This is a genomic window from Duganella paludis (genome assembly GCF_054461335.1).
The window spans coordinates 2,432,731-2,544,411 of record NZ_CM136922.1 but is presented as its reverse complement, the minus strand read 5'-3'; the positions used below and the strand labels follow the sequence as shown (position 1 = coordinate 2,544,411).

Sequence of the window (111,681 nt, the reverse complement as noted above, 5' to 3'; positions counted from 1 at the left end):
GCTGGACGAGATCATTGCGCGCTATGCGATACCCACGCAGTCCTGCGTGCTGACCCATGTGACCAACACCATCGCCGCCATCGAGCGCGGTGCACCGGTTGATCTGGTGTTCCAGTCGATTGCGGGAACGCAGGCGGCCAACGCCGGTTTCGGCATCACGTTGTCGTTGCTTGATGAGGCGCGGCAGGCGGCGTTGTCGCTGGGGCGCGGTACGGTGGGCGGCAATGTGATGTATTTCGAGACGGGGCAGGGCAGTGCCTTGTCGGCCAATGCGCATCATGGCGTCGATCAGCAGACATGCGAGGCGCGCGCGTATGCGGTGGCGCGGCGCTTCGAGCCGCTGCTGGTGAACTCCGTGGTGGGCTTTATCGGGCCGGAGTATCTGTACGACGGCAAGCAGATCCTGCGTGCGGGATTGGAGGATCATTTCTGCGCCAAGTTGCTTGGGCTGCCGATGGGCTGCGATGTTTGCTATACCAATCATGCGGAGGCCGATCAGGATGATATGGATGTGTTGCTTACCATGCTTGGTGCGGCCGGCTGCACGTTCGTGATGGGCGTGCCGGGATCGGACGACATTATGCTGAACTACCAGAGCACGTCCTTCCATGATGCCTTGTATGTGCGGCGCGCGTTGGGCTTGAAGCCGGCACCGGAGTTCGAGGCGTGGTTGCAGGGTATGGGCATTGCTAGCAGTGAGGAGCGCTTTAGCTTGCAGGAGGCTTTTCCTGCGGCTTTCAATAAGGCTTTGCAGCATGGATAAGCCGGTGGTCAGCAATCCGTGGCAGTCGTTGCGGCGCTTTACGGCGGCGCGGATTGCGCTGGGGCGTGCGGGTGTGAGTCAGCCGACGGCGTCGCAGCTGGCGTTCCAGTTGGCCCATGCCCAAGCGCGCGATGCAGTGCATCTGGCGCTGGAGCCGGAGGCGCTTGCCGTAGCCTTGAGCGCCGCTTGCGGCCTGCCGTGCGTGAGCCTGCACAGCGCGGCGCGCGATCGCCTCGTCTACCTGCAACGCCCAGACCTCGGCCGCCAGCTGGACGAGGCCTCGCGCGCGCGATTGGCCGCGCTCCACCCCGCCGCCGCAACAATGCCCACAGCCGCCGCCGCTCCCGCTCCCGCGCCTGCCTTCACGGCCATCGCTGCCGGCGCGCAGGCTCAGCGGCCGGCTGCGGCGCGCTATGACGTCGCATTCGTCGTCGCGGACGGCTTGTCGGCGCTGGCGATCGAGCAGAACGCGGCGCCGTTCCTGGCCGCGTTGATGACCCGCCTTGCGCCCGAGCAGTGGCGCATCGCACCGATCACCATCGTGCAGCAAGGCCGCGTGGCGGTGGGCGACGAGGTCGCGCATCTGCTGAACGCCAACGCCGTGGTGGTGCTGATCGGCGAACGCCCCGGCCTCAGCTCGCCCGACAGCATGGGCCTCTACCTTACCCACGCGCCGCATCCCGGCCTCACCGACGCCAGCCGCAATTGCATCTCGAATGTTCGCGCTGCGGGCTTGACCTTCGACGCCGCAGCGTTCAAGCTTCACTACCTGCTGTCCGAATCGCGCCGCCGCCAACTATCCGGTGTAGCGCTGAAGGACGAAACCGCAAACGAGAGCGCCACACTGGAGGCGCCACAGCGCAACTTCCTGTTGGAGTGAACCCCGCACCATGAGCCGCACCGGCCGCTTATTCATGCTGATGGACGCCATGCGCGGCTATCGCCGTCCCGTCACCGCCGCCAAACTGGCGGAACAGCTGGGCGTGTCCGAACGCACCATCTACCGCGACATCCAGACCCTGTCCGGCCTCGGTGCGCCACTCGAAGGCGAGGCCGGCGTCGGCTACATGCTGAAGACCGGCTTCTTCCTGCCGCCGCTGATGTTCGGCGCCGATGAGCTGGAAGCGCTGGTGCTCGGCGCGCGCTGGGTCCGGCGGCAAGGCGATGAAGCGCTGGCCGCCGCCGCCAACAACGCCTTGGCCAAGATCGCCATGGCCACTCCCAAAGACCTGCGCGACGACATGGCCGAAACCAGCCTGTGGGTGCCGATCGGGCCGGACCAGCAAAACGGCAGCGACATCCACGTGCGCCCGGTACGCGAAGCCATCCGCTACCAGCATCGTCTGCGCATGTCCTACCGCGACGAGCAGGGTTCGCCCACCGACCGCGTGGTGTGGCCATTCGCCCTGGCGTTTTTCGAAGGCCGCCGCGTGCTGGCCGCATGGTGCGAAATGCGCATGGCCTTCCGCCATTTCCGCATCGACCGCATCGCGGCCGTCGAATCGCTCGGCAACCGCTACCCGGCCCGCCGGCACGACCTGCTCAAGACCTGGCGTTCCGAACACAACATTCCACTCGACTCCTGACAAAAACTGTCGCAGCACGGGCCTACGATGAAGACCTCAACGCCATCTTCATCGGAGAACTCAAATGCGCCTTTACTACCATCCCGCTTCCTCCAGCTCGCGCCGTGTGATGCTGGCCGCCGTCCACATGGGCACGCCGCTGGAATTGACCGAAGTGAACCTGATGAGCGCGGAAGACCGGCGGCGCCTGGTCACGCTCAACCCCAACAGCAAGGTGCCGGTGCTGCAGGACGGCGACTTCACGCTGTGGGAGTCGTGCGCCATCATGCAATACCTGGCGGATCGCACGCATGGGCAAAATCTCTATCCGGACAATATCCTCGTGCGCGCCGACATCAACCGCTGGATGCTATGGGGTGCGCAACACTTTGCGCCGCCGCTGGGCGTGATCGTCTACGAACACATCTGGAAAGGACTGAGCGGCAACGGCGGGCCGGATCAGCAGGAGATCGACCGCGCCAGCCGCATGGTGGCGCAATTCGCCGGCGTGTTGGAGCAGCATCTGGCGGGCCGCGACTGGCTGGTCGGCGACCAGCTCAGCCTGGCCGATCTGGCGATCGCACCGTCGCTGACCTACATCGAACAAGCCAGGCTGCCGGTCACGCAATATCCCAAGTTGATGGCATGGCTGGCACGGGTGTCCCAGCTGGATGCCTGGAAACAGACCGTCCCGGTCTGGTAAGGGAAAAACGTATGCATATGTGAACTGGCGCACAGAGCGGAATGAGATGAACGGATATTCTTGAACTGTCTCCTCTGGAGGAGATCCCTAGTTTTGGACTTTGCCCGCTGCCCAGCGGGCTTTTTTTGTCTACAGCATGAGGACGGCGTACAGCGACTGCACCTCTTGCGCCGATTCGGTCATGATGGCGTGCAGCGAACCTTCGCCGACCACGAAGTCGATGGTGCGCGCCCCTTGCAGCGTGGTGGCGCCGGGACGCTGGTGCAGCGGCGAGTGCACCGGCGCCAGGTCGTTGGCCAGCAGCAGCGTGTCGCCTAGGGTTTCCGGCGGCAGCGCGCGCAAGCCCATCCACATCGATTCAATCGCGCGGAACACCGCTTCCGGCACGCCCAGGTGGGTCATCACGCCACGGCCGATCTCCATCTCGCCGTGCTCGACCCAGTCCTCCGGCTCGCCGTTCATCGCTTCCGGGAAGTCGCCGGCGCTGGCCAGCATGTAGAAGCCCGCCACCTCGTGCATGATGCCGGCGAACAGCGCCGTGTCGGGATCGACGTGGGTCACCCGCCGGGCGATCACCTGCGACAGCGCGGCCACATGCGCCGTGTGCTCCCACAACTGCTGGATCTTGGCCGCCAGCGCTGGCTCGGTGACCTCGCTGCCGATCTGGCGCACGATCAGCGCCGCCACCAGCGATTGCAGGGTGCGCACGCCGAGTCGCTGCACGGCCGCGCGCACGCTGGAGATTTCAGTTCCGGAACGGTTGTAGGCGACCGAGTTGGCAATGGCGACGCTGCGCGCCGCCAGCAACGGGTCCGCCTGGATCAGCCGGGCAGCCGCCTCGACGTGACAATCGGGATCGTTTAATGCCTGCTGCAGGCGCAGCGAGGCGTTGACGTTGGCCGGAAACGTGAGTTCTCCCCGGCTCGCTTGAGCAGCGATAAGCTTGAAGGCGTCGAGTCTGTCCATTGTCAAAAATTATACTCAAAAAATTGCCGTACGGCACTTTTTCTGAAAATACTTTTTGCGGCGTCGGATTCAGCCAACAGCGCCCGCAAGTGCGTGGGTGCTTACTGCTCGCTGAAGATCGCGTCGCAACCTTCGACCGGGTCGTCGGTCTCTTCCAGTTCGTCGCTCAGGCCGAGGTCGAACAGTTCTTCCACGGCGTTCATGAAACTGTTGTGGGTGCTAGCGCCGATGAGGCGATAGATTTCGCCGTCTTCGTTGCGGACGCCGACGATCAGCGTTTCCTGACGAACTTCGTCAGCGGGAGCGACGTCCAGCAGCAGGTTGCCGATGATGTGCTTGTCGAATTTGGCAGGCTTTTTGCCTTCCAGCAGAGAGGTTTTCAAATCTGTTTCCTTGGTTTTTTAATCGCAATCACGGGTGGACGGACTTGCTGTTTGGCCGGCCATGATGACATTTTTCAGTTCGGACAGGGTTTTTTCCAGCGCCGCAAAATCGGCATCGGAAAAGTCCGCAAACACCTTGCCGCTTTGCGAAATGACTTCCGGGAACACGGTGCAGAACGTCCGCTCGCCTTCCGCCGTCAGTTTCACAAAGAAGGAACGCTTGTCGCAATCATTGCGCTGACGCTCCACCAGCCCCTTTTGCTCAAGCCGCTCTATCACCCCGGTCAGCGTACCCTTGGTGATCAGCGTCTTGTCGCCCAGTTCTTTATAGGACATGCCTGGCGTGTTGCCCAGCGTGGCGATGATGTCGAACTGGGCGTGCGTCAAACCGCTCCGGCGCACGTACTCGCCGGAGAGCCGTTCATAGCCCTGCATGCACTCGGCCAGCAGCCGGATGCTTTTCAAGAATCGTTCACCCATAAGACGTGATTATAGCCGCTTCGCATCAGGCTTTCCGGCGGTTACACTATGCAGACGCTAACCAAAAGAATAATGATGCCTGTTCACTTGCGCGGTATTGCCGCTTTGCTGCTCGTCACCCTGGTCTGGGGCACCACCTTCCCTGCGATGAAAGACATGACCGGCTACCTGTCGGCCAGCTGGATCGTGCTGTGCCGTTTTGCGCTGGCCAGCGTGCTGCTGCTGCCTTTCCTGTGGGGCGTGCGCTGGCGCGACCTGCGTTGGGGCGTTCTGGCCGGGGTGGTGTTGTTCCTGTGCTACGTGTTCCAGATCGAAGGGCTGGCGCTGACCAGCTCCAATCGCAATGCCTTCATCACCGGCCTCAACGTGCTGGTGCCGCCGTTGCTGGGCGTGGCGCTGGGAGCCAAGCTGGAGCGCCGCATTCTCTACGCGCTGCTGCTGTCGGTGGCCGGCCTGTTTGCGTTGTGCTGGGAAGGCAGTTTCAGCTGGGGGCGCGGCGACACGCTGGCGCTGCTGTGCGCGCTGTTCTTCGGCATCTACATCAAGCTGATGGAAACCACCACCCGCAAGGTGGAGAAGCTGATGGCGCTGACCGCCTCGCAGATCGTCACCGTGGCCGTGTGCGCCGCCATCTGGCTGCTGATTTCCGAAGTGCCGCTGGGCCTGGCCGAGCGCGCGCAGGATTTGCCGGACTATATCGCCTACGTTGGCAAAGGGTTGCAGATGTACAGCCTCAACCTGGTCTACCTCGGCGTGGTCGCCACGGCCGCCATTATCTCGCTGCAAACCTGGGGCCAGAGCCGCAGCAGCGCCAACGAGGCGGCGGTTATTTATGCGTTCGAGCCCGGCTGCGCCGCGATCTTCGCGTATTTCTGGCTCGGTGAGACGCTGGCCTGGAACGGCCTGCTGGGCGCGGCACTGTTGATCTCCGGTATGATAGTGAGCCAATGGAGTACCGAGCGTCCCGCCACGGCCCTTGCGCCGGAGTAGCCTGCATGTCTTTTGATACCCTTTCCAGTCTCGCCCGGCAGCAGCCTCTGCGCTTGTTGCTGGTCAACGCGGGCGAGGCGGACGCCATCACCTGGGCCGGCTTGGTGCAGCCGCTGCGCCTGGCTGCCTCGGCGCTCGGGCGCGACGTCCTGCAACTGGAAATCATGACGCCGGCGCAAGTCGTGCTGGCGCAGAAGGGCGGGCATCACCATGTGGCGCTGCTGGTGGCCGACGAGCAGCAGGCGCCACTGCCGTCCGAGCAGGCCCGCGCCGTGATCGAGCGCTGCCGCTCGGCCGACTATTGGGGTGGCGTCGGCGCCGGCGTGCTGTGGCTGGCGCGGGCCGGCTTGATGGCCGGCGTGCGCATCGCCCTGCCGTGGGCCTTGTATGCGGACACCGAAGACATCACCGAGCGCGCCATCCTGACGCCACACCTGTTCGAGCTGGACGGCCATCACCTGAGCTGCTGCGGCGGCGCCGCGTCGATCGACTTCGCGCTGACGCTGATCGAGCAACTGTTCGGCGCCAGCGTGCAGGCCGTCATCAAGGAAAGCTTGTGCGTGGAGCGGGTGCGCGGGCCAGAGGAGCGCCAGCGCGTGGCTTTGCAGGCGCGTTTCGGCGCTTTGCAGCCGCGCCTGTCAGAGGCGGTCACGCTGATGGAAACCAATATCGAGGAACCGCTCTCGACCGACGACATCGCCAACCTGGTGGGGCTGTCGCGGCGCCAGCTGGAGCGGCTGTTCAAGCAATATCTTGGCAGTCTGCCATCGCGCTACTACCTGGAGCTGCGCCTGCAGCGGGCCCGCCAGCTGTTACTTGAGACCAACCATTCCATCGTGCAGGTAGGCCTGATGTGCGGCTTTTCGTCCGGCTCCCACTTCTCCACCGCCTTCGGCGCCCTGTTCGGCAACACGCCGCGTGAAGAGCGCCAGCGGAAGCTCATGCTTCCTTGATAACGCCGAAATCCGGGGTCAGGTCCTCCATTGCTACACGGGCTCTGCCGTAGGCTTGCCTACGGCAGAGCCCGTGTAGCAATGGAGGACCTGACCCCGGATTTATTTTGCGGCTAAAAGTAAAAATTCTTGTCGCCATTTGAAAAGAACTTTAGCATCCCGCTTTTTATAATGGGTCCTCGCGGCGCTGTGCCGCACCGTACCCACCATTGATAGGGAATGCCATGAACGCCAAAGTAGATACGACCGCTCTCAACCGTCCTGTGACTCGTCAGACTTTCGACGAAGTCCTGGTGCCGACCTACGCACCGGCAGCGATGGTTCCGGTCCGAGGCTCGGGTCTGGACCTGTGGGACCAGAACGGCAAACACTACCTGGACTTCACCTCCGGCATCGCCGTGGCTGCTCTGGGCCATTGCAACCCTATCGTGGTCGAAGCGCTGACCCGTCAGGCCAACACCCTGTGGCACCTCGGTAACGGCTACACCAACGAGCCGGTGCTGCGCCTCGGCCTGGCCCTGACCGAAGCGACCTTCGCCGACCGCGCCTTCTTCTGCAACTCCGGCGCCGAAGCCAATGAAGCGGCCCTGAAACTGGCGCGCAAGCACGCCCACACCAAGTTCGGCCCGCACAAGTCGCGCATCATTTCGTGCTACCAGTCGTTCCACGGCCGCACCCTGTTCACCGTGTCGGTCGGCGGCCAGTCGAAATACACCGAAGGCTTCGAGCCGCTGCCACCGTCGATCGATCACATCACCTACAACGACATCGAGTCGGCCCGCGCCGCCATCGGCGACGACGTCTGCGCCGTGATCGTTGAACCGCTGCAAGGCGAAGGCGGCGTGGTGCCGGGCGACAAGGCCTTCCTGCAAGAGCTGCGCGACCTGTGCACCAAAACCGGCGCCCTGCTGATCTTCGACGAAGTGCAGTCGGGCATGGGCCGTACCGGTGACCTGTTCCACTACATGAGCTACGGCATCATCCCGGACGTGCTGACCTCGGCCAAGGCGCTGGGCAATGGCTTCCCGGTCGCTGCGATGCTGACCACCCACGAATTGGCAGCCACCCTGGGCGTCGGCTCGCACGGCACCACCTACGGCGGCAACCCGATGGCCGCCACAGTGGCGCTGACGGTGCTGGAAACCATTAACCAGCCGGCCTTCCTGGCGCGTGTGAAAGAAGCGGGCAACAAGCTGCGCGCAACGCTGGAAAAAGTCGTGGCCGATTATCCGCAAGTGTTCACGCAAGTGCGCGGCGCCGGCCTGCTGCTGGGCGTGGTGGTGACCGATGCATGGAAAGGCCGCTCGAAGGATATCCAGAAAGCCGCTGAAGCCAACGGCATGATGGTGCTGATCGCCGGCATGGATGTGGTGCGCATGGCGCCGGCCCTGATCGTCACCGACGAACAGATCGCCGAAGCCGACCGCATCCTGCGCCTGTCGCTGGATGGCCTGCTGAAAGTAGCGTAAGCACCACAACACCGTCATTCCCGCGCACGCGGGAATCCATGCTGAGCGTGCTCCGCCGGCGTTCTATGGGTTCCCGCCTACGCGGGAACGACGTTTACGGCTAATATTTAAGGAGTTCCCATGTATGTAGTCCGTCCGGTTGAACTTGCGGATATTGCTGCCCTTGAAGCGCTGGCCGCAGTGCCCATGCCGGGAGTGCATACCTTGCCCAAGACGCGCGAGAAAATCCTCGCCATGATCGAACTGTCGATCGCGTCTTTTGCCGCGCATGTCGATATTCCCAGCGAAGAAGCCTACCTGCTGGTGCTGGAAGCCGAAGACAAAACCATCGTCGGCACCGCCGCCATGTTTGCCGCCGCCGGTTCCAACGGCACCTATTTCTCGTTCCGCAACGACGTGATCCAGCAGGTCTCGCGTGATCTCAACATCAGCCACAGCGTGCATGCGCTGACGCTGTGCTCCGAACTCACCGGCTATTCGCAGCTGTCCAGCTTCTACGTCGGCGAACGCGAACACGGCACGCCGGAAGCGGCGCTGCTGTCGCGCGCGCGCCTGATGTTCGCCGTGCTGGCGCCGCATCGCTTCGCCGACCGCTTCTTCGTGCCGCTGGCCGGCGTGACCGACGGCGAGGGCGGTTCGCCGTTCTGGGATGCGCTGGGCCGCAAATTCTTCCAGATGGATTTCCTCGACGCCGAACGCGTCATCGGCGGCGCCCGCAACCGCACGCTGATCGTCGAGCTGATGCCGCATTATCCAGTCTACGTGCCGCTGCTGCCGGGCGACGCGCAGGCCGCCATGGGCCAGATCCATCCATCGGGCGAACTGGCCTTCAACCTGCTGACGGCCGAAGGCTTCGAAGCCGACGACTACATCGACATCTTCGACGGCGGCCCGATCCTGCAGGCCCACAAGAACTCGCTGCGCACCTTCACCGGCGCGCTGCAACGCCGCGTCGCCACTTCGGTGGAAACGCCGGACCGTGGCCGCGAGCCGCAACTGCGTTACGCCGTATCGTCCGGTTCGGAGCACAACTTCCGCGCCGTGATCACGCATTGCCCGTCGCTGGAGTCGCAACTGAGCGTGGCGCTGCCGGCTGAGGTACAGGAAGCGCTGAGCGTCGCCGAAGGCGACACCGTCATCTGCGTCAGAATATAAAAATACGAGTGGACCACCTATGCTAGTAGTACGCGCAATCCAAGCCGAAGACATCGACGCCCTGTACGTGATGGCCACCCAGGTGGGCAGCGGCATGACCACGCTCAAGCCGGACATGAAGATGATGGGCGACCGCTTGGCCATCGCCGTGGCCTCGTTTGCCGAAACCATCCCGCCCGAACAACGCGACTACATGTTCGTGATGGAGGACACCGAGAGCGGCCGGCTGGCCGGCGTCTGCGCCATCAAGGGTTCCGTGGGCCTGACCGAACCGTTCTACAACTACCGCATCGGCACCCTGGTGCACTCCAGCCGCGAGCTGAATGTGTTCACCCGCATGGACACGCTGTACCTGTCGAACGACCTGACCGGCAGCACCGAACTGTGTTCGCTGTTCCTGCATCCGGACTACCGCACCGGCAACAACGGCAAGCTGCTGTCGAAGAGCCGTTTCCTGTTCATCGCGCAGTTCCCGCACCTGTTCACGGAAAAGCTGATCGCCGAGATGCGCGGCTACCAGGAAGAGGGCGGCCGCTCGCCGTTCTATGAAGGCCTGGGCCGCCACTTCTTCAAGATGGACTTCGATCACGTGGACGACCTTACCGCCGTCGGCAAGAAGTCCTTCATCGCCGAACTGATGCCGCGCCAGCCGCTGTACGTGGCCTATCTGCCGGAAGATGCGCAGCAGGTGATCGGTAAGGTGCACACCTCCACCGCGCCGGCACGCCGCCTGCTGGAACAGGAAGGCATGTACTTCGAAGGCTACGTCGACATCTTCGACGCCGGCCCGGTGCTGCAGGCGCGCGTGTCCGAACTGCGCGCCATGCGCGACAGCACGCTGGCCGACATCGGCCCGACCACCGACTGGGATTCCGCCTGCGCGCCGGAGACGGCGGCGGCCGAGCCGATGCTGGTGTCGAACACCACGCTCAAAGATTTCCGCATGATTTTGTCGCATTCGGTGCCGGTCAACGGCGCCGTCGCCTTGCCTGAAGCGGAACAGAAACTCCTGCACTGCAAAACCGGCGACACCGTGCGCACCCTGACTCTCAATCCGAGGAAGAACAATGGCTAACTCAGTGGCAAACATCAGTAACTTCATCAACGGCGAATGGTTCGCCGGTAGCGGCGCCGAGCTGGTGACCATCAACCCGGCCGATGGCAAGCAGACCTGGTCCAGCAACGAGTCCACCGCACAGGACGTGGCGCAAGCGACGACCGCCGCGCGCGCGGCCTTTGAAGCCTGGGCATTGACGCCGCTGGCCGAGCGCATCGCCGTCTGCACCCGCTTCCGCGATCTGCTCAAGCAGGATGCGGAAGAGCTGGCGCTGCTGATCGCCGAAGAAGTGGGCAAGCCGCTGTGGGAATCGCGCACCGAAGTGACCACCATGGCCAACAAGATCGACATCTCGGTACAGGCCCACGGCGCCCGCACCGGCGAGACCAGCAACAAGATCGCCGATGGCGAAGCGGTGCTGCGTCACCGTCCGCATGGCGTGTTCGGGGTATTCGGTCCTTACAACTTCCCCGGCCACCTGCCGAACGGCCATATCGTGCCGGCCCTTATCGCCGGTAACACGGTGGTGTTCAAGCCGAGCGAATACGCGCCGCGCACGGCCGTGAAAACAGTGCAGCTGTGGGAACAGGCCGGCCTGCCGCAAGGCGTGATCAACCTGGTCAACGGCGGCCGCGAAACCGGCATCGCGCTGGGCCAGAGCAAGCTGCTGGACGGCGTGCTGTTCACCGGCAGCTGCCAGACCGGCACCGCGCTGCATAAACAATTCGGCGGCCAACCGGGCAAGATGCTGGCGCTGGAAATGGGCGGTAACAATCCGCTGGTGATCTGGGATGCCAAGGAAGTCGACGCCGCCGTGTTCATGGCCGTGTCGTCGGCATTCATCTCGGCCGGCCAGCGCTGCACCTGCGCGCGCCGTTTAATCCTGCCGACCGGCGCCGCCGGCGACGCCATCGTCGCGCGTTTGGTTGATGTGGCCAGCCGCCTGACCGTCGGCGCTTCCGCTGCGGAACCTGCGCCGTTCATGGGCCCTGTGGTGTCGGCCGCTGTCGCCAAGCGCCTGGTACAGGCGCAGGCGGACCTGGTGGCCAAGGGCGGCAAGCTGCTGCTGGAGATGAAACACCTGGACGCCAACACCGGTTTCGTTTCGGCGGGCATCGTTGACGTCACCGACGCCAAAGGTATTCCGGACGAAGAATGGTTCGGCCCACTGCTGCAGATCATCCGCGTAAACGATTTCGACAGCGCCATCAAGGCCGCCAACAATACCGAATTCGGCCTGGCCTCGGGCCTGATCTCGAACGACGAGAACCTCTGGAAGATCTTCCAGGTGCGCGCCCGCGCCGGCATCGTCAACTGGAATCGTCCAACCACCGGCGCCGCCAGCAGCGCGCCGTTCGGCGGCGTGGGCCAGTCGGGCAACCATCGTCCAAGCGCCTACTACGCGGCCGACTATTGCGCCTATCCGGTCGCATCGATTGAAAACAGTGTCCTCGAAATGCCGGCGAAGCTTTCGCCAGGCATGAACTTCTAAAGGTAGCAGCAATGTCCGCACGCGAATTCAACTTCGACGGCCTGGTCGGCCCATCGCACAATTACGCCGGCCTGTCGTTCGGTAACGTGGCCTCGTTCAGCAACGTCAAGAGCGCCTCCAATCCCAAGCTGGCCGCGCTGCAAGGCCTGGCCAAGATGCGCGCCCTGGCCGCGCGCGGCTTCGGCCAGGCGCTGCTGCCGCCGCAGGACCGTCCGAACTTCCGCCTGTTGCGCAGCATCGGCTTCACCGGTACGGACGCCGAAGTGCTGGCCAAGGCCGCGAAAGAATCGCCGGTGATCCTGGCGTGCGCGTATTCGGCCTCGCCGATGTGGACCGCCAACGCGGCGACCGTCAGCCCATCGGCCGACAGCGCCGACGGCCGCCTGCACTTCACCGCCGCCAACTTGAACAACAAACTGCACCGCGCCTTCGAGCACGTGCAGTCGGCCCGTTCGCTGCGCGCCATCTTCAAGGATGAGAAGCACTTCGCCGTGCACGATGCGCTGCCAGGCACACCGGCCTTCGGCGATGAGGGCGCGGCCAACCACACGCGCCTGTGCCAGGACCACGGCAGCGCCGGCGTCGAGATGTTCGTCTACGGCCGCACCGAGTTCGACGCCGCCGCGACCGCGCCGAAAAAATACCCGGCCCGCCAGACGCTGGAAGCCTCGCAAGCCGTGGCCCGCCTGCATGGCCTGTCGGCTGAACGCACGGTCTACATTCAACAGAATCCCGATGTCATCGACCAGGGCGTATTCCACAACGACGTGATCGCGGTGGGTAACGCCAATGCGCTGTTCTACCACGAGCAGGCATTCGCCGATGAAGCGGGCACGCTCGATCAGCTGCGCCGCGCCATGGCTGGCGTGGGTGCGGACCTGAACGCGATCCGCGTCGATACGGCCCGCGTGCCGGTGGCCGACGCCGTCGCCAGCTACCTGTTCAACAGCCAGCTGCTGAGCAAGGCCGATGGCAAGATGGCACTGGTGATTCCGCAGGAATGCCAGGAAGTCGCTTCCGTGGCATCCTATCTGGAAGGCCTGGTGGCCGGCGGCAGCGCCGTCGACGAGCTGATTCACTTCGACCTGCGCCAGTCGATGCGCAACGGCGGCGGCCCCGCATGCCTGCGCCTGCGCGTGGCGCTGACCGACGCCGAAGCGGCCGCCATGCATCAAGGCGTGGTGATGACCGAGACGCTGTACCATACGCTGGTGGCGTGGGTGGAAAAACACTACCGCGACCGCCTGGAGCCGGCCGACCTGGCCGATCCGCAACTGGCAATTGAAGTGCACACCGCACTTGAGGAATTGAGTCGTATACTGGGACTGCCCGGACTCTACGAATAACCGCCGCGCAGCCATAAGCCGGCGCGGCGCCTGCAACATAAGATACCTATAACGTATTGGAGAAGCATGATGAAGCAAATGCCACAAGACCTGCGTAAGCAAACGCTGGATCTGGTCAACGCAAACAAACCAGCCAGTGAAGTTGGCGCCTCAGTTCCTCAACTCATCAGCGCCTGGCTCGGCGCGCTGGATGATGAAGACTTGGCGGGCACCGTGCCCGATAGCCTGGCGCCTGTCTTGTGGGAGGGCTTCACTCATGCTGCCAAGCGTAGCGGCAGCGGCGCGCAGATCGCCACGCTGCGTTACGACGACGGCCGTGGCGGCAAGGCCACCGCGCTGCTGATCCTCAACGACGACATGCCTTACCTCGTCGACTCCATCGTGATGGCGCTGCGCAAGCTGCACGTCACCGCCAACGGCGTATTGAACGCCGTGCTGCCGGTGGCGCGCAATGCGGATGGCGCAGTGACCGCCGTCGGCCAGGCTGGCGACAAGCTGGAATCGTATGTGCTGGTGCTGCTGTCGGAAGACTTGCAGGCCGCCGAAATCGGCATGCTGGCCGAACGCATCATCATGGTCTCGCGCGACGCCGCCGTGGTGCACCGCGACCGCGCCGCCATGCTGGAACGCTTCAGCAGCATCGGCGCGGAAGCTGCATCGCACGGCGAAGAAGGCCAGGAAGTCGCTGCCTTCCTGGAATGGGCCCGCACCGAAGGCTTCGAGCCGTTCGGCTTTGCCTACTACGCCGTGAAACCAGGCGTGCGTGAACTGGAACGCGATATCCCGAGCCGCATCGGCGTGCTGCAGGACACCTCGCATCCGGTGTACGGCACCTGTCTGGCCAACATCCCTGGCGATTTCGACACGCTGTCGAAGCGCGGCCACACCCTGTCCATCGTCAAGGCCGACGTGGAAGGCACGCTGCACCGCGACCAGCAGCTGGACTTCATCGGCATTCGCCGCACCGACGCGAACGGCGCCATCCTCGGCGAATACTGCTTCGTGGGCCTGCTGACCCGCGCCGCCGCCTCCACCCCGCTGAACCGCCTGCCGTTCGCGCGCGGCCGCGTGGCGCGCGTACTGAGCATCGCCGGCGTGCGCCAGGAAGGCTTCCGCGCCGAGAAGTTCGTCGAGATCCTCGAATCGCTGCCGCGCACCGAAGCGCTGGAAGCGGATCCTGAATGGCTGGCCGAAGTCTGCGGCGCCGTGGTGTCGCTGTACAAGCAGCCGCGCGCCAAGGTATTCGCCCGTCGCGACGTCTACGCGCGCCACCTGAACGTGCTGGTCTACCTGCCGCGCGAGCGTTACAGCGCAAGTGTCGGCTCGGCCCTGGCCAAGGCGCTGCAAGCCAGCTCCGGCGCCCAGCATGTCAGCTCGCAGACCCTGGTGGCCGATGGTCCTCTGGCCCGTGTCTATTTCATCGCCCACGGCGCGCGCTATCCGCTGGATCTGGAAACCGACATCCAGCAGCCGCTGTTGTCGGTGCTGGACGGCTGGCACGACCAGTTCTCCGTATTGGCCGACGCAGTGGCCGACGTGCCGCTGCGCGCCAGCCTGCGCAAGATGTGCGCCACGCTGCCGCCGGACTATGTCGCCGCGACCAAGCCTGCCGCCGCCTTCCATGACCTGGACGCGATCCTGCGCAACACCGATTCCTCGCGCGTAAACGTGCGCATCGAAGCGGACAACGGCTCCACCACCATCCGTCTGTACTCGGTGGACCGCGTGCCGTCGCTGTCGACCATCCTGCCGGCGCTGCAAAATGCCGGCGTGGCGATCGACCGCGAACAGGCGTACTCGCTGCGCGTGAACGGCGAGCGTCACTACGTCACCAGCCTGTCGGTGGACGCCGCCAGCGCGGCCAAGCTGGCCAAGCCGGAAATCGTGCCGGTGGCGGAGGAGCTGTTCTCCGGCCTGTTCAACAACGAAGCCGAAGACGGCCGCCTGAATGGCCTGGTCATCGAAGGCGGTTTGAACGTGCGCGAAGTGCAGCTGGTGCGCGCCTACATGAGCTACTGGCGCCAGACCGGCACCAATTTCTCGGTGCGCTACATGGCTGAAACGCTGCGCACGCAGCCGGCGCTGGTCAAGGAACTGGTGGACGCCTTCCTGCAGCGCTTCGATCCATCGCTGGACGACGCCACCCGCGCCGCCGCGCTGGACAAGGTTGCCGACATCAAGAGCCGCCTGCCGGCCATCAACCACGCCGACAGCGAAGTGGTGCTGGGCGCGATGGCCACGCTGATTACCGCCACGCTGCGCACCAGCTACTTCCAGAACGATCAGAAGGGCGACAAGATCATCTTCAAGTTCGACACCAGCAACCTGGCGCTGGTGCCGGAGCCGCGTCCGTTCCGCGAGATCTTCGTGTTCTCGCGCCGCTTCGAGGGTGTGCACCTGCGCGGCGGCCCTGTGGCGCGCGGCGGCTTGCGCTGGTCGGACCGCATGGAAGACTACCGCACCGAAGTCCTGGGCCTGGTGAAGGCGCAGATGGTGAAGAACGCCGTCATCGTGCCGGCCGGCGCCAAGGGCGGTTTCGTCTGCAAGCAGATGCCGAAGGATGCCGCCCGTGAAGTCATCGCGGCCGAAGGCGAAGCAGTGTACCGCCTGTTCATTTCCAGCCTGTTGGAAGTGACCGACAACCGCGTGCTGGGCAAGATCGTTTCGCCGACCGACACCGTCTGCTACGACGGCAACGACCCGTACCTGGTGGTGGCGGCCGACAAGGGCACCGCAACCTTCTCCGACATCGCCAACGGCATCGCCGTGCAGCGCGGTTTCTGGCTGGGCGACGCGTTCGCGTCGGGCGGTTCCAACGGCTACGACCATAAGAAGATGGGTATTACCGCCAAGGGCGCGTTCGAAGCGGTCAAGCGCCACTTCTACGAAATGGACCACGACATCCACGCCACGCCGGTGACCATGGTGGGCGTGGGCGATATGTCGGGCGATGTGTTCGGCAACGGCGCGCTGTTGTCGCGCAAGCTGAAGATCGTGGCGGCGTTCGACCACCGTCATATCTTCCTCGATCCGAATCCGGACATGGAAGTCTCGTTCAAGGAACGCGAGCGCATGTTCGCGCTGCCGCGCTCCTCGTGGGAAGACTACAACAAGGAACTGATCTCGCAGGGCGGCGGCGTATTCCCGCGCACTGCCCGCACGATCGAACTGTCGCCTGAAATCCGCGCCGTGCTCGATATCGAGGAAACCTCGCTGCCGCCGCAGGAACTGATGCACCGTATCCTGCTGGCGCCTGTGGACCTGTTCTACAACGGCGGTATCGGCACCTATATCAAGTCGTCGGCTGAAACGCACGCGCAGGTCAAAGACCGCGCCAACGACAACATCCGCGTCAACGGCAATGAGCTGCGCTGCAAAGTGGTGTCCGAAGGCGGCAACCTGGGCGCGACCCAGGCCGGCCGCATCGAGTTCGCGCTGTCGGGCGGCCGCATCTTCACCGATGCGATCGACAACTCGGCCGGTGTGGATTGCTCGGACCACGAAGTGAACGCGAAGATGTGGCTGGACGTGGAAATGAACGCCGGCCAGTTGAGCGAAGCAGACCGCAACCGCATCCTGAACGAGATGACCAACGATATCGAACGCCTGGTCCTGCGCGACAATACGCTGCAAACGCAGCTGCTGGTGCGCGAGCTGCAGGCGCAGGCCGACAGCGCAGTGCAGGATGGTTACGCCGCGCTGATCGCATCGCTGGAAGAAGAGGGCGCACTGTCGCGCGAACTGGAGCAGCTGCCATCGGTGGCCGAGCTGGCGCGTCGCAAGGCCGATGGCCGTGGCCTGACCACGCCGGAGCTGGCGGTGGTCATCGCCAACGTGAAGAACCGCTACAAGCGCATCCTGTCGGCGCTGCCGCTGACGGAAAACAGCTGGGCCGAGTCGGTGCTGAAGCCGTATTTCCCGGACCTGCTGGTGGCAACCCGTCCTGCGCTGGCGCACCCGCTGGCTAACGCCATCCTGGCGACCGTGCTGGCGAATGAGTCGGTGAACCGTTGCGGTCCGCTGATGCTGCGCCAGCTGGCCGGCGAACATGGCGTCGATGAAGCGGACGTGATCCTGGCGTGGGGCCAGGCCTGGTCCGCGCTGAATCTGGCGCCGGTGTTCAACGCGCTGGATGCCGACGCATTGAAAGTACCGCGCGCCGTGTCGATCAAGGTCGACGCGCACACCCGCGTGCTGCAGAAGGCTGTAATCGAGGGCGCGCTGTCGGTGCCTGGCGATCAGCTGCAATCCGGTGGCGGCGTGGCGGAGTTGACTGCGTTGTTCGCCCAGGCGGAAACGCTGGCGCAGTTGTCTTCGCTCGACGGCAAATCGGAAGCCGAACTGACGCCTGGATTGCGTCCTGAGTTCACGCGCGCCTGGAAGGCAGTGGACGCCATTGAGTCGGTGGCTGCGTTTGTGTTTGCGGCGTTGTCGGTATCGCGTCCTGCGGGCATGGACTTGCCGGCCTTCCTGCAGGTTGGTCTGGCGCTGCGCACGCAGGTTGGCATCGATACGCTGGAACGCGGCCTGAAACTGCCGGCCACCAGCCGTTCGCAGGAACAGCTGCGCAGCTATGCGCAGAACGCGCTGCGCCGTACGCAGCAACGCTTGCTGTCGCAGGTGTTGAAGCATGCAACCGGCGACCATACTGCGGTGGAGGCGGTGGAAGTCGTCGCCAACACGCTGGGCTTGTCGGGCTATGCGGCGGCGACCGATCTGGAACAGGCCATGCTGGATGTGTGGGCCTTGTCCGAAGCGGTCAACGCCAGCACCACTGTGGCGGCGTAACACGATGAGCGATTTGCCAGCAGCATTGCCGGCGCCCGTAAGGGCGCTGGCGGAAGCGGACTTCAGCGCGGTCGCCGGGCGCTTCACGGCGGCCGGTTTCGCGGTCACCGAGCCGGCGGACGGAATCATCACGATCAAGGCCGCCAGCGAAGCGGCAAGCGCGGCGCGCCCTGCGGTGCTGGTCTCGGTCGGCGTGCATGGCGACGAGACGGGACCGATTGAAGTCGTGGCCTATCTGCTGGACGCCTTGTCGCATCAGCCGTCCGCGCTGGCGGTGGACCTGATGCTCTGCGTCGGCAACATCGGCGCCATCCGCGCTGGCAAGCGCTTCATCGATGCAGACTTGAACCGCATGTTCCGCGCCCAGCGCGGCACGCTGGAAGGCACGGCGGAAGCTGCGCGTGCCGATGACATGATCGCCGCCACCAGCGCGTTCTTCAAAGACGCAGGTCCGGTGCGCTGGCATCTCGATTTGCACACGGCCATCCGGCCATCGGTGTATCCAACCTTCGCCATCGTGCCCGAGCTGATTCCCGACGCGGCGCGCGGTCAGTTGATCGATTGGCTGGGCCTTGCCGGCATTGGCGCCATCATCATGAATCCGGCGTCGGTGGGCACCTACAGCTACTACTCGGCCGAGCATCATGGGGCGGCCGGCACCACCATCGAATTGGGCCGCATCGGCACACTGGGTCAGAACGATCTGGCGCAGTTCAAGGACGCCTCGCAGGCGCTGGATGATCTGCTGCGTGGAGCGCCCAAGCGCGAGGGCACGCAGCGGCCGCACATCTACAACACCGCACGCCAGATAATCAAGTTGAGCGACCAGTTCCAGATGGCCTTCGGCAAAGAGACGCACAACTTCACCGCCATGAAACAAGGTGAAGAGATCGCGCGCGATGGCGATACGGTTTATATGGTGCAGTTCCCGGAGGAGCTGGTGGTGTTCCCCAATCCCGACGTGCGTGTGGGCCTGCGCGCGGGCTTGATGGTGGTGCGTGTCGGTTGATCTTTACCGGTCTTTACACATCGGTGGCTCATCTATGCGTGAAATGGTTCGTTAACAGGACAGTGTCCTTAACAACGGAGTAAGAACCATGAGCACAGCAATCAGCAGCATTTCCAGCAGTAGCGCAGCCAGCGCTACTTCCTTCGACCCGGCAAAAGGCGCAGCGCGCCTGGCGGCCAAGGTATTCGGCGAGATGGACGCCGACACCGACGGCAAGGTGAGTAAAGACGAATTCGTCAAAGGCCTGGAGTCCAAAGGCGTGTCGACGGAAGACGCCACCAAGCAGTACGCCGCCATCGACAAGGAAGGCACCGGCTCGATCACGCAGGACGACCTGACCTCCGCCATCAAAAGCGGCGACTTCAAACCACCACGCCCACAAGGCGCCGAAGGCCAGCAAGCCAGCGGCGGTGCAAAGGGCGGCGGAGGTGGCGGCGGTAGCGTCAGCGGCTCCAGCAGCGCCACCAAAACCTACGAAGCCGCCGACAAGAACGAAGACGGCACCGTCACCCAGCAAGAACAACTAGTCTACGACCTGGCCCAAGCCAACAAAGCCGCCGCCAGCGCCACCACAAGCAACGCCAACCTCGGCAACAACGTCGACGCCATGGCCTGAACGCTTGCGCTACACTGAGGTTTTCTGCGACTGGGAGATGGTGATGGCGCTTTCGATGTATGAGGTGACGGTGCCCGTGTTTGTGCGGGGCTTGAAGGTGTTGGCGGATTTGCTGACGAAGGCGGAGGAGCATGTCGAGCAGCGGGGCTCGGTGCCCGATGCCATGATTTCGGCGCGGCTGGCCGACGATATGTTGCCGCTGTCGGCGCAAGTCCAGCGCGCCAGCGATACGTCCAAGATGTCGGTGGAGCGCCTCAGCGGCGTGCCGGCGCCCAAGTTCGAAGATAACGAAACCTCGTTCGACCAGCTGCGCCAGCGCATCGACAACACCATCGCCTATCTGGAAAGCGTGCCCGCCGGGCAGTTCGACGGCAGCGAGCAGCGCACCATCACGCTCAACTTCGGCGGCTTCCCGGATTTCACCGGCGCCAGCTACCTGCTGACGTTTGCGCTACCCAACTTCTACTTCCACGTCGCCACCGCGCACGACATCCTGCGCAACCAGGGCGTGCCGGTCGGCAAGCGCGATTACTTGGGGACGTTTGCTTAAGAACGAACGATCAGGGCAGTCAGGGTCAGAGCCAGGCCGACCAGCACCATGGCGGCGCCGGTGACGGCGGCCGGATGGAAACGGCGGGATACGGTCGGGATTTTTTTGATCGGCATGGCTGGCTCCTTCTTGGCTCTTAGTAACAGTTGGCTCAAGAGTAACCTGCACCCTGTTTGCAATCTAGACATGCCGCTGTATCAAAAGTAAGCACATGTAACGGGGTTGTATTTCTGGCACAAAATACCTGTAGGGGCCGCACGCCGGAAAGCCCTATAATCGCTGTGTTTTTGCCCGTACATATATCTCCCACAAGGATTGCCTGTGAACCAAACGCTGGTCCAGAAACTGACCCGTACCAAGCTGGTCGATAACAAAAAAGAAGAACACGCTCCAAGCAGCAGCAATACCCTGCACCGCTCTGTAGGCTTGTTTCCCCTGACGATGATCGGCGTCGGCGCCACCATCGGCACCGGCATCTTCTTCACCATGGTGGAGGCCGTGCCAAAAGCCGGCCCTTCCGTGATCCTGTCCTTCCTGATCGCCGCCATCACCGCCGGCCTGACCGCGCTGTGCTACGCCGAACTGTCGTTCCGCATTCCCGCCTCCGGCTCCTCGTATTCGTTCGCGTATGCGACGGTGGGCGAGTTCCTGGCCTTCATCATGGCCGCCTGTTTGTTGCTGGAATATGGACTCGCGGCCAGCGCGGTGGCGATCGGCTGGTCGGACTACCTGAACAACTTCCTCAACAACGCCTTCGGCTGGCACATCCCGGAAATGCTGCGCACGCCGAGCATCGTCTCCACCGCGCACGGCATCGAATTCCGGCCGGGCCACATCAACCTGCCGCCGATCATCCTGGTGTGCCTGTGCTGCCTGCTGCTGATCCGCGGCGCCAAGGAATCGGCCACCACCAACGCCGTCATGGTGCTGATCAAGCTGGCGATCCTGATCTTCTTCGTGGTGATCGCCTTCAGCGGCTTTGACATCAACAACTTCCACCCGTTCTTCAGCCCGGACGGCGGCACCCACTACACCGGCATGGCCGGCGTGACGGCCGCTGCGGCCACCGTGTTTTTCTCCTTCATTGGCCTGGACACCGTGGCCACCGCTGGCGAGGAAGTCCGCAATCCCACCCGCAACGTACCGATCGGCATTCTGGCCGCGCTGGGCATCGTCACCGTGTTCTACATGCTGGTGGCGGTGGCCGCCATGGGCGCGCAGCCGGCGGCCAAGTTCGCCGGGCAGGAAGCCGGCTTGGCCGTGATCCTGCAAAACGTTACCGGCCAGACCTGGCCGGCGCTGGTGCTGGCGGCGGGCGCCGTGATCTCGGTATTCAGCGTGACGCTGGTCACCATCTACGGCCAGACCCGCATCCTGTACGCGATCTCCAAGGACGGCCTGATTTCGCCGGCCTTCAAGAAGGTCAGCCCGCGCACCGGTTCGCCGGTGCACAACACGCTGATCGTCTGCGTGGTGGTGGGCCTGGTGTCCGGCTTTGTCGACGCCACCTTCCTGTGGGACATGGTCAGCATGGGTACGCTGACGGCGTTCAGCGTGGTGTCGCTGGCGGTGCCGGTGATGCGCCGCAAGGTGGGGGCTTCGACAGAAAAAGGTTTCCGCGTGCCGGGCGGTCCTTACCTGGTGCCGGGCCTGAGCATCGCGGCCTGTCTGTACCTGATGTTCGGTTTGTCGCTGACGACCTACACCGTGTTTGCGATCTGGATGACGGCGGCGGTGCTGACTTACTTCCTGTATGGCATGCGTCACTCGCGCCTGAACTAAGGCTGCGAACGTTAAAAAGCCCCGGCCGCTTACGCGTGCCGGGGCTTTTTTCAATTCTGCGCAGTAGCTTGAGAGCTTACTCTTCTGCTTTGGCTTCTGGCTTGCCGCCGAGGTACAGGCGCAGCACCAGGCCGGACAGGGCGATTGCAGCAGGCAGGTTTTCGATAATGGTCAGCATGGTATTTCTCCTTGGATTTGAATGAATTAGCCGCGGGAAGCGAAGTAGCGGAGTTCGGCGGACAGGCTCGGCGAGTGCATTTCGCAGTCGTTCGCCAAGCTATTCAGCCACCAGATGGTTTCTTCTTTGTTGCGCTGCGATACAACCGGCTGGACAGCGAACAGTGCGGCCATCAACTGGCGGGCGGCGTTGGCAATATTGGCGAAGTAGCCAGTGTCAGCAAAGGTGGTGTAGGTCGTTGCGCTCATCAGAAGCTCCATAAATGTTCGTTTGATGCGTTGCAGTATGCGCCTGCTTCAGTAATAAATAAACTTTAGATTTATGATGCGCGATATAAGTTTTCGATATAACTCTACATTTTCCCTATGAGAAACCATTGCTACACGGCAGTAAAATGGCACTGATATTTTTCTTGGTGAAACTACCTTCAGGTATCATTACTGTCCATTTAGCAATAATTTGACGGAGTCGGGATGTCCTTGCGCACGAAATTGATGCTGGCGTTGTTGTTGACCGGACTGGCGGCGGTGGCGATGGTGGGCGGCCTGGCCTACGTCGGCATGACCAAGAAAGTGGACAGCATCCGGCGCGAGCAGGCGGCCGAGCATTTCCACACCGCCGTCAGCACCTATGTGCAGCAGTACGGCAGCTGGGAGCAAAGTCCGGGCAAGCGCGGTTTCGACGAATTCATGCGCGCCAGCCAGCCGCCGCGCGGCGAGGAGCAGGGACCGCCGCCTCCTCGTCCTGAAGAAGGCGAGGGCGACCGCGAAGGCCGTCGTCCGCCAACCGGCCGTGGCGGCGAGCCGCCGTTCCGCTTCATCCTGGCCGATCATGATTTCCGCGTGCTGCTGGGCGCCGGCGTGTACCAACCGGGCGAGCCGTTGCCCGAGGCTGCGCGCAAGGATGCGCGGCCGGTGATGGTGGGCGGCAGCGTGGTCGCCTACGTGTCGCCGGAGGGCGTCATCACGCCGAGCAAGCAGGAACTGCAATACCTGGCGGCGATGCGCGATGCGCTATGGTTCGGCGTCAGCGGTGCGGCAGTGCTGGCGCTGGTCCTCGGCCTGCTGCTCGGCCGCAGCCTGGGCCGCACGCTGAGCCACCTGACCGGCGCCGTGCGCGCGATGCACGGTGGCTCGCTGTTGCAGCGCGTGCCGGTCGAGGGCAAGGATGAAGTGGCCGAACTGGCTGCCGCCTTCAACGACATGAGCGCCCAGTTGGCGCGCTCCCACGAGGAGCTGAGCGAGTCGCACCAGACCATCCTGGCGCAGGCCGAGCAGATGCGCGAGCTCAGTGTGCGCGACGCGCTGACCAAGCTACACAACCGCCGCCACTTCGACGAGCAGGCCACCACGCTGTTCAGCCACGCGGTGCGCCACAAGCGTCCGTTGAGCGTGGTGATCGGTGATATCGATTTCTTCAAGCGCATCAACGACCAGTTCTCGCACGCGACCGGCGATGTCGTGTTGCGCCAGGTCGGCGAGATCCTGCGCAGCCATATGCGCTTGAGCGATCTGGTGGCCCGCTATGGCGGCGAGGAATTCGTCATCGCCTTCCCGGAGACCGAACTACCGCAGGCAGCCGCCTTGTGCGACAAGCTGCGCGGCATCATCGAATCCTTCCCATGGCACCAGGTGCATCCGGACCTGAAGGTGACGATGAGCATGGGCGTGTACGCCGACCTGGCAGCCGGCACGGCGGAAGCGATGCTGCAGAAGGCCGACGCACTACTGTACCGGGCCAAGGAGACGGGCCGCAACCGCGTCTGCTTCGCTGCTTGATTGATTATTTGCGGCGGTCCAGCCAGCGGCCACCGAACATGGTGCAGATCAGCGCCGCCACAATCAGCGCGGTGCCCGCCCACTGCCACACGGAGATGACATCGCCCAACGCCAGCATGCCGGAAGCGATGCCGATCACCGGCACGCCAAGGCTGAACGGCGCCACGCGATTGACCGGATGGCGCTTCAGAAGCCGCGTCCACATCGCATAGCCGATGATGGTGGACATCCAGCCGACATAGGCCACCGCGATCCAGGTGGTGAACGGCGCATCGACCCACTGCCAGCGCGTAGCCGGATCATCGAAGGTCAGCGACAGCAGGACGAACGGCACAATCGGCACGGCGCCGCACCACACGATGAAGCTGATGACTTCGAAGTCCGGCGTCTCCTTCTGCGCGCGGCGTACCACGATATTCGACACGGCCCACATGGCGGCGCCGGCCAGACACAGTACAAAACCGGCCGGCGTGATCTCGGTGGTGGTGACCGCGCGCAGCGAGCTCGCGGCAAAGCAGAGTAGTCCCAGCGCCGCCAGCAGCAGCCCCGCCATCAGCGCGCGGCTGGTGTGCTCCTTCAGTAGCAGGAAGCCGAAGATGGCGGTGAAGAACACCTGCGTCTGCAAAATCACCGACGCCAGCGAAGCCGACATGCCAACCTGCAGCGACAGGAACAGCAGCCCGAACTGCCCCACGCCCTGGCTGAGTCCATACGCGATGACCCACTTCGGCGCCAGCTTCGGCGGACGGATGAAGATAATCAGCGGCAGGATGGCGAACACGTAGCGCGCGGCGCCAAGCTGGAACGGCGTGAGGTTGCGCAGGCCTACTTTCATGGCGACGAAGTTGGTGCCCCAGATGAGGACCACCACCAGGGCCGAAAGCAGGTCGCGGGTGCTGAGTTGAGAGGACGATGAGTTCATCGCCCCATAGTATCAGTCCTTAGCTGACATCGCGCAGGATCGCTTCGCTGTGGATGATGATTTTGACGGCATCCGCTTGCAGCAGGCGGATGCGGCGCTGGACCAGCGGCCAGCCGGACCATGGCACGGCGTTGGTGTCCGGCGTTGGCGATGACAGCGGCGAGAGGGGCTTCATCAGCGGCTCAGCGTCGGCCTGGCTCGGCGCCAGCGCACGTTCCAGCACGGCCACCACCTGGTCGTGGCTTTCGGCCAGCATGGCGTTCACCGGGGCCGCCGGCAGTTCTTTCACATGCCGGCGCAGGATGGCGCGCAGCGCCGCCACGTGCGCCACCAGCAGGTAGTTCTGCACGATGAACAGGTTGATGTCCTCCACCGCGCGCTGCTTGCTGGACGGCTCGTCGAGCATGCGCACCAGCGCGGAGCTGAGCGCGGCCAGGCTGTCCATCAGCCGCTTGCGCTCGATGCGGTAGGCGAAATCGTCCTTGCCTTTGCCCTGCAGCAGATCGAAGCTGGCCTGCATGTAGCGCAGGTTCACATCGAGCACGTTGCGCACCAGGCGCGGCAGGCTTTGATATTCCCAGTTCGCCAGCACGAAGCTGAACGCCGTCGCCACGGCCGCGCCGATGAAGGTGTCCACTAAGCGTTCCATGATGAGGTCATGATTGCCGGGGGCGATCAGGTGCATCTGCAGCAGGATCATGATCGATACCGCGATGGCCGCGTAGCGGTAGCGCAGGTAGATGAAGGTGGGCGTGGCCACCGTCGCCAGCACCAGGATGCCCAGGATCGCCGCCGGATGATTGAGGAACTTGATGATCAGCGCCGTGATCACGCAGCCGATGATGGTGCCGATGATGCGGTCGCTGCGACGCTGCTTGGTCATGCTGAAGCTGGGCTTCAGGATAATCACGATGGTCAGCACGATCCAGTAGCTGTGCGCCGCATACGGCAGCATGGCCGCCACCGCCAGGCCGACCGAAATCGCCATCGCCACCCGTAGCGAGAAGCGGAAGATCGGCGAGTCCCAGCGCAGGTGCGAGAGGATCATGCGCAGCTCGTACTTCTGCTGCGACAGGAAGGGACCCATGTCGGCGTCGGCCCAGAACGGCGTGGTGTCGTAGGCCTTCTGGCTGGCCTGGTGCAGTTCGCCGATCATCTTGATGATGGCGCGGATCTTGTTGCGCTGCGCGCGCAGCACGGCCAGCGCTTCCTGCTGCGGCTTGCCATCGTCGATGCGCTCCTGCAGCGCGGCCAATTCGGCTTCGATGGCGTCCAGCTCCGGCTCATAGCTGATCTCGGGGAAGGAGGACTTCTTGCGCGTGACGTCGTAGGCCACCGATTCGATATCGCGCGCGGCCTTGTAGGCCAAATCGTGCAGCGTGCGCAGCACCGGCGAATCGACCAGGTGGGTGCGCAGCAGGGCGTAGTCGGTGTGGGTGGACAGGATCAGTTCATACAGGTCCAGCATGCAGACGTGCACCTGCACCACGATGGCGTCCTTGACGTTGTTGTGGGCGCGCAGGATCAGGTCGCGCGATGCTTGCTGGCGGTCCGCCAGCAGGCTTTGATGGCGGATCAGTTTATTGAATTGTTCGGTGAGGTTGTAGCGCGTGTCGTAGAAGTCGGCCTTGATGTCGATGTAGGCCGCCAGTTCGAATAGCGCTTCGGCCAGCACCTGCTGCTTGATGCGGTGGCGCAGTATCCACGACACGCCCATGGCATACGCCAGATAGGCCACCGCACCCAGCGTGAACAGGCCGGTGTGGATGAAGGATTCGCGCGCCGTCATCGAGTGTTCCATCGACATGGTCATGATGAACAGCGTGGCCAGTTGCAGCGGCATGGACTTGCGGCCGTAGACCACCATCATGCAGGCGGCAAAGCTGATCAGCACCAGCATCGTCATCAGCAGCCAGTGGTAGGGCGCACACAGGCTGATGAGCAGCGTCACGGCGCTACACAGCAGCACCGAGGCGCTCATCTCGTTGAACTTGTGGCGCAGTGGGCTGGGCATGTCCATCAGCGCCGTGCACAGCGCGCCGATGCACACCGTCATGGCGGTCGTCATGCCGGCGAATTGCAGCGTAATCAGGGTGACGCCGACCAGGCCCGCGGCAAAGCGCAGTCCAAGATAAAAATAATGGCTGTAGAAGAAGGTGCGCAGGTTGAGTGCGTAGTGCATGGCTATGGCCTTGTGGGCAGCTTGCATGCGCACCGCAGGATCGCCACGGTGCGCATGGAGGTAACGCGGTGTTATTTAGAAGACGGACAGCACGGGGTAGCGGCGCCATTCCGGCTCGGCGTGGCGCTTGCCGTTGGCGAAGATGAAGCCCAGCACCGCGTCCTGGTCCGACAGCAGGGCCGGATTGGCGGCCTTCCACGCTTCGAATTTCGCTTTCAGTTCAGGCTCGGTTTCCAGCATTTCCATGGCCAGGTCTTCGAACACGTAGTCCGAGAACGCTTCCTTCTTTTCCAGCACGCTGTTGAAGAAGCCCCAGCGGAAGAAGGAGTCGTGGCCCAGCGGTTCCAGGGTTTCGACGGCGTAGCGGGCGTTGGCCTGCTTGAGCGGGATGAAGTAGTCGCCCGGCTGCACGGTGAAGCTGCCGGTGCGTGCTTCCAGCTGCACGTCGTCGTGGTACATATGGCCTTCGTAGGCGTTCGGGCGCGAGGTCACGGCGGCGATGTGGTAGTACTGCGCTTCCACCGTCGAGACTTCGTCGAAGCGGGCCATGTCGACGCCGTTCCATTGCAGGCGCTCGATGGCTTCGCGCCAGGCTTGCGGCACGATGTAGCCTTTCGGCGCGCACACGGTGGCCGACGGCACGAAGCTGTTGTAGTAGGCGATGTCCTTTTCCCACGGCTTGCTGCGGTCGTAGGACAGGCGCTGGTAATCGCCCAGCAGGCTGGCGCTGCGCTGGGCTTCGTAGCCTTTGAAGCGGAAGGTCGACGGGCTCGTTTCGTCCATCTTCCAGTTGACGGTCCACTCGGTGGCGTTGGCCGCCTGCTCTTTGGCGTCGGCGCGCAGCTGCTTGATCTGCTCACCGTATTGCACGGTGAAGGCCATGGTCACGTCCAGCAGGGCGCGCATGGAATCGTAGCGGTCCTTGTAAGGCTTGAGCATATGCGTTTCCGGCATGAAGCCGATCACGTGGTGCAGGGCGGCGAAGCCGGTCGAGAAGCGCGGTACTTCGAGGAATTCGGCGATGCCGTCGTCCGGCGTGTCTTTCACCGGATTGACGTAAGGGCAGGTCGGCCAGCCCTTGGCTTCCATCTCTTTGTAGATGTGCGGCAGCATGGTCGAACGCAGGAAGGGACCGAGGCCGTAGCCCAGCTTGTCCGCCTGCGTGTGGATCAGGGTCATGGTGTACGGGTAGTCGGCGCCGTTGGAAGTGTGGGTGTCGACCATCACGTCCGGGTCCCAGCTGGTGAGCAGCTGGTTGAAGATGCGCGCGTTGAGCGTATCGCATTTGACGAAGTCGCGGTTCAGGTCGAGGTGGCGGCTGTTGCCGCGGAAGCCGAACTGCTCCGGACCGTCCTGGTTCACGCGCGAGGTGTTGGCGCGGTTCAGCGCACCGTCCACGTTATACAGCGGCACGAACAGCAGCACGGTGTCGCCCAGCGCCGCCAGCTTGGCCGGATCGAAGCACAGGTCGCGCACGATGGCCATGCAGGTGTCCACGCCTTCGGGTTCGCCGGGGTGGATGCCGTTGTTGTTGAAGAAAACGGTGCGGCCTGCGGCCTTGATCTCGTTGCGGTCATGGACGCCGTCGGCGCTGACCACGCCCGCGTGCACCGGAATGCCGCCGTCGGACACGCCTATCTGTTCAAACCGCAGCACTTGCGGAAAGCGTTGCGCCAGTTCTTCGTAGAAGGCGATGCATTCGCTCCATGTGGTGGTCTGGTTTTGATTGCCTTTTTCATAAGGCGTAGGCATGTCTGGGTGCATGGTCGTCTGGATCTCAGAGGGTGTTGTTGGGAGGTCGGGCTGGATAAGCCCGCCGAATTGTATCATCGTGCCCGTTTTTTGAGCGCCGGCAGGTGGAGCATTGAGTTGCTTCAAGGAAAAGACTTGCCGATGATGTTCTACTGGCCTGGTGTCTACTTTGCCGGGAGAACAGCATGAATTATGGCGTGCGGACGGTTGCGGTGGTGGTCTTGCTGGCGCTGGCGTGCAAATGGGGCGTGGCGCAGATCGGGCCGCGCTATGTGCTGGAGCTGCCCGGCCAGGCCGGCGCTAAGGTGGGCATGGCGCAGGGAAGCGTGCAGCTGGCCGGCGCTGGCTTGGCGCTGATCCGCTTTCAGGGCCTGAGCATCCTGGCGGTGGAGGCCGACAGCGAGGCCTACGCCGAGCAGGCGGTGCGCGACTGGCCGGCGGCCGACCTGCTGCTGGTGCTGCCGGCCGGCGCCGGGCGTTACGGCGGGCTGGCGCCATTGCGGGCGCTGCGCGGCGATGTGCCGGTGATTGTCGCCGAAGGAGCGGAGGTGGCCGGCGCCGGCGGCGCGGCGGGCCTTGCGGACGGCGTGCCGCAGCTGTATCCGATGCAGGTGTGGAATACGCTGGACTTGCGCAAGCAGAACACGCGCCTACGGGTGACGGCCATGGCGGGCGCACCGGGCACGCGCGGCGTGGCGGGCTTCATGCTGGAGGTGGGCAACAGCCGCGCTTCTTATCGCGTGTATGTCGGATGTATGGAGGATGAAACCGGCACGCTGGCGCAGCGCCTGCCGGGTGCGGACCTGGCGCTGCTGCCGGCGCGCGGTGCGCCGTTGCTGCTGGCGCTTAATCGCGGAGCACCGGGCAAAGGAGAACCGGCCGCATTGACGGCGGCCGGTTATGCATTCACGGCGCTGCGGCGTTGATTACTTCTTGGCGGTGGTCTCGACCCAGGTGGCGTAGGTGTCGATGAACTTCTTCAGGAACTGCTTGGTGCCGTCGTTGTTGAGTTTGCCGTCCGCCCCGAGCAGGTTGGCGGCGCCGCCGATATAGGCTTCCGGCTGCTGCAGCAACGGCATGTCGAGGAACACCAGCGACTGGCGCAGGTGGTGGTTGGCGCCGAACGCGCCGGTGGCGCCAGGCGACACGCTGACGATGCCGGCCGGCTTGCCGCTCCACACGCTGCTGCCGTAGGGACGCGAACCGACGTCCAGCGCATTCTTCAGCGCGGCCGGGGTCGAGCGGTTGTATTCGGGCGTGAAGAACAGCACGCCGTCGTATTCCTTGATGCGGTCGCGGAACTGCGTCCATGCCTGCGGCGCCACGGCGCCGTTCTCTTCCAGGTCCTGGTTATAGATCGCCAGCTCGCCGATTTCAATGATGTCCAGCGCTAGCGAAGGCGGCGCCAGCGCAATGACTTCGTGGGCGAATTTGCGGTTGATCGAATCCTTGCGCAAGCTGCCGATGACTACGGCGATTTTCTTCGCGGGCATGACATCTCCTGATGGTTGGTGAGCGGAAGCATTAATGTAACCGATCCAAAGAAAAAGCCACGCCGCATTACTGGGGCGTGGCTTCTATTCTGAGGGCGGGACGCTTATTCGGCGTTCATTTCCTTCAGCAGGTTGTTGGCGTGGTCGACGTGTTTCATGTTCCACAGGATGTAGCGCAGGTCGACCTGGATGTCGCGGGTCATGGCCTTGTTGAAGTCCCAGTCGGAAATGATGGAGTCCAGCGTGCCGTCGAAGGCCAGGCCGATCCACTCGCCCTTGGCGTTCAGCGCGGCCGAACCGGAGTTGCCGCCGGTGATGTCCAGCGTGGCCAGGTAGGCCACCGGCACCGACTTCAGCACAGGGTCGACATACTTGCCGAAGTCCTTGTCCTTGATGGCTTTCAGCTGCGCGGCAGGGGCGTTGAATTCGCCGGTGCCGGTGGCCTTGGCTGCGACGCCGGCCACGGTGGTGAAGGCGTTCCAGTTGCTGCCGTCCGAACCCGGCACGCGGCCGGCGATCTTGCCGAAGGTTACGCGCAGGGTGCTGTTGGCGTCAGGGTAGACCGCCTGGCCCTTGCTGTGCATGTAGGCGATCTTGGCCTTCATGTAGGTGGCGTAAGCCTGTTGCAGCTTGCCGCCCAACTCCTCGTCCTTGGCTTCGGTCGCCATGTCCGATTCGTACAGCGCCACGGCAGCCTTGATCAGGCTGTCGTCGCTGGCCTTGAAGTCGGCCGGCTTGCGATCCAGCCAGGCCTTGCGCTCGTTGGCGTCGCCCAGCTTGGTGCCGGCGTACAGCTTGTCCAGCGCCGCCTGCAGTTCGGCCTTGCTCATGCCGTCCTTGATGCCGACCACGCTGTCGAAACCGGCGTAGCGTTGCGCCGCCGGTTGCGCGGCGTACTTGACCAGGCTGTTCAGCACCAGCGCCTTGTCGACCTTTTCATCGTAGTTGCGGACCAGTGCATCGACCGACGCCTTGATGCGCGGCACATCGCGCACCTGGTAGCCGGACTTGCGCTCGACGTCGTCCTTGGTGTTTTCATTGGCCAGGCGGTACAGCACGCGCGCCGTGTTCAGCAGGCGTGGACGCGCTGGTGCGAACAGGGTGTCGCGCTGGATTTCGGCGTCGCGCAGAGCGATCAGCTTTTCCACCTGCTCGACGTCGCCGGCGTATTCGGCCTTGCGCTTGGCGTCGGCGTTGATCCAGGTCTTCAGCGCTTCGTGCTCGGCGGTTTTACGCTTGAGCATGTCGCTGCCGGCGTAGGAATCCAGCATGCCCTGGCGGTTCTTGTAGTAGTTGTTGATGCTGGCCACCTGCGACGCGTACTTCAGCGCGGTGTCCTTGTTGTCCTTGGTGGTCTCGGCGATGATGGCCAGGTTTTCCGCCGACGACTTCACGAACGTTGGATAGCTCCAGTCGAAGGTGTACGCCACTTCCGACGGCAGGCGGTGACGGTTGGTGCGGCCAGGGTAGCCCAGCACCATCACGAAGTCGCCTTCCTTGCTGCCTTCCTTCGCCAGTTTCAGGAAGTGCTGCGGCAGGTAAGGCACGTTGTCCTTGCTGTAGTCGGCGGCCTTGCCGTCCTTGCTGACGTAGGCGCGGTAGAAACCGTAGTCGCCGGTGTGGCGCGGCCACATCCAGTTGTCGGTGTCGCCGCCGAACTTGCCCACGCCTTCAGGTGGCGCGTGCACCAGGCGCACGTCGCGGATTTCCAGTTGCTTGATCAGGTAATACTCCAGGCCGCCGTAGTAGGACGACACCGTGCAACGGTGACCGGCGTCTTTTTCGCACTCGGTCTGCAGGGCCTTCTGGTTCTTCTCGATCGCATCGCTGCGCTGCTTGCCGTTGAGCTTGGCCACGGCCGGGGTGACGACCTGCTTGCTGACGTCGGTCACGGCCTTGGTCACGAAGATGCGGCTGCCAGGGGCGGCCGGCAGTTCTTCGCCCAGGGTGCGCGCCAGGAAGCCGTTGGCCAGCAGATCGCGTTCCGGCGTCGAGTTGTGGGCGACGCTGCCGTAGACGCAATGGTGGTTGGTGGCAACCAGGCCCTGCGGCGACACGAAGGAGGCCGAGCAACCGCCCAGGCTGACGATGGCGCCCATCGGGAACTCGGTCAGTTTGGTCAGGTTGGCGGGGTCCAGCTTGAGGCCGGCGGCTTTCAGTTGCTTGGCTACTTGTGGCAGCTGTTGCGGCATCCACATGCCTTCGTCGGCATAGGCTGCGTTGCTCAGGATGGCGAGCGCGATCAGGGATTTTTTCATTGTCTCTTCTACTGTGGTTGAACGGCGCTAGAAGTATAACAATAAAAAAAGGCAATTCCGGGGTCAGGTCCTCCATTGCTACACGAGCCCTGCCGTAGCGGTCGCTACGGCAGGGCTCGTGTAGCAATGGAGGACCTGACCCCGGAATTGTTTAGTCAGCCTTGATGGCTTCGATCTGGATCGCCAGTTTTACTTCCGGCGAGAAGTTCGGCAGGCCATAGTTGAGGCCGAAATCGCTGCGCTTGAATTCGGCCGAGGCGTCCGCGCCGCAGACTTCCTTCTTGTAGCGCGGATGCATGATGCACTTGAACTTGTCCACTTTCAGCGAGACCGGCTTGGTCACGCCCAGCAAGGTCAGCTCGCCTTCCACGCCGACCAGCTTGTCGCCGTCGAACTTGAACGATTTGCTGGTGTAGGTCACGGTCGGGAACTTGGCGACGTTGAACATCACGTCATCCTTGGCGTGCTTGTTCATGGCGTCGAGACCGAAGTCGATCGAGTCCGCCTCGATCTTGATATCCAGCGCGCCGGTCTTGGCCGCGCGATCCATCGTAACCGTGCCGCTGGTCTTGTTGAACTTGCCGCGCCATACCGAAATGCCCATGTGGTCGGCCTCGAAGCTCGGGAAGGTGTGCGTCGGGTCGATGTTGTAGGTAGCGGCGATGGACGAGCCGGCCGACATGGCCAACAGCGTTGCGATCACGATTTGTAATTTCATCTTCTGGTCTCTCTTTGTGGTCAGTGGTTTTATTATGCTGCTTACTGCGCTACTACGTGGAACTTGATGGCGACGTCGTCGGCAACCATGCTGGTGTCTTTCCATTCGCCTTCGCCGATATTGTAGGCCAGGCGCTTGATCGGCACCGCGCCGTCGAACACCTGGGTCTTGCCGTCGGCTTTCACGGTCAGCGGGAAGCTGACGTCGGTGGTCTTGCCCTTGATGGTGAGCTTGCCGGTGACGGTCAGCTTGCCGGCGCCGGCCGGCTTGATCGAGGTCGAGACGAAGGTGGCTTTCGGGAACTGGGCGGCGTTGAACCATTCCTTCTTGGTCACTTCCTTGTTGTACTCGGGATCGCCCAGGTCCATGCTGGCGGTTTCCACTTCCACCGTGGCTTTGGCGGCGTCCGGCTTGGCGGCGTCGTAGTCGATGGCGGCGGTGAATTTCTTGAACTTGGCGTCGATCGGCACGTTCATTTGCTTGAAGGTGGCGGTGACGGTGCTCTTGGCCGGATCGGTTTTCAGGGCGGCGGCGCTGGCGGCGAAGGCAACGCCGAGCAGGGAGACGAGGGCGATTTTTTTAACGGTATTCATGGTGGGCTCCAGTATGGGAAATTACAGCGGCAGCATGCGTTTCAGCGTGACGTCGCGGTCGATAAAGTGATGCTTGAGTGCGGCCAGGGCGTGGGCCACTACCGCTGCGGCCATCGTCATGGTCAGAACATAATGTACGGTTTTTAAAGTTGCCTTAAGTTCAGGATCCGGCGCGATCACGGCCGGCATCTGCCACAGGCCCAGGTACACCACCGGCACGCCGGCCGCATACGAGTACAGGTAGCCCGAGATCGGCACGGCGAAGATCAGGAAGTACAGCAGGACATGCATGCCTTCGGCGATCTTGTGCTGCCAGGCCGGGATCGACTGCAACGGCGGCGGCGGGCGGTTGGCCTTGCGCCACAGGATGCGGATCGCGGCCAGGAACAGCACCGTCACGCCCATCCACTTGTGCCAGGAGAAGTACTTGAGCTTGGTGGGCGAAAAGCCCGGAATCGCGACCATGGACAGGCCGAGGAAGAAAGTGGCGATGATGAGCAGGGCGACCAGCCAATGCAGCAACATCGCGATTTTGGTATAGCGTTGCATAAAACGGCTCCGGAGAAATAGTACGTGTTAGGACTAATATACCAAAGAAATCCAATGCGTGCTTGTCGAGGCGTAAAAAAGCCCCGGGGACGCAGGCGTCGCCGAGGCTAGTGTAAAGCAGATTGCTTTCCTACATCAGATGGCTTTTGCCAGAGCAGCGGCGATACCGATGTAATTGGCCGGGGTCATGGCCAGCATCAGGTCCTTGGCTTCCTGCGGCACGGCCAGGCCGTTGATGAACTCCTGCAGCGCCAGCTTGGAGATGCCCTTGCCGCGCGTCAGTTCCTTCAGCTGTTCGTACGGGTTCTCGATGCCGTAGCGGCGCATCACGGTTTGCACCGGCTCGGCCAGCACTTCCCAGTTGGCGTCCAGGTCGGCTTCCAGGCGGGCCGGGTTGACTTCCAGCTTGTTCAGGCCGCGCAGGCAGCTGTCGTAGGCCAGCAGGGTGTAGCCGAGGCCGACGCCGATGTTGCGCAGCACGGTCGAATCGGTCAGGTCGCGTTGCAGGCGCGAGACCGGCAGTTTTTCCGACAGGTGTTTCAGGATGGCGTTGGCCAGGCCCAGGTTGCCTTCCGAGTTTTCGAAGTCGATCGGGTTGACCTTGTGCGGCATGGTCGAGGAACCGATTTCGCCAGCCTTCAGCTTCTGCTTGAAGTAGCCCAGCGAGACGTAGCTCCAGATGTCGCGGTTCAGGTCCAGCAGGATGGTGTTGACGCGCGCGAAGGCGTCGAACAGCTCGGCCATGTAGTCGTGCGGTTCGATCTGGATGGTGTACGGATTGAACACCAGGCCCAGGCGCTGCTCGATCACAGCCTTCGAGAAAGCAGGCCAGTCGAACGATGGGTAGGCCGACAGGTGGGCGTTGTAGTTGCCGACCGCGCCGTTCATCTTGCCCAGGATTTCCACTTGCTCGATGCGCTTGATGGCGCGCTGCAGGCGGGCGACCACGTTGGCCATTTCCTTGCCCAGGGTGGTCGGGCTGGCGGTCTGGCCGTGGGTGCGCGACAGCATCGGCAGGTCGGCGTTGGCGTGGGCGATTTCGGTCAGGCGGGCGATCACTTTGTTCAGCGACGGCAGCATCACGGAGTCGCGCGCGGCCTTCAGCATCATGCCGTGCGAGGTGTTGTTGATGTCTTCCGAGGTGCAGGCGAAGTGGATGAACTCCGAGGCGGCCACCAGTTCCGGCACATCTTTGACTTGCTCTTTCAGCCAATACTCCACGGCCTTGACGTCGTGGTTGGTGACGGCTTCGATTTCCTTGATGCGGGCGGCATCCTGTTCGGTGAATTCGTTGGCGATCTTGTCCAGCAGGGCGGTGCCTGCGGCCGAGAACGGCTTGATTTCATCGAAACCTGCCAGCGACAGCGCCTGCAGCCAGGAGATTTCTACTTTGACGCGGTGGTGCATGAAGCCGGATTCGGACAGGATAGGACGCAGCAGATCGGTTTTACCGGCATAGCGGCCGTCCAGCGGCGACAGCGCCGACAGCGTGGAGTAAGGAGTAGTGGTCATGATGGGAGGAAGGAGTTGAAAGAGCGCAAAGCGTGATTTTACCATTGGCCGGGGGCTGGACCGCCGATGTTGCGCCGATGTTATACTCAAGCCTCCTTCCTTTCTGCCAGCGCCCATGAAACTGATCGGTTCCCTCGCCAGCCCGTATGTCCGCAAGGTCCGCGTCGTTCTCGCGGAAAAAAAGCTCGATTACCAGTTCGAACTGGAGAATGTGTGGGCGGCCGACACCACCATCAGCCAGCACAACCCGCTCGGCAAGGTGCCCAGCCTGATCATGGAAGACGGCACGGTGCTGATCGATTCGCGCGTCATGACCGAATACCTCGATACGCTGACGCCGGTGTGCAAGTTGTTGCCGCCGAACGGCCGCGACCGTGCCGACGTCAAGTGCTGGGAAGCGCTGGCCGACGGCATGCTCGATGCGGCCGTCAGCGTACGCCTGGAGCGCACCATGCGTCCCAAGGAATTGCAAAGCGAGGAGTGGATGGCGCGCCAGATGCGTAAGGTCGATCTGAGCTTGCAGGCGATGTCGCGCCAGCTGGGCGAGCAGGCGTATTGCGCCGGCACGCATTATTCGCTGGCCGATGTGGCGGTGGGCTGTGCGTTGGGCTGGCTGTCGTTCCGGTTCCCGGACATCGCCTGGCGCGATGACCATGCCAACCTGGCCAGGCTGTACGACAAACTGTCGGAACGGCCGTCGTTCAAGGACACGGTTCCCGCCTGAGGCCCCGCAGACTCACCATGCCTAAAACCCCGCCGCCCGAAGCTGAGAGCCGGCGCTTGCAGATGGCCGACATCGCGCGGCTGGCGGGCGTGTCCACGTCCACCGTCTCGCGCGCACTGGCCGGCAGCAAGCTGATCAGTGAAGAGACGCGCACCCGCGTGCTGGAGCTGGCGCGCTCGCTCAAGTACAACATCAACATCGGTGCGCAGAACCTGCGCATGAAGCAAAACCGCACGGTGGGGGTGGTGGTGCCCTACGACCCGGATACGCGCCAGCACTTGTCCGACCCGTTTTTCCTGTCCATGCTGGGTAGCCTGGCCGACGCGCTGACCGAGCAGGGCTTCGACATGCTGGTCTCGCGGGTGGACGCCAGCGAGCTGGACGCCGCCGCCGCGCCGTTCGACACCGGCCGCGTGATCGGCATCGTGCTGATCGGCCAATGGCGCCATCACGATCAACTGAACCAGCTGGCGGCGCGCCATGTGCCGATCGTGGTGTGGGGCGCGCAGCTGCCGCAACAGCTGTATTGCACCGTCGGCGGCGACAACCTGGCCGGCGGCAGGCTGGCCGGCGCCCACCTGATCGCGCAGGGCCGCGCCCGCATCGCCTTCTTCGGCGACATCAACCTGCCGGAAATCGGCCAGCGCTACGAGGGCCTGTGCCAGGCGCTGGCGCAGGCCGGCATGGCGGCCGATCCGGCCTTGCTGGTGCCCGCGTCCTTCGTGCCGGACGGCGGCCGCCTGGCGGTGGAGGAGCTGCTGCGCCGGGGCGCGGCCTTCGACGCCGTGTTCGCCGGCAGCGACCTGATGGCCATGACCGCCATCAACACCCTGCGCCAGCTCGGCATGGACGTGCCGGGCCGCGTGGCCGTGATCGGCTACGACGATATCGAGCTGTCCAGCTACTTCCACCCGCCGCTGACCACCGTGCAGCAACCGATACGGGAGGCCGGCCGCGCGCTGGTAGCCTCGTTGCTGGCGCTGACCGAGGGCCGCCCCGCGCCCTCGCTGCAACTGTTCACCCAACTGATCGTCCGCAACAGCTCTGTGTGATTTATGCAACCGATTGCACTTGGCTTTCATGCCATTGTGAAAAAGGCGTTTGCAAGTTTATGCAATCGATTGCATAATGCGTTCACCTGCTCAATAAAGCAGCAGGCTCAAAAACGACAACACATTGGAGACGACCATGCACCATCGCACCCTCAAACTGGGCGGCATCGCTGCCGCTGTCGCAACCGCCGTCCTGCACATGGGGAGCGCCGCCGCGCAGGACGCCCCGCCGGCAGACGGCCTGAACATGGAGCGCGTGGTGGTGACCGGCACCAGCGGCGCCTCCTCCAAAATGAAAACCAGCGTCTCGATCAGCACCATCGAAGGCGACGCCATCAAGAACGCCGCGCCGATGAGCGCGGCCGAGGTGCTGCGCTCGGTGCCGGGCGTGCGCTCGGAGTCGTCGGGCGGCGAGGGCAATGCCAACATCACCGTGCGCGGCGTGCCGATTTCGGCCGGCGGCGCGCGCTATGTGCAGATCCAGGAAGACGGCCTGCCGGTGCTGCAATCGGGCGACTTCAACTTCATCACGCCGGACAGCTACGTGAAAATCGACGGCACGCTGGACCACCTGGAAGTGGTGCGCGGCGGCTCGGCCTCGACGCTGGCGACCAACGCGCCGGGCGGCATCATCAACTTCATCACCAAGACCGGAGAGGAAAAGGGCGGCCGCATCGCCATCAGCCGCGGCTTGGGTTACGACGAAACCCGCTACGACTTCGACTACGGCGCGCCGCTCTCGGACAAGACCCGCTTCTTCATCGGCGGCAATTACCGCACCGGCGAAGGCGTGCGTAATACCGGCATGAGCACCGAGGACGGCGGCCAGATTCGCGGCAATATCACGCATGATCTGGACAATGGCTTCATCCGCCTGTCGTTCAAGCACCTCGACGACAAATCGCCGACCGCGCTGCCGGTGCCGGTGCAGGTGGTGAATCAGCAGATCCGCGAAATCCCTGGCATCGATCCGCGCACGGTCAGCTTCTACTCGCCGTACTGGGTGCGCGATGTGGTCCTCAGCAAAAACAACACGCCGGTATCGACCAACGTCAACGACGGCCTGCGCGTAAAGAGTGATTCGCTCGGCCTGGAAGGTTCCTTCGACCTGGGAGGCGGCTGGAACCTGAGCGACAAGTTCCGCACCTCCAGCAACAGCGGCCGCTTTGCCGGCGTCTTCGCCGGCAACAACGGCACGGTCGGCAACTACGTGTTCGCCACCGGCCCCAATAAAGGCAAGGCATACAACGGCCGCGCCTTCTCGGCCGTGGTGTTCAACACCTCGATCGACGATGCCGGCAATACGCTGAACGACACCAAGCTGGCCAAGACCTTCAAGCTGGCCGACGGCAGCAAGCTGACCACCACGGCGGGCTTGTACCTGTCGACGCAACAGCTGGCGCTGACCTGGAACTTCAACGAGTACCTGATGCAGGCCACCGGCGATAAGCCGGTGCTGCTGCAAACGGCCAGCGCCACGCCCGGCCTGGTCGGCCCGGCTTTCGGCGGCTGCTGCTCGCGCGCCGTGGACATGGAATACAAACTGACTTCGCCGTACCTGAACCTCGGCTATGAAGCCGGCCCGCTGAATCTGGACGCCAGCATCCGACAGGATCGCCAGCAGGCCAGCGGCACCGCCAACATCGCCACTTCGAGCGGCGGCGTGCTGCGCTACGATCCGGCCACCGAACAGCTGGTGGACTACAAGCTGAATCACAATTCGTACTCGGTGGGCGGCAACTACAGCATCACCAAGAACCTGGCGGCGTTTGCGCGCGTCAGCGATGGCGTGGCCTTCAATGCGGACCGCATCCTGTTCGGCACGCCGTTGGATGGCAGCGCGCCGATCAACATCAACACCGTCAAGCAGATCGAGGGCGGCGTTAAGTGGCGCAGCGGTGGCGTCAGCACCTTCGTGACGCTGTTCCAGGCCAAGACCGACGAGAGCAATTTCGAGGCGACCACCCAGCGCAGCACCTCCAACAAGTACGACGCCAAAGGCGTGGAGCTGGAAGGCGCTTACAACAACGGCGGCTTCCGCATCACCGGCGGCATGACCTACACCGACGCCAAGATCACCGGTACCGCCGCCGCCGACGTGGCCAACATCGGCAAGACGCCGCGCCGCCAGGCCAAGTATATTTACCAGATTGCGCCGACCTACAGCTTTGGCGATGCGACCGTGGGCGCCAGCTTGATCGGCACCGGCAAGTCGTGGGGCGACGATGCGCATACCATCGTGCTGCCGGCGTATGAAGTGATGAATGCCTTTGTCAACTACGGCCTGAGCGAGAAAGCCACGCTGTCGCTGAGCGTGAATAATTTGTTCAACAAGATCGGCTACACCGAAGTGGAAGGCGATGGCCATGCCGCACGCTCCATCTCCGGCCGCGCCGCCAAAGTAAGCCTGTCCTATGCCTTCTAAAGAAATGTCGGACCGCATGCTTGCGGTCCTGCCCGAAGCCCTGCGGCCCCAGGCCGGGCAGCGCCTGGCCGTCAACGAGCCGGTGCTGCGCCGGCTGCTGGCCGGCCTGTATGGCGAGCACGCCAACTTCGACGCCTGGTTGGGCGAGTTGATGGCGTCGCTGGGTGCGCTGTATGCGGCGCGGCCGGCGGAGTTGCGCGCGCTGGACGAGCAGCGCGCGGCGCAGCCGGACTGGTTCCTCAGCCAGCGCATGTTGGGCTACTGCGCCTATGTGCAAAACTTCGGCGGCGACCTGAGTGGCGTGGCGGCGTGCATTCCGTATTTGCAGGAGCTCGGCGTCAGCTATCTGCACCTGCTGCCGTTCCTGCGTGCGCGCGCCGGCGAGAATGACGGCGGTTTTGCCGTCTCCAGCTTTGACGAAGTGGAGCCGTCGCTGGGCACCAATGCCGATCTGGAAGCGCTGACCACGCAGCTGCGCGCGGCTGGCGTTAGCCTGTGCTCGGACTTTATCCTCAATCACGTGGCGGACGATCACGCCTGGGCCATTGCCGCCAAGGCCGGCGATGCGCAGGCGCGCGCCATGTTCCTGTGCTACCCAGACCGCACCATGCCGGACCGCTACGAGGCCACGCTGGGCCAGGTGTTCCCGCAGGTCGCACCGGGTAATTTCACCGAGGCGTTGGATGGCTGGGTGTGGAGCACGTTCTATCCTTACCAGTGGGATCTTAACTACGCCAACCCGGCGGTATTTTCTGAAATGGCGGCTGCCATGCTACGGTTGGCGAATCGCGGCATCGAAGTCTTCCGCCTCGATTCCACCGCCTTCCTGTGGAAGCGCGAAGGTACCAACAGCATGAACCAGCCGGAGGCGCACCAGATCCTGCAAGCCTTGCGCGCGATCGTCGATATTGTCGCGCCGGGCGTGCTGCTGAAGGCCGAAGCCATTGTGCCAACGAAGGAACTGCCGGCCTACCTGGGCAGCGCCGCAGCGCGCGAATGCCACATCGCCTATCACAGCAGCCTCATGGCGGCCGGCTGGTTGGCCTTGTCGGAGCAGGGCACGGGCGTGCTGCGCGAAGTGATCCGCAACACGCCGCAGCTGCCGCCCGCCGCCACCTGGCTCAGTTATGTGCGCTGCCACGACGATATCGGCTGGAACGTGCTGCGCGCGGAAGCTGCGGCCAACGGCGGCGACGCCAATGCCCGCCTGGCCCGCGCCGCCCGCTTCTTCGCTGGTGGCGAAAATAGCTACGCGAGCGGCGCCGCCTTCCAAAGTAGCGATCCCAACGCCGCGCACGGCAGCAACGGCATGGCCGCTTCGCTGGCGGGCCTGCAACAGGCGCGCACCGACGATGAACGCCTGCTGGCCGTGCGCCGCCTGCTGCTGTTGCATGGCTTGGCGCTGAGCTTCGGCGGTTTGCCGGTGCTGTACATGGGCGACGAGCTGGCCATGGAGAACGACTACAGCTACCTGCAGCGCCCGCAGCACGCGATGGATAGCCGCTGGCTGCAGCGCCCCGTGCTGGACCGCGCCGCCTGGCAGCGCCGCGACGACGCCGGTGCCAGCGCCGGCCAAATGTACCAGTCGCTGCGCCGCCTGGTGCAGGCGCGTTGCCTGCATGACGAACTGGCCGCCAATGCGCCACGCACCCTGTTGACCGATGCGCCGGACGGCGTGCTGGCGTTGGCGCGCGGCGATGACTTTATTTCGCTGATGAATTTCTCCGGCGAGCCGCAACAGTATGCGCTGCAAGGCCGCTGGACCGACTGCCTGGACGGGAGCATACTGGATGGCGCGGTAACGCTGGTGCCGTATGCGATGCACTGGCTGGAACGTGGAGCGACAGCATGAACCAACAAACCATCGCCGTCTTCGGCGAAGCCTTGGTGGATGACTTCATCACCGAACAGGTAGTGGGCGGCGCGCCGTTCAACGTGGCGCGCAACCTGGCGGCGTTCGGCGTCGCCACGCTGATGGTGACGCGCATCGGCGCGGACAAGAACGGCGCCTCGGTGCGCAATGAGTTTGCGCGCTTCGGCATGAGCGAGGCGGCGTTGCAGATTGATGCGCAGGAGGCCACCGGCCGCGTGGTGGTGGAGCGCAATGCCAACGGCCACCGCTTCATCATCCTGCCCGATCAGGCTTATGACTACGTGGAGACCGCGCCGGCGTTGGCGGCCTTGCGCGAGGCGCAGCCGCAGGTAATTTACTTCGGCACCATGGCGCAGCGCCATGAGCAATCGCGCGCCACCTTGCGCGCCATGCTGGAGGCCAGCAGCGCGCAGCGCTACCTCGACCTCAATGTGCGCGAAGGACAAGTCACCGAACGCATCGCCCACGAGTCGCTCAAGCTGGCCGATATCGTCAAGGTCAACGAGGACGAGCTGAAAGACCTGTTCCGCTGGTACACGCATACCCAACCGGGCACCGGCGCGGCCGACAGCGCTGAGTTGCGCGACGCCTGCCTGACCCTGATGCGCAGCTTCGGCCTGCAAGGCCTGATCGTCACGCTGGGCGAGCGCGGCGCGCTGTACTTCGGCGCCGACGGCACGCTGGCCGCCAACCACGAATGCCACGCGCCGGCACATATCGTCGATACCGTCGGTGCCGGCGATGCCTTCTCGGCGGTATTCCTGTTCGGCCAGGCGCAGGGCTGGCCGCTGCCGTTGACGCTGGCGCGCGCGAACGCGTTTGCCGGCGCCATCTGCGGCATCTCCGGCGCGGTGCCGGCCGATATCGGCTTCTACACGCCATGGATCGCCAGCTGGAATGCGGGAGCGGTCGCATGAAGCCGCGCCTGTCGTTCTGGCAGATCGTGAACATGAATATAGGATTCTTCGGCATCCAGTTCAGTTTCGGTCTGCAGCAGAGCAGCATGAGCCCCATCTACAAATACCTCGGCGCCGACGAAGCCAGCCTGCCGTATCTATGGCTGGCCGGGCCGATGACCGGCCTGCTGGTGCAACCGCTGATCGGCGCCATGAGCGACCGCACCGTCACGCGCTGGGGCCGTCGTACGCCGTACTTCCTGATCGGCGCCATCCTGTGCAGCCTGGGCCTGCTGGCCATGCCGTTCAGTCCCACGCTGTGGATGGCGGCCAGCCTGCTGTGGATCCTCGACGCCGCCAACAACGTCACGATGGAGCCGTATCGCGCCTTCGTCAGCGACAAGCTGGCGCCGCAGCAGCACTCGATCGGCTTCCTGACGCAAAGCGCGTTCACCGGGCTGGGACAAACGCTGGCTTACCTCACGCCGTCGCTGCTGGTCTGGCTGGGCATGAACAAGGATGCAGTCAACAGCAGCCATATTCCGCATATCGTCATCGTCGCTTTCCTGATCGGCGCGGTATTCTCGATCAGCTCTGTGCTGTGGACCTTGAAGACCACGCCGGAGCATCCGCTGACGGCGGCGGAGCTGGACGAGATCCGTTCGCGCCCGGCCGGCTGGCGCCATACGCTGGGCGACATCGCCAGCGCCGTGCGCGAGATGCCGGACACCATGCGCCAGCTGGCGTGGGTCAAGCTGTTCCAGTGGTACGCCATGTTCTGCTACTGGCAGTACATCATGCTGTCGCTCTCGACCACGATTTACGGTACCACCGACCAGGCCTCGCAAGGTTTCCGCGACGCCGGCTTGCTGGCGGGGCAGGTGGGTGCGTTCTATAACTTCATCGCGTTTGTCGGTGCGCTGGCGCTGGTGCCGTTCACCCGGCGCTACGGGCCGAAGATCACGCACAGTATTTGCCTGGCGCTGGCCGGCGTGGCGATGTTCAGCATTCCGATGATCCATACGCCGGCGCTGCTGTTCGTGCCGATGGTGGGCATCGGCCTGGCGTGGGCCAGCATTATGGGCAATCCGTACGTGATGCTGGCGGGCTGCATTTCGCCTGAGCGCACCGGCGTCTACATGGGGATCTTCAATATGTTCATCGTTCTTCCGATGATCATCCAGATCTTCACGCTGCCGCTGTACTACCGCAGCCTGCTGGGCGGTAACCCGGAGAACGTGATCCGGCTGGCGGGCGCGCTGATGCTGTGCGGCGCGGTGGCGGTGCTGCTGGTGAAAATAAAAAAGCCGCAAGCATCAAGCTTGCGGCCTCTTGAAGAACCGGCGCTGTAAGGCTTAGTCTTCGTTCATCTGGCTTTGCAGATAGTTCTGGATGCCGATCTTGCCGATCAGGTCCAGCTGCGTTTCCAGCCAGTCGATGTGTTCTTCGGTATCTTCCAGGATCATCAACAGCAGGTCGCGCGACACATAGTCGGCGGCCTTCTCGGCGGCGGCGATGCCTTCTTTGACCGTGATCTGTGCCCCTTTTTCCAGCTTCAGGTCGCAGTTGATCATTTCTTCGGTGTGCTCGCCGATCATGATCTTGTGCATGGCTTGCAGGTTCGGCAGGCCGTCCAGCATCAGGATGCGGTCGATCAGTTTGTCGGCGTGCTTCATTTCGCCGATCGATTCTTCGTATTCCTTCTTGCCGATCTTTTCCAGACCCCAGTGCTTGTACATGCGCGCATGCAGGAAGTACTGGTTGATGGCAGTGAGTTCGTTGGTCAGCTGTGCATTGAGCAAGCGGATAACTTCTGGATCGCCCTTCATGGGGAGGTCTTTCTGAAATGGTTGCGGATGCCGCCATTGTGCCACGAAAGCCCCTGTTACGTCTCGAATATCCCACAATTTCGGCGAAATCGTGCCTAACTTCGGTTATTGAGAGCATTGGTGCTAATGAAAATTATTAGCATTCGCATACGCTACCGCGTCCTGTGTGAGGCAACCCACGGAGCCGCTCGTCCTGGACAGCTACCATGAACGCTCATCTAAAGGAGCGATGCCATGGATTCCATTAACGCCAACCAAGCAGAACAGAATCACCAGGACCTCATCGGCGAAGACGCCGTGCGCAAGATACGCGAGTTCGTCGATCGCACCGCAGGCTGCTTCTTCTGCACCAACGATGCCGACGGCGGCCCCGGCGACGCCCGTCCGATGACGGCGCTGCAAGTCGATGAGCTCGGCAATTTGTGGTTTATCTCGGCCAGCGACAGCCTGAAGAACCTGGAGCTGGCGGCCGATCCATCGGCCACGCTGTATTTCCAGGGCTCGGCCCATGCCGAATTCATGCATTTAGAAGGCATCGCCACCGTGCTGCGCGATCAGGTCAAGCTCAAGGAGCTGTGGAGCTTCATGATGAAGACGTGGTTCACCGAAGGCGAGGACGATCCGCGCATCACGCTGATCAAGTTCGCGCCGACCTACGGCTACTACTGGGATACCAAGCACGGCAAGGCCGTGGCCAGCGTCAAGATGCTGTTGGGCGCCATGATCGGCAAGACCATGGACGATTCCATCGAAGGCAGGCTAGATCTGTAAGAAGAAACCGGCTGGGCCTTAGCCCAGCTGGAAATTGATCGGTACCAGTGCGTACACGGAGACGGGTTTGCCGTCTTCGACCTGCGGCTTGAACAGCGCGCGCAGCACGGCCTGGCGGCCGGCCTCATCGAGGTTGCTGGAGCCGGACGACTTATGCACCGTCACCTGCTCGGCCTTGCCCTTTTCACCAATCAGCACGTACAGCGTGACGACGCCGGTTTCGCCCATGCGGCGCGAACTGTTCGGATACACCGGCTGCGGCGCGCGGACATATTCCACACCCGTTACCATTTTCGGCGCGGACGGCGCCGGCGGTGCCGGTGGCGCCGCGTGCGTCGTCGGCTGCGCTGGCGCCGGCGTCGCTTCGGCAGCGCGCGGCTGCGGCGGCGGCAGGGTAATGGTCGGTTCGGTCTGGACGATATTCACCTGCGGCAGCGGCGGCACGAAGGTTTGCTTCGGCTGCACCAGCGGCACCAGCTTTGGTGGCGGCGGCGCTTTCAACGGCTCGGGCGCTGCCACGAAGGTCACGGTCACCACCTGCGGCAGGATGGCGTGCGTGACCGTGCGCAGCATGCCGGAATAAGCGAGGTAAAACACCACGGCGTGACCTACAACGATGGCCGCCATCGGCGCCAGCCTGCGGCCGCGGCGCTTGAATTCGCGCGCCAGCTCAGCGCTCTCCGCAGACAGCGGCGACGCCGTCCGGTTGTAGGTCATGGTGTTCATTTAATTGGCGAAGACCGGACGTTTCAATACGGTCTCTTTCAGTTCGGCGGCGGCTTGCGCGGCCAGGTGTTCGTCGAGGATCTCTTCGGCGCAGGAGAAGCACTGGCCGCAACAGGTCGCCACGCCCAGGGCGTTGCGCAGCTCGTCCATCGACGTGATTCCCAACTCCATGGCTTGACGGATTTCGCGATCGGAGATGTTGTTGCAAACACAAACAATCATTGATGCACCTTCTGGCTAGGCTGATAAAGAGGACATAAGACCCGTTTAAGTTCTTCCTGACATGATTGCTAGTAACTTAATGCGAATCATTATCATTAATCGTATACTGCCGTAAACCGCAGCGGTATGCAAGCTAAATAGAAGTCATTCGCATTACGGTTTATAATGCTAGTATCTAATTCCGGCAGGAACGCAACATTGCAGCTTGCCGGCGCGCCGCAGCCATCCTTGCCAGCGGCGTCAACGACCGGACTTTGCTCATGACGCACGCTGTTCCCCAGATCACCCTGGACACCCTCGCGGTAGGCGCCTCGGCCACCGTATTGCATGTTTCTCCCGGCGAGGCCGCCGACGACGGCGTCAGCCTGGCGCGCCGCCTGATGGAACTGGGCTTTGTGCCCGGCGAAAAAATCCGCATGCTCAAGCGCGGCATGCCGGGCGGCGAGCCGCTGGCCATCCGGGTCGGCAACTCCACTTTTGCGTTGCGCCGCTTTGAAGCTGCGCTGGTCTCGATTCAACCGGAATAAATAATGGGTGCTGTAGAAAAAGAAGTGGTCCAGGTGCCGACGTCCTCCCGTACGCCGATGTTGGCGTTGCTGGGGAATCCCAATTGCGGCAAGACCGCGCTGTTCAACCGCCTGACCGGCGCGCGCCAGAAGGTGGCGAACTACGCCGGCGTGACCATCGAACGCAAGGAAGGTTCTTTCACGACCAGCGCCGGCAACGGCTTCCGCGTGCTCGACCTGCCGGGTGCTTATAGTTTGTCGGCCCACACGCCGGACGAGGAAATCACGCGCGACGTGGTGGCCGGCCTGCGCAAGGGCGAGGCGGCGCCGGACGTGGTGGTGTGCGTGGTCAATGCCACCAACCTGCGCCTGAACCTGCGCCTGGTGCTGGAGATCAAGCGCCTGGGCCTGCCGATGCTGCTGGCGCTGAATATGGTGGACGTCGCCAAGAAGCGCGGCATCGTCATCGACGCCGATGGCCTGTCGCGCGAGCTCGGCATGCCGGTGGTGGAAACCGTAGCGGTGCAGGCCGGCGGCGAGAAGTCGCTGCTGCGCGCGCTGGACGGCATGTGGCCGCTGACCACCACCCAGCCTAATCCGCTGTCGGCCATCGACGCCGTCGGCGTCGAGGAGACGCAGCGCGAAGTGCGCCGCATCCTGGACCTGGTGGTGAGCGAACCGGCCCAGGCCGGCGACAGCCTGAACGAAAAGATCGACAACGTGGTGCTGCATCCGGTGGCCGGCCCGGTGATCCTGGCGGTGCTGATGTTCCTGGTGTTCCAGGCCGTGTTCAGCTGGGCGGCGACGCCGATGGAAATGATCTCCCACGGCGTCGAGCATCTGGCGGCGTGGATGACCGCCTCGATCCCGCCGGGCGTGCTGCACAGCCTGCTGGTGGATGGCGTGATGGGCGGCGTCGCCAGCGTGCTGGTGTTCCTGCCGCAGATTTTGATCCTGTTCTTCTTTATCCTGTTCCTGGAAGACTGCGGCTACCTGCCGCGCGCGGCCTTCCTGCTGGACCGCCTGATGGGCGGCGTGGGCTTGTCGGGCCGCGCCTTCATTCCGCTGCTGTCGAGCTTTGCCTGCGCGATTCCGGGCGTGATGGCGGCGCGCACCATCCAGAACCGCCGCGACCGCCTGGTGACCATCATGATCGCGCCGCTGATGACCTGCTCGGCGCGTCTGCCGGTGTATGCGCTGATCATCGCCGCCTTCATTCCGGACCGCGAAGTGGCCGGCCTGTTCAACCTGCAGGGCCTGGTGCTGTTTGTGCTGTACTTCGCCGGCATCGTCTCGGCGATGGCGGTGGCGTATGTGATGAAGCGCGTCATGGGCTCGCAAGGCAAGAACCCGCTGATGATGGAGCTGCCGGCCTATCACTGGCCGCATATGCGCAACCTGGCGCTGGGCCTGTGGGAACGCGCCAAGATCTTCATCACCCGCGTCGGCACGGTGATTTTGACGCTGATGATTTTGTTGTGGGTGCTGAGTTCTTTCCCCGGTGCGCCGGAAGGCGCGACCCATCCGCCGATCTACTACAGCCTGGCGGGCATCATCGGCCGTGGGCTGGAAGTGATCTTCGCGCCTATCGGTTTCAACTGGCAGATCTGCATCGCCCTGGTGCCGGGCATGGCGGCGCGTGAAGTGGCGGTTGGTGCGCTGGGCACGGTGTACGCGCTGTCGCAGACCGGCGACGAAGTGGCGCAGACGCTGGCGCCGATCATCTCGTCGACGTGGTCGCTGGCGACCGCCTTGTCGCTGCTGGCCTGGTATGTGTTCGCGCCGCAATGCATCGCCACCTTGAGTACGGTGCGTCGCGAAACCGGCAGCGCGCGCTATGCGTGGCTGATGGCCGGCTACCTGTTTGCGCTGGCCTATGTGGCGTCGTTCCTGACCTACCGTATTGCAGTGGCCTTGGGAGGCTGATATGTGGCAGCAGATGATCGTAGCGGTGATTGTGATGGTGGCCTTGGTGCACTTCTGCACCAAGTACCTGCCGCTGGCCTGGCGCCAGCGCATCGTCTACACCTTGGGCAAGCGCGGCTTGAATGAAACCATGCTGGCCAAGGTGTTCAAGACCAAAGGCGGCAGCGGCTGCGGCGATGGCGGCGGTTGCTCCAACTGCAGCTCATCCTCATCGACGACCGCCTCGTCGTGCGACACCAAGTCCACCGGCTCTGCGCCCCTCCAGCGCGTGATCAAGCTGCACGTGCAGCGCTAGTCCCTGCGGCGGCGCAAAGCCGCCCGCCTCATCCAGTTTTATCTTGTCCGCAGATGATTGATTTCTTAATTTCTGCGGATAAGATAAAAAATGGTGATCACCTTCGATCCCAACAAAGACAGGCTCAACCTACGCAAGCATGGTATTTCCTTGTCTGCCGCGTCGCGTTTTGATTGGGATGATGCAATGATTTGGCCTGATCTCAGATATCACTACTCGGAATTGCGGGAGCGAGCATTAGGCTATATAGGGAATCACCTATATTTTCTGATTTTTGTAGACGAAGGCCACACAATGCGAATAATTAGTTTACGCAGGGCGACCAAGGGGGAGGTAAAACGCTATGCACTACAAAAAACGTGAGATTGTCTGGCCTACGGATGAAGAGGATGCTGCCATCACCGCCGCTGCGCTGTCCGATCCGGATGCACAGCCGTTGACGGAGGAGGAACTGGCGCAGTTCCGGCCTTGGCGGGCTCGGCTGCTTGCGCCGCCTGGTTCACCCACCGTGACGTTGACGATGGAATTCGATGCCGCCACCATCGCCGCCTTCCAGCGGCAGGGTGACGACTGGCAGCAGGGCATCAACGCCGTGCTGCGCGAGTGGGCCATCAAGCGCGGCTACGTGCCGTTCCCCACGTAGGCCTCAGCCGCAGAACGGATCAAACGATTCCGCCTGCGCCATCGGCCAGTAGTAGCCGAACACCGGCGGCAGGCGCTGGAGCTGGCTCGGGTCCAGCAACTGGCCCGCTTCGAGAAAGGGCAGCAGCGTCGAGACCAGCTTGACCTGGTTGGTCGAGATGCGCCGCACCAGGTGGCGCGGCCGCAGTTGCGAGGGATGCGTCAGGCCGGCGGCGGCGATCAGTTGCGCCAGGGCTTTCATGGTGTTGTCGTGGAAGTTGGCTACGCGCTGGATCTTGTCCGGCACCACCAGCGCGCGCTGGCGGCCCGGGTCTTGGGTGGCGACGCCGGTCGGGCAGCGGTCGGTGTGGCAGCTTTGCGATTGGATGCAGCCGAGCGCGAACATAAAGCCGCGCGCCGAATTGCACCAGTCCGCCCCCAGCGCCAGCGTGCGCGCGATGTCGAAGGCGGTGATGATCTTGCCCGAGGCGCCGATCTTGATCTTGGCGCGCAGGTTGGCCCCCACCAGCGTGTTGTGCACCAGCAGCAGCGCTTCCTGCAACGGCGTGCCGACGTGGTCGGTGAACTCCACCGGCGCCGCGCCGGTGCCGCCTTCGCCGCCATCGACCACGATGAAATCCGGCACGATGCCGGTCGCCAGCATGGCTTTGACGATGCCGAAAAATTCCCACGGATGGCCGATGGCCAGCTTGAAGCCGGTCGGCTTGCCGCCCGACAGATTGCGCAGGCGCTCGATAAACTCCAGCATTTCAATCGGCGTGCCGAAGGCCGAGTGGCGCGACGGCGAGACGCAGTCGATGCCCATCGGCACGCCGCGCGTGAGGGCGATTTCCGGCGTGATCTTGGCTGCCGGCAGCACGCCGCCGTGGCCCGGCTTGGCGCCTTGCGACATCTTCAGTTCGATCATCTTCACTTGCGGCGAGGCGGCGTTGGCGGCGAAGCGTTCTTCCGAGAAGCTGCCGTCGTCGTTGCGGCAGCCGAAGTAGCCGGAACCGATCTCCCACACCAGGTCGCCGCCATGCTGGCGATGGTGCGGGCTGATGCTGCCTTCGCCGGTGTCGTGCATGAAGCCGCCCTGCTTGGCGCCGCCGTTCAGCGCCAGGATGGCGTTGGCCGACAGCGCGCCAAAGCTCATCGCCGAGATGTTGAACACGCTGGCGGTGTAGGGCTGGGCGCGCGGGCAGTCCGGGTGGTTGCCGATCTCGATGCGGAAGTTGTGGTGCTGCTCGGGCGCAGGCGCGATCGAATGGTTGATCCATTCGTAGCCGGGCGCGTAGACGTCGAGCTGGGTGCCGAAGGGGCGCTTGTCGCTGTCCTGCTTGGCGCGCTGGTAGACGATGCTGCGCTGGTTGCGCGAGAATGGTTCGGCCACCGTGTCGTCTTCCAGGAAGTACTGGCGGATCTCGGGGCGGATCGATTCGAAGAAGAAGCGGAAGTGCGCCAGGATCGGATAATTGCGGCGCAGCGCGCGCCGGGTTTGCAGCAGGTCGCTGATGCCGACCAGAGTGAGGGCCGCCGCCACCACGGGAATCTCCCACGGCGCCCCCAGCGCCAGCGAGGCGAGCAGGGTGACCACGGCGGCATGGAAGGCGAGGTAACGCGGCGACAGCAAATTCATGGATACTCCGGCGACGGCTGAGAATGGCTGAGTGTACTGCTGTTTCCTCGCGGAATCCATACACGATGGAGAGAGGTGGCGCGTGAAGGGAGCAATAATGCTAAGCTTGCGGAGTCGCGGCGCACGGCCGTTCTTTTTTAGGATATCTCCATGATCGTTGTCCATCATCTCAACAACTCGCGTTCGCAGCGGGTGCTCTGGCTGCTGGAAGAGTTGGGCCTGGAGTACGAAATCGTGCGCTACCAGCGCGACCGCAAGACCATGCTGGCGCCGCCGGAGTTGCGCGCCATCCACCCGCTGGGCAAGTCGCCGGTGATCAGCGATGGCGAGATCGTGGTGGCGGAGTCGGGGGCGATTGTCGAATACCTGGTCGAGACGTATGGCAACGGCCGCCTGGTGCCGCCGGCCGGCACGGCCGAGCGCCGCCGCTGGACCTACTTCCTGCACTACGCTGAAGGCTCGGCGATGGCGCCGCTGCTGATGAAGCTGATTTTCGACCGCGTGGAAACCAGCCCGGCGCCGTTCTTCGTCAAGCCGATCGCGCGCGGCATCGCGCAAAAGGTCAAGGGCAGCTACATCCTGCCGCAGATCGAGGCGCATCTGAATTATCTGGAGGCGGAGCTCGGCAAAACCGCGTGGTTTGCCGGCGCCGAATTCAGCGCCGCCGACATCCAGATGAGCTTCCCGCTGGAGGCGGCCTCCGCGCGTGGGGGACTGGACGAGAAGCGCCCGAACTTGAGCGCCTTCCTGAAACGCATCCACAGCCGCCCCGCCTTCCAACGCGCCCTCGAACGCGGCGGCCCGTACGAGCTGCTGAAGTAATCCGCTACCAGATCGTCTGCACGTGAGGATACGCCCGGATACGCGCATCCGTGGTGACGATGGGAGCACGCGATACCATGGCGGTCGCCACGATGATCCGGTCCGCCGGATCGTTATTTAACCCTCCGGGCAAATACACGGAGGCGACGCCAATCTCATTATCGACGGGTATGAATCGGACGTTGCTGAGCGTTTCAATAGCTGACAGCCACACGCGGATGTCGTCGGGCAGGCATATTTTTCCGCGCGACACCAACAGCGCGATCTCCCAGCAGGAAAACGATGATATTCCGATCAGGCCAGATTTCTGTTCGGTTTCTATAGCTCGCTTCGCGGATGCTGACAGCTGGGGATCGTTGTTAAACCACCAGATCAGCGCATGCGTATCGAGAATAATCATCTGAACGGATCTTCAACTGGGGAAACTATATCGCCGCAGTAGGCTACGCTGCCGCGAAGTTTTTCGAGCGGCACCGTCCTGTAGGGACGCACGTCCAAGATTGGCTCGCCGCCATCGGTGATGATGAATACTTTCTCCGAGGCGGCAATTTCGCGGATGGTTGCCAGAGGATTTGCCAAGAATTCTTCCAGTGAGATAGTCGGCCACATGACTTACTCCTTCAATGGTGCGTCGGTCAATATTACGCTTTTCACTTTCCGGTGCAAACGATGTTTGCCTGAGCTTTGCGTTGGCTCATGCCGCCGCATCGGCGCAGTCGGTTAAAATGGCGGCTTGATTAAGCCCGGATGATGTTGAACATGGGTAGACTCCTTGCCATCGACGGCCTCAATATTGTGCGCCGTGTCTACGAAGCCAGTCCCGAACCGGACAGCCCTGAAAAGGCGGACATCGCCTTGCGCCACGCGCTATCGTCCTTCCGCACCCTGGTCCACGACCACCAGCCCACGCACGTGCTGCCCGCCTTCGATTTCGGCGGCCGCACCTGGCGTCATGATTTATATCCCGGCTACCGCGAAGGCCGCGCGCCAATGCCGTCGCCGCTGCGCGATGCGCTGCCGGCCTTCTACGACACGCTGCGCAATGTCGGCATGCATGTGGTGTCGGTGCCCGAGGTCGAAGCCGATGATGTGATCGGCACCGTGGTCACGCGCTGGCTGGCCGACGGCCGCGGCGAAGCCACGGTCGCCAGCACCGACAAGGACCTGCACGGCCTGATCGCCCAAGGCGCGCGCGTGTGGGACCACTTCAAGAGCGAATGGCACGACCACGCCTGGGTCGAGAAGAAGTGGGGCGTGCCGCCGGACCAGCTGCCCGACCTGCTGGCGCTGATGGGCGATGTGACCGATTCGATTCCCGGCGTCTCCAAGGTCGGCGTGAAAACCGCCGCCCGACTGTTGCGTACATACGGCACTCTGGACGCCATCATGGCCGGCGCCGGCATTCTGAAGGACACGCTGGGCGAAACACTACGAAAAGAGCGCGAAATGCTGTATCTTTCTCGACAGCTAGTTGCGTTAAAAACAGATGTGCGGGTTGGCGTCAGCTGGAATATGCTGGCTTGGTCCCACTAATAACAAGGTTTGCAAGATGTTAAAAGCAGTCATTATCGACCAGAGCGCCGTCGCGCGCGGTCTGCTCAACACCGTGCTGCTCGATGGCGGTTATGACGTGGTGGGCCAGACCCACACCTGCGCCAGCGCCATGGTGCTGTTGATCAAACACCAGCCGCACATCGTCTGCATCGCCAGGGAGCAGATGGAGAAAGAGCCGGAGACCTTGGTCGAAATTCGCGCCACCTGGCCCAAGACGCTGGTGTTCATGGTGTCGAGCGAACTGGACGCCGCCACCATCCAGTCGGCGCACGCGATGGGCGTGAGCGGCTTCATCGTCAAGCCGTTCAAGGCCGACACGGTGCTCAATACGATACGCAATGTGGTGATCGCCATGGTCAAGCGCCAGCGCGCGGCGCTGGCTGCCAAGGCGGAAGCAGAAGCCGGCGGCACCGGCGATGCAGCGCCACCGGCCGCCGCAGCGGAGTAATTACGAAGCGAAGGTCGAGCTGTCAATGATGCCGCCGCCCAGGCAGACATCGCCGTCGTACAGCACGGCCGACTGGCCCGGCGTCACCGCCCACTGGGCATCCATGAACTTCAACGCAAAATCTGATTCGCCGGCAGGCGCGATCTCGCACGCCACGTCGGCCTGGCGATAACGCGTCTTGGCCGACAGCGCGCGCGCTTCCGGCGCCACGCCGGCCACCCAGCTGGCCTGGTCGGCGCGCAGCGTCGACGACAGCAGCCACGGATGGTCGTGGCCCTGGACGATGTACAGCACGTTGTTGGCCACATCCTTCTTGGCCACATACCAGGCGTCGTTGCTGCCGTCGGCGTTCTTGTAATCCTTCATGCCGCCCACGCCGATGCCCTTGCGCTGTCCCAGCGTGTAGAACGACAGGCCCACGTGCTCGCCCACCACCTTGCCGTCCGGCGTCATCATCGGGCCCGGCTTGTACGACAGATAGCGGTTCAGGAACTCGCGGAACGGACGTTCGCCGATGAAGCAGATGCCGGTCGAATCCTTCTTGGCCGCATTCGGCAGCTGGAGCTTTTCGGCGATCTTGCGCACTTCGGTTTTCGGGATCTCGCCCAACGGGAACAGGGTCTTCGACAACTGCGCCTGGTTCAGGCGGTGCAGGAAGTAGCTCTGGTCCTTGGTGTGATCGACCGCCTTCAGCAGCTCGGCGCGGCCGTTGTGCTGACGCACGCGCGCGTAGTGGCCGGTGGCGATCAGGTCCGCGCCCAGCGACATGGCGTGGTCGAGGAAGGCCTTGAATTTGATTTCGGCGTTGCACAGCACGTCGGGATTCGGCGTGCGGCCGGCCTGGTATTCGCGCAGGAAGTCGGCGAACACGCGGTCCTTGTATTCGCTGGCGAAGTTCACCGCCTCGATGTCGACACCGACCACGTCGGCCACCGAGGCCGCGTCGATCCAGTCCTGGCGGGTGGAGCAATACTCGGAGTCGTCGTCATCTTCCCAGTTCTTCATGAACAGGCCGATGACTTCATAGCCTTGTTCCTTGAGCAGCCACGCCGAGACCGAGGAATCCACCCCGCCCGACATGCCGATAACGACCCGTTTCTTACTCATGCTTCTTTATCCATTCGCAGTGCTAATCGCTTCCTTGAACACGGAAGCATGTGTTTGTATCAATTCCAGCGGCGCGCGGCGGCCCGCCAGGTATTCGTCCACGCATTGCAACACGGTCGGGCTGCGGTGACGGTCGGCGCAGGCGGCCAATTCGTCGCGCGTGAGCCACATCGTGCGCAAAATTCCCTCATCCAACGGACGGTCGTGCTGCGCGCCCGGATAGCCGCAGAACGTGAAGCGCAAATACGTCACTTCCTCGCCGGTGCGGTTGGAGGTGTAGCGCGACATATACATGCCCACCAGCGCGGTCGGCGTGAAGTCGTAGGCGGTTTCCTCCAGCGTTTCGCGCACCACCGCCTCCTGCAGGGACTCGTACGGGTCCAGGTGGCCGGCAGGCTGGTTGATGCGGATGCCGTCGCTGGTTTCTTCTTCGATCAGCAAAAACTTGCCATCTTTTTCTACGATGGCGGCAACAGTAACAGAGGGTTTCCAGATACGCGGCATGAGTCATCCTTGAGAAGAGCCGATATTTTAGCCTGTTCCGGCCATTTGGTTTGCGCTTGCGCAAATTTAGAAGCTAATTAATGACAAATAGTAATACTTGATGTGATCAAATCGTTGGCTATAGACAAATAAGTATTAAGTATCATGGTCGAAAAATCCATGATAGATTGTAGTCAGTTTATTAATCATTTGGAGGCACCATGAGAATAAGCGTACCGGCCGAAACACGGCCGGGTGAGACCCGGGTCGCGGCCACCCCGGAGACGGTCAAGAAGCTGGCCGCCAAGCACCAGATCCTGGTGCAGGCAGGCGCCGGTCTGGCGGCCTCCGTCACCGACGAAGCCTATGTTGCAGCTGGTGCACAAATCGTGCCCGCCGCCGAGGTCTGGGCGGCCGATGTGATCCTCAAAGTACGTGCCCCCAATGCGGAAGAGCGCGCCCAGATCAAGCCGGGGACGGTGGTGATCGGCATGCTCAATCCTTTTGATGCGGAAAACAACGCCGCCATGGCTGCGGCCGGGCTGCAGGCGCTGGCGCTGGAAGCCGTGCCGCGTATCACGCGCGCGCAGTCGATGGACGTGCTGTCGTCGCAGGCCAACATCGCCGGCTACAAGGCGGTGATGGTGGCCGCCAATACCTACCAGCGCTTCATGCCGATGCTGATGACGGCGGCCGGCACGGTGAAGGCGGCGCGGGTGCTGATCATGGGGGTGGGCGTGGCCGGTTTGCAGGCCATCGCCACCGCCAAGCGCCTCGGCGCGGTGATCGAAGCGTCCGATGTGCGCCCGCCGGTGAAGGAGCAGGTGGAGTCGCTGGGCGCCAAGTTCATCGACGTGCCGTATTTGACCGACGAAGAAAAAGAAATCGCCCAAGGCGTGGGCGGCTATGCGCGTCCGATGCCGGCCGACTGGATGCGCCGGCAGTCCGAGCTGGTGCACGAACGCGCCAAGCTGGCCGACATCATCATCACCACCGCGCTGATTCCGGGCCGTCCGGCGCCGGTGCTGATTTCCGAAGAAACGGTGAAGGCCATGAAGCCCGGTTCCGTGATCGTCGACCTGGCGGTGTCGCAGGGCGGTAACTGCCCGCTGTCCGAGCTGAATAAAACCGTGGTCAAACACGGCGTGCACATCATCGGCGAGCCGGACCTGGCTACGCTGGTGGCGGCCGACGCCTCGGCGCTGTATGCGCGCAACGTGCTGGACTTCCTCAAGCTGATCATCGACAAGGAAGATAAATCGGGCGGCGCTCCGCTGGTGATCGACCGCGAGGACGAGATCATCAAGGCCACGCTGCTGTGCACCGGCGGCGAACTGCTGCGCAAATAAGAAGGAGAACAATATGGAAATCAGCCACACCGTCATCAACCTGATTATCTTCGTGCTGGCCATCTACGTCGGCTACCACGTGGTCTGGACCGTCACGCCGGCGCTGCATACGCCGCTGATGGCCGTCACCAACGCCATCTCGGCCATCATCATCGTCGGCGCCATGCTGGCCGCGTCGCTGACCGAGGGCCTGATCGGCCAGGTCGCCGGCACGGTCGCGGTGGCGCTGGCCGCCGTCAATGTGTTCGGCGGCTTCCTGGTCACCCAGCGCATGCTGGAGATGTTCCGCAAAAAAGAGCCGAAGGCCAAGCCTGCGGATGGCAAGGGAGGTCACGCATGAATTTCATCTCCATGAACCTGGTGACGATGATGTATCTCATCGCATCGGTATGCTTTATCCAGGCGTTGAAAGGGTTGTCCTCGCCGGGCACGGCGCGCACCGGCAATGCCTTCGGCATGTCGGGCATGGCGATCGCTTTCGTCACCACCATCGCCCTGATTCTCAAGCTGAAGGCAGATGCGACGGCGGCCGCCGTTGCCGGCGTCAGCGGCGGCATGGGCCTCGGCCTGGTGGCGCTGGGCGTGATCGTCGGCGGCGGTATCGGCGCGGTGCTGGCCAAGAAGGTCGAAATGACCAAGATGCCGGAGCTGGTCGCGGCCATGCACTCGCTGATCGGTCTGGCGGCGGTATGCATCGCGGTGGCGGCGGTGTCGGAGCCGCACGCGTTCGGCATTGCGGCCGTGGGCGAGGCGCTGCCGGTCGGTAACCGCATCGAGCTGTTCATCGGCACCTTCGTCGGCGCGATTACCTTCTCCGGTTCGGTGATCGCGTTCGGCAAGCTGTCGGGCAAGTACAAGTTCCGCCTGTTCCAGGGCGCACCGGTGAGCTTCGCCGGCCAGCACATGCTGAACCTGATCCTGGCCATCGTGATGGTCGGCCTGGGCCTGGTGTTCGTGTTCGCCGGCGGCGTCGAGCCTGCGTGGACGCCGTTCCTGATCATGACCGCCATCGCGTTTGTGCTCGGCGTGCTGATCATCATCCCGATCGGCGGCGCGGACATGCCGGTGGTGGTGTCGATGCTGAACTCCTACTCCGGCTGGGCCGCTGCCGGCATCGGCTTCTCGCTGAACAACTCGATGCTGATCATCGCCGGTTCGCTGGTCGGTTCCTCGGGCGCCATCCTGTCCTACATCATGTGCAAGGCGATGAACCGTTCGTTCTTCAACGTGATCCTGGGCGGTTTCGGCGGTGCGCCGGCGGAGGCGGGTCCTGGCGGCGCCAAGGAGCAGCGTCCGGTCAAGTCCGGTTCGGCCGACGATGCCTCGTTCATCATGGCCAATGCCGAAAGCGTGATCATCGTGCCGGGCTACGGATTGGCCGTGGCGCGCGCCCAGCACTCGCTGAAAGAACTGGTGGAAAAGCTGACCCACAAGGGCGTGACCGTGAAGTATGCGATCCACCCGGTGGCGGGCCGCATGCCGGGCCACATGAACGTGCTGCTGGCCGAGGCAGAAGTGCCGTACGACCAGGTGTTCGAGATGGAGGACATCAACGGCGAGTTCGGGCAGACCGACGTGGTGCTGATCCTGGGCGCCAACGACGTGGTCAATCCGGCCGCCAAGGACCCGAAATCGCCGATCGCCGGCATGCCGATCCTGGAGGCCTACAAGGCCAAGAGCATCATCGTCAACAAGCGCTCCATGGCCTCCGGCTATGCGGGCCTGGACAATGAGCTGTTCTACCAGGCCAACACCATGATGGTCTTCGGCGATGCCAAAAAGGTCATCGAGGACATGGTCAAGGCAGTGGAGTGATTCACAATTTGTGAATGATCTATTCCTTTTGAGCCGATTGATGGTGGTGTTGATGAAGCCTACTATGGCTACATCAACCCACCTCAAGGAGTTTCAAAATGAACCGTCTGCAAAACAAAGTCGCTATCGTCACTGGTGCATCGTCTGGCATCGGCCGCGCCACCGCCAAGCTGTTCGCCGCTGAAGGCGCCAAAGTCGTCGTCGCCGCCCGCCGCCAGGCGGAACTCGATACGCTGGTCGCCGAGATCAAGGCAGACGGCGGCAACGCCATCGCGCTGGCCGGCGACGTCACTTCCGAATCGTTCAACGCCCAACTGGTCGCCGCTGCGGTCGAAGCTTACGGCCGCCTGGACATCGCCTACAACAACGCCGGCACGCTGGGCGAAATGGGCGAGACCATCGGCGTCACGGAGCAGGGCTGGAACGACACCATCGCCGCCAACCTGACCAGCGCCTTCCTCGGCGCCAAGCACCAGGTTCCTGAAATGATCAAGCATGGCGGCGGTTCGGTGATCTTCACCTCGACTTTCGTCGGCTACAGCTTCGCCTTCCCGGGCGTGGCCGCATACGCCGCCAGCAAGGCCGGCCTGATCGGCCTGACACAGGCGCTGGCCGCCGAATACGGCCCGCAAGGCGTGCGCGTGAACGCCGTGCTGCCGGGCGCTGTGGACACCTCGATGTACCGCGAAATGAACAACACGCCGGAATCGACTTCCTTCATCACCAACCTGCACGCGCTGAAACGCGTGGCGCAACCGGAAGAACTGGCGCGCTCGGTGCTGTACCTGGCTTCGGACGATTCCTCGTTCGTGACCGGCACCGCCTCGCTGGTCGACGGCGGCGCCTCGATCACCCGCACCTGATCGCGGTTGGCCTAGCGGCGGCCGTACATCATCAGTTCGGCCAGCAGGCCGCGCGCTGGGCCGACCATGTCGATGGCGGCCAGCGAGAGGCCTAGCAGGGCTTGGGCTGGTGAGTCGTTGGCGAAGATGCGGGCCATGGTGTCGGTCAGGTGGACGGTGGTGCTGCGGTCGCGCCGTCGCAGTTCGGTGAATTGCGACAGCATCGTCGGCGTGGCGTCTTGCGTCAGCAGGCGTGCCAGCACCGTGACGTCGCGCAGGCCTAGGTTGAGGCCTTGGCCTGCCACCGGATGCAGCGTTTGCGCGGCGTTGCCGATGGCGACCGTGCGCGCGGTGCTGCGCGGGGCGGCGTTCAATCCGAGCGGGAAGGCCAGGCGCGGCGAGGCGTGCGTGAAGCGGCCTACGCGTTCGCCGAAGGCTGTGCCTAGCGCTTGCAGGAAGTCGGTGTCGTTCAGGGCTTGCAGCGTTGCGGCGGTGTCGGGACGCACGCACCAGACCAGAGAGTATTCGTCATCCTGCGGCAGCAGCGCCAGCGGGCCTTGTTCCGTAAAGCGTTCGTAGGCGCGGTGCGGCGGCGTGGCGCTGCGCACTTGCGCGATGATGGCGGTTTGCTGGTAGTCGCGGTTGTGCGCGCGCTCCTGCTGTTCGTTGAACAGGCCACCTTCGGCCTGCACCACGATGGCCGCGCGCAGTGTTTTCGGTGCGCCTTCGGCATCGAGGATCAGCGTGACGGCATCCTGCTGTTCGTCGATGGCGATCACGCGCGCGGGACGCAGCGAGACGATGCCGGCGCGTTCGCAGCCGGCGCCCAAGGCGCTCACCAGGTTGCCGTAGCGGCTGACGTAACCCAGCGCCGGCAGGTCGTAGTCCTTGCGGTCGATCAGGCTGCGGCCGAACTGGCCGCGCCGCGATACGTGGATTTGTTCGATGGCCGTGGCGGCAGCGGGCCAGCCGCCGATTTCTTCGAGTATTTGCCGGCTGCCCCAGGACAGTGCCAGCGAGCGCGGATCTTTGCCGGCTTGCTCCAGCGTCTTGGCGTCGATCAGGGCGATACGGCCCGGCGCCATGCCGCGCTTGACCAGCAGCGCCGCCAGCGCCATGCCGGCCGGACCGGCGCCGCAGATGGCGACGTCGTAATCCGGCGCCGCGCTGCCGGCTGCAGTCCCGGCTGCGGCTTGCGCCGTTGGCGCGGCGCGTGAGGTGGTGTCTGTCATTGTTGCTGCATCAGTTCTTCAATTTCGACCACGGTCTTGGGCGCGGCTGCGCTCAGGATGGTATGGCCGCCGGCCGTGACCAGCACGTCGTCTTCGATGCGGATGCCGATGTTCCAGTATTCTTCCGGCACGCCTTCGGCCGGACGCACGTAGATGCCCGGCTCCACCGTCACCACCATGCCCGGCAACAGCACGCGCGACGGCTTGTCCGCCAGGTTGACGTTGCGGTATTGGCCGACGTCGTGCACGTCCATGCCCAGCCAGTGGCCGGTGCCGTGCATGTAGAACTGCAGGTAGGTCTTGTTGGCGATGACGTCATCGAGCGCGCCTTGCAGCAGGCCCAGTTCCAGCATGCCTTGCGCCAGCACGCGCACCGCCGCTTCGTGCGCGCCGGAGTAGGGCAGTCCGGGAGCGATGGCTTCCAGTGCGGCGGCTTGCGCGGCCAGCACCAGTTCATACAGGCGCTTTTGCGGCGCGCTGAATTTGCCGTTGACCGGGAAGGTGCGGGTGATGTCGGAGGCGTAGCCATCGAGCTCGCAGCCGGCGTCGATCAGCACCAGGTCGCCGTCTTTTGATTGTGCGTTGTTGGCGCTGTAGTGCAGCACGCAGGCGTTGGCGCCCGTTGCCACGATGGAGTTGTAGGCCGGCGCCTGCGCGCCGTTGCGGCGGAATTCGTACAGCAGTTCCGCTTCCAGTTCGTATTCGTAGACGCCGGCGCTGGCTGCGCGCATGGCGCGCTGGTGCGCCTGCGCCGAGATGGTCGCGGCGCGCAGCATGGTGGCTTGTTCGCTGTCGTCCTTCAGCAGGCGCATTTCGTCCAGCAGCGGCAGCAGGTCGACTGTGCTGGCCGGCGGCGTGACGCCGGTGCGGGCCTTGGCGCGCACTGCGGACAGCCAGTCCGCTACGCGCGCATCGAGCTTGCTGCTGGCGTGATGCAGCGGGTAGTACAGCGATGGCGCGTTGGCCAGCAGCTCGGCCATTTTGTCGTCCAGCGTTTCGATGGCGTGGGCTTCGTCGAAGCCGAAGGCTTCGCGTGCGCCGTCCGGGCCGTAGCGGTAGCCGTCCCAGATCTCGCGGTCGATGTTCTTCGGACGGCAGAACAGGATGGCGCGTGCCGGCGCATCGCCCTGCGCGGCGATCAGCACCAGCGTGGCTTCCGGTTCGGTGAAGCCGGTCAAATAGTAGAAGTAGCTGTCGTGGCGATAGAGGTAGTCGCTGTCGCTGTTGCGCGCTACTTCCGGCGCGGTCGAGAGCACGGCCACTGCGCCGGGCGGCATTTGCGCCAGCAGGCGCACGCGCCGGTCGGCGTAGCGGCTGATGTCTGCCACGCCGGTCATCACTGCACGCCTTTGGCAGCGGGCGCCAGGGCTGCCAGCGGGGCGTTCAGCAGGTCGAGCTGCTGCACGGTGCCGACGTTGTGCCATTCGCCTTCATACACTTCGCCGCCGACCTGCTTCTTGTCCGCATATTCGCGGATCAGCGGGCCAAGCTTGGCGTACTCGCCGGCGGCGATGTGCTCGAACATCTCCATGCGGTACACGCCGATGTTCCCGAAGGTCCACTTGGGCGAGCCGTCGTTGGTCAGCGAGTACATGGTCATGCCGAAGTCGCCGTCCGGATGCCAGTCGGGATTCGGCACCATGTACAGCCAGCAGACGTCGCGCTTGTCGGCCGGGTAGGGATTGCCCCACATGTCCTTGTCGTGCAGGACGTCTTTCACCTGTTCGAAGTCGAAGTAGGGCGTGTAGATGTCGCCCGAGATGGCCACGAACGGTTCATCGCCCAGCAGATGGCGCGCCTTGGCGATGCCGCCCGCCGTTTCCAGCGCCTGCTCTTCGTGCGAGTACAGCAGCTTGGCGCCGAACTGGCTGCCGTCGCCCAGCGCCGCCTCGAGCTGCGCGCCGAGGTGGGCGTGGTTGATGACGATGTCGGTAATGCCGGCCTTCACCAGATTCAGGATATGCCAGACGATCAGCGGCCGGCCGCGTACTTTCAGCAGCGGCTTGGGGATGGTGTCGGTCAATGGACGCATGCGTTCGCCGCGTCCGGCGGCGAAGATCATCGCTTTCATGCGCCGGTCCTTAGAAGGTGTAGCCGACTTGCGGCTTGCTGTCTTCCAGCAGATCGAGCAGGCGCACCAGCGGCTTCAGATCCTTGTAGCGGCCGGCGGTCTTGCGCACGTATTCCATCACGGTCGGCAGGTCTTCCAGGTATTGGGCCTTGCCGTCGCGGTAGTTCAGGCGGCAGAACAGGCCCAGGATCTTCAGGTGGCGCTGCAGCGACATGTATTCGAAGTCCTTGTAGAAGGCGTCGATGTCCTTGTTGACCGGCAGGCCCAGCGACTTGGCGTGCTGCCAGTAGCGGATGGCCAAGTCCAGCACCAGTTCCTCGTCCCACTGCACGTAGGCGTCGCGCAGCAGCGAGGCCAGGTCGTAGGTCATCGGACCGTACAGCGCGTCCTGGAAATCGAGCACGCCGGGATTGCCGGCGTCCACCACCATCAGGTTGCGCGAGTGGAAGTCGCGGTGCACATAGACTTGCGCCTGCGCCGTGACGTTGGCCAGGATGGCGTCGAACACGCCCTGCAGCTCGGCCGACTGTTTCTCGGTCAACGTGGCGTTCAGGTGCTTGCCGATGTACCACTCGGGGAACAAGCTCATTTCGCGCTGCAGGAAGGCGCGGTCGTATTCCGGCAGCACGTCCGGACGGCTGGTGATCTGGAACTTGACCAGCGCTTCGAGCGCCTCGGCGTACATGGTCGAGGCGTTGTCGTGCGTGAGCGCCGACAGGTAGGTGGTATTGCCCAGGTCCGACAGCAGCATGAAGCCGGCTTCGTAATCGGTGGCGATGATGCGCGGCACGGTGACGCCGGCATGCGTGAGCATTTCGTCAACTTTGACAAAGCCGAGCACGTTTTCACGCTCCGGCGGCGCGTCCATGACGATCAGGGTCTGGCCCAGCGCGGATTGTTGTTCGGGCAAAACGTTGACACGGAAGTAACGGCGGAAGCTGGCGTCGGCCGAGGCGGCGCGTGCGCTGTCCGCGTCCACCACGTTCAGGCCGCGCAGCCAGGTCAGCAGGAGTTGCAGGCGTGTATCGGAAGTTAAATTCTGTAATAAAGACATCGAAGCGTGCCGGGAAACCGGCGTCAGGTGAAGATTCCCATATAATAAGGGATTCAAATCAAAAAATCGCCTTTCATGGTGCCTGGTCCCTTCTTTTCATGAGTCGCATGCCCAAACCGCAGCGCTTGGCGTATGCCCTGTCCGCTATCTTCACTGTGTCGGCGTTGCCGTCGCACGCCCAAACGCCCCCCAAACAACGCGCCGCGCGCGTGGAAGACAAGAACGCCGTCACCATCCTCAAGGCGGAGGACATCGGCGGCCGCCCGGAGCGCGAACTGACGCTGGAGCGCGATGCGGAACTGATCAAGGACAAGACCAAGGTCAAGGCCGACACCGCCTGCTATCGCCAGGTGGAGAATGAAGTCGAGGCCAAGGGCGATGTGAAGATCTGGCGTTTCGGCGACTATTTCACCGGCGACGAGCTCAAGCTGAACATGGACACCGGCAAGGGCTATATGCTCAACCCGACCTACACGCTGGAAGCCAACCAGGCGCGCGGCAAGGCCGAACGCCTGAACTTCGTCAACGAAGACGAGGCCGTGGTCATCAACGGCACCTACAGCACCTGCCAGAGCGCGGACCCGGACTGGTACCTGAAGTCGGACACGCTGAACCTCGATTCCGGCCGCGACGTCGGCACCGCCGGCAAGACGCTGATCTATTTCAAGGACGTGCCCATCATCGGCACGCCCGCGCTGTCGTTCTCGCTGTCGGGCGCGCGCCGGTCGGGCTGGCTGTCGCCGACGCCGGGCTTCGGCTCGAAGAACGGCGCGGAACTGGTGGTGCCGTATTACTTCAACATCGCGCCGAACCGCGACTTGACGCTGTACCCGAAAATCATCGGCAACCGCGGCCTGCAGATCGGCGCGCTGGGACGCTACCTGGGCGAGACCGACGGCGGCCTGTACAAGGGCGACACCTATCTCGAATACTTGCCGCACGACCGCGAGTACGCCAAGGCCAACCCGGATATCAAGAGCGACCGCTGGATGATCCGCTCCACCCACGTGCAGGACCTGACGCCGGACTGGGTCTACAGCTGGAGCTTCCGCGCCGCCTCGGACAACAACTACCCGAATGATTTCTCCAAGACGGTGTCGAGCTCGACCGAGCGTCAGCTGCTGCGCGAACTGCGCACCGACTACCATGGCGATTTCTGGACCCTGACCGCGCGCGTGCAGAAGTACCAGGTGCTGCAAGACCCGGAATCGGCGACCGATTCGTCGCTGACCGTGACGCGCCCGTACGACCGTCTGCCGGCGGTGAACTTCCACGCCGCGCAGTACGACGTGGCCGGCGGCTTCGACTGGGCCTTCGACTCCGAGCTGACCCGCTTCTACCACCCGACCCGCATCAACGGCACGCGCCTGGTGGCGATTCCGCAGCTCAGCTATCCGATCGTCGGGCCGAGCTATTTCATCACGCCCAAGGTCATGGTCAACATGGCCAGCTACCAGCTGGAGGCGTCCGGCGCGCAGAAGGCCGAGAACCTGTCGCGCACGGTGCCGACGCTGTCGCTCGACACCGGCCTGGTGTTCGAGCGCGACATCAAGTTCGGCGGCAAGGAAATGACGCAGACGCTGGAGCCGCGCCTGTTCTACGTGAACACGCCGTACCGCGACCAGAGCAAGTTCCCGACCTTCGACACCGACGCGGCCACCTTCAACTTCGCGCAGATCTTCAGCGAAAACCGCTTCATCGGTTCGGACCGCATCGGCGACGCCAACCAGCTGACCGCCGCGCTGACCTCGCGCTTCCTCGACGCCAACGGCGCCGAGGCCTTGCGCCTGGCGTTCGGCCAGCGCTTCTACTTCCGCGACCAGAAGGTGCAGCTCGATTCGTCGACCCCGGTGGTGGACGCGCACTCGGACATCCTGCTGGCCGCCGGCGGCCGCATTTCCGACACCTGGGGCGTCGACAGCGCGGTGCAGTACAACCCGAGCCAGAGCCGCATCGTGTCGCAAAGCTATACCGCGCAGTGGACGCCGGGCGCCAAGAAGGTGCTCAACCTGGGCTACCGCTACCTGCGCAACAGCTTCAAGAACGTCGAGCTGTCGAGCCAGTGGCCGATCTTCCAGCGCTGGTACGGCGTGGGCCGCATCAGTTACTCGATGCAGGACAAGAAAATCCTGGAAAGCCTGCTCGGCCTCGAATACAACGCCGACTGCTGGGTGTTCCGCACCGGCGCGCAGCGTTTCGTGACCACCGCGACCAAGACCTCGACCCAGGTCTTCTTCCAGCTGGAACTGAACGGCCTGTCGCACCTCGGCGTCGGCAGCCCGCTGGAGGCGATGAAAACCAGTATCCCGGGTTATCAACGCCTGAATGAGGGCTATGGCCGCTAACTCGATGTACACTTGGCGTCCGCCGGGCATTTCCGCCCCGGCGCTTTTTGACTTTTTTACACCTCTTGAGCGTTCTTAACATGCGTAATGCCAGTAAGTACCAGATGAAACTCCTCGCAGTCCTGTTGTGCACGGCCGCGCTCAGCGGTTGTAGCCTGTTCTCGTCGAAGAAGAAAGCCGAACCGGCCGCCGCGCCAGTGGTCGCCGCCGCGCCGGCCGCCGCTGCCGCACCGGCCAAGCCGGCCGCGAAAAAAGAAGGCGCCGGTTTCCTGCCGCCGGGTGAATCGGGGAACGTGGAGGTCGACTCGATCGCCGTGGTGGTCAACGATGAAGTCATCACCCAGCGCGAGCTGGTCAACCGCATCAAGTCCGTGACCGCCCGCATGAAGGCGCAGAACGCGCAGATGCCGTCGGACGCCGACCTGCGCCGCCAGCTGCTCGAACGCATGATCGTCGAGCGCTCGCAGCTGCAGATGGCCAAGGACATGGGCGTGCGCGTGGACGACCTGCAGCTCGACCGCGCCATCGGCCGCATCGCCGAAGCGCAGAAGATGAACGTCCAGCAGTTCCGCAACCAGATGGAAAAGGATGGCACGCCGTACGCCGCCTTCCGCGAGGAGATCCGCGAGGAAATCATCATGCAGCGACTGCGCGAGCATGAAGTCGACGCCAAGATCCAGATTTCCGACGCCGAAGTGGACAGCTTCCTGGCCGCCGAAAAGGCCGCCGCCGCCGAGCAGTTCGAAATCAATATCGCGCAAATCATGGTCCGCATTCCGGACAACGCCACCGCCGAAGTGATCGCCCAGCGCCGTGCGCGCGCCGAGGAAGTGATGCGCCAGCTGCGCACCGGCGCCGACTTTGCCAAGATGGCCGCCACCTATTCGGACGCCAGCGACGCGCTGCAAGGCGGCGCGGTCGGCTGGCGCCAGCCCGAGCGCCTGCCGCCGGTGTTTGCCGAAGCGCTGACCAAGCTGAAAGCCGGCCAGGTCACGCCCATCATCAAGAGCACCGGCGCCTTCCACATCCTGAAGGCGGTGGACCGCCGCAGCCTGGCCGAGGCGCAAGCCGTGGCCGCCGTGCAGCAAACCCATGCCCGCCACATCCTGATCAAGGTGACGCCGGCCATGAGCGCGGCCGACGCCAAGCGCAAGCTGCTGGAACTGAAGGAACGCCTGGACAACAACGCCGCCAAGTTCGAAGACCTGGCGCGCCTGGTGTCGAACGACGGCTCGGCCGCCAAGGGTGGCGACCTGGGCTGGCTGTATCCGGGCGACACCATGCCGGAATTCGAAGCGGCCATGAACAACCTGAAGATCGGCGAAGTGAGCCAGCCGGTGGAAACCAGCTTCGGCCTGCACCTGATCGAGGTGCTGGAGCGCAAGAGCGACGACGTCTCGAAAGAGCGCGAGCGCAACAATGCGCGCCAGGCCCTGCGCGAGCGCAAGATGGAAGAAGCGACCGAGAGCTGGCAGCGTGAAGTGCGCGACCGCGCCTACGTCGAGTACCGCAACGAAGAAGACAAAGCGGCCAACAGCAACGCCAACAAGTAAGCAGAAAGGGGAGCACGAGTGAGCGCCACTTCAACCAAACGGCGCCCGGGAGTGCGCCCCGCTATTGCGGTCACGGTCGGCGAGCCGGCCGGCATCGGTCCGGAAATCTCGATCCGCGCGGCGTGGGCGCGGCGGCGCGACGTCAATTGCGTGCTGCTGGGCGACGCCGCCTTCCTGGCCATGATCGCCCACGATATCGACCCGGAGATCAAGCTGTCCGCGCTGTCGCTGATGGCGGTGCGCAACGGCGGCCTGCCGCATTTCGGCGCCGACCGCATCAGCGTGATCGACGTGCCGCTGGGCGCGCACGTGGTGCCGGGCAAGCTCGACAAGAACAACGGCCGCGCCGTGCTCGACACGCTGGACGCCGCCATCGAAGGCGTGCGGGCGGGCTGGTTCGAAGCGGTGGTCACCGCGCCGCTGCAAAAGAGCACCATCAACGACGCCGGCGTGAAGTTCTCCGGCCATACCGAATACTTCGCCGACCAGACCGGCACGCCGCAGGTGGTGATGCTGCTGGCCGGGCCGCAAGCTAACGGAGAGCAACTGCGCGTGGCGCTGGCCACCACCCACCTGCCGCTGAAGGACGTGGCGGCGGCGCTGAGCCGGGACGGCCTGGCGCGCGTGCTGGACATCATCCACGCCGACCTGCGCGCCAAGTTCGGCATCGCCGCGCCGCGCATCCTGGTCTGCGGCCTGAACCCGCACGCGGGCGAGGGCGGCTACCTGGGGCGCGAGGAAATCGACACCATCACGCCGGCCATCGAAGCGGCGCAGGCGCGCGGCATCGATGCGCGCGGCCCGTATCCGGCCGACACCTTGTTCCAGCCCAAGTACCTGAAGGATGCCGACTGCGTGCTGGCCATGTACCACGACCAGGGCCTGCCGGTGCTCAAGTACGCCACCTTCGGCCAGGGCGTCAACATCACGCTGGGCCTGCCGCTGATCCGCACCTCGGTCGACCACGGCACAGCGCTGGACCTGGCCGCGCAAGGCCTGGGCAAAGCCGACTGCGGCAGCATGGAACAAGCGATCGACACGGCGCTGGCCATGGCCAACGCCATCAATTCACCTTAAAAGAACAATCATGAAACACGTAGCCCGCAAACGCTTCGGCCAAAACTTCCTGCATGACCAGCATGTGCTGGGCAGCATCACCGCCGCCATCGACCCGCAGGACGGCGACGCCATGGTCGAAATCGGCCCCGGCCTGGCGGCCATGACCGACCAACTGCTGCGCTCGCTGAAGCATATGCACGTGGTCGAGCTGGACCGCGACCTGGTCACCCGCCTGGAAAAAGCCTACCCGCGCAACAAGCTGACCGTGCATTCCGGCGACGCGCTGAAGTTCGACTTCGGCACCATCCCGGTGCCGGAAGGGCAGAAGCTGCGCATCGTCGGCAACCTGCCGTACAACATCTCCAGTCCGCTGCTGTTCCACCTGGCGACGTTTGCGCCGCTGGTGCAGGACCAGCACTTCATGCTGCAAAAAGAGGTGGTGGAGCGCATGGTGGCCGAGCCGGGCAGCAAGGTCTACGGCCGCCTGTCGGTGATGCTGCAATGGCGCTACGACATGTCGCTGCTGTTCGTGGTGCCGCCGGAAGCGTTCGACCCGCCGCCGCGCGTGGACTCGGCCATCGTGCGCATGATCCCGGTGGCCAATCCGCTGCCGTGCGATGGCGAGAAGCTGGAGGCGGTAGTGCTGAAAGCCTTCTCCCAGCGCCGCAAGGTGATCCGCAACTGCCTGGCCGGCATGTTCACGGAAGAACAGATCATCGCCGCCGGCATCAACCCCACCGACCGTCCTGAAACCGTCGGCCTGACCCAGTACGTCGCCCTGACCAATCTGCTGAAGTAAAGTCAAAAAAAAGCCCGCCAAGGTGGCGGGCTAAATCCAATTCCTTTGCAAGAAGTGGAGGAGACAAGTGAAGTATGCTGCGTCGCGGCATATCACGCCACTTTATTTTTCAGATATCAATTATTTCGATTCTGAATATCTCACTCCACTACCGCGCCGCCGTAGCGGCGCATTGCTGATTACTTCGGTACGCAGGTCACCAGCAGATTGCTGACGGCCACCTCGTGCATCACGCCGATGCCGTTGGCGATGCTGCAGTTCAAGCCCATGGCCGGGTCCACCACCACCGTTACGCCGTAGGACGTGCCGTCCGGCACGGTGCCGAAGGAGAAGTCGCCGGCGCCGTTGGTGGCGCTCGCGCTGGTCAGCGTGATCGCACTGTTCGAACCGTTCAGCACGGTGATGGTGCGGGCGGTGCCGTCGGCCGCTGCCGTCAGGCCGGTGAACTGGCCGCCCAGAGTGTAGGCGTTCTGCGCGCAGCTGACCACGGCCTGGATGGTGATGGTATGGCCGGCCGAACCGGTGGCGCCGGAGATGCCGCAGTTCATGTGGTCCGGCTGCTTCTGGATGGTGATGTTGTAGTCGGTGCCGTAGTCGATTTGTTTCGGGAATGTAAAACTGGTGGCGCCCGATGGCACCGTGACAGTGTCGCCGCCGTTGGCCAGGACCAGGCCGCTATTGTTGAGGTTGACCACGGCGCCCTGCACCGCGAATTGCGCCTTGCCGCCACACGCTGCCAGTGCGGCCGCCATGGCCAGCGCCGCAGCGGCGCTCAGGTACGAAAATTTCATGTAGTTCTCCAAAGATTAAACGGCCGGCGGCTTAGTTGTTGGTGCAGTTGACAACCAGGGCGAGCTGGTTGGCATTCGGCATGGTGCCCGGGTTCAGCGCAGTATCGAAGGCGCAGGTCTGGCCGGCAGGCTGGGTCAGCACGGTGCCGCCGTACAGGGCGCCGTTGGCCACCTGGGTCGGGAACTTGAAGCTGAGATCGGCGCCTGCGGTAGCCGGCGGCAGCACGGCGACGGTATCGGAACCGTTGGCCAGGACCAGGCCGGTGCCGCTCAGGCCCTTGACGGTGCCGCCCAGCACGTATGGATTGGCGGTGCAGGTCACGGTGACGTAAATGTTGTAGGCATTGGCCTTGCCGGAGTTGTTGGTGGCCTTGCATTCGGCGCCGGTAGGGCTGGTGGCGATCTGCACGTCGAAGCCTTCGTCGCTGCCGAGCAGCTTGGTAAAGGCGAAATAGGTGGCGCCGGTTTCAATGGTCAGCTTTTCGCCGTTGCCATTGTTGATCAATACCAGTCCCGACTTGACCGGACCGTTGTAAACGATCTGACCTTGCAGGCCGAGATTGCCGTTATTGCCGCCGCAGGCGCTGAGGATGACAGCAGTCAGCAGGGCAACACCCGCACGCAGATACGAACTTTTCATAAAACTCTCTCTCCAAAACGAATAGGGCCCGGCAGCACGCACGGGAGGCAGCATATTACACTTGTGCGGCGTATTTTAGTGCATTTGCCAACGCGCAGGCCTCAATGCATGCAAGCGTAGATGTAACAGCATGTGTTCTTGCCGTTTAGTTAACCTGCGCCACGTCGCATTGCGAGCGGCGGCCGTCCAGGCGGCAGCGGTTGCGCACCTGGCCTTGCAGGTCGTGCACTTCCACCAGCCATTGCCCGGCGCCGCGCCGCTCCATGGTCATGTAGCCGAAGCCGTCCACCCAGGAGCTGAAGTGCTCGACCAGCGCGCCCGGCGCCGGCGTCACGCCCGGCGGCAGCCGCTCCGGCAGCGGCACCGTGTCTTCCGAGGTGCCGGAAAAACCGGCGATGAACTGGCTCGGATGCGGACTGGAGAAGCTGACTTGCTGCCACAAGTGCACGTGGCCCGACAGCATGGCCTGCACCGACGGCGGGAACAGCTGTGGATTGAGCGAGCCCAGCGCCGCCTGCAGGCCGGCGTCGCCCGGCAACAGCACGATGCTGCCGTCCGGCTTGCGGTCGGCGCCCATGCCCAGCAGCGGGTGGTGCGAGATGCCGATATTGTGCGGCGCGCGCTGGGCCAGGGCGTCCAGCTTGCGGTACAGCTCGCGGTACTTATCGTAGGCCAGGTCGCCCGGTTTCAGGCCTTTCCAGCTGGTGTTGGCGGTGTCGAGCACCAGCAGCTGGGTGTCCTGGCCGATGGGGACGGCGTAGGGATCGCTGTAGTTGCCGGTGGCGTCGTCGGCTGCGGCGTTGCAGTCGCGGCCCTTGAGCAGCGGGCGCGGATCGAGGAAGCGCCAGTAGCCCTGGCCGCCGCGCAGGCAGCTTTCGTGGTTGCCGCGCGCCATGATCCAGGGCGCGGCGTCCAGCAGTTTGGCGCCGGGCGCGAAGAAATCCTCGTCCCAGGCGTCCCAGCCATAGCCCCAGGGGCTGCCGGCGCATCCGGCATTGCCTTCCGGGCAGGCGTTTTCGCGGTAGTGGTAGTCGCCCACATGGATCACCAGGTCCGGCTTCCAGGCGGCGGCCTGTCTGGCGACGGTGGCGAACGGATATTGTTCGCGATCGTTGCAGGCCTGGTAGCTGTTGCTGCTTTTCTGCAGGCGGCAGCCGGTGTCGCCGATGACCACGATGCGCTGCGGCTCCGCTTTCGGCAGCGGCAGGGTGCGGCCCAGCACGCGGGCGCTGGCGGTGCCGGCCGGCAGCGTCGCTTCGCAGGTCAGCAACGGGAATTCGGCGGGCTTGGAATCGGCCGGGGCAAACGGCGTGGTGCGCAGGGCAATGGTGGCGGCCGGCGCGCGCAGCGTCATCGGCTGGGGGCGCTGGTCGAGTACGATCTCGGGGCAGGTAGGAGCGTCGATCAGTACGCGCGCCACGGCGGCGCCGTATTCGCCCATCACCACGTACGAGGTGAAGTCCGGCGGCGGCGCGGTATTGGTAGCGGCGCAGCCGGCCAGCAGCAGGGGCAGAGCCCCGCGTCTCAGGATGGATAACAGCACGGGATCTCCAGCGGGATAATCGTGATGTTACCATGGGCTTACCTTTTACTTACTAGTGTGCATTTGCCATGACTTCCCGCCGCCCCCTCGCCTTGCTGTTCGATCTGGACGATACCCTGTGGCCGATCGGCCCGGTCATCATGGCTGCCGAAGTCAGCTGGCATGCCTGGCTGGCCGAGCGCGCGCCCAAGGTGGCGCAGGCGTTCAGCGTGGCCGAGCTGCGGGTGCGCCGCATGGCGCTGCTGGAGCGCCGGCCCGAGCTGGTCGCCGACCTGTACCAGCTGCGGCGCGAGGCGCTGGCCGAGGTATTTGCCGAAACCGGCGAGGACCCGGCCCACATCGAAGGCTCGATGCAGCACTTCGCCGTGCAGCGCAACCTGGTGGCGCCGTATGCCGACGTGCTGCCAGTGCTGCCGCTGCTGCAGGGCATGCTGCGACTGGGCGTGATCACCAACGGCAACGCCGATCTTGAAGTCATCGGCATGAACCACCATTTCGAATACGCCTTGTCGTCGTCGCAGTTCGGCAGCGCCAAGCCGGACCCGGCCATCTTCCACGCCGCCTGCGCCGCCATGGGCGTGGCGCCGGCCGACGCGGTCTACGTCGGCGACGACCTGCGGCTGGACGTGCAGGGCGCGCAGGCGGCCGGCTTGCGCGCGGTCTGGATGAACCGCCACGGCAGTCGCGCCCATCTGGAGGCCGGCGTCACGCCGGACGCTATTTGCGCGACTTTTGATGAACTACTGGAATGGATACGTGGGCAGATGGGGGATAGACGTGCATAATAAGGACATCTTCACCCTCTGCAACCACTGATACTTAGTATGCAACTCGATACACGCGCACAAACTTTGCTCAAGGCCCTGGTGGAGCGCTATATCGCCGATGGCCAGCCGGTGGGCTCGCGCGCGCTCTCCAAGATTTCCGGACTGGACCTGTCGCCGGCCACCATCCGCAACATCATGGCGGACCTGGAGGAGCTCGGCTACGTGGCCAGTCCGCACACCTCGGCAGGCCGGGTGCCGACGCCGCGCGGCTACCGCATCTTTGTCGACACGCTGCTAACGGTGCAGACCATGGACGAACAGTCGATGGGCGCGCGCCTGCAGTCGCCGCAGCCGCAGAAGATGATCACCAACGCGGCGCAGATGCTGTCGTCGCTGTCGCAGTTCGCCGGCGTGGTGCTGAGTCCGCGCCGCGAGCTGGTGTTCCAGCAGATCGAATTCCTGCGCCTGGGCGAAAAGCGCATCCTGCTGGTGATCGTGGCGCCCAACGGCGACGTGCAAAACCGCCTGCTGCTGACCGATGTCGACTACAGCCCCTCGCAGCTGGTGCAGTCGGCCAACTACATCAACCAGAATTACGGCGGGCTGGCGTTCGACGAAGTGCATACGCGCCTGCAAAGCGAGCTGCGCCAGCTGCGCGACGACATGGGTCGCCTGATGCAGGTGGCGGTGGAGGCCGGCAGCGAGGCGATGAACGACAACAGCGACAACATGGTGATTTCGGGCGAGCGCAACCTGCTGTCGGTGAGCGACCTGTCCTCGAACATGAGTTCGCTGCGCCAGATGTTCGACATGTTCGAGCAAAAGACCGGCCTGATGCAGCTGCTCGATGTCTCGAGCAAGGCCAGCGGCGTGCAGATTTATATCGGTGGGGAATCGAGCCTGGTGCCGATGGACGAGATGAGCGTGGTCACCGCGCCGTACACGGCCAACGGCAAGATCGTCGGCACGCTGGGCGTGATCGGCCCAACGCGCATGGCTTACGAACGGGTGATCCCGATCGTCGACATCACGGCCAAGCTGCTATCGAACGCGCTCAGCCATAATTAAATCCCGCCGCTTACGGGCGGTGCGGGCAGGCGGTTTTGATGCAGTTGCCGTAGATGGCCAGCGCGTGCTCGGCGATCTTGAAGCCGCGCTCCTTGGCGATGGCGTGCTGGCGCTCTTCGATCGCTTCGTCGTAGAACTCTTCCACGCGGCCGCAGTCGGCGCACACCAGGTGGTCGTGGTGCGAACCGGCGTTCAGCTCGAAGATGGCCTTGCCCGTCTCGAAGTGGTTGCGGTTCAGCAGGCCGGCCTGCTCGAACTGGGTCAGCACGCGGTAGACCGTGGCCAGGCCCACGTCCATGTTTTCGGACAGCAGGATCTTGTAGACATCCTCGGCGGTCAGGTGGCGCACTTCGCTGTTCTGGAAGATGTCCAGGATTTTGATGCGTGGCAGCGTGGCTTTCAGGCCGCTGGCCTTCAGATCGGCAGGATTGTTACCCATGATGGAGACTCTTTGTGTAGTTGGCGATTAGCTAGCCGCTAGTTTAACGTACTCCGACTCCCGCCGCACCTAATTGCGAGCCGGCATAAGTTTCTCGTGGGAATTTTACAGTTGCAAAGATTTGCCCCATCCCGCACCGGGTGCTTTATGATATAGCGTTTTTCGGCACTTACGCTGGACCAGATTGAGGACTTTTATGCGCGTCACCCAGGCTTTTTCGCAGTCTTTGTTGCACCGTTTCACTCCCGTGGCCGCTGCCGTGTGCGTAGCGCTGGCGCTGGGCGGTTGCGCGACCAAAACCACGCTGGGCGAGAAATCGACCGAAGTGAAAGACAGCGAACCGACGCTGGACGCCAGCAAGGGCGCGCAAACGACCACCATCACCAAGCTGCAACGCTTCATGTGGTTCCTGTCGCCTTACCGTCCGGACATTCAGCAAGGTAACTTCGTGTCGGAAGAAATGCTGGCGCAGCTGAAAGTCGGCATGACGCAGGACCAGGTCCGCTTCATCTTCGGCACCGCGCTGCTGGCCGATCCCTTCCACGCCAACCGCTGGGATTATGCTTTCCGCCTGGCCAAGGGCAGCGGCGAAACCACCACCAGCCGCGTGATCGTGTTCTTCGACAAGGACGGCAAGGTCGAGCGCTGGGAAGGCGGCAATCTGCCGACCGAGAAGGAATACATCGCCCGCATCGCCGGCCCGGCGCCAAACCTGAAGAAGGAAGCGGCCACCGAGGCGGCACTGTCCAAGCCGGCGCCGACCGCGCCGCTGCCATCGGGCAGCGACAACCCGGCCGCCGCTTCGCCGGTGGGCGTGACGATCAGCAACGACAAGAAATAACAAGGATTTGAGCATGACCGAATTGAACATCGCCATCGCCGGCGCCGGCGGCCGCATGGGCCGCATCCTGATCGAAGCCGTGCAGAACGCCGGCGACGCCCGCCTGTCCGGCGCACTGGACCGCGCCGGTTCGGAGCAGACCGACGCCGCCGCCTTCCTCGGCAAGCCGGCCGGCGTGCCGGTGGAGTCGGAATTCGCCAAGGGCCTGGCCGGCGCGCAGTTCCTGATCGATTTCACCCGTCCGGAAGCCTCGCTCGAACACCTGAAATATTGCGCCGAGCACGGCATCAAGCTGGTGATCGGCACCACCGGGTTCGACGACGCCGGCAAGGCCGCCATCGCCGCAGCGGCGCAAAAAACCGCGATCGTGTTCTCGCCTAACTTCTCGGTCGGCGTCAACGTCACCATGAAGCTGCTGGAGCAGGCCGCCAAGGCGCTGTCGACCGGCTACGATATCGAAGTGATCGAAGCCCACCACCGCTTCAAGGTCGATGCGCCGTCGGGCACCGCGCTGAAAATGGGCGAGGTGATCGCCGATGCGCTGGGCCGCGATTTGAAAGAGTGCGGCGTGTTCGCGCGCGAAGGCGTGACCGGCGAGCGCGATCCATCGTCGATCGGCTTTGCCACCATCCGTGGCGGCGACATCGTCGGCGACCACACCGTGCTGTTCGCCGGCATCGGCGAGCGCATCGAGATCAGCCACAAATCCAGCAGCCGCGTCACCTACGCCCACGGCGCCCTGCGCGCCTGCCGCTTCCTGGCCGACAAGCCGACCGGCCTGTTCGACATGTACGACGTGCTCGGCCTGAAAGATCTGAACGACCAATGAATCCCGCCGCCAGCCAATTCACCCTGACCCGTTTCTGGGAGCAGGGCGATGCCATCAGCCACGCGGTTGCGTTTGTGCTGCTGGCGATGTCGCTGGTGAGCTGGTTCTTCATCCTGGCTAAGGCGTTCGCCGCCTGGCGCGTGCGCCGCAGCGCGCCTGCCGTGCAGGCGTTCTGGGATGCGCCGACCATGCCCGATGGCGTGGCCCTGCTGACGCTGGCCGACCCCGAAAAGATTTTCCTGCCGCTGGCGCAGCAAGGCGCGACGCAGCTGAAGCCTGCCGACCATCCGTCGCTGGGCGGCGAGATGGACCGCGCGGCGCAGGTCACGCGCGTGCTGCGCGGCGCCATCCAGCATTCCACCAATCGCCTCGAAGGCGGCCTGACGCTGCTGGCCTCGATCGGCGCCACCGCGCCGTTCGTCGGTTTGCTCGGCACCGTGTGGGGCATTTACCATGCGCTGGCCAATGTGTCCTCGCATGGCACGGTGCAGATCGATAAAGTGGCCGGCCCGGTGGGCGAGGCGCTGGTGATGACGGCCATCGGCCTGACAGTCGCCATTCCCGCCGTCCTGGCCTACAATGGTTTCAACCGCGTCAACCGCCTGACCCTGGCGGAGCTGGACGCATTCGCACACGACCTGCACGCGTACCTGACGAAGAAGTAAGCCATGGCCTTCGGCGCATTCAATCACCACCGCAATCCCGGCCCGATGGCCGACATCAACGTCACGCCCATGGTGGACGTGATGCTGGTGCTGTTGGTGATCTTCATTCTGGCCGCGCCGATGTTCACCGGCTCGGTGCAGCTGGAGCTGCCCAAGGCGCAAGCACCGGCCGCGCCCTCGGCGCCGGCGGCCACGGTCACGCTGTCGATCGACGGCAAGGGCAAGATATTCTGGAATAACGATCCGGTCGAACGCGAGGCGCTGGAATCGCGCCTGCTCGAAGCGGCCAAGCTGAACCCGCAACCGGAACTGCAACTGCGCGCCGACAAGGACACCCGCTACGAAGTGGTGGCCCAGGTGATGGCGGCGGCGCAGAGCAACGGACTAACAAAATTGGGCTTCGTCACAGATCCCCAGGAGAAAAAATAATGGCAACCGCAGAACTGAATGGCGCCGCCATCAAGGATTTCAACGATTTTCACGCCGAGTGCAAAGCCGCGATGGGCTTTCCGGATTCCTACGGCAACACCATGGATGCATGGGTGGACTGCCTGAGCTACCTGCGCGATGAAGACGGCATGAGCAAATTCCGCCTGAAACCGAACGAAGTGCTGGAAATCGTCATCAAGGACGCCGAGGCCATGAAGGCCGCCGTCCCCGACATCGTGGAAGAAATCACCTACTGCGTGGCCGGCATCAACGAGCGCTACGAAGACTACGGCGAAAAGCCGGCCCTGAAACTCAGCCTGCGCTGATCTCTTCCGCGCCGGCCGGCGTGGCGTTGGGGATGTTGGACTTGGAGCCGGTTTCGCCCGGCGCCAGCGTCAGCACCTCAAAGCCGGTTTCAGTCACGTGCACCATGTGTTCCCACTGCGCCGACAAGGATTTGTCGCGCGTCTCGACCGTCCAGCCGTCGCTCAATTCCTTCGTCGCGGCCTTGCCGGCGTTGATCATTGGTTCGATGGTGAACAGCATGCCCGGCTTGAGCACCATGCCCTGGCCCGGACGGCCGTAGTGCGTCACCTGTGGATCTTCGTGGTAGACCATGCCGATGCCGTGACCACAATAATCGAGTACCACGCTGTAGCCGGCCTTCTCGGCCACGGTCTGGATCGCAAAGCCCACATCGCCCAGCGTCGCCTTCGGCTTGACCGCGCGGATGCCGGCCCACATGGCGGCGTAGGTGGTTTCGACCAGCTTGCGCGTCGGCTTGGAAGGCTCGCCCACGTAGTACATGCGGCTGGTGTCGCCGTGCCAGCCGTCCTTGATGACGGCCACGTCGATGTTGATGATGTCGCCGTTCTTCAGCACCTGGTCGGCCGACGGGATGCCGTGGCAGACCACGTGGTTGACCGAGCTGCACACGGTGGCCGGGAAGCCGCCGTAGCCGACGTTGGCCGGGATGGCCTGCTGCACGTTGACGATGTAGTCGTTGCACAGCTGGTCGAGGTAGGCCGTGGTCACGCCCGGTTTGACGTGGGGAGCGATCATGGTCAGCACGTCGGCCGCCAACTGGGCGGCGACGCGGGCCTGAACCATTTGCTCGGGCGTTTTGATGAGATTGGCATTACGTCGGTTGGCGGACATGGGTACTACCTCTTTGTTTGCTGAGGCGGTATTTTCCCACATCCGCTAGCGGACCGCCTTTAAATCGAAGTGCGGGTTGAGGATCAGGCACAGCAGGTTGCCGAACGGGTCGGCCAGTTCCACCGCGCGGATGCCTTCGCCGACGTCCTGGATGGCGTGGTGGATGGTGGCGCCGAGGCCGGTGATGCGGGCCACTTCGGCGTCGATATCGTCGACGCCCCAGTAGACCATGCTGCCGGTGGTGCCGGAGGTGCCGTCCGGGATCAGGCCCAGCTCGAAGCCGCCGATGTTGAAGCCGACATAGAACGGCTGGTCGAAGTAGGGGGCGGTGTCGAATACTTTGGCGTACCAGTCCTTGGCGGCGGCCAGGTCCTGGACCGGGTAGGCTACCGTGCGCAATCCTTTGATCATGCTAACTCCGTAAAGTTGGTGAAAGCATCATCTTGGCACATCAATCGGCAGGACGATTGGAAAAATGGAATCGTTCGGGTGTGCTGCCGGCCAGTTCCTGAAAATCGTGGATCAGGTGGGATTGGTCGAAGTAGCCGCATTCGGCGGCCAGTTGCGCCCAGTCCGCAACGTTGTGGAGCGAGGCCGTGGCGCGGCGGAAGCGGCAGATGCGCGCGTACAGCTTGGGCGACAGGCCGACATGCTGGCGGAACTGCGCCGCCAGGTGTTGGCGCGAGACGTGCAGCTGTGCCGCCAGGTCTTCCACGCGCAGCGCGCCGCCGCTGCCATCGAGCGCCTGCAGCGCGCGCTGCACCAGCGGCATGCCGCCTGCTGCCTCTGCGCCGCGTGCGACCGCTCCGCCGGCAACCGCACCGCATGCGGCCTGCAGCCGCCGTAGCAATTCCTGCTCTATCATCGCCAGCCGTGTGCGCTCAGGTGCGTCGCTGGTCCACAGCGCATCGGCCAGCCGGTCGGCATCGCTGCGGCCCCACAGTAAATCGATATCGGCGCGCTGATCGGTGAGGATATTGAGCGGTGTGGCCAGAAACAGTCCAGCCATGCCAGGCTTGAAGCGCACGGCCAGCGTCAACACCGGCCGGTCGCTGGCAACGAGAATGGCTTTGCTCATCATGCCGACGGCAAAGCCCTGCTGCCCGCCGTCCTGCCAGAGAATATCGACGCAATTGTCCGGCAACACGCGGTGCCTGTGCGCCGAAGCGGGCGCGCGCGCGGCCCAGACGCAGTCGACATGCGCCATCAAAGCCGGGTGAGGAGGGTATTCGCGATAAAACATTACCTGCCGTCTACGTTCCAGTCATCATCGCGGGGATTTTTTTTGTCGCAAGAAGATGGCGCCTGATTGCGTTGCACCATTTCCCCGAACTCGCTAGCTTCCTGCATCATACGCTCAAACCAGCGCGAAACAGTCCGCTTGTTCTCTCGCATTTTTTGCAGCAAGGATAGGTTTGGCGCCTCAACCATGACAGTCTCCCGAGGGCCTGATGAACGCAGGCGCTTCCCCTGACTCTTCTCCGAGCAAGTCCCACAAGATCGTACAAATCGCGGACTCCTCCACCGTTAGAGGCAGGACATCCTGGAAAAGTTCCCTGGCCTCTTTGCTGTCGATGACAAATCCATGGGAGGGGTATGCCGTGCATAAGGTCTCCAAGGCTTCCTCGCGCAAAGAATGGCTGAAATTGTTCAATCGTTCGCCATATTCCTTGGAAATTTCCATGGTGCGGCGCAATTCACCGAGGCGGTTGGCGTAGATCTGGTTGTAGAGCGGCGCCGCCACGGCCATCGCGATGTTGGTGGCGAGTTGCCCGGCAATTTTAGTGGATAGCCGCGCGTCACGCCGTAAATCCCGCAATGTTTTGAGAAAAACATTACGGACATGCAGTTCCGCCACCTCGATCGCCTGCATCACGTCCAGCGCCGAGCCCCGCTCGTGAAACTCGGCCGGCTTGACCACCTGGATGTCGATCGGGCCCAATTCGCCCAGCTCGCCCATGGCAAGCTCGTGCGCGCCGATGACGATCAGGGTGCCGGCGCTTTTGCAGCGGCTCGGAACCGCGATCCGGATGTGCTGATAGCGTTGCTGCAGCGTGCGGGCGATGCGGTAGGCGGCGTCCGGATCGCCGCCGCGCGTGGTCAGAAATACGGTGCAGGCGGTGTTGTGCTGCTCCTTTTCAATCAACCTGGACAGCTGCTGGAACACGTCGCGGGTGATGGCGGCGCTGAACAGCAAGAAGTCGCGCCCGGGATGGGCGGATTGCAGGGCTTCGATGGCGACAGGCAAGTCTGACATGGCGGGCTCCCGAGGGGGGATTTTTTGATAATCCCGATCCTGCTATTAAGCGCCTGCCAGCCCGCGCCGTACTGGCGTGGCTCAAGGTATAATGTCCGGTTCATATTCACTAATTGGCCGTCACCGATCATGCAAGATAAATATAGTCCCGCCGACGTAGAAAAAGCCGCTCAATCCCACTGGAAAGCCATCGACGCGTACAAAGCGGTCGAGAACGACCCGCGCTTCCCGAAAGGCAAGTACTACGCCTGCTCCATGCTGCCTTACCCATCGGGCAAGCTGCACATGGGCCACGTCCGCAACTATACGATCAACGACGTGATGTACCGCTACCTGCGCATGAACGGCTACAACGTGCTGATGCCGATGGGCTGGGACGCTTTCGGCATGCCTGCGGAAAACGCGGCGATGGCCAACAACGTGCCGCCGGCACAGTGGACCTACTCGAACATCGCCCACATGCGCTCGCAGATGGAGCTGATGGGCCTGGCCATCGACTGGTCGCGTGAAATGACCGCGTGCAAGCCGGAATACTACAAGTGGAACCAGTGGATGTTCCTGAAGATGCTGGAAAAAGGCATCATCTACAAAAAGACCGGCACCGTGAACTGGGACCCGATCGACCAGACCGTGCTGGCCAACGAGCAGGTCATCGACGGCAAGGGCTGGCGCTCGGGCGCGCCGATTGAAAAGCGCGAAATCCCGATGTACTACGCCCGCATCACCGACTACGCCGACGAGCTGCTCGGCTTCGTCGACGACAAGCTGCCAGGCTGGCCTGAGCGCGTGCGCATCATGCAGTCGAACTGGATCGGCAAATCGACCGGCGTGCGCTTCGCCTTCCCGCACGAGATCAAGGACGCCGACGGCGCCCTGATCGGCGACGGCAAGATGTACGTCTTCACCACCCGTCCGGACACCGTGATGGGCGTAACCTTCTGCGCCGTGGCCGCCGAGCACCCGCTGGCCGTGCTGGCCGCGCAAACCAATCCGGAACTGGCCGCCTTCAACGCCGAGTGCAAACTGGGCTCGGTGATCGAAGCCGACATGGCGACCATGGAGAAGAAGGGCATGCCGACCGGCCTGTTCGTCACCCATCCGATCACCGGCGACAAGGTCGAAGTCTGGGTCGGCAACTACGTGCTGATGACCTACGGCGACGGCGCCGTGATGGGCGTGCCTGCGCACGACGAACGCGATTTCGCCTTCGCCAAAAAATACAATCTGCCGATCAAGCAAGTGATCAAGGCCGAAGGCCAGGAATTCTCCACCGAGGCATGGCAGGAGTGGTACGGCGATAAAGAGATCTCCATCGTCACCAACTCCGGCAAGTACGACGGCCGGCGCTACGCGGAAGCCGTGGATGCCGTGGCCGCCGACATGGCCGCCAAAGGCCTGGGCGAGAAGAAGATCACCTTCCGCCTGCGCGACTGGGGCATTTCGCGTCAACGCTACTGGGGTACGCCGATCCCGATGATCAACTGCGCCGATTGCGGCTCGGTGCCGGTGCCTGAAAAAGACCTGCCGGTGGTGCTGCCGGAAGACTGCGTACCGGACGGCAGCGGCAACCCGCTGAACAAGTACGAAGCCTTCCTCAAGTGCGACTGCCCGCAGTGCGGCAAGCCTGCGCGCCGCGAAACCGACACCATGGATACCTTCGTCGATTCGTCGTGGTACTACATGCGCTATACCTCGCCGGGCGCGGATTCGATGGTCGATGCCCGCAACGATTACTGGATGCCGATGGACCAGTACATCGGCGGTATCGAACACGCCGTGCTGCACCTGCTGTACGCGCGCTTCTGGACCAAGGTGATGCGCGACTTCGGCCTGGTCAAGTTCGACGAACCGTTCACCAACCTGCTGACCCAGGGCATGGTGCTGAACGAGACCTACTATCGCGAAGACGCGGCCGGCAAGAAGACCTGGTTCAATCCAGCCGATGTCGATCTGACCGTGGATGACAAGGGCCGCCCGCAAGGCGCGATCCTGAAGGACGACGGCCAGGCCGTGAACATCGGCGGCACCGAGAAGATGTCGAAGTCGAAGAACAACGGCATCGATCCGCAAGCGCAAATCGAGCAGTACGGCGCCGACACCGCGCGCCTGTTCACCATGTTCGCTTCGCCGCCTGAGCAAACGCTGGAATGGTCGGGCAGTGGCGTGGAAGGCGCGAACCGCTTCCTGCGCCGCGTGTGGGCCTTCGGCTATGCGCAGCGCGACGCCATCGCCGCCGCAGGCGCACCGCTGAACGCCACCGCCACCACCGACGCCAGCAAGACCCTGCGCCGTGAAGTGCACAAGGTGCTGCAGCAAGCCGACTACGACGTCAAGCGCATCCAGTACAACACCGTGGTATCGGCTTGCATGAAGATGCTGAACACCCTGGAATCGGCCAAGGACGTGGAAGCGGCCGTGGCGTCGGAAGGTTATGCGATCTTCCTGCGCCTGCTGAACCCAGTGGCGCCGCACATCACCCACGTGCTGTGGAAAGAGCTGGGCTACGCCGGCGACATCCTCGATGCGGCATGGCCGCAGGTTGATCCGGCAGCGCTGGAGCAGTCGGAAATCGAAATGATGATCCAGGTGAACGGCAAGCTGCGCGGCAGCGTGGTGGTCGCGAAGGGCGCCGACAAGGCCGCCATCGAAGCCGCCGCACTGGCCAACGAAGCGGTGCAGAAGTTCATCGAAGGCACGCCGAAGAAGATCATCGTGGTGCCGGGCAAACTGGTCAACATCGTAGTTTAAGGCGGAGATATATGGCGACGACTAGTTCCAGGTTTTTATACGCAGCCGTGCTGGCCGCTACGCTGACGTTGTCGGGCTGCGGCTTCCACCTGCGCGGCGACGGCGGTCATTACACGCTGCCGTTCCCGAGGCTGTACGTGGGACTGCCGGAGTCGTCGCCATTGGCGATCGATTTGAAGCGCAACATCCGCTCCAACGGCGGCACCACGGTGGTCAGTTCCGCCAAGGATGCCGACGGTGTGATCGATGTGCTGTCGAATCCCGAGCGCACCCGCAGCAAGACCATTCTGTCGCTGAACAGCAATGGCCGCGTGCGACAGTACCTGCTGACCTACAACATCGTGTTCCGCGTGTTGAACAAGCAGGGCGCCGAGTTGCTGGGACCGACCTCGATCACGCTGACGCGCCCGATCGACTTTAACGAAACCCAGCTGCTGGCCAAGGAGCAGGAAGAAGCCTTGCTGTACAAGGATATGCAGACCGACCTGGTACAGCAGATGATGCGCCGTATCGCTGCCGTGAAAACGGCCGGCGTATCGCTGCCGCCGCCGGGCCCTGCGCCGACCGGCCAACAGCCTTCGGGCCAGCCGTCGACGATTCCGCCGGCCGTGCCGATTCAATAAAGGCGCCGCATGCAATTACGGTTGGAGGCGCTGGACGGCCATTTAAGCAAATCGCTGTCGCAGCTGTATGTGATCACCAGCGACGAGCATCTGCTGGCGCTGGAAGCGGCGGACAAGATCCGCAAGGCGGCGCGCGCGCAGGGCTATTCCGAGCGCGACGTGCTGACCGTCGAGCGCAGCTTCAAGTGGGGCGAGCTGCTGGCGGCCAACCAGGCGCTGTCGCTGTTCGGCGATAAAAAGCTGATCGAGCTGCGCATCCCGACCGGCAAGCCGGGCAAGGATGGCGGCGCGGCGCTGCAGAATTATGTGAAGGATCTGAGTCCGGACAATATGACTCTGATCACGCTGCCAAAGCTGGATTGGCAGACGCAGAAGGCGGCCTGGGTCACCAGTCTGCAACAGGCGGCGGTGTATATCGACATCCCGCAGGTGGAACGGGCGCATTTGCCCAATTGGATAGGCCAGCGCCTCGCCGCACAAGGGCAGAGCGCGGACCGGCAGAGCATTGATTTCATCGCGGACCGCGTGGAAGGCAATCTGCTTGCGGCCCATCAGGAGATTCAAAAGCTGGCCTTGTTGCACGAGCCGGGCAAGCTGACCTACGAGCAGGTGCACGAAGCGGTGCTGAATGTGGCGCGCTATGATGTGTTCAAGCTCAGTGAAGCGATGCTGGCGGGCGATCCGGCGCGGTTGATCCGCATGCTGGAAGGCCTGAAAGGCGAGGGCGAAGCGCTGCCGCTGGTGCTGTGGGCGGTGTCGGACGAGATCCGCACGCTGCTCAAGCTGAAGGCGGGCATGGCGCAAGGCCGGCCTCTGGGAGCGCTGCTGAAAGAGCATCGCATCTGGGGACCGAAGGAACGCATGATGGATCCGGCGCTGCGCCGCATTTCGCTGCAGACGCTGGAAGCGGCAATGAAGGACGCCGCGCAAGTGGACAAGATGATTAAAGGGCTGCGCGCGAAAGCGCATGCCGGCGACGCGTGGGACGCCATGCTGCAATTGGCACTCAAAGTCGCCCGCGGCTGAAACCCCGTCGTCCTCGCGCAAGCGGGGACCCATGCTGAGCTAGCGTTCCATGGGTTCCCGCCTGCGCGGGAACGACGCTGCGAGGACAACGATGGATATCAAGCACTACATGGAACAACTGGGCCAGCAGGCGCGCAAGGCTTCGCGCGCCATGGCCCGTGCCGACAGCGCGCAGCGCAACCGCGCGCTGACGCTGATCGCCGATGCGATCGAACGCGACGCCGACACCCTGCGCGCCGCCAACCAGCAGGACATGGACGCCGCCGCCGCCAACGGCCTGGCGCCGGCCATGCTGGACCGCCTTGCCCTGTCGGACAAGGCCATCGCCACCATGGTCGAAGGCCTGCGCCAGATCGTCGCGCTGCCCGATCCCATCGGTGAAATCTCCGGCCTGAAATTCCGCCCGAGCGGCATCCAGGTCGGCCAGATGCGCGTGCCGCTGGGCGTGATCGGCATCATCTACGAATCGCGTCCCAACGTGACGGTGGATGCGGCGGGCCTGTGCATCAAGAGCGGCAACGCCACCATCCTGCGCGGCGGCTCGGAAGCGATCCACTGCAACCGCGCGCTGGCCAAGCTGGTCAAGGAAGGCCTGGAGGGCGCAGGCTTGCCGGCCGACGGTGTGCAAGTGGTCGAGACCACCGACCGCGCCGCCGTGGGCGCGCTGATCACCATGCCGCAGTACGTGGACGTGATCGTCCCGCGCGGCGGCAAGGGCCTGATCGCGCGCCTGATGGAAGAAGCCACGGTGCCGATGATTAAGCACCTGGACGGCATCTGCCACGTCTACATCGACGGCAAGGCGGATCTGCAGAAGGCGCTGGACATTGCCTTCAACGCCAAGTGCCATCGCTACGGCACCTGCAACACCATGGAAACGCTGCTGGTGGCGCGCTCGATCGCGCCGGTGGTGCTGCCGGAACTGGCCAAGCTGTACGCCACCAAACAGGTGGAACTGCGTGCCGATGGCGAAGCTGCCGCGCTGCTGCAAGGCTATCCGCACCTGGCGGCGGCAACGGAAGAAGACTGGTCGACCGAATACCTGGCAGCCATCCTGTCGGTGAAAATCGTCGCGGACATGGAGGAGGCGATGGATCACATCAACGCCTACTCGTCCAAGCACACGGAGTCTATCGTCACCGAAGACCACTCGGCGGCGATGCGCTTCCTGCGCGAAGTCGATTCGGCCTCGGTCATGATCAACGCCTCCACGCGTTTCGCGGACGGCTTCGAGTACGGCCTGGGTGCGGAAATCGGCATCTCCAACGACAAGCTGCACGCGCGCGGGCCGGTCGGACTGGAAGGCCTGACTTCCCTGAAATACGTGGTGTTCGGCCACGGCGAAGTACGTCAATAAGGATCAACATGCTTTGGATTAAAGCGCTGCACATCTTCTTCGTGATGGCCTGGATGGCCGGCGTGTTCTACCTGCCGCGCATCTTCGTCAATCTGGCGATGGAGACCGACAAGAACACCACCGCGCGCCTGCTGCTGATGGCGCGCAAGCTGTACCGGTTTTCGATGTGGCTGTCGGTGTTTGCGGTGGTGTTCGGGGCGATCCTGGTCTACATGCAGTACGGCGCACACATGCCGGGCTGGCTGCACGCCAAGCTGACGCTGGTGGTGCTGGTGATTGGTTACCACCATATGTGCGGCGGCATCCTGAAGCGCTTCGAGCGCGGTGAAAACAAGCGTAGCCACAAGTGGTTCCGCGTCTTTAACGAATTGCCGGTGTTTGCGATGCTGGCGATTGTTTTGCTGGTGGTCGTCAAACCATTCTGATCGGAGCATCATGAGCCAGGTATGCCAGTACTTCTTTTCCGCCCAATCGCCTTGGGCCTACCTGGGGCATGAGCGTCTCGTCGCCATGGCGCGCAAGCACGGCGTGCAGATTGAATTGAAGCCGTGCGATCTGTCGAACGTGTTCGGCGTATCGGGCGGCCTGCCGTTGGCCAAGCGCGCGCCGCAGCGCCAGGCTTATCGCCTGGTGGAGCTGGCGCGCTGGTCGGAATTCCTCGGGATTCCGCTCAAGACGCAGCCGCAGTTTTTCCCGGTGTCGCCGGAGCTGGCGAACCGCATGATCGTGGCGGCGCGCCTGTCGTATGGCACCGATGCGGCGCTGACGCTGGCCGGCGCCATCATGCGCGCGCTGTGGGCCGACGATCGCAATATCGCCGACGAGGTCACGCTGGTGCTGGTGGCGGGCGGCTGCGACCTCGATGGCCGCGCGTTGGTGGAGTCGGCGCAGACGGCCAGCGTGCTGGCCGAGTATGACAACAATACGGCCGAAGCGAACGCCGCAAGCGTGTTCGGTTCGCCGTGGTATGTGCTGGATGGTGAAAATTTCTGGGGCCAGGATCGTCTGGATTTCCTGGAACGCGCCATGCAGAAGTAAGAGTAGTAGCAATAGCAGTAGTAATTAGATTTTTAACGGACAAAAGGTACACCTATGGCATCCTTCTTTTGCCCATGCCCACGCGGCATGGAAGCGGCGTTAGCCGAAGAACTGCGCGAGATCGCGCAACAGAGCACCACCATGAAGGTGCACAACGAGGTTCCGGGCGGCGTGCACGCTTCGGGCGACCTCACGGATTCGTATCGCATCAACCTGCATTCGCGCATTGCGTCGCGCGTGCTGATGCGCATGGCCGCCGGCGGCTACAAGAACGAGAACGATATCTACGACCTGACCCTGGCGCAGCCGTGGGAAGAGTGGTTCGGCTACGACCACACCATCCGCGTCGATCTGACGGCGGTGAAGTCGCCGCTGAAAAGCCTGGAGTTCACCACGCTGAAAATCAAGGACGCGATTTGCGACCGCTTCCTTGATCAATACAAGAAGCGTCCTTCGGTCGATACCAAGGAACCGGACATGCGCATCTTCGGCTTCGTTGACGCGCACCAGTTCATCGTCTACCTCGATACCTCGGGCGAAGCGCTGTTTAAGCGCGGCTGGCGTACCGAGACCGGCGATGCGCCGCTGCGCGAGAACCTGGCGGCGGGCCTGTTGCGCGTGTCGGGCTGGAAGCCTGGCATGCCGCTGTTCGACCCGATGTGCGGTTCGGGCACCATCCTGTGCGAAGCGGCGCAGATGGTGCAGGGCGTGCCGCCGGGCGCGCGCCGCAGCTTCGCGTTCGAGAAGTTCCATGACTTCGATCCGCAGCCGTGGCTGGACATGAAGGCCGCGATCAAGCCGAATCCTCTGCCGGCCGAGCCGACCATTTTCGGTTCCGATATTTCGGGCGATATGGTGGCGATGGCGCGTCACAACCTGCGCAGCGCGGGCGTGATGTTCGATGTGCCGCTGAAGCAGATCGAGGCGCAGCAGGTGCAGGCGCCGAGCACGCAGCCGGGCATCTTGCTGACCAACCCGCCGTATGGCGAGCGTATCGGTGTGCGCGGCGATAGCACGGTGCCGCAGGATGAATTGGCCAACAGCTTCTATGCGGAGCTGAGCACCACTTTGAAGCAGCGCTTTGCTGGTTGGACTGTGTTCCTGTTCACGGCGGATCTGGGCGTGCCGAAGTTGTTGCGCTTGAAGGAGTCGCGCAAGACGCCGTTCTTCAACGGTGCGCTGGAATGCCGTTTGTTCCGCTTCGATATGGTGGCGGGGTTTAATCGCCGCGAAGCCGCCAAGCCGAAAGAGTAAACACGTCGTTCCCGCGCAGGCGGGAACCCATGCACCGCATGCCCGCACGCTGCGTATGGATTCCCGCATACGCGGGAATGACGGGGTGGGGTACGTCTACAGGAAAACGATTTATGCTGCCTACTCCCCCCGGAGACCTTCCCGACCAGGACACGCTTGACGATATCCCGCTGCCCGAACCTGCGCACCGCCGGCCGCTGACCGCCGCCGCATTGGCCGTCATGCTGGCCGCGCTGTCGATGATAGGCCCGTTCTCCATCGATGCCTATCTCCCCGCTTTCCCCAACATCCAAACGACGCTGAACGCCACGCCGCTGGAAGTCCAGCAAAGCCTGACCTTCTATATGCTGGCCTTCGCCGGCATGGTGCTGTGGCACGGCGCGCTGTCCGACGCCTTCGGCCGCCGCAACGTGATCCTGGTGTCGCTGGCCATGTTCGCCATCGGCACGCTGGGCTGCGCTTCCGCCCACACCGTCCACTATCTGTGGGTGTTCCGCATCATGCAGGGCATTTCCGCCGGCGCCGGCGTGGTGGTGGGCCGCGCCATCATCCGCGACCTGCACGAAGGCCCCGCCGCCGCGCGCCTGCTGTCGCTGGTGACCATGATCTTCTCCATCGCCCCGGCCATCGCGCCCATCCTCGGCGGCTGGATCGTGACCCTGTTCGACTGGCGCGCCATCTTCCTGTCGCTGCTGGCCTACACCATCCTGCTGTTCATCTTCTGCTACTACCGCCTGCCGGAGACGCTGCCGCCGGAAAAACGCCATCCGTTCAATCCGCGTTACCTGGCCCGCAACTACGGCGAAATCCTGCGCTCGCCGCTGTTCCACCTGAAGACCGCCGTGGTGGCGCTGAACTTCGCCGGCCTGTTTATCTACATCACGGCGGCGCCGGTGTTCCTGCCCGAGCAGCTGCATCTGGGCGCCTCGCAATTCGGCTGGCTGTTCATTCCTTCGGTGGGCGGGATCTTCCTCGGATCGCTGGCGGCCAACCGCATCGCCGGAAAAATGACATTTTCGCGACAGATCGGCATCGGCTTCGGTTTCCTGTTGTCGGCCTCCGCGTTCAACCTGCTGTACCACCTTTTCCTGCCACCGGCGTTGCCGTGGACCGTGCTGCCGCTGGCCTTCTACACCTTCGGCATGTCGCTGGTGGCGCCCGGCGCGACCTTGCTGGCATTGGACTTGTTCCCGCATATCCGCGGCACGGTGGCCTCCTGCCAGTCGTTCGCGGTGACGCTGCTGGGAGCCGTGGTGGCGGGGGTGATCGCCCCCTTCCTATCACACTCGGCGCTGTGGCTAAGTGCAGGACAGATGGCCTTTAGTGCCTCTGCTCTCGTTTTGTGGTTGACGTCGCGCTATTACCGGCGCATATTAACGCGCTAATTAGGTCAATAATCATTAACGGCAGGAAATTTACTTAGTTTAGGAAGAAATTTTGCCTGCTGTTAAGTTATTATCAGACTTTATGATAATATAATTTTTTAAGGCAACGTTTCTCGGCCCAAAACCCGCCGTGAGACCGCATGAATACTAAACGTGGCGGGATTTTGCCGTTGAATTCCACCCCCTATTCGATGTCTACTGGCGGCAATGCTTGATACGATGCATCAACAATCTGACCATGATATTCGCAATCGACTGCTGATTGCCCGTCTGCCGGCCATGCCGCAGATACTCATCAAGTTGATTGAGCACTTGCAGGCGGACGACGCCGGCATGCCGGAACTCGCCGCCCTCATCGCCAAGGATGCGGCGATGACCAGCAAAATCCTGACCGTCGCCAACAGCTCGGCCTACCACCGCAACCAGCGCACCGTGGGCCTGGAGCAGTCGCTGGTGTCGCTCGGCACCGACATGATCAAGACGCTGGTGATCAGCGAATCCGTGTTCCAGACCTTTAACAGCTTCCCGCATTCGAGCAGCACCGACCTGCGCGGCTTCTGGAAAGGCTCGCTCACCACCGCCGTCATCGCGCGCGACATCGCCAAGCAGATGGAGTACCCGCACGTCGAGGAAGCCTATCTGGCCGGCCTGCTGCATAACGTCGGCCGCCTGGCCCTGCTGGCCACCGCGCCGAAGGAATACGCGTTCAACTTCACCGCGCGCGACGACGAAGACCTGTGCGCGGTCGAACAGCGCACGCTGCAAATCACCCACTCGGAAGCGGGCGCCTGGCTGATCGAGCGCTGGAACCTGGATTCCTTCCTGGCCGACAGCGTGCTGTATCACCACGAACCGATCACCCGCCTGGAATCGGCCCACCCGCTGATCCGCATGGTGCGGCTGGCGCACCTGCTGTGCTGCCACGAAGACCAGGAACAGGCCATCGTCGAATCGGCGCGCCTGTGCAACCTGGAAGCCGGGCAGCTGGAACTGATCATCAAGAACGCCGCCCGCCAGGTGGAGAAGTCGGCCAACTACCTGGGCATCGACCTGGCCGGCGCCGACGATATCGTGGCGCCTGCGGCCTATGCGCCGCCGCTGGTCGATCCGGTGCAGCAGCGCCTGTCGGAAGAAGTGCGCAACATCATGCTGGTGTCCGAGATGGGCCAGACCTTCGCGCGCCAGAACGGCGAGGCCGGCCTGCTGGAAGCCATCACGCGCTCGGCGCGCATCCTGTTCGATTTTGAAAACGCCGTGCTGCTGCTGGAGAATCCTACCGGCCACGCGTTGCACGGCATGTCCACCGGTGAGCATCAGCAGCGGTTGGCGGAATTCGTGATCCCACTGAACAAGGGCGGCGCCGTGGCGCAGTCCGCGCTGGAGCGCAAGCTGGCCTATGTCAGCCGCGAGGGGAGTCAAGGTCCGGGCCAGGACGGCCAGCCGCTCAGCGTGTCGGAAGAACAGCTGTTCCGCATCCTCGGCAGCGAGAGCATGGTGTGCCTGCCGCTGGTGGCCAACCAGCGCTGCCTCGGTGTGCTGATCGGCGGCGTGCCGTCGTGGCAGATGGCGGGCCTGCAGAAGCGCGAGCGCTTCCTGCAATCGTTCGGCACGCAGGCCGCCGCCGCGCTGGAAACGGCGATCAGCGAACGCGGTCACGCCAAGCGCCAATTGGCGCACGTGGCGGAGGAATACCGCGAAGCTTCGCGCCGCGTGGTGCACGAGGTGAACAACCCGCTGTCCATCATCAAGAACTATCTGTCGGTCCTGGACGGCAAGCTGGCCAAGCGCGAGCCGGTGGTGGGCGAGATGTCGATCCTGAACGAAGAGATCGACCGCGTCGGCCAGTTGATCAACGGCCTGGCCGACCTGCAGCCGACCGAAACCTCGCGCGTCACCGACGTCGGCAAGGTGGTGGACGATGTGCTGCGCCTGTTCCGCGCCACCGACTTCGTGCCGGCTTCGGTGCAGATCGTGGTGCGCATGCAGGAGGAGCCGGCCGAAATCGACGGCGACGCCGACCTGCTCAAACAAATCCTGGTGAACTTGATCAAGAACGCGGTCGAAGCCCTGGGCGACGGCGGCAAGATCGAGATTGCCAACCGCGGTCACGTCAACCGTGAGCGCAAGCTGTATCTGGAACTGGTGGTGAGCGACACCGGACCGGGTCTGGCGGCCGAGGTGCTGGCCAATCTGTTCTCGCCTGTACGCAGCAGCAAGGAAGGCGCCCACCACGGGCTGGGACTGTCCATCGTCCACAGCCTGGTCAAGAAAATGCAAGGCCTGATTACCTGCCGTTCCGGCAAAACGGGTACTACCTTTGAAATCCTGCTGCCCGCCAAGGGCAGTAACAGCCAAGTCGCCGGCGTGCAAACGCGGGTAATGGATTCCGTTTAAGGCCATGATGAACCTCAACCCTGTCGACCTCGCCCCCGTCGAAGCCCTGTCCAACGATAACCGCCCACGCCTGCTGCTGGTAGACGACGAACCGCGATTGCTGTCGTCACTCTACGAACTGCTGCGCGACCGCGACTACCATCTGGTGACCGCGACCTGCGGCAGCGAGGCGCTGGCCCAGTTGACCAAGCTGAAATTCGACCTGATCCTGCTGGACCTGCGCCTGCCCGACATGAGCGGCCACGAGATCATGGACTTCATCAACGCCCGCGAGATCGACGGCGACGTGATCGTGATGAGCGGCGACGTCGGCATCGAGGCGGCCATCGGCGCCTTGAAGCGCGGCGCCTACGACTACCTGCGCAAGCCTTACAGCCGCGAAGAGCTGCTCAAGACGGTGGAGAACGCGCTGCAGAAGCGCCGCTTGGCCATCGACAACGAGCGCATCGCCTCCAAGCTGGAAAACTCGGAAAAGATGTACCGCTACCTGGTAGACTCGTCGCCGGACATCATCTACACGCTGAACCACGAAGGCAAGTTCACGTTCGTGAACGACCGCGTGCAGCAGCTGTTGGGCTTTACCCGCGAAGAGCTGATCGGCAGGCACTACTCGGTGCTGGTGCACGACGAAGACCAGGAGCGCGCGCGCTACGCCTTCAACGAGCGCCGCGTCGATGAACGCGCCTCGCGCAACGTCGAGCTGCGCCTGAAATGCAATATCGGCAGCGGCGTCGGCGGCGACGTCGAGCGCACCTTCAACAACACGCTGATGACGATTTCGCTCAACGCGATCGGCATGCACATTCCCGACCACGAAGTGAAGACGCGCGAGTTCTTCGGCACCTACGGCGTGGCGCGCGACATCACCGACCGCAAGCGCGCCGAGGAAGTGATTTCCTACCAGGCCTACCACGACATCCTGACCGACCTGCCGAACCGCATGCTGTTCAAGGATCGCCTGGGCCTGGCCGTGATCCAGGCCAAGCGCAAGTTGACCGAGCTGGCCGTGATGTTCGTCGACCTGGACCGCTTCAAGCTGGTGAACGATACGCTGGGCCACGTCAAGGGCGACGAGCTGCTGCAGCAGGCCGCGCAGCGGCTCAAGGATTGCCTGCGTCGCGGCGATACGCTGGCGCGCCAGGGCGGCGACGAATTCACCATCGTGCTGCCGGAACTGCGCGACCGCCAGGACGCCAAGGCCATCGCCGACAAATTCCTCGAAAGCCTGCAGCGTCCATTCGACCTCGATGGCCACCAGGTGCACATCTCGGCGTCGATCGGCATCGCCATCTATCCGGGCGACGGCGAGACCATCGACGAACTGCTGCGCCATGCGGACATCGCCATGTATCAGGTGAAGGCGCTGGGCAAGAATGGCCACAGCTTCTATCACAACTCGATGCTGGATGTGTCGCACCAGAAGATCGCGCTGGAACAGGCGCTGCGCAAGGCGCTGGAGTTCAACGAGCTGGAAATGTACTACCAGCCGCAGGTCGATGTGGCCACCGGCCGCATCATCGGCGCCGAAGGCCTGATGCGCTGGAACCATCCGCAGCGCGGCCTGCTGTCGGCCGGCGAGTTCCTGCCGTTCGCCGAAGAGAATGGCCTGATGCTGCCGATCTCCGACTGGATGCTGGGCGCGCTGTGCCGCGACCTGCTGCAGTGGAACGCGGCCGGCGGCGAGGCGCTGCGCCTGTCGCTGAATTTGTCGCCGCAGTATCTGGATCGCGGCGACTTCTTCGAGAAGATGCGCGGTGCGCTGACGCGTTACGGCATTTCGCCGGCGCAGATCGAAGTTGAGATCACCGAGAACATCTGCATCCGCAATCCGCAGTATGCGATCGAGCAGTTGAACAAGTTGTGCCAACTGGGTGTATCGGTGGCGATCGACGATTTCGGCACCGGCTATTCGTCGCTGGCTTATCTGCACCGCTTCCCGATCCACACCATCAAGATCGACCAGTCGTTCGTGAAAGAGATCCACGACGAGAACGGCCACTACCCGGTGATTCTGGCGATCATCTCGATCGCGCGCGGCCTTGGCCTGCACCTGGTGGCGGAAGGCGTGGAGACCGAAGTGCAGGCGCGCTACCTGGAAGCCAACGGTTGCACCACCATGCAGGGCTATCTGTACCACCGCCCGATTTCGCTGGGCAGCTTCATCGATGTATTGCAGGATCAGAGCCGCCGGTCGTCGCCATCGGTCGCTGTGCTGCACGCGGTGCCCAGCACCGTCGAACAACAACAACCGGCGATGATTGCGATTCAGGCCTGATAACACAGCATGACGAAATACAGTCCCAACGAAGCCGACGCGAACAACGGCAGCACTTACACAGCTGAATTCCTGCGCGTCAAGGGACTGGCGGAGCGCGGCGTCGCCAATGCCCAGCATAGCCTGGGCTTTATGTATTTCAACGGCCAGGGCGTGGCACAAAGCTTCGAACTGGCGGTGGTCTGGTATCGCCAGGCCGCGCAGGCCGGCCTCGAACACGCGCAGTACAACCTCGGTGTGATGTACCAGAAGGGCCAGGGCGTCGAGCAGGATTTCGAAGAGGCGGCCGGCTGGTATCGGCTGGCGGCGGAGCAGGGCTACGCGGCCGCGCAATATAACCTGGGCTGGCTGTACGCCAAGGGCCAGGGTGTGCCCAACGATACGCTGCAGGCCATGCACTGGTTCAGCAAGGCCGCCGAACAGGGCGACGCCGGCGCGCAAAACAATCTCGGCATGATGTACGACACCGGCAAGGGCGTGCCGCAGGACTTCAAGCAGGCCATCTTCTGGTATCGCAAGGCGGCGGAGCAGGGCTATGCGCGCGCGCAGTTCAATCTCGGCCTGCGCTACGACAACGGGCAAGGCGTGTCGCAGGATGTGGGCCAGGCCATGTCGTGGTATCGCAAGGCGGCCGACCAGGGTTATGCGCCGGCGCAGTTCAACCTGGCGCTGCGCTTCGACAAGGGCGACGGCATCGCCCAGGATTCGCAGAAAGCCATCCTTTGGTATCGCCGCGCGGCGGAGCAGGACCACGCCAGCTCGCAGTTCAACCTGGGCCTGATCTACGATAACGGCCAGGGCGTGCCGCGCGACGAGCAGAAGGCGCTGGACTGGTATCGCAAGGCGGCCGAACAAGGCCACGCGGCGGCGCAGAATAACCTCGGCCTGCGCTATGACCATGGCCAGGGCGTGGACCAGGATTACGAGCAGGCGCAGTTCTGGTATCGCAAGGCGGCGGAGCAGGGTTTCCCCGGCGCGCAATACCATCTGGGCCTGTTGTACGACGCCGGCCACGGCGTGGTGGTCGATCATCAGGAAGCGATTTTCTGGTACCGCAAGGCGGCCGACCAGGGCCACCTGCGCGCGCAGTTCGACCTGGGCCTGCGCTATGAAACGGGACGCGGCGTGCCGCAGGACTATCGCAAGGCGCTGGGTTGGTATCGCCGCGCCGCCGAGCAGGATTATGTGGCGGCCCAGTACAGCCTTGGCCTGCTGTTCGATAACGATGAAGGACCGCAGCCCGACTGCAACCAGGCCAGCCAGTGGTATCGCAAGGCGGCGGAGCAGGGCCATGTCCAGGCGCAGTTCGCGCTCGGCCTGCGCTACGACAATGGCCTGGGCGTGCCGCAGGATTATGCGCAGGCGCACCATTGGTATCTGCAGGCCGCCAGCCAAGGCCACACCAGGGCGCAATTCAACCTGGGCCTGATGTTTCTGGCCGGGCAGGGCGTGCGTGCCGACGCCGCGCAGTCCTGGATGTGGCTGACCATGGCGCAACGGGGCGGCTACAACGCCGCCGCGCGCTACCTGCCCAACGCCGCCAGCCGCATGGACCCGCTCCAGCTGGCGCAGGCGCGCGAGCGCCTGGAAATGCTACCGGACTAAACGCCGCCGGATTCAAGTTTCCAACCGGAATTGCCGTTATTCAGACGACGAGCGCAATTCCGCGTTCGGGATGACGGCCGCCCATGCAGATCAACACCAACATCGCCTCACTGAACGCCCAGCGCAGCCTCACGCGCGCTGGCGAGCAGACGGCCGTGCATCTGCAGCGGGTGTCGAGCGGCTTGCGCATCAACTCCGCGCGCGACGATGCGGCCGGGCAGGCGATCAGCTCGCGCATGGCGGCGGAGATCAGCGGTTTGCGGCGGGCGAATCAGAATATCAACGATGGTATTTCGCTACTGCAGGTGGCCGACGGCGCGGCCGGGCAGCTGAACGATAATTACCAGCGCATGCGCGAGCTGGCGGTGCAGGCGGCCAACGACACCAACAGCAAGGTTGACCGCGCGGCCATTCAGCAGGAAGTGAATGCGCTGGTGGCAGCCAATGCCGACATCGCCGACGGCGCGCGCTTCAACAACCAGCGGCTGCTCGATGGATCATTTACGCAGCAGCTGCAGGTGGGTGCGGCTGCCGGCCAGACCTTGCAGCTGGCGATACCACGGGCGGTCATCACGGCCGGTTATGCGGACGCGATGGCCGACGTGACGCCGCAGCAGTCGACGGCGATCGGCACGGCGGTGCTGGGGGCGTTGAAGTACGGCGATCTGGTGATCAACAACGCGGTGGTGGGCGCTTCGGTGGCCGGCGCGCAGGCGGGGCAGACCGCCGCCAGCGCCTACGCGGCGGCGGCGGCGATCAACGCGGCCGGTATCCACAATATTTCAGCCACCGCGCTCAATACGGCGGAGGGTGTGGCCGGCGCCGGCGGGGTGCTGGCGGATGCGGCATTTTCGGTCAACGGCGTGGACGTGGGCGCGATCGCCGGCGGCACGGCGGCGGCGCGCGCGGCCAGCGCTGCGGGGGCGATCAGCGCCACGGCCGGGACCAGCGGCGTTACCGCCAGCGCCAGCGGCGCCACGCTGACATTGACGGCGGCCGATGGGCGCGACATCTTCCTGTCGGAGGCGGTGGGCGGCGCGCTCGGCTCGCTGGGCCTGACGCCGGGCGCCAGCCGGGGCACGGTGACGGTGAGCGAGGCGCCGCGCTCGGGTGGACACAGCATGCGCATCGCCGGGGCCAATCCGGCCCAGGCCGGACTGAGCGCGGGAGCGCAGGCATCGGTGCATGTGGGCGCGCCGGACTTTCAAATGCGGCCGGTCTACACGCCTGGCGAGCCGCCCATGGACCTGTCGACCCACAGCGGCGCCAGCGCCGCGCTGGAGTATCTGGATGCGAAGATCGAAGCGGTGGGAGCGATCCGCGCGGAGCTGGGCGCGGTCAGCAACCGGCTGACGGCGGCCGCCGGCAATGCCGGCAACGCGGCCGACAGTTTGTCGACCGCGCGCTCGCGGATTCTCGATGCGGACTACGCGGATGAAGCGGCGCAGCTCACGCGCAGCCAGATCCTGCGCCAGGCCGGCGCCTCCATGGTGGCCCAGGCCAACGCCATCCCCCAGCAAGCCTTGCTGCTGCTACGCTAGCCGCATCCCGCATCCCGCATCCCGCATCCCGCATCCCGCATCCCGCCGCCCGCCGCCCGCCACCGCTCACCGTCTGCCGCCCGCCGCCCGCTATGCCGACGTCAGGTCGGGCGCGGACACGTGCCCGACCTGATAGCGCCGTTCGTCCTGCGCCACCGGCCCCGCCGCCGCCGCCGCCGCCGCTGCCGCGTCGCGCCAAAGGCATAGCCGCGTAATCGTCCACGTCACCGGCTCGAAGCCGATCACCACCGCCAGCGCGCCCTGCGCCAACGCCTGCTGCGCATACGTCTCTTCCTGCAAGCGCAGTTCAGACAGCGCGCTATACGGCGCAATCACCGCGCTACTGCGCGTGGCCACACGCGCCTCGCGCACCGCCGGGCCAACGGTGGCATGCCACGGCGTCCAGGTCTGCACCGACGGCCAACCAAACGCCTGTGTCACGCCCGCAAACGCCGGACCGTTCAGGAAGCCGTGCATGGCCTCCTCATCGCGCCACAGGTAGAACGGCGCATACGCATGTTCCGGCTGCTCCGCATGCAGATACGCCTTGAACACCAGCCCCGGCAAGTTGTCGAGCAAGGGCCCCTTGGTGGCGATGCGTTCGCGGATCGCCGCCATGTCGTAATCGGCCGGCAGCACAAAGCTGTACTGCATCGCGATCATGACCGTGCTCCCAGCAAGGACGCGGCAGGCCGGCCACCGCCGAACGACCAGTCGTCACCCTGTGAAGGCGCAACCACAATCATCACATCTTCCGGCGCCAGGCCCGGCGACTCGGCCAGCAGCGCCACCAGGCGACGGTAGAACGCCTGCTTCAGCTCCGTGCTGCGCGGCTTGCCGATGGTGATGTGGATCAACACAAAGTCATCCGAGCGCGGACCGCCCTCGTAAGTCCGGTCGAACATCATCTCGTGCGGCTCGTGCTGGTAGACCAGCTGGAAGCGGTCGTTCTTCGGCACGTTGAACGACTCTTCCATGGCGCGCTGCAGGCTGTCGCCCAGCGCGCGTATGTAGTCGGGAGACTTGCCCTTCAAGAGGGAAATGCTGCTCATCGGCATGATGACACTCCTTTTTTCGTTTGACAGGTCCACGATACAGGTCTAACTTGATCCTGAAAATCAGGAATATTTTGATAAACAGTTCGATAAATCGGGATGGTTATGCGACGTATCACTTTTGATCTCGACGTCCTGCGCACCTTCGTCACCGGCGTGGACATGGGCAGCTTCGCCAAGGCGGCGGACCGGCTGGGCCGCTCCACGTCGGCTGTCAGCGCGCAGCTGAAAAAACTGGAAGATCAACTGGGCATGCCGGTGCTGCGCAAGGAAGGGCGCGGCATGACCACCACGCCGGCCGGTGAATCGCTGCTGGGCTATGCGCGCCGGCTGCTGGAACTTAATGACGAAGCGGCCAACGCCGTGCGCGGCGCCGAACTGGCGGGCAGCGTGCGGCTCGGTATCCAGCAGGACTTCGGCGAGCAAATGCTGACCGAGGTGCTGGGCCGCTTCACGCGCGTGCACCCGCAGGTGCGCATCGAAGCACGCGTAGCGCGCAACTCGGAACTCATGGATTTGCTGGATAGCGGCAAGCTCGATCTCGCATTGGCATGGGGCGGCGGCACGGCCGCACCGCATGCGGTGGACGTCGGACGCCTGCCGATGCGCTGGATCGGCCCTTTCGATGAGAGTCGCTTCGATATCGCGATGGTGCAGGCCAGCACCTCACGCGAACCGCTGCCGTTGGTGATGATGGACGCGCCCTGCATCATGCGCAGCGCCGCCACGCGGGCGCTGGATGAAGCGGGCATCCCGTGGCGCATCGCCTTCACCAGCCCGGGCTTGTCCGGCGTATGGGCCGCCGCAGCGGCGGGGCTGGGCGTGACGGTGCGCACCGGCATGGGCCTACCGTCGTCATTGCGTTTGTTGGATGAGGCGGTGCTGCCGCCGCTGCCGCAAGTCGGCCTGCGCCTGCACCGCGCCGAGGTGGAACTCAACGCGCCGGCGCGGCGCCTGCACGACATCGTGCTGCAGGCGCTGCGCGAACTACAAGCCTGATTACTTTTTAACGCGCACGCCGGCCAGTTGCGCCACGCCGGCCAAGGTGGTTTGCGCCGCGTTCAGGCCAAGCAGGAAGTCCTTGTCGGAGTAAGTGTCGTAGTTGTCGGTCGGCTGGTGCCAGTTCGGATTCCAGCCGGCGCCGATCTGCTGTCCGCGTTCGTTTTCGCGCAGCGAGATCGAAGGCACCAGATCCATGAACGGCGTCGAATCGGTGTTCGTCATGTGGAAGCCGACGGCGGCCGGGTAGTTGGTCGCGTACTTGTCGTTGGCGGCGCGGAAGGCCCAGGCCAGCTTGGCGGAAGCTTCCGCCTGTTTCGACACCGACTGGTACTCGATGTTGACGTCCGCCTCAAGGCGCTGCTCCGGCGGCGAGACGTAGACGGTCTTGCCGTCGGCGTCCTGCTTAGGAATCGGCATGCCATGGTCGTACATCATCATGTCGTGCTGGATCATGCCCAGCCACTTCGGCTCCGGATACTTGCCCGAGCCTTTCGGCGATTCGATGCCCTGCAAATCCTTGCGCTGCTCGACGTAGGCGGCGGCGCCGTTCAAGCCCGTCTCCTCGTTGTTCCACAGGATGAAGCGGATCGAGCGGTCGGTCTCCACGCCGGGCATGCTGAAGATGCGCGCCAGCTCCATCACCAGCGCGGTGCCGGAGCCGTCGTCGTTGGCCGCTTCGCCGAAGCCGATGCCGTCCATGTGGGCGCTGACGATGTACATCTCTTCCGGGTGCTTGGTGCCGACCTTGGTGCAGTAGACGTTCTCGCGCAGCGAGGTGCCGACCGGCGTCTGCTCGGCGTTCAGTGCGCGCAAGCGTTCGTCGGCCTGGCGCAACGGATCGGCGTTGACGCCGGTAGGAATGCGGTTGCCGAACAGCGTGCTGCCGCCCTGGCCCGGAGGACCGCCGGCGCCGCCGCTCGGAATGCCAGGCGCGCGCTTGGGCGCAGGCTCGCCCGGCGCCAGCTGGGTGAACTGGTACTGCAGGCGTTCGGTGTTGGTGCAGCCATAGGATTTGAGCTGGGCTTCGATCCAGTCGAGCGCCTGGCGGTTGCGCGCCGTGCCCTGGCGGCGGTCGCCGAACTTGGTCAGGCTCTTGATGGTGGCTTTGTACTTCTCCAGTTCCAGCTGTTTCACCAGCCCGGAGACCGGATCCGCAGGCGCCTGGGCCGAAGCCATCGGTGCGGCCAACGCCAGCATTACGCTCAAACCTAAAACTGCTTTCATGTTACGTCCTTATGGTCAAAAGAGGCCCGGACATTGTGCATGACTAAAGCTATCTTGCGAAGTAAAACCGTGTAAGCACCGCACAACACTACGATACAAAACAGCAAGGTTCTGCAACGTTGCAGACAACTGTAGTTGGGATGATGAATGCATGAAAATCTCACTCCATTCCCGCCTGTTGCGCAGCTGCCTGTATCTGCTGGCGCTGTTCCTGTTCTGTTTCAGTTACTGGATACATCGCTCCTTCGGCCAGCCCGACCTGGACCAGATCTTCTACCACATGAACTTCGGCGTGGAGCTGATGGATACGGTGGACCCCGCCGTGACATGGCGCTTCGTGCGCTGGTGCGTGCTGGCGCCGTTGGTGTTGCTGGCGCTGGTGTTCTATGTGGAGGCCCTACTGCGACGCGTGATCGCCATGGCGCCGCAGTGCTGTCATGTGGTGTGCTACCGCATCCACCGCTGGTTCCCGCAGTTGCTGGTGTTCGGCGCGACCACGTTCTGGATGTGCGATGTGTCGGCCTTTAAGTATGTAACAGCAGATTTCGGCCCCGACTATTTCGGCGCCAACTACGTTCGACCCGACGGCGTTTCTGTGCTAGCGCAGAAACCGAAAAACCTGATCCTGATTTACGTGGAAAGCCTGGAGCAGGGCTACACCTCGCGCCCCGTTTTCGGACACGATCTGCTGGCGCCGCTCACGGCACTGCGCGGAACCAGCTTCGCCGATTACCAGCAGGTGCCGGGCACCGGCTGGACCATCGCCGCCATGGTGGCCACGCAATGCGGCGTGCCGCTGGAGCGCGTTACTATTTTTGATGGCAACACGCAGGGGCAGGTGCTCAACTCCTTCCTGAAGAACGCGGTGTGCCTGACCGACCTGCTGGCGCAGCGCGGTTACCGCAACGTCTTCATGGGCGGCGCCTCGACCAACTTCGCCGGCAAGGATAAGTTCCTCAGCCAGCATCACTACCACGAAGTGCATGGCAAGGAGGAGTGGCTCAAGAGCGGCGTGGCCAGCGGCGACATGAACGGCTGGGGCCTGTACGACGCCGACTTGTTCAGCCGCGCGAAAACCCGGCTGCGCGAGCTGTCGGCGTCGCACCAGAAATTCAACCTCACGCTGCTGACGGTGGATACGCACGAACCGGAAGGCCACCTGTCGTCCGACTGCGCGCGGCGTGGGTTTGATGGTTTCGAGGGCGTGGTGTCGTGCACGGCGGCGGAGGTGGCGGATTTTGTCAAGTACGCGCAGGACAACGGCTATCTGGAGGACACCAACATCGTCATCCTCGGCGATCATTTGTCGCGCAAGAATCCGTTGACGCCGCAGCTGTCGCAGCTGCCCGAGCGGACCATCTTCAACAGCTTCATCTCGAAGGACGCGCCGGCGCCGAACCGCAAACAGCTGCTGCACTTCGACCTGATGCCGACGATTCTGGAATTCACCGGCTATGCGGTGGAAGGCGGCCGCATGGGCCTCGGCTACAGCGGCTTCAACGAGCACGCCGAGCCGCCACCGCCGGACCGGCTGGCGGAGATGAACCAGAACCTGCTGAACCGCTCGGAGTTGTACATGGCGCTGTGGTCGGACCCGGACGACCACTGACATTCGGTTTAGATCAAAAGCAGCGACAGTAAAGCGCCTTACCCTTGAGTCTCTTTATTCCACGTTGAGGTTCAGCATGAGAGTTCCTTTCGTAGTCGCGTTTCTCGTCTTGTTAGGTGTGTCGCAGGCCAAGGGCATGGTCCCCAAGGAGGTGCAGGCATTTATCCGCAATGCTGAGGCATGCGAGCACTTCGCTGGCGAGTTCGATGGTGACTTGAGTGAGGCACGAAAAAAGCAAATCGAGCTTTCTGTGGTGAAGTACTGCCAGCGTGCACAAAATCAGTCCAAGAAACTGAGCGCACAATACAAAAACGACACCCGGATTGCCGAAATCATACGCAGTCATACAAACGAGTCTGTTTCCAGTTTTAGGTAGGTACTCCTTCGAGATTGGCAACAGTGGGCAAAGTTGCGTAGAATGCGGGGCACGCGGGTGTAGTTCAATGGTAGAACGGCAGCTTCCCAAGCTTCATACGAGGGTTCGATTCCCTTCACCCGCTCCAGTGTCATTCCTCCTCCCAAGCGTCCTCACTTTCTTTCTTCTCATGTTTCGTGGAAACGTTTCTATCTTTTTGTGCAATAAATAAATTGCAAAAAAGAGCATGGTAGTTGCATTCGTTATATAATTCCGCTTCCAAAACAATACCACCCTAATACCATGGAAAAAGCTTCTTTGATTGCCCGCCTGATCGCGGCAAGTTTGAGCGTTGGCGTGACGGGCTTGGCCCAGGCGGCTGTTTCCAGCTTCGACCTCGGCGCAGCCACCGGGTATAGCGGCTTTTTCTATGGCAGCGTAAGCAGAGTGACTGATGTGGAAGGCCGCTTGGCTGTTGGCGGCGATTTGACGACGACTGCTTTCTCGTTCGCTTATCGCACTCAAGTGTCGACCAGCCTGCCGTCGGTGGTGGTGGGGGGCAATGTCGCTTTGGGCGACGGCACCATCTACGCGTCGCCTGGCGCCGGCATCGACACTAATGCCAGCATCGGCCCCATCACTGAATATCAAAAGAATTGGTATGGTTTTGGTATCTATGGTGGTGCGAATAGCTCGGTGAGCTATCTGACGCTGGACAAGACCGCCAACATCAGCGGCGTGGTGGACTTCGGCGCCGCCCAAACCAGCTTCACGGCACTCTCCAGCAGCTTGGGCGGCGCAGCCGCCACCGGCAGCGTGGTGGTCGACGGTGAGAATAAGCTCCTGATCGGCGATAAGACTTCGGATCTGCAGGTATTCAACCTGAGCAGCGGTGATTTGCATAATCTGGTGCTGAGCAACGTGAAGGTCGGCTCCACCGTGGTGATCAATGTGACCGGTTCGAACGTGACCTTCAGCGGCGGCCAGGATGGCCAGTTGAAAGCGCTGCGCGCCAACGTCATCTACAACCTGCTCGATGCGAGCGTGGTCAACGTCGACACCTTTGTCTACGGTTCGGTTCTGGCGAACAATGCGCAGCTGCGCGGCGAGGGCCACCTGGAAGGCAACATCATCGCCAAGTCCATGGACGGCAAGGTGGAAATCGGCTACGAGCCGTTCCACGGCTACGTCACTTCCGCCGTGCCTGAGCCAGCCACCTACGGCATGCTGCTGGGCGGCTTGGGCCTGCTGGGCGTGATGGCCCGCCGCCGCAAGCCAGTCTAAACTAGCCTTTGCCCGGCGCGGCCTTTACCAGGTTGTTGCGCAGTTTGACGACGGCTTTTTGCAGCACCGGGAATTCTTCCGGTGTCAGGCCGGTCGAATCGCGCAGGCTCATGTTGAGGGCGCTTTCGCGCAGGGCGCGGCCGGCTGGCGTCAGGCCGACGCGGACCTGGCGCTCGTCGGCCGCGTCGCGTGCGCGGTGGACGTAGCCCATCGCTTCCAGCTTTTTCAGGATCGGCGTCAGCGTGTTCGATTCCAGGAACAGCTTCTCTCCCAGCCCGCTCACGGTCTGGTTGTCTTCTTCCCATAGCGCAATGATGGCGATGTACTGCGTGTACGTCAGCCCCAGCTTGTCCAGGATCGGCTTGTACGCCTTGCCGAACGCCAAGTTGGCTGAGTAGATCGCAAAGCACAGGTAGTCCGCCAGCTGCGGCGTGGTCGGTTTGCTCATGGTGCACCTCCTTGGTTGATGCCGCCAATTATATATCGGATCCGATTTAATCGGAATTGCTTGACACAGCCAGAATTGCTGATAATATGCAACGCATACGCTTCAATCGAATGCGATTTAAATCAACCACCAGGAGTTCACCATGAGCAAAGTTCTGTACACCGGCAAAACCCACACCACCGGCGGCCGCGAAGGCGCCGCCCGCAGCAGCGATGGCCGTCTGGACATCCAGTTGTCCCCGCCCGGCAGCACCGGCGCCGGCACCAATCCGGAGCAGCTGTTCGCCGCCGGCTGGTCGGCCTGCTTCATCGGCGCCATGGGCAAGGCCGCCGCCCAGTTGAAGGTGGCGCTGCCTGCCCAAACGGCAGTCGACGCTGAAGTGGACCTGGTCAACAATGACAGCGGCTATTTCCTGCAGGCGCGCTTGAACGTCAGCCTGCCGGGCCTGGACCGCGCAACCGCCCAAGCCATCGTCGATGGCGCGCATCAGACCTGTCCTTACTCGAAACTCACGCGCGGCAACATCGACGTCGAAATCAATCTGATCTAACCGAAGAAAGAGGAGCAAGCATGAACACCACCCAACGCAAACTGGCCGCAGCCACCGCATTGACCTTGGCCGCCTTGTTCGGCGCCGCCGGCGCAAGCCACGCGCAATCGTTCACCGACATCAAGCAGGTCAATGCCGGCGATTTAAACGTCGGTTATGTGGAGCAGGGCCCGGCCAACGGCCCGGTGGTGATTCTGCTGCACGGCTGGCCGTACGACATCAACAGCTATGTCGACGTCGTGCCGAGGCTGACCGCGCAGGGCTACCGCGTGATCGTGCCGCACCTGCGCGGTTATGGCAGCACGCGCTTCCTCGATCCGCAAACGCCGCGCAACGGCGAGCCGGCCGCATTGGCGGCCGATGTCATCGCGCTGATGGATGCGCTGAAGATCGAGAAGGCCACGCTGGCCGGCTATGACTGGGGTGCGCGCACCGCGAATATCGTGGCGGCCCTATGGCCGCAGCGCGTCACGGGACTGGTGTCCGTCAGCGGTTATTTGATCGGCAGCCAGGAGGCGGGCAAGCAGCCCTTGCCGCCGGCGGCGGAACTGCAGTGGTGGTATCAGTTCTACTTCGCCACCGAGCGTGGCCGCATCGGCTATGAAAAGAATCACCGCGATTTCGCAAAATTGATCTGGAAGCTGGCGTCGCCGCAATGGAATTTTGACGATGCGACGTATGCGCGCAGCGCGGTGTCGCTGGAGAATCCGGACCATGCCGCCGTCACGGTGTCCAACTACCGCTGGCGTCTGGGCCTGGAGCAGGGAGAGGCGAAGTATCAAGCACTGGAAGCGAAGCTGGCGACCTTCCCCAACATCAGCGTGCCGACGATTACCATGGAGGGCGACGCCAATGGCGCACCGCATCCGGAGCCGGCCGCTTATGCCAAGCGCTTCACCGGCAAGTACAAGCACCAGCTGATCACCGGCGGCATCGGGCACAACCTGCCACAGGAAGCGCCCGACGCCTTTGCCAAAGCGGTGATCGAGGTTGGCCGCCTTTAAGTCAGGATGGCGATCAGGATGATGATAGGGATAGGAATGCCGAGCATCCAGAGTAGTATCGAGCGCATGGTGTTCTCCTTGTTGTATTAAATGATGCGCTGGCTAACCAGCACGCGGGCGTGATCGCGGTTGCGGCCACCTGCGATGGCGCTGATGGCGGCGATGAAGGCGCCCAGCAGCAGGGCCACGAACATCCACAGCGCCGAGTGGGCGGCGGCCTTGCGGGCTTGTTCCGCAGCGGCGGTGGCTTTGGCCTTGGCTTCAGCAGCGGCCTGGGTGGCTTGTGCGTAGATCAGGTCCACGCGCTGTTCGGCTTCGGCTTGCGTCATGCCAGTGCGCTTGGCGATCACTTGCGCCAGGTAGATGCGGTTCTCGCCGCTGATTTTGCCTGCGGCCAGATCGGTCAGCAGGATGCGGTTGATTTCGCTGCGTTGCGTTTCGGTGGCGGCTTCGCTGTTCGGCGAGCGCAGCACCATGTCGGCAAAGTAGGTGTTGCCGCGATTGCCCATGTTGGCGCCGGCGGCGGAGGCCGCGCCGGCTGCAACCGGAGCAGCAGCGGTGGCCACGGCGGCGCCGCTGTCGATGGCGCCGCTCAGTACAGCGCGCGCGCCGCCGGCCAGCACGGCCACGGTCACCAGCGTCGCCACTGCCCAGGTCAGCAGGCCGTGCGCGGTATCGCGGAAGTACACTTCGTCGCCATGGATGCTGGCCCACTTCACGCGCAGGCGGCCCGCCATGTAGCCGCCGACACCGGAGGCGGCCAACTGCATGAAGGCGATCCACGCCACGCTGGCGGTTCCCAGTGGTTTGTCGTGGTATTCATACGGCGATACCGACGACAGGCCGAGGCCCATGCCGAGTATCAGCAGGATGAAGGACAGCGCGGCGGCCGCCGCCGCGCCGGCCACGATGGCGCCCCATGAGACGCCGGATTGGTAGCCGTCGCCGTCGGCCGCAACGGCGCTGACGCCGGTTGCAGGTCCTCCTGGATAGCTGGTGTGTACATTTTGTGTTTGCATGATGACTCCTTGTTTAGGTGTGAGTCATCTTGCTATGTCGGCCCCGGACGGTATGTTCGTGCACCCACATATGGATCGTGTTGTGTACAACTATTTGTGTTCGGCGAGAGGGCATTTCGTAGTGCGTGTCTTGATAACGTTTTCATGGCGGCGCCACCTCTGCAAAGCGACTAGCAGGCCGGAGAGCCCGCCGTTGAAGCAACGTTGCGAAAATTTTTAAATTGACACCGGCACCCAGAGTTATGTACTATGAAAACGATTTCACAAATACATAAAACGTTTTCAGATGGATGAAATCGTTTTCGCATGCTATGAAATCGTTTTCTACTAAAAAATGGTGACATTGCCCTCTCCCCCTCGGCGATCGTTGCCTCATGTCGAAGACGGTAATATAAGCAAACAGTTTTTCATGTAGTCCAGTGTTGTCTGTGGTTTTGAACCCCTTGCGCCTACCCGGCCGAGGGGTTTTTTTTATGCCATACTCGCCCGGTGAGAATTTTGCCGAGGTTTTGATGCCCCTCCTGAGTACCGTGTTGGCCGCCGCGCTAACCGCCACGCCGGCGTGCGTGGAACCGCCGCCCGATCCGTCCAACACCTTCGACGCCGCGCGCACTTACGACAAGCTGGTGCGCGACTATCCCGACATCCGCATCGCCGCCGACCCGCTGCCGGCCGGCGTGCGCAAGATCGGCGACCAGGTGTATGCGCAGTACGGCGCGCGCTGCCTGAAGCTGGACGCCTATCTGCCGGCGGGCGAGCGGCTGCCGGTGGTGGTGTTCGTGCACGGCGGCGGCTGGAAGTCCGGCTACCGCTCGGAATTCGTACCGATGGCGCTGCGCTTGGCGCGGCACGGCTACGCGGCGGTGACGGTCAGCTACCGCCTGTCCGGCGAGGCGCGCTATCCGGCCGCAGTGCAGGACGTGCAGGCCGCCGTGCGCTGGGTGCGCGCGCATGCGGACGAGCTGCACATCGACCCGCAGCGCGTGGCGCTGGCCGGCGGTTCGGCCGGCGGTCAGATCGCCAGCCTGGCCGGCGTCACCGCCGACGCCGGCGAGGTCAAGGCCATCATCAACATCGACGGCTTGTCCGACTTCACCAGCGAACTGGCGCTTAAATACGAGGACGATCCGAAGAAAAATCCATCGTCGGCCGGGGCCTGGTTCGGCGGCCGTTATGCCGAGCAAGGCGCGCTGTGGCGGGCCGCCTCGCCGATCCGCTATGTGCGCGCCGGCATGCCGCCCATCCTGTTCGTCGGCAGCGGCCAGCCGCGTTTCTCGGCCGGGCGCGACGAGATGATGGCGCAGATGGCGCAGGCCGGCGTGGCCAGCGAAAAACTGATCTTGCCCGACACGCCGCACGCGTTCTGGCTGTTCGACCCGTGGCTCCAGCCTACGGTGGATGCCAGCGTTGCTTTCCTGCATCGATATTTGCGGTAGCCCATGCTAGTATGAAGGCACTATGCGAAAGCCACCCTCTCTCCTGCTGGCCTTGTTGATGACGTGTGCTGCGGGCTTGCCGCAGGCCGGCCATGCGGCGCAGCGGGTGGCGGTGGGTGCGACCTTCAGCCGGGTGTTCGAGCAGGGCGCCGATGGCCAGTTGCAGGGGCTGGGCGTGGACGTGCTGCGCCTGCTGGCCGAACGCGCCGGCGACACCATCCTGTTCCGCCAGTATCCGTGGCCGCGCGCCCAGGCCATGGTCGAGCGCTCGCAGGCCGACATCCTGATCGGTCCCTATAAATCGCCCGAGCGTCTTCAGCGCTTTTCCTTTTTCGACCATGCCTTCTATCGCGACCGCATGGTGTTCTACGTGCGCCGCGATGCCGACATGCCGTGGCGCGGCGACCTGGCCGCGCTGAAGAGCCGCCGCATCGCCACCGTGCGCGGCTGGCACTACGGCGCGCAATTCGACCGGGCGCGTCCGGCGCTCGACGTCAGCGAAGTGCCGCAACTGGAAAACGGCTTGCAGATGCTGGCGCTCGGCCGTGTCGATCTGCTGGCCAGCAACGAGCGCAACAGCACCGGGCTGGTCGACAGCCTGCGCCTGAACGAGACGCTGGCCGTGCTCTGTCCCGACATTACGCAGCTGGACGGCTATATGGCGTTCCCGCGCGATCCGAAGTTCAGCGCCGTGCGCAACCGCTACAACGCGCTGTTCAACGAGATGGTACGCTCCGGCGAGCTGGCGCGGCTGGGCGCGCGCAACGGCGTGCTGGTGCCGTTGGGAGAACTGCCGTCCCGGCCAGCGTCCGCGTGCAGCGACAGTCTGCGGGCCTCGCCATGAGCACGCGCGCTCCGATTTCATCCGTGCTGGCCGCCGCGTGCCTGGCGCTGTGCTGCGTCTGCGCGCCGGCCCAAGCGGAGCATCACGCGAAATTCGCGCCGATACCGGTGATGTCGATCTTCCCGCCGGTGCAGGCCAACGGCACGGCGGACGATGCGCTGGCCAGCGGCCGCGTGGTGCCGGGCCAGTATGGGCCGGCCGCGCCGGCGAGCAAGCGCTGGCGCATCGCCTTCCTGTTCCCGCATATGAAAGATCCCTACTGGAGCGGCTGCGCCTATGGCGTCATCAGCGAGGCGCGCCGGCTGGGCGTGGTGGCCGACATCCTGCCGGCCACCGGCTACGACGACCTGCAAGGCCAGATAAGCAAAATGGACGCCGCCATCGCGGCCAAGTACGACGCCATCGTCATCTCGCCGATCAGCATGACGGCCAACAACCAGTCGATTGCGCGCGCGCGGGCCGCCGGCATCCCGGTGCTGGAGCTGGCCAACGACAGCCGCAGTGAAGACTTGAACCTGAAGGTCACCACTTCGCTGCGCGGCATGGGGCTGGAGGCGACGCGCTGGGCGATCCGCGATGCGCAGCAGCGCGGACTGACGTCGATCAACATCGCCTTGCTGCCGGGGCCGATGGGCGCCGGCTGGGTCAAGGGCGAAGTGGATGGCACGCGCATCGCGGCGCAGGAGGCGAAGATCGAAGTCAACATCCTCGACATCCGCTACGGCGACAGCGAACGCGCGCTGCAGTCGCAACTGGCGGGGCGCATCCTGGCGCGGCACGGCAAGCGGCTCGACTACCTGCTCGGCTGTACCGGCTGCGCGCCGGCGGCGATCGGCCCGCTCAAGGCGGCCGGCCTGGCCGACAAGATCCGCGTGGTGGCCTACGACCTCACCGACGACATCGCACACCTGGTGCGCAGCAAGGAAATCTACGCGGCCGCCGACACCAAGGGCGTGAGCCAGGCGCGGGTGGCGATCAACGCCGCCGTCAACCTGCTTGAGGGACGCACCAAGGAGCAGCCGCACACCATCCTCATCAAGCTGGGCATGCTGGACCAGCAGAATCTCGGCAGCTATCCTTTTGATACCTCGGTCGCGCCGGCCGGCTACAAGGTGGTGCTGTCGCACGACCCGGCCAA

The 111,681-nt window shown here is 63.5% G+C and carries 108 protein-coding genes and 1 tRNA gene (2 of these 109 cut by a window edge); 70 read left to right on the top strand and 39 right to left on the bottom strand.

Translation table 11 applies throughout. The features are described 5' to 3' along the window. The 4 genes from ACXZ1M_RS11515 to ACXZ1M_RS11500 form a co-directional block, all read left to right on the top strand. Positions 1-763: the 3' portion of an ethanolamine ammonia-lyase subunit EutB gene (locus ACXZ1M_RS11515; protein ID WP_459053297.1), read on the top strand. 626 nt of this gene lie to the left of the window's left edge; 763 of the gene's 1,389 nt are visible here — the last part of the coding sequence; the start codon falls outside the window, past its left edge; the stop codon is at positions 761-763. Beyond that, complete coding sequence (locus ACXZ1M_RS11510) at positions 756-1,643, top strand: ethanolamine ammonia-lyase subunit EutC (RefSeq protein WP_459053296.1); 888 nt, start codon at positions 756-758, stop codon at positions 1,641-1,643. The genes ACXZ1M_RS11515 and ACXZ1M_RS11510 overlap by 8 nt, the downstream gene beginning before the upstream one ends. Positions 1,644-1,653: 10 nt before the next feature. After that, the gene (locus tag ACXZ1M_RS11505; RefSeq protein ID WP_459053295.1) at positions 1,654-2,349 is read left to right on the top strand and encodes a helix-turn-helix transcriptional regulator; all 696 of its coding nucleotides are present in this window, start codon (positions 1,654-1,656) and stop codon (positions 2,347-2,349) included. Between the two features lie 64 nt (positions 2,350-2,413). Then, on the top strand, positions 2,414-3,031 hold the full coding sequence (locus ACXZ1M_RS11500; RefSeq protein ID WP_459053294.1) for a glutathione S-transferase family protein: 618 nt from the start codon (positions 2,414-2,416) through the stop codon (positions 3,029-3,031). Positions 3,032-3,160: 129 nt separating this feature from the next. Here ACXZ1M_RS11500 and ACXZ1M_RS11495 read toward each other — a convergent pair whose 3' ends face one another. From ACXZ1M_RS11495 to ACXZ1M_RS11485, 3 genes are all read right to left on the bottom strand, one after another. Beyond that, positions 3,161-3,997: an HDOD domain-containing protein gene (locus ACXZ1M_RS11495; protein ID WP_459053293.1), complete on the bottom strand. Its 837-nt coding sequence runs from the start codon at positions 3,995-3,997 to the stop codon at positions 3,161-3,163. A gap of 101 nt (positions 3,998-4,098) precedes the next feature. Then, positions 4,099-4,380, bottom strand: a complete 282-nt coding sequence (locus ACXZ1M_RS11490; protein WP_459053292.1) for a hypothetical protein — start codon at positions 4,378-4,380, stop codon at positions 4,099-4,101. Positions 4,381-4,398: 18 nt separating this feature from the next. Next, a complete protein-coding gene (locus ACXZ1M_RS11485; RefSeq protein WP_459053291.1) occupies positions 4,399-4,815 on the bottom strand; it encodes a MarR family winged helix-turn-helix transcriptional regulator in 417 nt (138 codons plus the stop codon). Between the two features lie 117 nt (positions 4,816-4,932). Between ACXZ1M_RS11485 and ACXZ1M_RS11480 the strand changes: the two genes are divergently transcribed. From ACXZ1M_RS11480 to ACXZ1M_RS11425, 12 genes are all read left to right on the top strand, one after another. Further along, positions 4,933-5,850: a DMT family transporter gene (locus tag ACXZ1M_RS11480; RefSeq protein WP_459053290.1), complete on the top strand. Its 918-nt coding sequence runs from the start codon at positions 4,933-4,935 to the stop codon at positions 5,848-5,850. Positions 5,851-5,855: 5 nt separating this feature from the next. Next, positions 5,856-6,803 carry a GlxA family transcriptional regulator gene (locus ACXZ1M_RS11475; RefSeq protein ID WP_459053289.1) on the top strand — a complete coding sequence of 316 codons (948 nt, stop codon included), beginning with the start codon at positions 5,856-5,858 and terminating at the stop codon, positions 6,801-6,803. A gap of 224 nt (positions 6,804-7,027) precedes the next feature. After that, complete coding sequence (locus ACXZ1M_RS11470; protein WP_459053288.1) at positions 7,028-8,272, top strand: acetylornithine/succinyldiaminopimelate transaminase; 1,245 nt, start codon at positions 7,028-7,030, stop codon at positions 8,270-8,272. 120 nt (positions 8,273-8,392) lie between these two features. After that, positions 8,393-9,427 (top strand): arginine N-succinyltransferase, encoded by a 1,035-nt coding sequence (locus ACXZ1M_RS11465; protein WP_459053287.1) that lies wholly within the window; start codon positions 8,393-8,395, stop codon positions 9,425-9,427. A 19-nt stretch (positions 9,428-9,446) separates the two neighbouring features. After that, positions 9,447-10,502 (top strand): arginine N-succinyltransferase, encoded by a 1,056-nt coding sequence (gene astA / locus ACXZ1M_RS11460; protein ID WP_459053286.1) that lies wholly within the window; start codon positions 9,447-9,449, stop codon positions 10,500-10,502. Then, the gene (gene astD / locus ACXZ1M_RS11455; RefSeq protein ID WP_459053285.1) at positions 10,495-11,976 is read left to right on the top strand and encodes a succinylglutamate-semialdehyde dehydrogenase; all 1,482 of its coding nucleotides are present in this window, start codon (positions 10,495-10,497) and stop codon (positions 11,974-11,976) included. The genes astA and astD overlap by 8 nt, the downstream gene beginning before the upstream one ends. A gap of 11 nt (positions 11,977-11,987) precedes the next feature. After that, a complete protein-coding gene (astB, locus tag ACXZ1M_RS11450; protein ID WP_459053284.1) occupies positions 11,988-13,322 on the top strand; it encodes an N-succinylarginine dihydrolase in 1,335 nt (444 codons plus the stop codon). 69 nt (positions 13,323-13,391) lie between these two features. Then, on the top strand, positions 13,392-18,110 hold the full coding sequence (locus ACXZ1M_RS11445; protein WP_459054000.1) for an NAD-glutamate dehydrogenase domain-containing protein: 4,719 nt from the start codon (positions 13,392-13,394) through the stop codon (positions 18,108-18,110). A gap of 4 nt (positions 18,111-18,114) precedes the next feature. Continuing rightward, a complete protein-coding gene (locus ACXZ1M_RS11440; protein WP_459053283.1) occupies positions 18,115-19,119 on the top strand; it encodes a succinylglutamate desuccinylase in 1,005 nt (334 codons plus the stop codon). A gap of 88 nt (positions 19,120-19,207) precedes the next feature. Beyond that, positions 19,208-19,735: an EF-hand domain-containing protein gene (locus ACXZ1M_RS11435; protein WP_459053282.1), complete on the top strand. Its 528-nt coding sequence runs from the start codon at positions 19,208-19,210 to the stop codon at positions 19,733-19,735. A 43-nt stretch (positions 19,736-19,778) separates the two neighbouring features. Continuing rightward, a complete protein-coding gene (locus tag ACXZ1M_RS11430; RefSeq protein ID WP_459053281.1) occupies positions 19,779-20,285 on the top strand; it encodes a DUF1993 domain-containing protein in 507 nt (168 codons plus the stop codon). Positions 20,286-20,606: 321 nt separating this feature from the next. Further along, on the top strand, positions 20,607-22,067 hold the full coding sequence (locus ACXZ1M_RS11425; protein ID WP_459053280.1) for an APC family permease: 1,461 nt from the start codon (positions 20,607-20,609) through the stop codon (positions 22,065-22,067). 204 nt (positions 22,068-22,271) lie between these two features. Here ACXZ1M_RS11425 and ACXZ1M_RS11420 read toward each other — a convergent pair whose 3' ends face one another. Beyond that, the gene (locus tag ACXZ1M_RS11420) at positions 22,272-22,493 is read right to left on the bottom strand and encodes a hypothetical protein (protein ID WP_459053279.1); all 222 of its coding nucleotides are present in this window, start codon (positions 22,491-22,493) and stop codon (positions 22,272-22,274) included. Between the two features lie 225 nt (positions 22,494-22,718). On the opposite strand from ACXZ1M_RS11420, the gene ACXZ1M_RS11415 reads away from it, so the two are divergent. Beyond that, positions 22,719-24,023, top strand: coding sequence for a diguanylate cyclase (locus ACXZ1M_RS11415; RefSeq protein WP_459053278.1), 1,305 nt, complete (start codon positions 22,719-22,721; stop codon positions 24,021-24,023). Between the two features lie 4 nt (positions 24,024-24,027). Here the strand turns inward: ACXZ1M_RS11415 and ACXZ1M_RS11410 are convergent, their stop codons facing one another. From ACXZ1M_RS11410 to ACXZ1M_RS11400, 3 genes are all read right to left on the bottom strand, one after another. Further along, positions 24,028-24,945 carry an EamA family transporter gene (locus tag ACXZ1M_RS11410; protein WP_459053277.1) on the bottom strand — a complete coding sequence of 306 codons (918 nt, stop codon included), beginning with the start codon at positions 24,943-24,945 and terminating at the stop codon, positions 24,028-24,030. Positions 24,946-24,964: 19 nt separating this feature from the next. Beyond that, entirely contained in the window at positions 24,965-27,127 is a 2,163-nt protein-coding gene (locus tag ACXZ1M_RS11405) for an FUSC family protein (protein WP_459053276.1), read from the bottom strand. A 75-nt stretch (positions 27,128-27,202) separates the two neighbouring features. Next, complete coding sequence (locus ACXZ1M_RS11400) at positions 27,203-28,891, bottom strand: M14 family zinc carboxypeptidase (RefSeq protein WP_459053275.1); 1,689 nt, start codon at positions 28,889-28,891, stop codon at positions 27,203-27,205. 173 nt (positions 28,892-29,064) lie between these two features. Here ACXZ1M_RS11400 and ACXZ1M_RS11395 point away from each other — a divergent pair, with 173 nt between their 5' ends. Beyond that, positions 29,065-29,805 carry a hypothetical protein gene (locus ACXZ1M_RS11395; RefSeq protein WP_459053274.1) on the top strand — a complete coding sequence of 247 codons (741 nt, stop codon included), beginning with the start codon at positions 29,065-29,067 and terminating at the stop codon, positions 29,803-29,805. Here ACXZ1M_RS11395 and ACXZ1M_RS11390 read toward each other — a convergent pair whose 3' ends face one another. The 6 genes from ACXZ1M_RS11390 to purB all read right to left on the bottom strand — a co-directional run bounded on the left by ACXZ1M_RS11390 (position 29,806) and on the right by purB (position 36,002). After that, positions 29,806-30,372: an NADPH-dependent FMN reductase gene (locus tag ACXZ1M_RS11390; RefSeq protein ID WP_459053273.1), complete on the bottom strand. Its 567-nt coding sequence runs from the start codon at positions 30,370-30,372 to the stop codon at positions 29,806-29,808. 104 nt (positions 30,373-30,476) lie between these two features. Next, on the bottom strand, positions 30,477-32,630 hold the full coding sequence (locus ACXZ1M_RS11385) for a S46 family peptidase (RefSeq protein ID WP_459053272.1): 2,154 nt from the start codon (positions 32,628-32,630) through the stop codon (positions 30,477-30,479). A 151-nt stretch (positions 32,631-32,781) separates the two neighbouring features. Next, the gene (locus ACXZ1M_RS11380; protein ID WP_459053271.1) at positions 32,782-33,348 is read right to left on the bottom strand and encodes a YceI family protein; all 567 of its coding nucleotides are present in this window, start codon (positions 33,346-33,348) and stop codon (positions 32,782-32,784) included. Between the two features lie 41 nt (positions 33,349-33,389). Next, complete coding sequence (locus ACXZ1M_RS11375) at positions 33,390-33,941, bottom strand: YceI family protein (RefSeq protein ID WP_459053270.1); 552 nt, start codon at positions 33,939-33,941, stop codon at positions 33,390-33,392. Between the two features lie 21 nt (positions 33,942-33,962). Then, entirely contained in the window at positions 33,963-34,490 is a 528-nt protein-coding gene (locus tag ACXZ1M_RS11370) for a cytochrome b (RefSeq protein WP_459053269.1), read from the bottom strand. A 135-nt stretch (positions 34,491-34,625) separates the two neighbouring features. Next, positions 34,626-36,002 (bottom strand): adenylosuccinate lyase, encoded by a 1,377-nt coding sequence (purB, locus tag ACXZ1M_RS11365; protein WP_459053268.1) that lies wholly within the window; start codon positions 36,000-36,002, stop codon positions 34,626-34,628. Positions 36,003-36,117: 115 nt separating this feature from the next. On the opposite strand from purB, the gene ACXZ1M_RS11360 reads away from it, so the two are divergent. From ACXZ1M_RS11360 to ACXZ1M_RS11335, 6 genes are all read left to right on the top strand, one after another. Beyond that, positions 36,118-36,726 carry a glutathione S-transferase family protein gene (locus tag ACXZ1M_RS11360; protein ID WP_459053267.1) on the top strand — a complete coding sequence of 203 codons (609 nt, stop codon included), beginning with the start codon at positions 36,118-36,120 and terminating at the stop codon, positions 36,724-36,726. A 17-nt stretch (positions 36,727-36,743) separates the two neighbouring features. Next, a complete protein-coding gene (locus tag ACXZ1M_RS11355; RefSeq protein ID WP_459053266.1) occupies positions 36,744-37,778 on the top strand; it encodes a LacI family DNA-binding transcriptional regulator in 1,035 nt (344 codons plus the stop codon). A 136-nt stretch (positions 37,779-37,914) separates the two neighbouring features. Further along, on the top strand, positions 37,915-40,203 hold the full coding sequence (locus tag ACXZ1M_RS11350) for a TonB-dependent receptor domain-containing protein (RefSeq protein WP_459053265.1): 2,289 nt from the start codon (positions 37,915-37,917) through the stop codon (positions 40,201-40,203). Further along, on the top strand, positions 40,193-42,055 hold the full coding sequence (locus tag ACXZ1M_RS11345) for an alpha-amylase family glycosyl hydrolase (protein WP_459053264.1): 1,863 nt from the start codon (positions 40,193-40,195) through the stop codon (positions 42,053-42,055). Before ACXZ1M_RS11350 ends, ACXZ1M_RS11345 begins: the two co-directional genes overlap by 11 nt. After that, positions 42,052-42,993 (top strand): PfkB family carbohydrate kinase, encoded by a 942-nt coding sequence (locus tag ACXZ1M_RS11340; RefSeq protein WP_459053263.1) that lies wholly within the window; start codon positions 42,052-42,054, stop codon positions 42,991-42,993. Before ACXZ1M_RS11345 ends, ACXZ1M_RS11340 begins: the two co-directional genes overlap by 4 nt. Beyond that, positions 42,990-44,324: an MFS transporter gene (locus ACXZ1M_RS11335; protein ID WP_459053262.1), complete on the top strand. Its 1,335-nt coding sequence runs from the start codon at positions 42,990-42,992 to the stop codon at positions 44,322-44,324. Before ACXZ1M_RS11340 ends, ACXZ1M_RS11335 begins: the two co-directional genes overlap by 4 nt. 3 nt (positions 44,325-44,327) lie before the next feature. Here ACXZ1M_RS11335 and bfr read toward each other — a convergent pair whose 3' ends face one another. Then, the gene (gene bfr / locus ACXZ1M_RS11330) at positions 44,328-44,801 is read right to left on the bottom strand and encodes a bacterioferritin (protein ID WP_373989338.1); all 474 of its coding nucleotides are present in this window, start codon (positions 44,799-44,801) and stop codon (positions 44,328-44,330) included. A gap of 234 nt (positions 44,802-45,035) precedes the next feature. Here bfr and ACXZ1M_RS11325 point away from each other — a divergent pair, with 234 nt between their 5' ends. Continuing rightward, the gene (locus ACXZ1M_RS11325) at positions 45,036-45,572 is read left to right on the top strand and encodes a pyridoxamine 5'-phosphate oxidase family protein (protein WP_459053261.1); all 537 of its coding nucleotides are present in this window, start codon (positions 45,036-45,038) and stop codon (positions 45,570-45,572) included. A gap of 18 nt (positions 45,573-45,590) precedes the next feature. Here the strand turns inward: ACXZ1M_RS11325 and ACXZ1M_RS11320 are convergent, their stop codons facing one another. Together ACXZ1M_RS11320 and ACXZ1M_RS11315 are read right to left on the bottom strand one after the other, a co-directional pair. Then, positions 45,591-46,298, bottom strand: a complete 708-nt coding sequence (locus ACXZ1M_RS11320; protein ID WP_459053260.1) for an energy transducer TonB — start codon at positions 46,296-46,298, stop codon at positions 45,591-45,593. Continuing rightward, on the bottom strand, positions 46,299-46,520 hold the full coding sequence (locus ACXZ1M_RS11315) for a (2Fe-2S)-binding protein (protein ID WP_459053259.1): 222 nt from the start codon (positions 46,518-46,520) through the stop codon (positions 46,299-46,301). Positions 46,521-46,780: 260 nt separating this feature from the next. On the opposite strand from ACXZ1M_RS11315, the gene ACXZ1M_RS11310 reads away from it, so the two are divergent. From ACXZ1M_RS11310 to ACXZ1M_RS11290, 5 genes are all read left to right on the top strand, one after another. After that, the gene (locus ACXZ1M_RS11310; RefSeq protein ID WP_459053258.1) at positions 46,781-47,047 is read left to right on the top strand and encodes a FeoA family protein; all 267 of its coding nucleotides are present in this window, start codon (positions 46,781-46,783) and stop codon (positions 47,045-47,047) included. Positions 47,048-47,050: 3 nt separating this feature from the next. Continuing rightward, a complete protein-coding gene (gene feoB / locus ACXZ1M_RS11305) occupies positions 47,051-48,952 on the top strand; it encodes a ferrous iron transporter B (protein WP_459053257.1) in 1,902 nt (633 codons plus the stop codon). A 1-nt stretch (position 48,953) separates the two neighbouring features. Next, positions 48,954-49,247, top strand: coding sequence for a DUF6587 family protein (locus tag ACXZ1M_RS11300; protein ID WP_459053256.1), 294 nt, complete (start codon positions 48,954-48,956; stop codon positions 49,245-49,247). 90 nt (positions 49,248-49,337) lie between these two features. Continuing rightward, complete coding sequence (locus ACXZ1M_RS11295) at positions 49,338-49,610, top strand: BrnT family toxin (protein ID WP_459053255.1); 273 nt, start codon at positions 49,338-49,340, stop codon at positions 49,608-49,610. Further along, positions 49,591-49,890 carry a BrnA antitoxin family protein gene (locus ACXZ1M_RS11290; RefSeq protein ID WP_459053254.1) on the top strand — a complete coding sequence of 100 codons (300 nt, stop codon included), beginning with the start codon at positions 49,591-49,593 and terminating at the stop codon, positions 49,888-49,890. Before ACXZ1M_RS11295 ends, ACXZ1M_RS11290 begins: the two co-directional genes overlap by 20 nt. Positions 49,891-49,893: 3 nt before the next feature. Here ACXZ1M_RS11290 and ACXZ1M_RS11285 read toward each other — a convergent pair whose 3' ends face one another. Continuing rightward, the gene (locus ACXZ1M_RS11285) at positions 49,894-51,507 is read right to left on the bottom strand and encodes an FMN-binding glutamate synthase family protein (RefSeq protein WP_459053253.1); all 1,614 of its coding nucleotides are present in this window, start codon (positions 51,505-51,507) and stop codon (positions 49,894-49,896) included. Positions 51,508-51,657: 150 nt separating this feature from the next. Between ACXZ1M_RS11285 and ACXZ1M_RS11280 the strand changes: the two genes are divergently transcribed. Next, complete coding sequence (locus tag ACXZ1M_RS11280) at positions 51,658-52,329, top strand: glutathione S-transferase (protein WP_459053252.1); 672 nt, start codon at positions 51,658-51,660, stop codon at positions 52,327-52,329. 4 nt (positions 52,330-52,333) lie between these two features. Here ACXZ1M_RS11280 and ACXZ1M_RS11275 read toward each other — a convergent pair whose 3' ends face one another. Together ACXZ1M_RS11275 and ACXZ1M_RS11270 are read right to left on the bottom strand one after the other, a co-directional pair. Continuing rightward, positions 52,334-52,729: a type II toxin-antitoxin system VapC family toxin gene (locus tag ACXZ1M_RS11275; RefSeq protein WP_459053251.1), complete on the bottom strand. Its 396-nt coding sequence runs from the start codon at positions 52,727-52,729 to the stop codon at positions 52,334-52,336. Continuing rightward, positions 52,726-52,938, bottom strand: coding sequence for a type II toxin-antitoxin system Phd/YefM family antitoxin (locus ACXZ1M_RS11270; protein ID WP_459053250.1), 213 nt, complete (start codon positions 52,936-52,938; stop codon positions 52,726-52,728). Before ACXZ1M_RS11270 ends, ACXZ1M_RS11275 begins: the two co-directional genes overlap by 4 nt. A gap of 150 nt (positions 52,939-53,088) precedes the next feature. Here ACXZ1M_RS11270 and ACXZ1M_RS11265 point away from each other — a divergent pair, with 150 nt between their 5' ends. Both ACXZ1M_RS11265 and ACXZ1M_RS11260 read left to right on the top strand, forming a co-directional pair. Next, positions 53,089-53,862: a 5'-3' exonuclease gene (locus ACXZ1M_RS11265; protein ID WP_459053249.1), complete on the top strand. Its 774-nt coding sequence runs from the start codon at positions 53,089-53,091 to the stop codon at positions 53,860-53,862. 16 nt (positions 53,863-53,878) lie between these two features. Next, on the top strand, positions 53,879-54,331 hold the full coding sequence (locus ACXZ1M_RS11260) for a response regulator (protein ID WP_459053248.1): 453 nt from the start codon (positions 53,879-53,881) through the stop codon (positions 54,329-54,331). Here the strand turns inward: ACXZ1M_RS11260 and mnmA are convergent, their stop codons facing one another. Together mnmA and ACXZ1M_RS11250 are read right to left on the bottom strand one after the other, a co-directional pair. Then, positions 54,332-55,438, bottom strand: a complete 1,107-nt coding sequence (mnmA, locus tag ACXZ1M_RS11255; RefSeq protein ID WP_459053247.1) for a tRNA 2-thiouridine(34) synthase MnmA — start codon at positions 55,436-55,438, stop codon at positions 54,332-54,334. Positions 55,439-55,444: 6 nt separating this feature from the next. Then, positions 55,445-55,942, bottom strand: a complete 498-nt coding sequence (locus ACXZ1M_RS11250; RefSeq protein ID WP_459053246.1) for an NUDIX hydrolase — start codon at positions 55,940-55,942, stop codon at positions 55,445-55,447. A 200-nt stretch (positions 55,943-56,142) separates the two neighbouring features. Between ACXZ1M_RS11250 and ACXZ1M_RS11245 the strand changes: the two genes are divergently transcribed. The 4 genes from ACXZ1M_RS11245 (at position 56,143) to ACXZ1M_RS11230 (ending at position 59,948) form a co-directional block, all read left to right on the top strand. Continuing rightward, on the top strand, positions 56,143-57,270 hold the full coding sequence (locus ACXZ1M_RS11245) for a Re/Si-specific NAD(P)(+) transhydrogenase subunit alpha (protein ID WP_459053245.1): 1,128 nt from the start codon (positions 56,143-56,145) through the stop codon (positions 57,268-57,270). A 13-nt stretch (positions 57,271-57,283) separates the two neighbouring features. Continuing rightward, positions 57,284-57,610 carry an NAD(P) transhydrogenase subunit alpha part 2 gene (locus ACXZ1M_RS11240; protein WP_373989321.1) on the top strand — a complete coding sequence of 109 codons (327 nt, stop codon included), beginning with the start codon at positions 57,284-57,286 and terminating at the stop codon, positions 57,608-57,610. After that, positions 57,607-59,085, top strand: coding sequence for an NAD(P)(+) transhydrogenase (Re/Si-specific) subunit beta (locus tag ACXZ1M_RS11235; RefSeq protein ID WP_459053244.1), 1,479 nt, complete (start codon positions 57,607-57,609; stop codon positions 59,083-59,085). The genes ACXZ1M_RS11240 and ACXZ1M_RS11235 overlap by 4 nt, the downstream gene beginning before the upstream one ends. 98 nt (positions 59,086-59,183) lie before the next feature. Continuing rightward, on the top strand, positions 59,184-59,948 hold the full coding sequence (locus ACXZ1M_RS11230) for an SDR family oxidoreductase (protein WP_459053243.1): 765 nt from the start codon (positions 59,184-59,186) through the stop codon (positions 59,946-59,948). A gap of 11 nt (positions 59,949-59,959) precedes the next feature. Here ACXZ1M_RS11230 and ACXZ1M_RS11225 read toward each other — a convergent pair whose 3' ends face one another. From ACXZ1M_RS11225 to ACXZ1M_RS11210, 4 genes are read right to left on the bottom strand one after another with little or no spacing between them, the layout of a single operon-like run. Continuing rightward, positions 59,960-61,159, bottom strand: coding sequence for a UbiH/UbiF/VisC/COQ6 family ubiquinone biosynthesis hydroxylase (locus ACXZ1M_RS11225; RefSeq protein ID WP_459053242.1), 1,200 nt, complete (start codon positions 61,157-61,159; stop codon positions 59,960-59,962). After that, positions 61,156-62,496, bottom strand: a complete 1,341-nt coding sequence (gene pepP / locus ACXZ1M_RS11220; protein WP_459053241.1) for a Xaa-Pro aminopeptidase — start codon at positions 62,494-62,496, stop codon at positions 61,156-61,158. Before pepP ends, ACXZ1M_RS11225 begins: the two co-directional genes overlap by 4 nt. Next, complete coding sequence (gene murU, locus ACXZ1M_RS11215; protein ID WP_459053240.1) at positions 62,496-63,230, bottom strand: N-acetylmuramate alpha-1-phosphate uridylyltransferase MurU; 735 nt, start codon at positions 63,228-63,230, stop codon at positions 62,496-62,498. The genes pepP and murU overlap by 1 nt, the downstream gene beginning before the upstream one ends. Positions 63,231-63,240: 10 nt before the next feature. After that, positions 63,241-64,284, bottom strand: a complete 1,044-nt coding sequence (locus ACXZ1M_RS11210; protein WP_459053239.1) for an aminoglycoside phosphotransferase family protein — start codon at positions 64,282-64,284, stop codon at positions 63,241-63,243. 98 nt (positions 64,285-64,382) lie between these two features. Here ACXZ1M_RS11210 and ACXZ1M_RS11205 point away from each other — a divergent pair, with 98 nt between their 5' ends. The 4 genes from ACXZ1M_RS11205 (at position 64,383) to rsmA (ending at position 70,040) form a co-directional block, all read left to right on the top strand. Then, entirely contained in the window at positions 64,383-66,629 is a 2,247-nt protein-coding gene (locus ACXZ1M_RS11205) for an LPS-assembly protein LptD (RefSeq protein WP_459053238.1), read from the top strand. Positions 66,630-66,733: 104 nt separating this feature from the next. Then, entirely contained in the window at positions 66,734-68,182 is a 1,449-nt protein-coding gene (locus ACXZ1M_RS11200) for a peptidylprolyl isomerase (RefSeq protein ID WP_459053237.1), read from the top strand. Positions 68,183-68,233: 51 nt separating this feature from the next. Next, positions 68,234-69,259: a 4-hydroxythreonine-4-phosphate dehydrogenase PdxA gene (gene pdxA, locus ACXZ1M_RS11195; protein ID WP_459053236.1), complete on the top strand. Its 1,026-nt coding sequence runs from the start codon at positions 68,234-68,236 to the stop codon at positions 69,257-69,259. Between the two features lie 10 nt (positions 69,260-69,269). Further along, positions 69,270-70,040, top strand: coding sequence for a 16S rRNA (adenine(1518)-N(6)/adenine(1519)-N(6))-dimethyltransferase RsmA (gene rsmA, locus ACXZ1M_RS11190; protein WP_459053235.1), 771 nt, complete (start codon positions 69,270-69,272; stop codon positions 70,038-70,040). A 179-nt stretch (positions 70,041-70,219) separates the two neighbouring features. Here rsmA and ACXZ1M_RS11185 read toward each other — a convergent pair whose 3' ends face one another. The 3 genes from ACXZ1M_RS11185 to ACXZ1M_RS11175 all read right to left on the bottom strand — a co-directional run bounded on the left by ACXZ1M_RS11185 (position 70,220) and on the right by ACXZ1M_RS11175 (position 73,014). Then, a complete protein-coding gene (locus ACXZ1M_RS11185) occupies positions 70,220-70,831 on the bottom strand; it encodes a hypothetical protein (protein ID WP_459053234.1) in 612 nt (203 codons plus the stop codon). A 31-nt stretch (positions 70,832-70,862) separates the two neighbouring features. Then, complete coding sequence (locus ACXZ1M_RS11180) at positions 70,863-71,471, bottom strand: hypothetical protein (RefSeq protein ID WP_459053233.1); 609 nt, start codon at positions 71,469-71,471, stop codon at positions 70,863-70,865. Between the two features lie 145 nt (positions 71,472-71,616). Then, the gene (locus tag ACXZ1M_RS11175) at positions 71,617-73,014 is read right to left on the bottom strand and encodes a metallophosphoesterase family protein (protein WP_459053232.1); all 1,398 of its coding nucleotides are present in this window, start codon (positions 73,012-73,014) and stop codon (positions 71,617-71,619) included. Positions 73,015-73,082: 68 nt separating this feature from the next. Between ACXZ1M_RS11175 and ACXZ1M_RS11170 the strand changes: the two genes are divergently transcribed. Beyond that, the gene (locus tag ACXZ1M_RS11170; RefSeq protein WP_459053231.1) at positions 73,083-73,799 is read left to right on the top strand and encodes an HAD family hydrolase; all 717 of its coding nucleotides are present in this window, start codon (positions 73,083-73,085) and stop codon (positions 73,797-73,799) included. 39 nt (positions 73,800-73,838) lie between these two features. Beyond that, positions 73,839-74,849: a heat-inducible transcriptional repressor HrcA gene (hrcA, locus tag ACXZ1M_RS11165; protein ID WP_459053230.1), complete on the top strand. Its 1,011-nt coding sequence runs from the start codon at positions 73,839-73,841 to the stop codon at positions 74,847-74,849. A gap of 10 nt (positions 74,850-74,859) precedes the next feature. Here hrcA and fur read toward each other — a convergent pair whose 3' ends face one another. Then, positions 74,860-75,288, bottom strand: a complete 429-nt coding sequence (gene fur, locus ACXZ1M_RS11160) for a ferric iron uptake transcriptional regulator (RefSeq protein ID WP_459053229.1) — start codon at positions 75,286-75,288, stop codon at positions 74,860-74,862. Positions 75,289-75,484: 196 nt separating this feature from the next. On the opposite strand from fur, the gene ACXZ1M_RS11155 reads away from it, so the two are divergent. From ACXZ1M_RS11155 to ACXZ1M_RS11135, 5 genes are read left to right on the top strand one after another with little or no spacing between them, the layout of a single operon-like run. Next, positions 75,485-76,129 (top strand): outer membrane protein assembly factor BamE, encoded by a 645-nt coding sequence (locus ACXZ1M_RS11155; RefSeq protein ID WP_459053228.1) that lies wholly within the window; start codon positions 75,485-75,487, stop codon positions 76,127-76,129. A 13-nt stretch (positions 76,130-76,142) separates the two neighbouring features. After that, positions 76,143-76,958 carry a 4-hydroxy-tetrahydrodipicolinate reductase gene (dapB, locus tag ACXZ1M_RS11150; protein ID WP_459053227.1) on the top strand — a complete coding sequence of 272 codons (816 nt, stop codon included), beginning with the start codon at positions 76,143-76,145 and terminating at the stop codon, positions 76,956-76,958. Beyond that, positions 76,955-77,623, top strand: coding sequence for a MotA/TolQ/ExbB proton channel family protein (locus tag ACXZ1M_RS11145; protein ID WP_459053226.1), 669 nt, complete (start codon positions 76,955-76,957; stop codon positions 77,621-77,623). Before dapB ends, ACXZ1M_RS11145 begins: the two co-directional genes overlap by 4 nt. Before the next feature lie 3 nt (positions 77,624-77,626). Beyond that, the gene (locus ACXZ1M_RS11140; protein ID WP_459053225.1) at positions 77,627-78,052 is read left to right on the top strand and encodes an ExbD/TolR family protein; all 426 of its coding nucleotides are present in this window, start codon (positions 77,627-77,629) and stop codon (positions 78,050-78,052) included. Then, positions 78,052-78,378, top strand: a complete 327-nt coding sequence (locus tag ACXZ1M_RS11135) for a barstar family protein (RefSeq protein WP_459053224.1) — start codon at positions 78,052-78,054, stop codon at positions 78,376-78,378. Before ACXZ1M_RS11140 ends, ACXZ1M_RS11135 begins: the two co-directional genes overlap by 1 nt. On the opposite strand, the gene map is transcribed toward ACXZ1M_RS11135, so the two are convergent. Genes map through ACXZ1M_RS11110 form a run of 5 tightly spaced genes read right to left on the bottom strand, consistent with a single transcriptional unit; the run spans position 78,365 to position 81,467 of the window. Then, the gene (map, locus tag ACXZ1M_RS11130) at positions 78,365-79,210 is read right to left on the bottom strand and encodes a type I methionyl aminopeptidase (RefSeq protein ID WP_459053223.1); all 846 of its coding nucleotides are present in this window, start codon (positions 79,208-79,210) and stop codon (positions 78,365-78,367) included. The two genes, ACXZ1M_RS11135 and map, sit on opposite strands and share 14 nt — an antisense overlap. Before the next feature lie 45 nt (positions 79,211-79,255). Beyond that, positions 79,256-79,621, bottom strand: a complete 366-nt coding sequence (locus ACXZ1M_RS11125) for a VOC family protein (protein WP_459053222.1) — start codon at positions 79,619-79,621, stop codon at positions 79,256-79,258. A 40-nt stretch (positions 79,622-79,661) separates the two neighbouring features. After that, the gene (locus ACXZ1M_RS11120; RefSeq protein WP_459053221.1) at positions 79,662-80,453 is read right to left on the bottom strand and encodes a DUF6597 domain-containing transcriptional factor; all 792 of its coding nucleotides are present in this window, start codon (positions 80,451-80,453) and stop codon (positions 79,662-79,664) included. Then, positions 80,453-80,641 carry a hypothetical protein gene (locus tag ACXZ1M_RS11115; protein ID WP_459053220.1) on the bottom strand — a complete coding sequence of 63 codons (189 nt, stop codon included), beginning with the start codon at positions 80,639-80,641 and terminating at the stop codon, positions 80,453-80,455. The genes ACXZ1M_RS11120 and ACXZ1M_RS11115 overlap by 1 nt, the downstream gene beginning before the upstream one ends. Further along, the gene (locus ACXZ1M_RS11110; RefSeq protein WP_459053219.1) at positions 80,634-81,467 is read right to left on the bottom strand and encodes a Clp protease/crotonase-like domain-containing protein; all 834 of its coding nucleotides are present in this window, start codon (positions 81,465-81,467) and stop codon (positions 80,634-80,636) included. The genes ACXZ1M_RS11115 and ACXZ1M_RS11110 overlap by 8 nt, the downstream gene beginning before the upstream one ends. A 129-nt stretch (positions 81,468-81,596) precedes the next feature. Here ACXZ1M_RS11110 and leuS point away from each other — a divergent pair, with 129 nt between their 5' ends. From leuS to ACXZ1M_RS11050, 12 genes are all read left to right on the top strand, one after another. Beyond that, entirely contained in the window at positions 81,597-84,215 is a 2,619-nt protein-coding gene (gene leuS, locus ACXZ1M_RS11105; protein ID WP_459053218.1) for a leucine--tRNA ligase, read from the top strand. Between the two features lie 11 nt (positions 84,216-84,226). Further along, positions 84,227-84,838 carry an LPS-assembly lipoprotein LptE gene (locus ACXZ1M_RS11100; RefSeq protein ID WP_459053217.1) on the top strand — a complete coding sequence of 204 codons (612 nt, stop codon included), beginning with the start codon at positions 84,227-84,229 and terminating at the stop codon, positions 84,836-84,838. 9 nt (positions 84,839-84,847) lie between these two features. After that, complete coding sequence (holA, locus tag ACXZ1M_RS11095; RefSeq protein ID WP_459053216.1) at positions 84,848-85,864, top strand: DNA polymerase III subunit delta; 1,017 nt, start codon at positions 84,848-84,850, stop codon at positions 85,862-85,864. A 91-nt stretch (positions 85,865-85,955) separates the two neighbouring features. Continuing rightward, entirely contained in the window at positions 85,956-87,221 is a 1,266-nt protein-coding gene (locus ACXZ1M_RS11090) for a glutamate-5-semialdehyde dehydrogenase (protein WP_459053215.1), read from the top strand. 8 nt (positions 87,222-87,229) lie between these two features. Continuing rightward, on the top strand, positions 87,230-87,646 hold the full coding sequence (locus ACXZ1M_RS11085; RefSeq protein WP_459053214.1) for a CopD family protein: 417 nt from the start codon (positions 87,230-87,232) through the stop codon (positions 87,644-87,646). A 10-nt stretch (positions 87,647-87,656) separates the two neighbouring features. After that, the gene (locus ACXZ1M_RS11080) at positions 87,657-88,259 is read left to right on the top strand and encodes a DsbA family protein (protein ID WP_459053213.1); all 603 of its coding nucleotides are present in this window, start codon (positions 87,657-87,659) and stop codon (positions 88,257-88,259) included. Positions 88,260-88,313: 54 nt separating this feature from the next. Further along, the gene (locus ACXZ1M_RS11075; RefSeq protein ID WP_459053212.1) at positions 88,314-89,513 is read left to right on the top strand and encodes a THUMP domain-containing class I SAM-dependent RNA methyltransferase; all 1,200 of its coding nucleotides are present in this window, start codon (positions 88,314-88,316) and stop codon (positions 89,511-89,513) included. A gap of 113 nt (positions 89,514-89,626) precedes the next feature. Further along, positions 89,627-90,898 carry a multidrug effflux MFS transporter gene (locus ACXZ1M_RS11070; protein WP_459053211.1) on the top strand — a complete coding sequence of 424 codons (1,272 nt, stop codon included), beginning with the start codon at positions 89,627-89,629 and terminating at the stop codon, positions 90,896-90,898. A gap of 279 nt (positions 90,899-91,177) precedes the next feature. Continuing rightward, entirely contained in the window at positions 91,178-93,292 is a 2,115-nt protein-coding gene (locus tag ACXZ1M_RS11065; protein ID WP_459053210.1) for an HDOD domain-containing protein, read from the top strand. A gap of 7 nt (positions 93,293-93,299) precedes the next feature. Next, the gene (locus ACXZ1M_RS11060; protein WP_459053999.1) at positions 93,300-95,567 is read left to right on the top strand and encodes a putative bifunctional diguanylate cyclase/phosphodiesterase; all 2,268 of its coding nucleotides are present in this window, start codon (positions 93,300-93,302) and stop codon (positions 95,565-95,567) included. 9 nt (positions 95,568-95,576) lie between these two features. Then, on the top strand, positions 95,577-97,172 hold the full coding sequence (locus ACXZ1M_RS11055; protein WP_459053209.1) for an SEL1-like repeat protein: 1,596 nt from the start codon (positions 95,577-95,579) through the stop codon (positions 97,170-97,172). 83 nt (positions 97,173-97,255) lie between these two features. Next, entirely contained in the window at positions 97,256-98,713 is a 1,458-nt protein-coding gene (locus ACXZ1M_RS11050; protein WP_459053208.1) for a flagellin N-terminal helical domain-containing protein, read from the top strand. A gap of 90 nt (positions 98,714-98,803) precedes the next feature. Here ACXZ1M_RS11050 and ACXZ1M_RS11045 read toward each other — a convergent pair whose 3' ends face one another. Then, positions 98,804-99,376, bottom strand: a complete 573-nt coding sequence (locus ACXZ1M_RS11045; protein ID WP_459053207.1) for a DUF4865 family protein — start codon at positions 99,374-99,376, stop codon at positions 98,804-98,806. After that, positions 99,373-99,771: a tautomerase family protein gene (locus ACXZ1M_RS11040; RefSeq protein ID WP_459053206.1), complete on the bottom strand. Its 399-nt coding sequence runs from the start codon at positions 99,769-99,771 to the stop codon at positions 99,373-99,375. The genes ACXZ1M_RS11045 and ACXZ1M_RS11040 overlap by 4 nt, the downstream gene beginning before the upstream one ends. Positions 99,772-99,873: 102 nt before the next feature. On the opposite strand from ACXZ1M_RS11040, the gene ACXZ1M_RS11035 reads away from it, so the two are divergent. Then, a complete protein-coding gene (locus tag ACXZ1M_RS11035) occupies positions 99,874-100,767 on the top strand; it encodes a LysR substrate-binding domain-containing protein (RefSeq protein ID WP_459053205.1) in 894 nt (297 codons plus the stop codon). Here the strand turns inward: ACXZ1M_RS11035 and ACXZ1M_RS11030 are convergent, their stop codons facing one another. Further along, a complete protein-coding gene (locus ACXZ1M_RS11030) occupies positions 100,768-101,994 on the bottom strand; it encodes a M20/M25/M40 family metallo-hydrolase (RefSeq protein WP_459053204.1) in 1,227 nt (408 codons plus the stop codon). Between the two features lie 151 nt (positions 101,995-102,145). Here ACXZ1M_RS11030 and ACXZ1M_RS11025 point away from each other — a divergent pair, with 151 nt between their 5' ends. The 4 genes from ACXZ1M_RS11025 to ACXZ1M_RS11010 all read left to right on the top strand — a co-directional run bounded on the left by ACXZ1M_RS11025 (position 102,146) and on the right by ACXZ1M_RS11010 (position 105,242). Next, positions 102,146-103,603 carry a sulfatase-like hydrolase/transferase gene (locus ACXZ1M_RS11025; protein WP_459053203.1) on the top strand — a complete coding sequence of 486 codons (1,458 nt, stop codon included), beginning with the start codon at positions 102,146-102,148 and terminating at the stop codon, positions 103,601-103,603. A 76-nt stretch (positions 103,604-103,679) separates the two neighbouring features. Further along, on the top strand, positions 103,680-103,979 hold the full coding sequence (locus ACXZ1M_RS11020) for a hypothetical protein (protein WP_459053202.1): 300 nt from the start codon (positions 103,680-103,682) through the stop codon (positions 103,977-103,979). Positions 103,980-104,032: 53 nt separating this feature from the next. Beyond that, positions 104,033-104,106 (top strand) — tRNA-Gly (locus ACXZ1M_RS11015). Between the two features lie 155 nt (positions 104,107-104,261). Further along, on the top strand, positions 104,262-105,242 hold the full coding sequence (locus tag ACXZ1M_RS11010; RefSeq protein WP_459053201.1) for a choice-of-anchor A family protein: 981 nt from the start codon (positions 104,262-104,264) through the stop codon (positions 105,240-105,242). Position 105,243: 1 nt separating this feature from the next. On the opposite strand, the gene ACXZ1M_RS11005 is transcribed toward ACXZ1M_RS11010, so the two are convergent. After that, a complete protein-coding gene (locus tag ACXZ1M_RS11005) occupies positions 105,244-105,690 on the bottom strand; it encodes a MarR family winged helix-turn-helix transcriptional regulator (protein WP_459053200.1) in 447 nt (148 codons plus the stop codon). A 142-nt stretch (positions 105,691-105,832) separates the two neighbouring features. Between ACXZ1M_RS11005 and ACXZ1M_RS11000 the strand changes: the two genes are divergently transcribed. Next, entirely contained in the window at positions 105,833-106,240 is a 408-nt protein-coding gene (locus ACXZ1M_RS11000; protein WP_459053199.1) for an organic hydroperoxide resistance protein, read from the top strand. Between the two features lie 20 nt (positions 106,241-106,260). Beyond that, complete coding sequence (locus tag ACXZ1M_RS10995; protein WP_459053198.1) at positions 106,261-107,244, top strand: alpha/beta fold hydrolase; 984 nt, start codon at positions 106,261-106,263, stop codon at positions 107,242-107,244. Positions 107,245-107,330: 86 nt separating this feature from the next. Here ACXZ1M_RS10995 and ACXZ1M_RS10990 read toward each other — a convergent pair whose 3' ends face one another. Further along, positions 107,331-108,263 carry a hypothetical protein gene (locus tag ACXZ1M_RS10990; RefSeq protein WP_459053197.1) on the bottom strand — a complete coding sequence of 311 codons (933 nt, stop codon included), beginning with the start codon at positions 108,261-108,263 and terminating at the stop codon, positions 107,331-107,333. A 512-nt stretch (positions 108,264-108,775) separates the two neighbouring features. Between ACXZ1M_RS10990 and ACXZ1M_RS10985 the strand changes: the two genes are divergently transcribed. The 3 genes in view from ACXZ1M_RS10985 to torT are tightly spaced (at most 22 nt apart) and all read left to right on the top strand, a layout consistent with a single transcriptional unit that may run on beyond the window. Further along, positions 108,776-109,699: an alpha/beta fold hydrolase gene (locus ACXZ1M_RS10985; RefSeq protein ID WP_459053196.1), complete on the top strand. Its 924-nt coding sequence runs from the start codon at positions 108,776-108,778 to the stop codon at positions 109,697-109,699. Positions 109,700-109,721: 22 nt separating this feature from the next. Then, positions 109,722-110,543 (top strand): substrate-binding periplasmic protein, encoded by an 822-nt coding sequence (locus ACXZ1M_RS10980; RefSeq protein ID WP_459053195.1) that lies wholly within the window; start codon positions 109,722-109,724, stop codon positions 110,541-110,543. Further along, positions 110,540-111,681, top strand: partial view of a TMAO reductase system periplasmic protein TorT gene (torT, locus tag ACXZ1M_RS10975; RefSeq protein ID WP_459053194.1) — the 5' portion only. 7 nt of this gene lie beyond the right edge of the window; the window shows 1,142 of its 1,149 coding nt (coding positions 1-1,142); it begins with the start codon at positions 110,540-110,542; its stop codon lies off the right edge, out of view. The genes ACXZ1M_RS10980 and torT overlap by 4 nt, the downstream gene beginning before the upstream one ends.

Bases quoted from the DNA above. Each gene is read 5' to 3' on its own strand.
- ACXZ1M_RS11510 (WP_459053296.1), top strand. From the start codon at position 756: ATGGATAAGCCGGTGGTCAGCAATCCGTGGCAGTCGTTGCGGCGCTTT.
- ACXZ1M_RS11505 (WP_459053295.1), top strand. From the start codon at position 1,654: ATGAGCCGCACCGGCCGCTTATTCATGCTGATGGACGCCATGCGCGGC.
- ACXZ1M_RS11500 (WP_459053294.1), top strand. From the start codon at position 2,414: ATGCGCCTTTACTACCATCCCGCTTCCTCCAGCTCGCGCCGTGTGATG.
- ACXZ1M_RS11495 (WP_459053293.1), bottom strand. From the start codon at position 3,997: ATGGACAGACTCGACGCCTTCAAGCTTATCGCTGCTCAAGCGAGCCGG.
- ACXZ1M_RS11485 (WP_459053291.1), bottom strand. From the start codon at position 4,815: ATGCAGGGCTATGAACGGCTCTCCGGCGAGTACGTGCGCCGGAGCGGT.
- ACXZ1M_RS11480 (WP_459053290.1), top strand. From the start codon at position 4,933: ATGATGCCTGTTCACTTGCGCGGTATTGCCGCTTTGCTGCTCGTCACC.
- ACXZ1M_RS11475 (WP_459053289.1), top strand. From the start codon at position 5,856: ATGTCTTTTGATACCCTTTCCAGTCTCGCCCGGCAGCAGCCTCTGCGC.
- ACXZ1M_RS11470 (WP_459053288.1), top strand. From the start codon at position 7,028: ATGAACGCCAAAGTAGATACGACCGCTCTCAACCGTCCTGTGACTCGT.
- ACXZ1M_RS11465 (WP_459053287.1), top strand. From the start codon at position 8,393: ATGTATGTAGTCCGTCCGGTTGAACTTGCGGATATTGCTGCCCTTGAA.
- astA (WP_459053286.1), top strand. From the start codon at position 9,447: ATGCTAGTAGTACGCGCAATCCAAGCCGAAGACATCGACGCCCTGTAC.
- astD (WP_459053285.1), top strand. From the start codon at position 10,495: ATGGCTAACTCAGTGGCAAACATCAGTAACTTCATCAACGGCGAATGG.
- astB (WP_459053284.1), top strand. From the start codon at position 11,988: ATGTCCGCACGCGAATTCAACTTCGACGGCCTGGTCGGCCCATCGCAC.
- ACXZ1M_RS11445 (WP_459054000.1), top strand. From the start codon at position 13,392: ATGAAGCAAATGCCACAAGACCTGCGTAAGCAAACGCTGGATCTGGTC.
- ACXZ1M_RS11440 (WP_459053283.1), top strand. From the start codon at position 18,115: ATGAGCGATTTGCCAGCAGCATTGCCGGCGCCCGTAAGGGCGCTGGCG.
- ACXZ1M_RS11435 (WP_459053282.1), top strand. From the start codon at position 19,208: ATGAGCACAGCAATCAGCAGCATTTCCAGCAGTAGCGCAGCCAGCGCT.
- ACXZ1M_RS11430 (WP_459053281.1), top strand. From the start codon at position 19,779: ATGGCGCTTTCGATGTATGAGGTGACGGTGCCCGTGTTTGTGCGGGGC.
- ACXZ1M_RS11420 (WP_459053279.1), bottom strand. From the start codon at position 22,493: ATGAGCGCAACGACCTACACCACCTTTGCTGACACTGGCTACTTCGCC.
- ACXZ1M_RS11415 (WP_459053278.1), top strand. From the start codon at position 22,719: ATGTCCTTGCGCACGAAATTGATGCTGGCGTTGTTGTTGACCGGACTG.
- ACXZ1M_RS11410 (WP_459053277.1), bottom strand. From the start codon at position 24,945: ATGAACTCATCGTCCTCTCAACTCAGCACCCGCGACCTGCTTTCGGCC.
- ACXZ1M_RS11405 (WP_459053276.1), bottom strand. From the start codon at position 27,127: ATGCACTACGCACTCAACCTGCGCACCTTCTTCTACAGCCATTATTTT.
- ACXZ1M_RS11400 (WP_459053275.1), bottom strand. From the start codon at position 28,891: ATGCACCCAGACATGCCTACGCCTTATGAAAAAGGCAATCAAAACCAG.
- ACXZ1M_RS11395 (WP_459053274.1), top strand. From the start codon at position 29,065: ATGAATTATGGCGTGCGGACGGTTGCGGTGGTGGTCTTGCTGGCGCTG.
- ACXZ1M_RS11390 (WP_459053273.1), bottom strand. From the start codon at position 30,372: ATGCCCGCGAAGAAAATCGCCGTAGTCATCGGCAGCTTGCGCAAGGAT.
- ACXZ1M_RS11385 (WP_459053272.1), bottom strand. From the start codon at position 32,630: ATGAAAAAATCCCTGATCGCGCTCGCCATCCTGAGCAACGCAGCCTAT.
- ACXZ1M_RS11380 (WP_459053271.1), bottom strand. From the start codon at position 33,348: ATGAAATTACAAATCGTGATCGCAACGCTGTTGGCCATGTCGGCCGGC.
- ACXZ1M_RS11375 (WP_459053270.1), bottom strand. From the start codon at position 33,941: ATGAATACCGTTAAAAAAATCGCCCTCGTCTCCCTGCTCGGCGTTGCC.
- ACXZ1M_RS11370 (WP_459053269.1), bottom strand. From the start codon at position 34,490: ATGCAACGCTATACCAAAATCGCGATGTTGCTGCATTGGCTGGTCGCC.
- purB (WP_459053268.1), bottom strand. From the start codon at position 36,002: ATGACCACTACTCCTTACTCCACGCTGTCGGCGCTGTCGCCGCTGGAC.
- ACXZ1M_RS11360 (WP_459053267.1), top strand. From the start codon at position 36,118: ATGAAACTGATCGGTTCCCTCGCCAGCCCGTATGTCCGCAAGGTCCGC.
- ACXZ1M_RS11355 (WP_459053266.1), top strand. From the start codon at position 36,744: ATGCCTAAAACCCCGCCGCCCGAAGCTGAGAGCCGGCGCTTGCAGATG.
- ACXZ1M_RS11350 (WP_459053265.1), top strand. From the start codon at position 37,915: ATGCACCATCGCACCCTCAAACTGGGCGGCATCGCTGCCGCTGTCGCA.
- ACXZ1M_RS11345 (WP_459053264.1), top strand. From the start codon at position 40,193: ATGCCTTCTAAAGAAATGTCGGACCGCATGCTTGCGGTCCTGCCCGAA.
- ACXZ1M_RS11340 (WP_459053263.1), top strand. From the start codon at position 42,052: ATGAACCAACAAACCATCGCCGTCTTCGGCGAAGCCTTGGTGGATGAC.
- ACXZ1M_RS11335 (WP_459053262.1), top strand. From the start codon at position 42,990: ATGAAGCCGCGCCTGTCGTTCTGGCAGATCGTGAACATGAATATAGGA.
- bfr (WP_373989338.1), bottom strand. From the start codon at position 44,801: ATGAAGGGCGATCCAGAAGTTATCCGCTTGCTCAATGCACAGCTGACC.
- ACXZ1M_RS11325 (WP_459053261.1), top strand. From the start codon at position 45,036: ATGGATTCCATTAACGCCAACCAAGCAGAACAGAATCACCAGGACCTC.
- ACXZ1M_RS11320 (WP_459053260.1), bottom strand. From the start codon at position 46,298: ATGAACACCATGACCTACAACCGGACGGCGTCGCCGCTGTCTGCGGAG.
- ACXZ1M_RS11315 (WP_459053259.1), bottom strand. From the start codon at position 46,520: ATGATTGTTTGTGTTTGCAACAACATCTCCGATCGCGAAATCCGTCAA.
- ACXZ1M_RS11310 (WP_459053258.1), top strand. From the start codon at position 46,781: ATGACGCACGCTGTTCCCCAGATCACCCTGGACACCCTCGCGGTAGGC.
- feoB (WP_459053257.1), top strand. From the start codon at position 47,051: ATGGGTGCTGTAGAAAAAGAAGTGGTCCAGGTGCCGACGTCCTCCCGT.
- ACXZ1M_RS11300 (WP_459053256.1), top strand. From the start codon at position 48,954: ATGTGGCAGCAGATGATCGTAGCGGTGATTGTGATGGTGGCCTTGGTG.
- ACXZ1M_RS11295 (WP_459053255.1), top strand. From the start codon at position 49,338: ATGGTGATCACCTTCGATCCCAACAAAGACAGGCTCAACCTACGCAAG.
- ACXZ1M_RS11290 (WP_459053254.1), top strand. From the start codon at position 49,591: ATGCACTACAAAAAACGTGAGATTGTCTGGCCTACGGATGAAGAGGAT.
- ACXZ1M_RS11285 (WP_459053253.1), bottom strand. From the start codon at position 51,507: ATGAATTTGCTGTCGCCGCGTTACCTCGCCTTCCATGCCGCCGTGGTC.
- ACXZ1M_RS11280 (WP_459053252.1), top strand. From the start codon at position 51,658: ATGATCGTTGTCCATCATCTCAACAACTCGCGTTCGCAGCGGGTGCTC.
- ACXZ1M_RS11275 (WP_459053251.1), bottom strand. From the start codon at position 52,729: ATGATTATTCTCGATACGCATGCGCTGATCTGGTGGTTTAACAACGAT.
- ACXZ1M_RS11270 (WP_459053250.1), bottom strand. From the start codon at position 52,938: ATGTGGCCGACTATCTCACTGGAAGAATTCTTGGCAAATCCTCTGGCA.
- ACXZ1M_RS11265 (WP_459053249.1), top strand. From the start codon at position 53,089: ATGGGTAGACTCCTTGCCATCGACGGCCTCAATATTGTGCGCCGTGTC.
- ACXZ1M_RS11260 (WP_459053248.1), top strand. From the start codon at position 53,879: ATGTTAAAAGCAGTCATTATCGACCAGAGCGCCGTCGCGCGCGGTCTG.
- mnmA (WP_459053247.1), bottom strand. From the start codon at position 55,438: ATGAGTAAGAAACGGGTCGTTATCGGCATGTCGGGCGGGGTGGATTCC.
- ACXZ1M_RS11250 (WP_459053246.1), bottom strand. From the start codon at position 55,942: ATGCCGCGTATCTGGAAACCCTCTGTTACTGTTGCCGCCATCGTAGAA.
- ACXZ1M_RS11245 (WP_459053245.1), top strand. From the start codon at position 56,143: ATGAGAATAAGCGTACCGGCCGAAACACGGCCGGGTGAGACCCGGGTC.
- ACXZ1M_RS11240 (WP_373989321.1), top strand. From the start codon at position 57,284: ATGGAAATCAGCCACACCGTCATCAACCTGATTATCTTCGTGCTGGCC.
- ACXZ1M_RS11235 (WP_459053244.1), top strand. From the start codon at position 57,607: ATGAATTTCATCTCCATGAACCTGGTGACGATGATGTATCTCATCGCA.
- ACXZ1M_RS11230 (WP_459053243.1), top strand. From the start codon at position 59,184: ATGAACCGTCTGCAAAACAAAGTCGCTATCGTCACTGGTGCATCGTCT.
- ACXZ1M_RS11225 (WP_459053242.1), bottom strand. From the start codon at position 61,159: ATGACAGACACCACCTCACGCGCCGCGCCAACGGCGCAAGCCGCAGCC.
- pepP (WP_459053241.1), bottom strand. From the start codon at position 62,496: ATGACCGGCGTGGCAGACATCAGCCGCTACGCCGACCGGCGCGTGCGC.
- murU (WP_459053240.1), bottom strand. From the start codon at position 63,230: ATGAAAGCGATGATCTTCGCCGCCGGACGCGGCGAACGCATGCGTCCA.
- ACXZ1M_RS11210 (WP_459053239.1), bottom strand. From the start codon at position 64,284: ATGTCTTTATTACAGAATTTAACTTCCGATACACGCCTGCAACTCCTG.
- ACXZ1M_RS11205 (WP_459053238.1), top strand. From the start codon at position 64,383: ATGAGTCGCATGCCCAAACCGCAGCGCTTGGCGTATGCCCTGTCCGCT.
- ACXZ1M_RS11200 (WP_459053237.1), top strand. From the start codon at position 66,734: ATGAAACTCCTCGCAGTCCTGTTGTGCACGGCCGCGCTCAGCGGTTGT.
- rsmA (WP_459053235.1), top strand. From the start codon at position 69,270: ATGAAACACGTAGCCCGCAAACGCTTCGGCCAAAACTTCCTGCATGAC.
- ACXZ1M_RS11185 (WP_459053234.1), bottom strand. From the start codon at position 70,831: ATGAAATTTTCGTACCTGAGCGCCGCTGCGGCGCTGGCCATGGCGGCC.
- ACXZ1M_RS11180 (WP_459053233.1), bottom strand. From the start codon at position 71,471: ATGAAAAGTTCGTATCTGCGTGCGGGTGTTGCCCTGCTGACTGCTGTC.
- ACXZ1M_RS11170 (WP_459053231.1), top strand. From the start codon at position 73,083: ATGACTTCCCGCCGCCCCCTCGCCTTGCTGTTCGATCTGGACGATACC.
- hrcA (WP_459053230.1), top strand. From the start codon at position 73,839: ATGCAACTCGATACACGCGCACAAACTTTGCTCAAGGCCCTGGTGGAG.
- fur (WP_459053229.1), bottom strand. From the start codon at position 75,288: ATGGGTAACAATCCTGCCGATCTGAAGGCCAGCGGCCTGAAAGCCACG.
- ACXZ1M_RS11155 (WP_459053228.1), top strand. From the start codon at position 75,485: ATGCGCGTCACCCAGGCTTTTTCGCAGTCTTTGTTGCACCGTTTCACT.
- dapB (WP_459053227.1), top strand. From the start codon at position 76,143: ATGACCGAATTGAACATCGCCATCGCCGGCGCCGGCGGCCGCATGGGC.
- ACXZ1M_RS11145 (WP_459053226.1), top strand. From the start codon at position 76,955: ATGAATCCCGCCGCCAGCCAATTCACCCTGACCCGTTTCTGGGAGCAG.
- ACXZ1M_RS11140 (WP_459053225.1), top strand. From the start codon at position 77,627: ATGGCCTTCGGCGCATTCAATCACCACCGCAATCCCGGCCCGATGGCC.
- ACXZ1M_RS11135 (WP_459053224.1), top strand. From the start codon at position 78,052: ATGGCAACCGCAGAACTGAATGGCGCCGCCATCAAGGATTTCAACGAT.
- map (WP_459053223.1), bottom strand. From the start codon at position 79,210: ATGTCCGCCAACCGACGTAATGCCAATCTCATCAAAACGCCCGAGCAA.
- ACXZ1M_RS11125 (WP_459053222.1), bottom strand. From the start codon at position 79,621: ATGATCAAAGGATTGCGCACGGTAGCCTACCCGGTCCAGGACCTGGCC.
- ACXZ1M_RS11120 (WP_459053221.1), bottom strand. From the start codon at position 80,453: ATGTTTTATCGCGAATACCCTCCTCACCCGGCTTTGATGGCGCATGTC.
- ACXZ1M_RS11115 (WP_459053220.1), bottom strand. From the start codon at position 80,641: ATGGTTGAGGCGCCAAACCTATCCTTGCTGCAAAAAATGCGAGAGAAC.
- ACXZ1M_RS11110 (WP_459053219.1), bottom strand. From the start codon at position 81,467: ATGTCAGACTTGCCTGTCGCCATCGAAGCCCTGCAATCCGCCCATCCC.
- leuS (WP_459053218.1), top strand. From the start codon at position 81,597: ATGCAAGATAAATATAGTCCCGCCGACGTAGAAAAAGCCGCTCAATCC.
- ACXZ1M_RS11100 (WP_459053217.1), top strand. From the start codon at position 84,227: ATGGCGACGACTAGTTCCAGGTTTTTATACGCAGCCGTGCTGGCCGCT.
- holA (WP_459053216.1), top strand. From the start codon at position 84,848: ATGCAATTACGGTTGGAGGCGCTGGACGGCCATTTAAGCAAATCGCTG.
- ACXZ1M_RS11090 (WP_459053215.1), top strand. From the start codon at position 85,956: ATGGATATCAAGCACTACATGGAACAACTGGGCCAGCAGGCGCGCAAG.
- ACXZ1M_RS11085 (WP_459053214.1), top strand. From the start codon at position 87,230: ATGCTTTGGATTAAAGCGCTGCACATCTTCTTCGTGATGGCCTGGATG.
- ACXZ1M_RS11080 (WP_459053213.1), top strand. From the start codon at position 87,657: ATGAGCCAGGTATGCCAGTACTTCTTTTCCGCCCAATCGCCTTGGGCC.
- ACXZ1M_RS11075 (WP_459053212.1), top strand. From the start codon at position 88,314: ATGGCATCCTTCTTTTGCCCATGCCCACGCGGCATGGAAGCGGCGTTA.
- ACXZ1M_RS11070 (WP_459053211.1), top strand. From the start codon at position 89,627: ATGCTGCCTACTCCCCCCGGAGACCTTCCCGACCAGGACACGCTTGAC.
- ACXZ1M_RS11065 (WP_459053210.1), top strand. From the start codon at position 91,178: ATGCCGCAGATACTCATCAAGTTGATTGAGCACTTGCAGGCGGACGAC.
- ACXZ1M_RS11060 (WP_459053999.1), top strand. From the start codon at position 93,300: ATGAACCTCAACCCTGTCGACCTCGCCCCCGTCGAAGCCCTGTCCAAC.
- ACXZ1M_RS11055 (WP_459053209.1), top strand. From the start codon at position 95,577: ATGACGAAATACAGTCCCAACGAAGCCGACGCGAACAACGGCAGCACT.
- ACXZ1M_RS11050 (WP_459053208.1), top strand. From the start codon at position 97,256: ATGCAGATCAACACCAACATCGCCTCACTGAACGCCCAGCGCAGCCTC.
- ACXZ1M_RS11045 (WP_459053207.1), bottom strand. From the start codon at position 99,376: ATGATCGCGATGCAGTACAGCTTTGTGCTGCCGGCCGATTACGACATG.
- ACXZ1M_RS11040 (WP_459053206.1), bottom strand. From the start codon at position 99,771: ATGCCGATGAGCAGCATTTCCCTCTTGAAGGGCAAGTCTCCCGACTAC.
- ACXZ1M_RS11035 (WP_459053205.1), top strand. From the start codon at position 99,874: ATGCGACGTATCACTTTTGATCTCGACGTCCTGCGCACCTTCGTCACC.
- ACXZ1M_RS11030 (WP_459053204.1), bottom strand. From the start codon at position 101,994: ATGAAAGCAGTTTTAGGTTTGAGCGTAATGCTGGCGTTGGCCGCACCG.
- ACXZ1M_RS11025 (WP_459053203.1), top strand. From the start codon at position 102,146: ATGAAAATCTCACTCCATTCCCGCCTGTTGCGCAGCTGCCTGTATCTG.
- ACXZ1M_RS11020 (WP_459053202.1), top strand. From the start codon at position 103,680: ATGAGAGTTCCTTTCGTAGTCGCGTTTCTCGTCTTGTTAGGTGTGTCG.
- ACXZ1M_RS11010 (WP_459053201.1), top strand. From the start codon at position 104,262: ATGGAAAAAGCTTCTTTGATTGCCCGCCTGATCGCGGCAAGTTTGAGC.
- ACXZ1M_RS11005 (WP_459053200.1), bottom strand. From the start codon at position 105,690: ATGAGCAAACCGACCACGCCGCAGCTGGCGGACTACCTGTGCTTTGCG.
- ACXZ1M_RS11000 (WP_459053199.1), top strand. From the start codon at position 105,833: ATGAGCAAAGTTCTGTACACCGGCAAAACCCACACCACCGGCGGCCGC.
- ACXZ1M_RS10995 (WP_459053198.1), top strand. From the start codon at position 106,261: ATGAACACCACCCAACGCAAACTGGCCGCAGCCACCGCATTGACCTTG.
- ACXZ1M_RS10990 (WP_459053197.1), bottom strand. From the start codon at position 108,263: ATGCAAACACAAAATGTACACACCAGCTATCCAGGAGGACCTGCAACC.
- ACXZ1M_RS10985 (WP_459053196.1), top strand. From the start codon at position 108,776: ATGCCCCTCCTGAGTACCGTGTTGGCCGCCGCGCTAACCGCCACGCCG.
- ACXZ1M_RS10980 (WP_459053195.1), top strand. From the start codon at position 109,722: ATGCGAAAGCCACCCTCTCTCCTGCTGGCCTTGTTGATGACGTGTGCT.